The 115,343-nt window shown below is 55.7% G+C and carries 109 protein-coding genes, 1 tRNA gene, 1 pseudogene and 1 riboswitch (2 of these 112 cut by a window edge); of the genes and pseudogenes, 57 read left to right on the top strand and 54 right to left on the bottom strand.

Translation table 11 applies throughout. The annotated features are described in order from the left end of the window. The 3 genes from D9N13_RS06805 to speA all read right to left on the bottom strand — a co-directional run. A protein-coding gene (locus tag D9N13_RS06805) for an aldehyde dehydrogenase family protein (RefSeq protein WP_290587548.1) crosses the window boundary here: on the bottom strand, nt 1-1,089 show its 5' portion. The gene continues 297 nt to the left of window position 1, outside the view; 1,089 of the gene's 1,386 nt are visible here — the first part of the coding sequence; its start codon is at nt 1,087-1,089; the stop codon falls past the left edge of the window. A 22-nt stretch (nt 1,090-1,111) separates the two neighbouring features. Continuing rightward, nucleotides 1,112-2,497: a glutamine synthetase family protein gene (locus D9N13_RS06810; RefSeq protein WP_290587550.1), complete on the bottom strand. Its 1,386-nt coding sequence runs from the start codon at nt 2,495-2,497 to the stop codon at nt 1,112-1,114. A 109-nt stretch (nt 2,498-2,606) separates the two neighbouring features. Next, nucleotides 2,607-4,502: a biosynthetic arginine decarboxylase gene (speA, locus tag D9N13_RS06815; protein ID WP_290587552.1), complete on the bottom strand. Its 1,896-nt coding sequence runs from the start codon at nt 4,500-4,502 to the stop codon at nt 2,607-2,609. 144 nt (nt 4,503-4,646) lie between these two features. Here speA and speE point away from each other — a divergent pair, with 144 nt between their 5' ends. Further along, complete coding sequence (speE, locus tag D9N13_RS06820; protein ID WP_290587554.1) at nt 4,647-5,510, top strand: polyamine aminopropyltransferase; 864 nt, start codon at nt 4,647-4,649, stop codon at nt 5,508-5,510. A 27-nt stretch (nt 5,511-5,537) separates the two neighbouring features. Here speE and D9N13_RS06825 read toward each other — a convergent pair whose 3' ends face one another. The 4 genes from D9N13_RS06825 to glnK all read right to left on the bottom strand — a co-directional run bounded on the left by D9N13_RS06825 (nt 5,538) and on the right by glnK (nt 8,760). Beyond that, entirely contained in the window at nt 5,538-6,017 is a 480-nt protein-coding gene (locus tag D9N13_RS06825; protein ID WP_290587556.1) for a DUF4124 domain-containing protein, read from the bottom strand. A gap of 218 nt (nt 6,018-6,235) precedes the next feature. Continuing rightward, nucleotides 6,236-6,865 (bottom strand): PEP-CTERM sorting domain-containing protein, encoded by a 630-nt coding sequence (locus D9N13_RS06830; RefSeq protein ID WP_290587558.1) that lies wholly within the window; start codon nt 6,863-6,865, stop codon nt 6,236-6,238. 226 nt (nt 6,866-7,091) lie between these two features. Then, a complete protein-coding gene (locus tag D9N13_RS06835; protein ID WP_411268144.1) occupies nt 7,092-8,330 on the bottom strand; it encodes an ammonium transporter in 1,239 nt (412 codons plus the stop codon). A gap of 91 nt (nt 8,331-8,421) precedes the next feature. Beyond that, complete coding sequence (gene glnK, locus D9N13_RS06840) at nt 8,422-8,760, bottom strand: P-II family nitrogen regulator (RefSeq protein WP_101893992.1); 339 nt, start codon at nt 8,758-8,760, stop codon at nt 8,422-8,424. A 331-nt stretch (nt 8,761-9,091) separates the two neighbouring features. Here glnK and D9N13_RS06845 point away from each other — a divergent pair, with 331 nt between their 5' ends. The 11 genes from D9N13_RS06845 (at nt 9,092) to D9N13_RS06895 (ending at nt 20,603) form a co-directional block, all read left to right on the top strand. Then, complete coding sequence (locus D9N13_RS06845; protein ID WP_290587565.1) at nt 9,092-9,370, top strand: accessory factor UbiK family protein; 279 nt, start codon at nt 9,092-9,094, stop codon at nt 9,368-9,370. An 80-nt stretch (nt 9,371-9,450) separates the two neighbouring features. After that, nucleotides 9,451-9,858 (top strand): PA2779 family protein, encoded by a 408-nt coding sequence (locus D9N13_RS06850; RefSeq protein ID WP_290587567.1) that lies wholly within the window; start codon nt 9,451-9,453, stop codon nt 9,856-9,858. Continuing rightward, nucleotides 9,855-10,838, top strand: a complete 984-nt coding sequence (locus tag D9N13_RS06855; RefSeq protein WP_290587568.1) for a PA2778 family cysteine peptidase — start codon at nt 9,855-9,857, stop codon at nt 10,836-10,838. The genes D9N13_RS06850 and D9N13_RS06855 overlap by 4 nt, the downstream gene beginning before the upstream one ends. A 91-nt stretch (nt 10,839-10,929) precedes the next feature. Further along, entirely contained in the window at nt 10,930-12,750 is a 1,821-nt protein-coding gene (locus tag D9N13_RS06860) for a 7TM diverse intracellular signaling domain-containing protein (protein WP_290587569.1), read from the top strand. 75 nt (nt 12,751-12,825) lie between these two features. Further along, a complete protein-coding gene (locus D9N13_RS06865; protein ID WP_290587572.1) occupies nt 12,826-13,467 on the top strand; it encodes a 7TM-DISM domain-containing protein in 642 nt (213 codons plus the stop codon). Further along, on the top strand, nt 13,431-15,782 hold the full coding sequence (locus D9N13_RS06870; protein ID WP_290587574.1) for a 7TM diverse intracellular signaling domain-containing protein: 2,352 nt from the start codon (nt 13,431-13,433) through the stop codon (nt 15,780-15,782). Before D9N13_RS06865 ends, D9N13_RS06870 begins: the two co-directional genes overlap by 37 nt. Nucleotides 15,783-15,856: 74 nt before the next feature. Next, the gene (locus tag D9N13_RS06875) at nt 15,857-17,356 is read left to right on the top strand and encodes a YifB family Mg chelatase-like AAA ATPase (protein ID WP_290587576.1); all 1,500 of its coding nucleotides are present in this window, start codon (nt 15,857-15,859) and stop codon (nt 17,354-17,356) included. A gap of 158 nt (nt 17,357-17,514) precedes the next feature. Further along, the gene (locus D9N13_RS06880; protein ID WP_290587578.1) at nt 17,515-18,561 is read left to right on the top strand and encodes a hypothetical protein; all 1,047 of its coding nucleotides are present in this window, start codon (nt 17,515-17,517) and stop codon (nt 18,559-18,561) included. A 10-nt stretch (nt 18,562-18,571) separates the two neighbouring features. Next, complete coding sequence (locus tag D9N13_RS06885) at nt 18,572-19,558, top strand: phosphotransferase family protein (RefSeq protein ID WP_290587580.1); 987 nt, start codon at nt 18,572-18,574, stop codon at nt 19,556-19,558. Between the two features lie 2 nt (nt 19,559-19,560). Then, nucleotides 19,561-19,908, top strand: coding sequence for a DUF6285 domain-containing protein (locus tag D9N13_RS06890; protein ID WP_290587581.1), 348 nt, complete (start codon nt 19,561-19,563; stop codon nt 19,906-19,908). 68 nt (nt 19,909-19,976) lie between these two features. Further along, the gene (locus tag D9N13_RS06895; protein WP_290587583.1) at nt 19,977-20,603 is read left to right on the top strand and encodes a TetR/AcrR family transcriptional regulator; all 627 of its coding nucleotides are present in this window, start codon (nt 19,977-19,979) and stop codon (nt 20,601-20,603) included. A 20-nt stretch (nt 20,604-20,623) separates the two neighbouring features. Here D9N13_RS06895 and D9N13_RS06900 read toward each other — a convergent pair whose 3' ends face one another. The 3 genes from D9N13_RS06900 to D9N13_RS06910 all read right to left on the bottom strand — a co-directional run bounded on the left by D9N13_RS06900 (nt 20,624) and on the right by D9N13_RS06910 (nt 26,179). After that, the gene (locus D9N13_RS06900; protein ID WP_290587585.1) at nt 20,624-22,273 is read right to left on the bottom strand and encodes an OmpP1/FadL family transporter; all 1,650 of its coding nucleotides are present in this window, start codon (nt 22,271-22,273) and stop codon (nt 20,624-20,626) included. A gap of 110 nt (nt 22,274-22,383) precedes the next feature. After that, the gene (locus D9N13_RS06905) at nt 22,384-23,964 is read right to left on the bottom strand and encodes a fatty acyl-CoA reductase (RefSeq protein WP_290587587.1); all 1,581 of its coding nucleotides are present in this window, start codon (nt 23,962-23,964) and stop codon (nt 22,384-22,386) included. 349 nt (nt 23,965-24,313) lie between these two features. Continuing rightward, a complete protein-coding gene (locus tag D9N13_RS06910; RefSeq protein ID WP_290587589.1) occupies nt 24,314-26,179 on the bottom strand; it encodes a TonB-dependent receptor domain-containing protein in 1,866 nt (621 codons plus the stop codon). A gap of 174 nt (nt 26,180-26,353) precedes the next feature. Continuing rightward, a riboswitch (cobalamin riboswitch) is annotated at nt 26,354-26,560 on the bottom strand. 70 nt (nt 26,561-26,630) lie between these two features. Here D9N13_RS06910 and D9N13_RS06915 point away from each other — a divergent pair. Then, nucleotides 26,631-26,888: a hypothetical protein gene (locus D9N13_RS06915; protein ID WP_290587591.1), complete on the top strand. Its 258-nt coding sequence runs from the start codon at nt 26,631-26,633 to the stop codon at nt 26,886-26,888. Here D9N13_RS06915 and cmoB read toward each other — a convergent pair. The 5 genes from cmoB to D9N13_RS06940 form a co-directional block, all read right to left on the bottom strand. Next, nucleotides 26,885-27,853, bottom strand: a complete 969-nt coding sequence (gene cmoB, locus D9N13_RS06920) for a tRNA 5-methoxyuridine(34)/uridine 5-oxyacetic acid(34) synthase CmoB (protein WP_290587593.1) — start codon at nt 27,851-27,853, stop codon at nt 26,885-26,887. The two genes, D9N13_RS06915 and cmoB, sit on opposite strands and share 4 nt — an antisense overlap. 22 nt (nt 27,854-27,875) lie before the next feature. Beyond that, nucleotides 27,876-28,610, bottom strand: a complete 735-nt coding sequence (gene cmoA / locus D9N13_RS06925; protein ID WP_290587595.1) for a carboxy-S-adenosyl-L-methionine synthase CmoA — start codon at nt 28,608-28,610, stop codon at nt 27,876-27,878. Between the two features lie 108 nt (nt 28,611-28,718). Further along, nucleotides 28,719-29,408 (bottom strand): hypothetical protein, encoded by a 690-nt coding sequence (locus tag D9N13_RS06930; RefSeq protein ID WP_290587597.1) that lies wholly within the window; start codon nt 29,406-29,408, stop codon nt 28,719-28,721. Nucleotides 29,409-29,455: 47 nt separating this feature from the next. Then, on the bottom strand, nt 29,456-30,655 hold the full coding sequence (locus D9N13_RS06935; protein WP_290587599.1) for an acyl-CoA dehydrogenase family protein: 1,200 nt from the start codon (nt 30,653-30,655) through the stop codon (nt 29,456-29,458). A gap of 33 nt (nt 30,656-30,688) precedes the next feature. Further along, complete coding sequence (locus tag D9N13_RS06940; RefSeq protein ID WP_290587601.1) at nt 30,689-31,459, bottom strand: SDR family NAD(P)-dependent oxidoreductase; 771 nt, start codon at nt 31,457-31,459, stop codon at nt 30,689-30,691. 161 nt (nt 31,460-31,620) lie between these two features. On the opposite strand from D9N13_RS06940, the gene rep reads away from it, so the two are divergent. The 10 genes from rep (at nt 31,621) to D9N13_RS06990 (ending at nt 40,624) form a co-directional block, all read left to right on the top strand. Continuing rightward, on the top strand, nt 31,621-33,627 hold the full coding sequence (rep, locus tag D9N13_RS06945) for a DNA helicase Rep (RefSeq protein ID WP_290587603.1): 2,007 nt from the start codon (nt 31,621-31,623) through the stop codon (nt 33,625-33,627). Nucleotides 33,628-33,733: 106 nt separating this feature from the next. Continuing rightward, nucleotides 33,734-35,161: a F0F1 ATP synthase subunit beta gene (atpD, locus tag D9N13_RS06950; RefSeq protein WP_290587604.1), complete on the top strand. Its 1,428-nt coding sequence runs from the start codon at nt 33,734-33,736 to the stop codon at nt 35,159-35,161. Further along, nucleotides 35,158-35,565: a F0F1 ATP synthase subunit epsilon gene (locus D9N13_RS06955; protein ID WP_290587606.1), complete on the top strand. Its 408-nt coding sequence runs from the start codon at nt 35,158-35,160 to the stop codon at nt 35,563-35,565. Before atpD ends, D9N13_RS06955 begins: the two co-directional genes overlap by 4 nt. Then, the gene (locus tag D9N13_RS06960) at nt 35,562-35,837 is read left to right on the top strand and encodes an AtpZ/AtpI family protein (protein WP_290587610.1); all 276 of its coding nucleotides are present in this window, start codon (nt 35,562-35,564) and stop codon (nt 35,835-35,837) included. The genes D9N13_RS06955 and D9N13_RS06960 overlap by 4 nt, the downstream gene beginning before the upstream one ends. After that, a complete protein-coding gene (locus tag D9N13_RS06965) occupies nt 35,834-36,514 on the top strand; it encodes a F0F1 ATP synthase subunit A (RefSeq protein WP_290587611.1) in 681 nt (226 codons plus the stop codon). The genes D9N13_RS06960 and D9N13_RS06965 overlap by 4 nt, the downstream gene beginning before the upstream one ends. After that, a complete protein-coding gene (locus D9N13_RS06970) occupies nt 36,511-36,777 on the top strand; it encodes an ATP F0F1 synthase subunit C (RefSeq protein ID WP_290587614.1) in 267 nt (88 codons plus the stop codon). Before D9N13_RS06965 ends, D9N13_RS06970 begins: the two co-directional genes overlap by 4 nt. Nucleotides 36,778-36,789: 12 nt before the next feature. After that, on the top strand, nt 36,790-37,536 hold the full coding sequence (locus D9N13_RS06975) for a F0F1 ATP synthase subunit delta (protein WP_290587616.1): 747 nt from the start codon (nt 36,790-36,792) through the stop codon (nt 37,534-37,536). Next, on the top strand, nt 37,526-38,983 hold the full coding sequence (locus tag D9N13_RS06980) for a F0F1 ATP synthase subunit alpha (protein ID WP_290587618.1): 1,458 nt from the start codon (nt 37,526-37,528) through the stop codon (nt 38,981-38,983). The genes D9N13_RS06975 and D9N13_RS06980 overlap by 11 nt, the downstream gene beginning before the upstream one ends. Then, the gene (locus tag D9N13_RS06985) at nt 38,980-39,786 is read left to right on the top strand and encodes a F0F1 ATP synthase subunit gamma (RefSeq protein ID WP_290587620.1); all 807 of its coding nucleotides are present in this window, start codon (nt 38,980-38,982) and stop codon (nt 39,784-39,786) included. The genes D9N13_RS06980 and D9N13_RS06985 overlap by 4 nt, the downstream gene beginning before the upstream one ends. 172 nt (nt 39,787-39,958) lie before the next feature. Continuing rightward, nucleotides 39,959-40,624, top strand: a complete 666-nt coding sequence (locus D9N13_RS06990; RefSeq protein ID WP_290587622.1) for a DJ-1/PfpI family protein — start codon at nt 39,959-39,961, stop codon at nt 40,622-40,624. Here D9N13_RS06990 and D9N13_RS06995 read toward each other — a convergent pair. The 3 genes from D9N13_RS06995 to D9N13_RS07005 form a co-directional block, all read right to left on the bottom strand. Further along, nucleotides 40,614-41,573 (bottom strand): LysR family transcriptional regulator, encoded by a 960-nt coding sequence (locus tag D9N13_RS06995; protein ID WP_290587624.1) that lies wholly within the window; start codon nt 41,571-41,573, stop codon nt 40,614-40,616. The two genes, D9N13_RS06990 and D9N13_RS06995, sit on opposite strands and share 11 nt — an antisense overlap. Nucleotides 41,574-41,704: 131 nt before the next feature. Beyond that, a complete protein-coding gene (locus D9N13_RS07000; RefSeq protein ID WP_290587626.1) occupies nt 41,705-42,451 on the bottom strand; it encodes a TorF family putative porin in 747 nt (248 codons plus the stop codon). A gap of 218 nt (nt 42,452-42,669) precedes the next feature. Further along, nucleotides 42,670-43,872, bottom strand: a complete 1,203-nt coding sequence (locus tag D9N13_RS07005; protein WP_290587628.1) for a hypothetical protein — start codon at nt 43,870-43,872, stop codon at nt 42,670-42,672. A gap of 161 nt (nt 43,873-44,033) precedes the next feature. Here D9N13_RS07005 and egtB point away from each other — a divergent pair, with 161 nt between their 5' ends. Together egtB and egtD are read left to right on the top strand one after the other, a co-directional pair. Beyond that, complete coding sequence (gene egtB, locus D9N13_RS07010; protein ID WP_290587630.1) at nt 44,034-45,308, top strand: ergothioneine biosynthesis protein EgtB; 1,275 nt, start codon at nt 44,034-44,036, stop codon at nt 45,306-45,308. Continuing rightward, nucleotides 45,298-46,287: an L-histidine N(alpha)-methyltransferase gene (gene egtD / locus D9N13_RS07015; protein ID WP_290587632.1), complete on the top strand. Its 990-nt coding sequence runs from the start codon at nt 45,298-45,300 to the stop codon at nt 46,285-46,287. Before egtB ends, egtD begins: the two co-directional genes overlap by 11 nt. 100 nt (nt 46,288-46,387) lie before the next feature. On the opposite strand, the gene urtE is transcribed toward egtD, so the two are convergent. The 7 genes from urtE to D9N13_RS07050 form a co-directional block, all read right to left on the bottom strand. Further along, a complete protein-coding gene (urtE, locus tag D9N13_RS07020; RefSeq protein WP_290587634.1) occupies nt 46,388-47,083 on the bottom strand; it encodes an urea ABC transporter ATP-binding subunit UrtE in 696 nt (231 codons plus the stop codon). A gap of 1 nt (nt 47,084) precedes the next feature. Beyond that, nucleotides 47,085-47,846, bottom strand: a complete 762-nt coding sequence (gene urtD, locus D9N13_RS07025; protein WP_290587636.1) for an urea ABC transporter ATP-binding protein UrtD — start codon at nt 47,844-47,846, stop codon at nt 47,085-47,087. Then, a complete protein-coding gene (gene urtC / locus D9N13_RS07030; RefSeq protein ID WP_317622479.1) occupies nt 47,843-48,958 on the bottom strand; it encodes an urea ABC transporter permease subunit UrtC in 1,116 nt (371 codons plus the stop codon). Before urtC ends, urtD begins: the two co-directional genes overlap by 4 nt. A gap of 33 nt (nt 48,959-48,991) precedes the next feature. Next, nucleotides 48,992-50,629, bottom strand: coding sequence for an urea ABC transporter permease subunit UrtB (urtB, locus tag D9N13_RS07035; protein WP_290587640.1), 1,638 nt, complete (start codon nt 50,627-50,629; stop codon nt 48,992-48,994). A 99-nt stretch (nt 50,630-50,728) separates the two neighbouring features. Continuing rightward, complete coding sequence (urtA, locus tag D9N13_RS07040; protein WP_317622472.1) at nt 50,729-52,033, bottom strand: urea ABC transporter substrate-binding protein; 1,305 nt, start codon at nt 52,031-52,033, stop codon at nt 50,729-50,731. Between the two features lie 343 nt (nt 52,034-52,376). Then, nucleotides 52,377-52,985, bottom strand: a complete 609-nt coding sequence (ureG, locus tag D9N13_RS07045) for an urease accessory protein UreG (RefSeq protein ID WP_290587642.1) — start codon at nt 52,983-52,985, stop codon at nt 52,377-52,379. Between the two features lie 41 nt (nt 52,986-53,026). Then, nucleotides 53,027-53,626, bottom strand: a complete 600-nt coding sequence (locus tag D9N13_RS07050) for a DUF2244 domain-containing protein (protein WP_290587644.1) — start codon at nt 53,624-53,626, stop codon at nt 53,027-53,029. On the opposite strand from D9N13_RS07050, the gene D9N13_RS07055 reads away from it, so the two are divergent. The 4 genes from D9N13_RS07055 to D9N13_RS07070 all read left to right on the top strand — a co-directional run bounded on the left by D9N13_RS07055 (nt 53,621) and on the right by D9N13_RS07070 (nt 59,088). Next, the gene (locus D9N13_RS07055; RefSeq protein WP_290587646.1) at nt 53,621-54,310 is read left to right on the top strand and encodes a phospholipase D-like domain-containing protein; all 690 of its coding nucleotides are present in this window, start codon (nt 53,621-53,623) and stop codon (nt 54,308-54,310) included. The two genes, D9N13_RS07050 and D9N13_RS07055, sit on opposite strands and share 6 nt — an antisense overlap. Then, the gene (locus D9N13_RS07060; RefSeq protein ID WP_290587648.1) at nt 54,307-54,984 is read left to right on the top strand and encodes an SDR family NAD(P)-dependent oxidoreductase; all 678 of its coding nucleotides are present in this window, start codon (nt 54,307-54,309) and stop codon (nt 54,982-54,984) included. Before D9N13_RS07055 ends, D9N13_RS07060 begins: the two co-directional genes overlap by 4 nt. A 255-nt stretch (nt 54,985-55,239) precedes the next feature. Further along, nucleotides 55,240-57,690: an EAL domain-containing protein gene (locus D9N13_RS07065; RefSeq protein WP_290587650.1), complete on the top strand. Its 2,451-nt coding sequence runs from the start codon at nt 55,240-55,242 to the stop codon at nt 57,688-57,690. A gap of 6 nt (nt 57,691-57,696) precedes the next feature. Further along, nucleotides 57,697-59,088, top strand: coding sequence for a sensor histidine kinase (locus D9N13_RS07070; protein ID WP_290587652.1), 1,392 nt, complete (start codon nt 57,697-57,699; stop codon nt 59,086-59,088). Nucleotides 59,089-59,100: 12 nt separating this feature from the next. Here the strand turns inward: D9N13_RS07070 and D9N13_RS07075 are convergent, their stop codons facing one another. The 3 genes from D9N13_RS07075 to D9N13_RS07085 form a co-directional block, all read right to left on the bottom strand. Further along, nucleotides 59,101-59,556, bottom strand: a complete 456-nt coding sequence (locus D9N13_RS07075; RefSeq protein ID WP_290587654.1) for a hypothetical protein — start codon at nt 59,554-59,556, stop codon at nt 59,101-59,103. Between the two features lie 81 nt (nt 59,557-59,637). Beyond that, on the bottom strand, nt 59,638-60,738 hold the full coding sequence (locus tag D9N13_RS07080; RefSeq protein WP_290587656.1) for a lipase secretion chaperone: 1,101 nt from the start codon (nt 60,736-60,738) through the stop codon (nt 59,638-59,640). Then, nucleotides 60,738-61,679 (bottom strand): esterase/lipase family protein, encoded by a 942-nt coding sequence (locus tag D9N13_RS07085; RefSeq protein WP_290587658.1) that lies wholly within the window; start codon nt 61,677-61,679, stop codon nt 60,738-60,740. The genes D9N13_RS07080 and D9N13_RS07085 overlap by 1 nt, the downstream gene beginning before the upstream one ends. A gap of 265 nt (nt 61,680-61,944) precedes the next feature. Between D9N13_RS07085 and stpA the strand changes: the two genes are divergently transcribed. After that, the gene (stpA, locus tag D9N13_RS07090; protein WP_290587659.1) at nt 61,945-63,189 is read left to right on the top strand and encodes a glucosylglycerol 3-phosphatase; all 1,245 of its coding nucleotides are present in this window, start codon (nt 61,945-61,947) and stop codon (nt 63,187-63,189) included. 3 nt (nt 63,190-63,192) lie between these two features. On the opposite strand, the gene D9N13_RS07095 is transcribed toward stpA, so the two are convergent. Together D9N13_RS07095 and D9N13_RS07100 are read right to left on the bottom strand one after the other, a co-directional pair. After that, complete coding sequence (locus D9N13_RS07095) at nt 63,193-63,672, bottom strand: nuclear transport factor 2 family protein (RefSeq protein WP_290587661.1); 480 nt, start codon at nt 63,670-63,672, stop codon at nt 63,193-63,195. Nucleotides 63,673-63,733: 61 nt separating this feature from the next. Next, complete coding sequence (locus D9N13_RS07100; RefSeq protein WP_290587663.1) at nt 63,734-64,726, bottom strand: NADP-dependent oxidoreductase; 993 nt, start codon at nt 64,724-64,726, stop codon at nt 63,734-63,736. Between the two features lie 217 nt (nt 64,727-64,943). On the opposite strand from D9N13_RS07100, the gene D9N13_RS07105 reads away from it, so the two are divergent. Both D9N13_RS07105 and D9N13_RS07110 read left to right on the top strand, forming a co-directional pair. After that, a complete protein-coding gene (locus tag D9N13_RS07105) occupies nt 64,944-65,627 on the top strand; it encodes an ankyrin repeat domain-containing protein (protein ID WP_290587665.1) in 684 nt (227 codons plus the stop codon). A 21-nt stretch (nt 65,628-65,648) separates the two neighbouring features. Continuing rightward, complete coding sequence (locus D9N13_RS07110; protein ID WP_290587667.1) at nt 65,649-66,242, top strand: flavodoxin; 594 nt, start codon at nt 65,649-65,651, stop codon at nt 66,240-66,242. A gap of 9 nt (nt 66,243-66,251) precedes the next feature. On the opposite strand, the gene D9N13_RS07115 is transcribed toward D9N13_RS07110, so the two are convergent. From D9N13_RS07115 to D9N13_RS07165, 11 genes are all read right to left on the bottom strand, one after another. Beyond that, nucleotides 66,252-66,728 (bottom strand): NYN domain-containing protein, encoded by a 477-nt coding sequence (locus tag D9N13_RS07115; protein ID WP_290587669.1) that lies wholly within the window; start codon nt 66,726-66,728, stop codon nt 66,252-66,254. Between the two features lie 8 nt (nt 66,729-66,736). Beyond that, nucleotides 66,737-67,420: an urease accessory protein UreF gene (locus tag D9N13_RS07120; protein WP_290587671.1), complete on the bottom strand. Its 684-nt coding sequence runs from the start codon at nt 67,418-67,420 to the stop codon at nt 66,737-66,739. Further along, the gene (ureE, locus tag D9N13_RS07125) at nt 67,410-67,877 is read right to left on the bottom strand and encodes an urease accessory protein UreE (protein WP_290587673.1); all 468 of its coding nucleotides are present in this window, start codon (nt 67,875-67,877) and stop codon (nt 67,410-67,412) included. The genes D9N13_RS07120 and ureE overlap by 11 nt, the downstream gene beginning before the upstream one ends. A 19-nt stretch (nt 67,878-67,896) precedes the next feature. Beyond that, nucleotides 67,897-69,600, bottom strand: a complete 1,704-nt coding sequence (gene ureC, locus D9N13_RS07130; protein ID WP_290587675.1) for an urease subunit alpha — start codon at nt 69,598-69,600, stop codon at nt 67,897-67,899. Continuing rightward, entirely contained in the window at nt 69,600-69,905 is a 306-nt protein-coding gene (locus D9N13_RS07135) for an urease subunit beta (RefSeq protein ID WP_290587677.1), read from the bottom strand. The genes ureC and D9N13_RS07135 overlap by 1 nt, the downstream gene beginning before the upstream one ends. Nucleotides 69,906-69,916: 11 nt before the next feature. After that, a complete protein-coding gene (gene ureA, locus D9N13_RS07140; RefSeq protein ID WP_290587679.1) occupies nt 69,917-70,219 on the bottom strand; it encodes an urease subunit gamma in 303 nt (100 codons plus the stop codon). Nucleotides 70,220-70,257: 38 nt separating this feature from the next. Beyond that, nucleotides 70,258-71,112 (bottom strand): urease accessory protein UreD, encoded by an 855-nt coding sequence (locus D9N13_RS07145; protein ID WP_290587681.1) that lies wholly within the window; start codon nt 71,110-71,112, stop codon nt 70,258-70,260. 149 nt (nt 71,113-71,261) lie between these two features. After that, the gene (locus tag D9N13_RS07150; protein ID WP_290587683.1) at nt 71,262-72,590 is read right to left on the bottom strand and encodes a DUF1329 domain-containing protein; all 1,329 of its coding nucleotides are present in this window, start codon (nt 72,588-72,590) and stop codon (nt 71,262-71,264) included. Between the two features lie 4 nt (nt 72,591-72,594). Beyond that, nucleotides 72,595-74,841 (bottom strand): ATP-binding protein, encoded by a 2,247-nt coding sequence (locus D9N13_RS07155; protein ID WP_290587685.1) that lies wholly within the window; start codon nt 74,839-74,841, stop codon nt 72,595-72,597. A gap of 165 nt (nt 74,842-75,006) precedes the next feature. After that, complete coding sequence (locus D9N13_RS07160) at nt 75,007-75,483, bottom strand: c-type cytochrome (protein WP_290587687.1); 477 nt, start codon at nt 75,481-75,483, stop codon at nt 75,007-75,009. A gap of 128 nt (nt 75,484-75,611) precedes the next feature. After that, on the bottom strand, nt 75,612-76,142 hold the full coding sequence (locus tag D9N13_RS07165) for a DUF4136 domain-containing protein (protein WP_290587689.1): 531 nt from the start codon (nt 76,140-76,142) through the stop codon (nt 75,612-75,614). Nucleotides 76,143-76,187: 45 nt separating this feature from the next. On the opposite strand from D9N13_RS07165, the gene D9N13_RS07170 reads away from it, so the two are divergent. The 7 genes from D9N13_RS07170 to D9N13_RS07200 all read left to right on the top strand — a co-directional run bounded on the left by D9N13_RS07170 (nt 76,188) and on the right by D9N13_RS07200 (nt 83,816). Further along, nucleotides 76,188-78,116 (top strand): type IV pili methyl-accepting chemotaxis transducer N-terminal domain-containing protein, encoded by a 1,929-nt coding sequence (locus D9N13_RS07170; protein ID WP_290587691.1) that lies wholly within the window; start codon nt 76,188-76,190, stop codon nt 78,114-78,116. Then, nucleotides 78,076-78,723: a two-component system response regulator NarL gene (gene narL / locus D9N13_RS07175; protein WP_290587693.1), complete on the top strand. Its 648-nt coding sequence runs from the start codon at nt 78,076-78,078 to the stop codon at nt 78,721-78,723. Before D9N13_RS07170 ends, narL begins: the two co-directional genes overlap by 41 nt. A gap of 157 nt (nt 78,724-78,880) precedes the next feature. Beyond that, the gene (locus D9N13_RS07180) at nt 78,881-79,315 is read left to right on the top strand and encodes a c-type cytochrome (protein ID WP_290587695.1); all 435 of its coding nucleotides are present in this window, start codon (nt 78,881-78,883) and stop codon (nt 79,313-79,315) included. 13 nt (nt 79,316-79,328) lie between these two features. Then, on the top strand, nt 79,329-80,735 hold the full coding sequence (locus D9N13_RS07185) for a cbb3-type cytochrome c oxidase subunit I (protein WP_290587697.1): 1,407 nt from the start codon (nt 79,329-79,331) through the stop codon (nt 80,733-80,735). A gap of 39 nt (nt 80,736-80,774) precedes the next feature. Next, nucleotides 80,775-81,575 (top strand): CbbQ/NirQ/NorQ/GpvN family protein, encoded by an 801-nt coding sequence (locus D9N13_RS07190; protein WP_290587698.1) that lies wholly within the window; start codon nt 80,775-80,777, stop codon nt 81,573-81,575. A 4-nt stretch (nt 81,576-81,579) separates the two neighbouring features. Then, the gene (locus D9N13_RS07195; RefSeq protein WP_290587700.1) at nt 81,580-81,984 is read left to right on the top strand and encodes a hypothetical protein; all 405 of its coding nucleotides are present in this window, start codon (nt 81,580-81,582) and stop codon (nt 81,982-81,984) included. Then, entirely contained in the window at nt 81,984-83,816 is a 1,833-nt protein-coding gene (locus D9N13_RS07200) for a nitric oxide reductase activation protein NorD (RefSeq protein WP_290587703.1), read from the top strand. Before D9N13_RS07195 ends, D9N13_RS07200 begins: the two co-directional genes overlap by 1 nt. 84 nt (nt 83,817-83,900) lie before the next feature. On the opposite strand, the gene D9N13_RS07205 is transcribed toward D9N13_RS07200, so the two are convergent. From D9N13_RS07205 to D9N13_RS07210, 3 genes and pseudogenes are all read right to left on the bottom strand, one after another. Then, nucleotides 83,901-85,589 carry a cytochrome D1 domain-containing protein gene (locus D9N13_RS07205; protein WP_317622480.1) on the bottom strand — a complete coding sequence of 563 codons (1,689 nt, stop codon included), beginning with the start codon at nt 85,587-85,589 and terminating at the stop codon, nt 83,901-83,903. 45 nt (nt 85,590-85,634) lie between these two features. After that, nucleotides 85,635-86,048, bottom strand: a pseudogene (locus D9N13_RS24230) (c-type cytochrome); the annotation flags it as partial. A gap of 57 nt (nt 86,049-86,105) precedes the next feature. Continuing rightward, the gene (locus D9N13_RS07210; RefSeq protein ID WP_290587707.1) at nt 86,106-86,258 is read right to left on the bottom strand and encodes a hypothetical protein; all 153 of its coding nucleotides are present in this window, start codon (nt 86,256-86,258) and stop codon (nt 86,106-86,108) included. 249 nt (nt 86,259-86,507) lie between these two features. On the opposite strand from D9N13_RS07210, the gene D9N13_RS07215 reads away from it, so the two are divergent. The 9 genes from D9N13_RS07215 (at nt 86,508) to D9N13_RS07255 (ending at nt 92,810) form a co-directional block, all read left to right on the top strand. After that, nucleotides 86,508-86,786: a c-type cytochrome gene (locus D9N13_RS07215; RefSeq protein ID WP_290587709.1), complete on the top strand. Its 279-nt coding sequence runs from the start codon at nt 86,508-86,510 to the stop codon at nt 86,784-86,786. 11 nt (nt 86,787-86,797) lie between these two features. Beyond that, nucleotides 86,798-87,967: a cytochrome D1 domain-containing protein gene (locus D9N13_RS07220; RefSeq protein ID WP_290587711.1), complete on the top strand. Its 1,170-nt coding sequence runs from the start codon at nt 86,798-86,800 to the stop codon at nt 87,965-87,967. Between the two features lie 2 nt (nt 87,968-87,969). Then, nucleotides 87,970-88,431, top strand: a complete 462-nt coding sequence (locus tag D9N13_RS07225; protein ID WP_290587713.1) for an Lrp/AsnC family transcriptional regulator — start codon at nt 87,970-87,972, stop codon at nt 88,429-88,431. Continuing rightward, the gene (locus D9N13_RS07230) at nt 88,428-88,922 is read left to right on the top strand and encodes an AsnC family protein (protein WP_290587715.1); all 495 of its coding nucleotides are present in this window, start codon (nt 88,428-88,430) and stop codon (nt 88,920-88,922) included. Before D9N13_RS07225 ends, D9N13_RS07230 begins: the two co-directional genes overlap by 4 nt. A gap of 16 nt (nt 88,923-88,938) precedes the next feature. Continuing rightward, nucleotides 88,939-89,382 (top strand): Lrp/AsnC family transcriptional regulator, encoded by a 444-nt coding sequence (locus tag D9N13_RS07235; RefSeq protein WP_317622481.1) that lies wholly within the window; start codon nt 88,939-88,941, stop codon nt 89,380-89,382. Continuing rightward, nucleotides 89,357-89,869 (top strand): AsnC family transcriptional regulator, encoded by a 513-nt coding sequence (locus tag D9N13_RS07240; RefSeq protein ID WP_290587718.1) that lies wholly within the window; start codon nt 89,357-89,359, stop codon nt 89,867-89,869. The genes D9N13_RS07235 and D9N13_RS07240 overlap by 26 nt, the downstream gene beginning before the upstream one ends. 10 nt (nt 89,870-89,879) lie before the next feature. Further along, on the top strand, nt 89,880-91,100 hold the full coding sequence (nirJ, locus tag D9N13_RS07245; RefSeq protein ID WP_290587720.1) for a heme d1 biosynthesis radical SAM protein NirJ: 1,221 nt from the start codon (nt 89,880-89,882) through the stop codon (nt 91,098-91,100). Between the two features lie 7 nt (nt 91,101-91,107). After that, nucleotides 91,108-92,580 (top strand): nitrite reductase, encoded by a 1,473-nt coding sequence (locus tag D9N13_RS07250; protein WP_290587723.1) that lies wholly within the window; start codon nt 91,108-91,110, stop codon nt 92,578-92,580. A 153-nt stretch (nt 92,581-92,733) separates the two neighbouring features. Then, a tRNA-Arg gene (locus D9N13_RS07255) sits at nt 92,734-92,810 on the top strand. 136 nt (nt 92,811-92,946) lie between these two features. On the opposite strand, the gene D9N13_RS07260 is transcribed toward D9N13_RS07255, so the two are convergent. After that, nucleotides 92,947-93,591 (bottom strand): TetR/AcrR family transcriptional regulator, encoded by a 645-nt coding sequence (locus D9N13_RS07260; protein WP_290587725.1) that lies wholly within the window; start codon nt 93,589-93,591, stop codon nt 92,947-92,949. Between the two features lie 57 nt (nt 93,592-93,648). Continuing rightward, entirely contained in the window at nt 93,649-95,235 is a 1,587-nt protein-coding gene (locus D9N13_RS07265) for a bifunctional 3-(3-hydroxy-phenyl)propionate/3-hydroxycinnamic acid hydroxylase (protein WP_290587727.1), read from the bottom strand. Between the two features lie 147 nt (nt 95,236-95,382). Here D9N13_RS07265 and D9N13_RS07270 point away from each other — a divergent pair, with 147 nt between their 5' ends. Beyond that, nucleotides 95,383-96,456: a VOC family protein gene (locus D9N13_RS07270; RefSeq protein ID WP_290587729.1), complete on the top strand. Its 1,074-nt coding sequence runs from the start codon at nt 95,383-95,385 to the stop codon at nt 96,454-96,456. A gap of 15 nt (nt 96,457-96,471) precedes the next feature. Further along, a complete protein-coding gene (locus D9N13_RS07275) occupies nt 96,472-97,431 on the top strand; it encodes a fumarylacetoacetate hydrolase family protein (protein WP_290587731.1) in 960 nt (319 codons plus the stop codon). 20 nt (nt 97,432-97,451) lie between these two features. On the opposite strand, the gene D9N13_RS07280 is transcribed toward D9N13_RS07275, so the two are convergent. The 6 genes from D9N13_RS07280 to D9N13_RS07305 all read right to left on the bottom strand — a co-directional run bounded on the left by D9N13_RS07280 (nt 97,452) and on the right by D9N13_RS07305 (nt 103,745). Next, on the bottom strand, nt 97,452-98,378 hold the full coding sequence (locus tag D9N13_RS07280) for a hypothetical protein (protein ID WP_290587733.1): 927 nt from the start codon (nt 98,376-98,378) through the stop codon (nt 97,452-97,454). Between the two features lie 115 nt (nt 98,379-98,493). Next, nucleotides 98,494-98,985: a 3-hydroxyacyl-ACP dehydratase FabZ gene (gene fabZ, locus D9N13_RS07285; RefSeq protein ID WP_290587734.1), complete on the bottom strand. Its 492-nt coding sequence runs from the start codon at nt 98,983-98,985 to the stop codon at nt 98,494-98,496. An 11-nt stretch (nt 98,986-98,996) separates the two neighbouring features. Beyond that, nucleotides 98,997-100,349, bottom strand: a complete 1,353-nt coding sequence (locus D9N13_RS07290) for a beta-ketoacyl-[acyl-carrier-protein] synthase family protein (protein WP_290587736.1) — start codon at nt 100,347-100,349, stop codon at nt 98,997-98,999. A gap of 13 nt (nt 100,350-100,362) precedes the next feature. Further along, nucleotides 100,363-100,656: an acyl carrier protein gene (locus D9N13_RS07295; RefSeq protein WP_290587738.1), complete on the bottom strand. Its 294-nt coding sequence runs from the start codon at nt 100,654-100,656 to the stop codon at nt 100,363-100,365. A gap of 28 nt (nt 100,657-100,684) precedes the next feature. Next, complete coding sequence (gene ribA / locus D9N13_RS07300) at nt 100,685-101,806, bottom strand: GTP cyclohydrolase II RibA (protein ID WP_290587740.1); 1,122 nt, start codon at nt 101,804-101,806, stop codon at nt 100,685-100,687. A 10-nt stretch (nt 101,807-101,816) separates the two neighbouring features. After that, nucleotides 101,817-103,745 carry a WD40 repeat domain-containing protein gene (locus tag D9N13_RS07305; protein WP_290587742.1) on the bottom strand — a complete coding sequence of 643 codons (1,929 nt, stop codon included), beginning with the start codon at nt 103,743-103,745 and terminating at the stop codon, nt 101,817-101,819. A gap of 209 nt (nt 103,746-103,954) precedes the next feature. Between D9N13_RS07305 and D9N13_RS07310 the strand changes: the two genes are divergently transcribed. The 7 genes from D9N13_RS07310 to D9N13_RS07340 all read left to right on the top strand — a co-directional run bounded on the left by D9N13_RS07310 (nt 103,955) and on the right by D9N13_RS07340 (nt 111,839). Next, nucleotides 103,955-105,388: an aldehyde dehydrogenase family protein gene (locus tag D9N13_RS07310; RefSeq protein WP_290587744.1), complete on the top strand. Its 1,434-nt coding sequence runs from the start codon at nt 103,955-103,957 to the stop codon at nt 105,386-105,388. Further along, nucleotides 105,385-106,569 (top strand): long-chain fatty acid--CoA ligase, encoded by a 1,185-nt coding sequence (locus tag D9N13_RS07315; protein WP_290587746.1) that lies wholly within the window; start codon nt 105,385-105,387, stop codon nt 106,567-106,569. The genes D9N13_RS07310 and D9N13_RS07315 overlap by 4 nt, the downstream gene beginning before the upstream one ends. Beyond that, the gene (locus tag D9N13_RS07320; protein WP_290587748.1) at nt 106,550-107,449 is read left to right on the top strand and encodes a hypothetical protein; all 900 of its coding nucleotides are present in this window, start codon (nt 106,550-106,552) and stop codon (nt 107,447-107,449) included. Before D9N13_RS07315 ends, D9N13_RS07320 begins: the two co-directional genes overlap by 20 nt. A 25-nt stretch (nt 107,450-107,474) precedes the next feature. Further along, the gene (locus D9N13_RS07325) at nt 107,475-108,605 is read left to right on the top strand and encodes an LLM class flavin-dependent oxidoreductase (RefSeq protein ID WP_290587750.1); all 1,131 of its coding nucleotides are present in this window, start codon (nt 107,475-107,477) and stop codon (nt 108,603-108,605) included. A gap of 32 nt (nt 108,606-108,637) precedes the next feature. Beyond that, nucleotides 108,638-109,285, top strand: coding sequence for a class I SAM-dependent methyltransferase (locus D9N13_RS07330; RefSeq protein WP_290587751.1), 648 nt, complete (start codon nt 108,638-108,640; stop codon nt 109,283-109,285). 83 nt (nt 109,286-109,368) lie between these two features. Beyond that, nucleotides 109,369-110,349 (top strand): pyridoxal-phosphate dependent enzyme, encoded by a 981-nt coding sequence (locus tag D9N13_RS07335; RefSeq protein WP_290587753.1) that lies wholly within the window; start codon nt 109,369-109,371, stop codon nt 110,347-110,349. Continuing rightward, nucleotides 110,346-111,839: a pyridoxal phosphate-dependent decarboxylase family protein gene (locus D9N13_RS07340; protein ID WP_290587755.1), complete on the top strand. Its 1,494-nt coding sequence runs from the start codon at nt 110,346-110,348 to the stop codon at nt 111,837-111,839. The genes D9N13_RS07335 and D9N13_RS07340 overlap by 4 nt, the downstream gene beginning before the upstream one ends. Before the next feature lie 22 nt (nt 111,840-111,861). On the opposite strand, the gene ribD is transcribed toward D9N13_RS07340, so the two are convergent. Both ribD and D9N13_RS07350 read right to left on the bottom strand, forming a co-directional pair. Further along, entirely contained in the window at nt 111,862-112,995 is a 1,134-nt protein-coding gene (gene ribD, locus D9N13_RS07345) for a bifunctional diaminohydroxyphosphoribosylaminopyrimidine deaminase/5-amino-6-(5-phosphoribosylamino)uracil reductase RibD (protein WP_290587757.1), read from the bottom strand. Between the two features lie 67 nt (nt 112,996-113,062). Next, a protein-coding gene (locus D9N13_RS07350; protein ID WP_290587759.1) for an efflux RND transporter permease subunit crosses the window boundary here: on the bottom strand, nt 113,063-115,343 show its 3' portion. It continues 140 nt past the right edge of the window; 2,281 of the gene's 2,421 nt are visible here — the last part of the coding sequence; the start codon falls outside the window, past its right edge — the gene reads right to left on this strand; it ends in the stop codon at nt 113,063-113,065.

Raw genomic sequence — 115,343 nt, forward strand, 5'->3', positions numbered from 1 at the left:
TTCTGTCATGATACGCATGCTGTGATTCACCTGGGTCAGCAACTGCGGCGCCAGGTAAGGTGTTCCCGCCTGACTCATGGGAAACGCGGATTCGTCGATATGACAGCGCGCACCCTGTACCACCGCCTCCTGAATCTGCCCGCGCACAAAGTCCGCCGCGCTGGTTTTCACCAGGGGCCCAAGGGTGGTCTCCAGCTCATCGGATCGGCCCAACCGGTACTGCTGCACCAGTGCCACTGCCCGCTCCACAACCTCATCGAAAACGGCTTCGTGCACATAGATACGTTCAATACCGCAACAACTTTGGCCGGAATTAAAAAACGCACCATCCACCACAGCGGCCACGGCATAATCCAGATCGGCATCCGCCCGGATATAGGCGGGATCCTTACCCCCCAGCTCCAAGCCCACGTGTTTGAACTGTCCGGCCGCGGCCCGCTCCACCATGGCACCAGCGGGCACCGAACCGGTAAAGGCGATCTGGTCAATGGCCGGATGCGCAACCAACTGTTCGGTGTCGGCGTGACCCAGATGCAGGAACTGGAACACCCCGGCGGGCAGCCCCGCGGCAACAAACGCCCGGTGCAACTGCTCGGCGCACAACGGGGTTTGCGCCGAGTGTTTCAACAGCACCACGTTACCGGCCAGCAACGCCGGAATAATGCTGTTGATGGCCGTCAGGTAAGGGTAGTTCCACGGCGCAATCACCAACACGGTACCCAGTGGTTCGCGTTTGATGTAACGGGTAAAACCGGGTTGCTCTTCCAGCTCAATGGTGCGCAGCGCCTGCGGTGCAACCTCGATCATATACCGTGCCCGCTCTGCCAATCCACGCACTTCACCGGCGGCATACTGAAGCGGCCGCCCCATTTGCCAACAGATCTGCCGGGCGATTTCATCGCTGTTATCCAGGAAGGCATCCACCATGGCAGAACACAATTGCTGGCGTTGCGCCAACGCGGTACTGTGCCATTGCGGTTGTGCCAGTTGCGCGCGGGCCAGGGCAGCGTTGATTTCTTCCACTGATGCGTAATGCCGTTGGGCATACACACTGCCGTCCACCGGCGAGATAACCGAAAATTCTTTCATAGTGGCGCCTCAGACTGATCAGTTAGATAATTTCGAAGTAGCGCTTCAGTTCCCAATCGGTAATATGCTTGCGGAATTCCTGGGCTTCCCAGAGCCGGCTTGCCACATAGTGCTCTACAAACGCCTTGCCGAACAGATCCTGGGCCACCTGGGACCTGGCCAGTTTCCCCGCCGCCCGTTCCAGAGTTTCCGGTAATGCCAGATGATCGGGAAAATCCTGTTCATAAGCATTACCCTTCACCTGGGGTTCCAGTTGCAGCCGCTGTTCGATGCCCATTAAGCCGGAGCCCAAGGCCGCCGCCAGCGCCACATAGGGATTGGCATCGGCGGAGCCAAAACGGAATTCGACGCGCTGGGATTTCTCTGAGCCGGGAATCACCCGCAGCGACGTGGTGCGGTTTTCCACCCCCCAGGTAGCGTGCGTGGGCGCCCAGAAACCGGGCACCATACGACTGTAAGCGTTAACGGTTTGCGCATACATGGCGGTAAGCTCTGCCATGTATTTCTGCTGCCCCGCCACAAACTGTTTTTGCAGTTCACTCATGGTGTGTAAGGCACCGGCCTGATAAAACACCGGCTGGTGATGTTTGTTGTGCAGCGAAATATGGATGTGGCCGCTTTGCCCGGGATAGTCGTTGGACCACTTGGCCATAAAGGTGGCCATCATGTCGTGCCGTTGCGCCCACACTTTGGTGAAGGTCTTGAACAACAGCGCCTTATCCGCTGCTGCCATGGCCTCATCCACGGTAATGGCCGCCTCCAGCACACCGGGGCCGGTCTCGGTGTGCAGGCCTTCCAACGGGAAATCCATCTGTTCGCAGAGGGCCAGCAGCTCCTGATACAGTTCCGCATGCACCGAGTTACGCAGCACGGAGTAACCGAAAAAACCCGGCGTAATCGGCACCAGATTCTGATATCCCTTGGCCCGCACTGAATGGGGGGTTTCATTGAACAGAAAAAACTCGTATTCAAACGCGGCTTTGGCCTCAAACCCCATGGCACCGGCCATATCCAGAATGCGTTTCAACAAACCCCGTGGACAAATGGCTGCAGCCGCCGACTCAAACTCGGCCAGAAAAAACAGCATGCCCGGCTCGGCGTACACATCCCGGCAACTGTGTGGCACGATACGCACCGGCGCATCCGGATAACCGGTCTGCCAGCCGGTGTATTGAACGTTCACCCCTTCGTAAAGCTGGTCATTGCTGTCCCAGCCCAACACTACATCACAGAATCCGAAGCCTTTATCCAGTGCGGAAAAAAATTTCTCCCGGCTCATGTACTTGCCCCGGATAATACCATCGAGATCCGCAACACCCACTTTCACATGGGTCAGCTCGCGCTCCTGTACAATGGCTTTGGCCTGCTCAATGGTATGAACGTTTCGTGGATCCATAGGCGCGGACATCAGCAAGCTCCTCCCGGGCTATTGTTCTGATTGGATTATCACCACTATAGCGCAATCTTACTTGAGATAGACGTGACAATCAGATGAAAACGCGGCGTTGGCGGCATGCTTATTCCAGATACGTGTAACCGGTCAAACCTTCCCGCAGTTCCTTCAGGAACGCCGCCTGCTCGCCACGACTGAGATCCGTCAACACCAGCTGTTCATGAATCTGTTGCTGCAGGTGCATGGTATCGAACTGTACATAACGCAGAATGTGATCCACGGTGTCCCCTTTCAGGGTATTGATAAAACGGAACCCACCATTACCATCCAGCGCCACATCCACGGCATCGGTGTCACCAAACAGGTTGTGCATGTCACCCAGTATTTCCTGATAGGCCCCCACCATAAAAATCGCCAGGGACATCCCCTGCTGATCATGCCACTCCGGCAGCGGCAAGCTGGTGGCCAAATCATGAGTATCCACGTACTGGTCAATTCTGCCATCGGAATCACAGGTAATATCCTGCACCACACCACGCCGTGTTAAGGGCTGATCCAATCCGGCAATGGGCAGTACCGGAAACACCTGGTTAATCCCCCAGGCATCGGGGATGGATTGAAACAGGGAGAAATTCAGGAACACCTTGTCCGCCAGCTTTTCATTGAGCTCGTTGAGAATATCCTGATGGGCGCGGGATGACAGGTCCAGCTTAAGCTTCAGTGCCTGGCAGGCCGCGCCATAGATTTCTTCCGCCTGGGCCTTGTGGGGCAGGCTCAGCACACCGTGGGTATACATATCCTGGGCCTCACCCAAACGGTACAGAACCTCGTGATACAACTCCGACAGAGAGCGGCTGCGTTTTGCCCACTCGATCTCATGAAAGCAGCGCGCCAGCTCTTGCAGCACCACCGGTGAATCCACGTTGGGCTCGGTGGGCTGCCGCGCGGCCGGGCTTTCCACCCCGATCACGTTGCTCACCAATACCGCATGATGGGCCGTCAAGGCCCGCCCGGATTCCGAAATCACGTCCGGTAACGGCAAACCATCCCGCTGACACACTTCATGCAGGGCCAGCAGGATGTTATAGGCATACTCTTCCATGGAATAATTCATGGAACAAAAGCTGCGGGAGCGGGTGCCTTCGTAATCCACACCCAGCCCCCCGCCCACATCCACCACCTGCACCTGGCAGCCGGCTTCGCGCAGGGCCGAATAATAGCGGGCAGCCTCTTTCATACCACTTTGGATATCGCGGATATTGGAGATCTGAGAGCCCAGATGAAAGTGCAGCAATTGCAGGCGATCCAGTGCGTTGTGCTCGTTGAGGGTGTGGATCACCTGCAGTATCTGGGTGGCGGATAACCCGAACTTGGATTTTTCACCGCCGGTATTCTGCCAGTTACCCTTGCCGATGGAGCTGAGGCGGGCGCGCAAACCAATGCGCGGCTTAACCTGCATGGCGCTGGCCTCATCCAGCACCAGCTGCAGTTCGCTCATCTTTTCCACTACGATGTAGACTCTGCGCCCCATCTTTTCACCAATCAGGGCCAGGCGCACGAATTCGCGATCCTTGTAGCCGTTGCATACGATAACCGAGTCGCCCCGGCTCAAGGCCAGCACCGCCATCAGTTCAGGCTTGCTGCCGGCTTCCAGCCCCACACCACAGCGCGGATCCTGAACCCCGCCATTATAGATTTCCTCCACCACGCGGCGCTGCTGATTCACTTTGATGGGGTACACCGCCGTGTAGCGCCCTTTATAATCCAGGGTATCCATGGCGCGCACAAACGCCATGCTGAGTTTGCCCACCCGATCCCGCAGAATATCCACAAAACGCAACAGTAACGGGGTCCGCATACCGGCATCCTGTGCCGCCGCCACGATCTCCTGCAGGGGCACCTTGACGGCAGTGGTGCCTACGCCCAGCAACCCCTGCTCGTTAATGTCAAAATAGCCGTCGCTCCAGTTATCGATACTGTAAGTGTCACGGGCGGTGTTGATGATGCTGCTGTCAGACATGTGGTGGGGTTCCAGATTGCAGATTAGGGCGAAAGGACGTTATTGTAGACCTATACGCCTCGCGTCAAAAGCGCTTGGTAATCTGTCCATTTTGAGTTATTTTGCGCGCCGCATCCAACCCCATTTAATCGGGAGCTACACCCCATGAGCGAATCTTCCAAAGGCAACTGGTTCACTGAGATATTTGGTGAAGAAGGCACCTCTTTCGGCCTTGAAATCACCGAGAAACTGCATGCAGAACAAACCCAGTACCAATATTTGGAAGTCTATAACACCCGCACCTTCGGCAAGCTGATGGTACTGGACGGTTGTGTCATGCTGACCAGCCGGGACAACTTTCTGTATCACGAGATGATGACCCATCCGGCACTCTTTACCCACCCCAACCCGAAAACCGTCGCCATCATCGGTGGCGGTGACTGTGGGACTTTGCGGGAAGTTCTGAAACACGCCGGTGTGGAGAAGTGCACCCAGATCGATATCGATGAACGGGTGACCTGGGCCTCCCAACAGTGGTTTCCGGAATTGTGTGAGTCCAACACCGACCCGCGGGCAGAGCTACTGTTCGATGACGGCATTGCCTGGGTCAAAAACTGTACACCGGGCAGCATGGACCTGATCATCATCGACAGCACCGATCCGGTGGGTCCGGCGGAAGGCCTGTTTGCAGTGGATTTCTACCGGGATTGCCTGCGGGCTCTGAAACCGGAAGGTCTGCTGGTACAACAGAGTGAATCCCCCCTGCTGCACAGTAACAGCATCATCAAAAAAATTCATGAGGATATGGCCGCTGCCGGCTTTCATCAATGCCACACCCTGCCGTTCCCGCAACCGGTTTATCCCACCGGCTGGTGGTCCTGCACCATGGCCAGCCCGCAGGGTTCGGTCACCCAGTTCCGGGAACAGGACGCGGCCGAGAAACCATTTGCCACCCAATACTACAACCTGGGCATCCACAAGGGCGCCCTGGCGTTACCTGAATTCATGAAGCGGGATCTGGGCAAGTAAGCGCAACAACGTCACCACCGGCGGGGCTCAGGCCTCGCCGCATTCTTCCTTATATTGCTGCTTGAGGCGGGCCCGATAGGCATCGGCCTGATCTTCACTCATGTACTCCCGGGTGCCGTCCTCTTTTTCATCATAGAAGTGGGTGTACTGATCAATGTAACCAAGCCGGTTTTTGAAGCGGGTGCAGTACTGCGCATGCTCTTCGGCTTCACGGGCCACTTGGGCTTGCTGGGCCTCCTTTGCCAGACGTTCTTCCTCGAGCATCTTAACCAGCTTTTTTTGCCGCTGCAGCCGCTCAAAATCGGACAGATCACGGCTGGGAGCAGGCTCTTCCGCCTGCGGCAGGTCTATTTTCTCCACCGCGCCCTGATCCGGCGCCCGGTCGGAAAAATGCACCTTGCCACTTTCATCCACCCAGCGGTAGACCTCCGCCTGCGCACTCGCCGCAAACAACATCCCCAGGCCAATCACCACTGATTTCAAACATTCCATGGGCCACAATCTCATACGGTTATCCTGCTCTGCTATCACTCCCCCCTGAATTCACCAACATTATAAAAGTGATGGCAACCTAACACTATTTTCCCTCTGTATTAAAGCATTGGCTTTTCGTTGAGTAATGGCCGCCTTGTGTAACGCTCTACCAGGAAGGAAACAAGCACAAAAAAAGCCCCGGCACTGCCGGGGCTTTTAGCGGAGGGGAGAAACCCAGTAAGGCGCAGCGGTTAGCTGCGTCCTACGCGACGACGAGCCGCACCCAGGCCCAACAGACCCAGTGCCAGCAGACCGATTGATGCGGGTTCAGGCACGGCAACACCATCTTCAACGGTGTTTACCAACAGGCTGACATACTCAATGGCGAAATCATTATCGCCGTATCGGAAAGCCGATGCCTGAATGCCCACGTTACCCCAACCTTCGCCGCTCAAAGCTGCCAGCTGGTCATCACTCAGGTCAAATTCAACGGTGTAATCCGTGCTGCACAGCATGCAGTCTGTGCCATTCCATGTGTAGCTGCCCAAGCTGAACAGTTCCGCTCCGGTCTGAGTGTTCCAGGCAGTCAGGCTTACGGTGGTTTCTTCGTATTTCCAATCTTCGGAATACATGCCCAGAGTCAACAGGCCTGAATCCCAGGCGCCGAATGCGCCGGAAGCGTCATTGGTCAGAGTCAGGGCTGAATCGGTACCCACGCCGTAGGTGGCGTTGTCATACCACATATCAAAACCAAAGGTATAGGTTTCCCCTTCCCATACGTTCTGATAGCCCTCATAGGACTCATAATACGGCGCAGCCATAGCTGCAGACGCAGATACGGTCAGTACCGCTGCGGCCGCTAAAGTTTTAACAGTCTTCATCATCATTACATCCTCAAAATAAGCGGGAACCCCCAACACCACCTTATTTAGCAATAAACAGGCCAATAAAAATACTCATATATATCAACAAGTTAAAACATCTAACGGAGTTAGGTGTTAAGTATGTCGACAATATCGTGAACCAGATCACAGTTTGAAGTGAAATACGGAGCAAAAAAAAGGCTCCCGAAGGAGCCTTTTTCGATCTTGGGTAGGATCTTGCTGATTATTTACCGCTACCGGTAAATTCCGGATACGCTTCCATACCACACTCAGCCAAGTCCACACCTTCGAACTCTTCCTCTTCGGATACCCGGATACCCAGTACCGCTTTCAGGATGGCCCACACAATCAGGGACACAATGAACACCCAGAAGAAGATAGTCAGGGCACCGATGATCTGGCCGCTGAAGCTCACGCCGTCGTTGGTCAGCGGTACCAGCAACAGACCCAACAGACCGCAAGTGCCGTGTACAGAAATGGCACCCACAGGATCGTCGATTTTCAGCTTATCCAGCGCCAGGATACTGAACACAACCAGCACACCACCAGCGGCACCGAACAGCGTTGCTTCCAGGGCGGTCGGGGTGGAGGGTTCTGCAGTAATGGCCACCAGACCGGCCAGGGCACCGTTCAGCAGCATGGTCAGGTCAGCCTTGCCAAACAGCAGGCGGGCGGTGATCAGGGCAGCGATGGAGCCACCGGCCGCCGCGGTATTGGTGTTCAGGAACACCATGGCCACAGAGTTGGCGTTAGCGATATCACCCAGCTTCAATACGGAACCGCCGTTGAAACCGAACCAGCCCATCCACAGAATGAAGGTACCCAGTGTTGCCAGCGGCAGGTTGGCACCCGGGATCGCGTTGACTTGTCCGTTAGCGCCGTACTTACCCTTACGGGCACCCAGCAACAGCACACCGGCTAAGGCAGCAGCAGCACCGGCCATGTGCACGATACCGGAACCCGCGAAATCAGAGAAACCCAGGTCACCCAGGTTGTACATGCCGAACACGTCGGCACCATTCCAGGTCCAGCTGCCTTCCATTGGGTAGATGAAACCGGTCATCACCACGGCAAAGGCCAGGAACGCCCACAGCTTCATTCGCTCAGCAACCGCACCGGATACGATGGACATGGCGGTAGCAACGAACACAACCTGGAAGAAGAAATCAGAAGCACCGGAATAGATGGAGCCGCCTTCAAAACCGTCTTCACGGCCGGCAAACTCACCCAGGGTGGCGGCCACGTCGACATCGGCGATGCCGGACAGGAACACACCGCCGTCGTACATGATGTAATAACCGCACACCAGATACATGATGCAGGAGATGGCAAACAGAGCCACGTTTTTGGTCAGGATTTCGGTGGTGTTCTTGGAACGAACCAAACCGGATTCGAGCATGGCGAAACCTGCCGCCATCCACATTACGAGCGCGCCGCACACCAGGAAGTAAAAGGTGTCCATCGCATATTGCAGGTGAAAAATATTGTTTTCCACGGTCTTGCCTCCGCAAAATTAAAAATAAATAGGCATGGATTTTTAGGGTGAAACTGTTTTAGATCGCGTCAGTACCGGTTTCGCCAGTACGGATACGAATCGCCTGTTCCAGAGGCGTAACAAAGATCTTGCCGTCACCGATTTTGCCGGTGTTGGCAGCCTTGCTGATGGACTCGATCACCTGGTCCAGCAGGTCATCGGAAGCCGCAACTTCAATTTTTACTTTGGGCAGGAAATCCACCACATATTCTGCTCCACGATACAGCTCAGTGTGGCCTTTCTGTCGCCCGAAGCCTTTCACTTCAGTAACAGTAATACCCTGAACCCCAATTTCAGACAGTGCTTCACGCACGTCATCGAGTTTGAATGGTTTGATTACAGCAGTAACCAGTTTCATAAGAACATCTCCTATTAATGCTCGAAAGCTTAAATTGCTACGGTCCCGTTATTCGCAAATCAGTGCAATCGCCCAGCATGCTGCCCAATCGCGGAACATGCACAGGTGTTAGCACAAACCATGCCTATTAGTTTTAATTGCGAAGAATCAAGCGTTTAACCCTAAAACGCTAGGGTTTTACCGCCATGATGGCACCATTATATCGCACCAAAAGCATGCACGCTGCGCCAAATGAAGGCTTCATTATGGTGCGCGTGTGTTTTCCTGACGCATTTTGGTGACTCCCCAAAGGGGCGTGATACACTGCCGCCTAGATCATGAAGGAGCTATCATGAACCGTCAGGAAAACTTAGTAAACCGCATTTTGGAATTGGTGCAGGAACGCCTGCCCCAGGATATTGGTGAACTGGGACAGGATTTACGTCATAACCTGGGCGCGGTGATCCGGGAATCGCTGGCCCGCATGGATCTGGTCACCCGGGAAGAATTTGACGTTCAAACCAAGGTGCTGGCCCGCACCCGAGCGCGGCTGGAAGACCTGGAAAAACAGGTTTCAGCACTGGAACAAGGCCCGTCCGGGCCGGATAGCCCTGTAAAAAATGCCGACTGAGTGGCTGTTTATCGCCTGATATTTGGCTAGTATACTGCCTGTAATACCACCCATAGAAAACAGCTCCTAAGGAGAACACCGTGAGCCAAGCAAACGCATTACAACAATGGGTCGCCCGCCTGCTGGCAGCCACCATGGTCGTGGTCAGCATATTGAGTGCAAGCGCCCAGGCAGCCATGATTCCCACCCAGAAAATGCTGTCGGATGCAGACCGCGAATCCACCCGGGCCCAGGTATTGGCCGTGCTGGATCAGCAACAGGCCCGTGACACCCTGCTTAGCCTGGGGGTTGACCCGGCGGATGTGGAACAGCGTGTGGCAGAAATGACAGCAGACGAACTGCAGGCCTTCAGCACCCAGGTTGAAGAGATGCAGGCCGGCGGCAGCGTGGTCGGCTTTGTGGTGCTGGTGTTTGTGATTCTGATCGTGCTGGATCTGCTCGGTACCACCAATATTTTCCCAGCTATCAAGCCTGTCAACAATCAGTGATCCGACTCGTTTTGGGGCTCAGCCTGCTGCTGGCAGGCTGTTCCCTGAACCCTCCATTCACCATTGATCCCACCCTTTCGCAACGCATCCCGCCCAGCGCCGAGATCATCGACACCCCATTTATAGAGCAGGCCGATTTTCAGTGCGGGCCGGCGGCCCTGGCCATGGTACTCAATTATTACCAGGCAGGCGTGCAACCGCAGCAACTGGCGGCCCAGGTATTCACCCCCAAAGCCCGGGGCAGCTTCCCGGTGGAGATGGACATCGCCAGCCGCCGCCAGGGTTTCATCAGTTACCCGGTGGATTCCCTGGACCAGTTACTGGAGGAATTGGCCACCGGGCACCCGGTGCTGGTGCTACAGAACCTGGGCATAGACTGGTTGCCGCAATGGCATTTCGCGGTGGCAGTGGGCTATAACCTGCAGACCCGGGAACTGGTGCTGCGCTCCGGTGACCTGAAACGGCGCATCACCCCGTTAACCGTGTTTGACAACACCTGGCAGCGCAGTGAACGCTGGGGCCGCGTGGTACTGCCACCGGACCGGGTTCCCGGCACGGCAGACCCGGTCCGCTATACAACGCTGATCCACGGCCTGGAGCAAATCGGGCATCAGGCATTGGCGCAACAGGCCTATACCAGCGCGACCCGGGCCTGGCCGCAATCCCCTGCCCCCCGCTTTGCCCTGGCCAACCTGTTGCTCACTACTGAACAGGCCGATGCCGCCTCCGCACACTATCAGCAGTTGCTGTCACAACACCCCCGGCTGACCCAGGGGTGGAACAATTATGCCTATGCCCTGCGCGCGCAGGGTTGTCTGGAACAGGCTGAGCGGGCAGCCCACTGCGGGCTGCAACTGGCGCCCCAGGATACCAACTTGCGGGACACAGTGGCGGAAATGAGCCGGCGGCCATCCGGCCAATCACCCCGGCCCTGCCCCCCCATTCAATGCCCGGCGCCTGCACGCAGCGACCTGCAATAGCCCGCATCCGGCCTGTAAAAGAGGCATACCCCAGTTCCAGCGGCTATATTTAACGGACTGACAACATAAGAATTAGAATCGGACATCAGGTTTGCATCCAACATCTCCCTACACCCGCCTGGCCCCCTTGGCCTGGCTCATGGTTCTGTGCTGTTCCTGGCTGCAGGCAGCAACCATTGATGCCTCGGTTAATCTGGGTCGGATTGAACTGGGCGATCAGGTACGTTATCTCGAAGATCCCGGCGGCACACTCACCTATGATGACATCCGGCACCGGCAGGACTGGACACGCAATGACGCGTCCACGTTCTCCCAAGGTTACAGCACCTCTGCCTGGTGGCTGAGCCTCGAACTGCAGAACCCTCAACCGCAGACATCCTGGCTCCTGGAATTTGCCTACCCGGTTTTGGATCACCTGCAGGTCTATGTCCGGTACGAAGACGGACGCCTGCAGGAATTTATCCTGGGTGACAAGCTACCCTTCTGGTCCCGCCCGATCCAGCATCACAACTTTCTGGTGCCGTTGACCCTGGACACCGGCACCAAGGCGCAGGTTTATGTCCGGGTTGAAAGCACCAGTTCACTGATGGTGCCCATCATTCTGTGGGATGAGAACAACTTCCACACCCTGCAGGTGGGGCCCACCATCATGCACGGCATTTATTACGGCGGCCTGCTGATTATCGCCTTGTATAACCTGCTGATCTATTTTGTCCTGGGCGAACGGGCCTACCTGTATTACGTCAGCTATATCGTAAGCCTTGCGCTGTTTGTGGCGGGCCTGCAAGGCTGGAGTTTTATGTTTCTGTGGCCCAATGCCACCCAATGGAATGACCAGTCCATTCTGGTGTTTCTGGCCAGTTGTATTTTGTTCGCCGTGTTGTTCACCCGGCGTTTCCTGGCCACCGACAAGCCGTTTCAACCCTGGGCCAACGGCTTTTTCTTTGGCTTCACATTGCTCTGTTGCGGCGCCATCGTGGCGAGTTTTTTTACCACCTACACCCATGTGATCAGTATTCTGGTGCCGGTGGCCCTGGTGGCGTGCGTCATGGGATTGATAATCGGCATCGTGGCCTGGTTTGAGAAACGGCCGTCTGCACCCTACTACACGTTGGCCTGGGCTGCGCTGTTCGCCGGCGGTATCGTCATCGTCCTCAGTAAAAGCAATGTCATTCCCACCAACCTGTTCACCGAGTACGCTCTGCTGATCGGCTCACTACTGGAAGCCTTACTGTTGTCGTTTGCGTTGGCCGAGCGCATCAACAAGGAACGCTCCCTGCGCATCGAAGCGCAATCCCTGGCTCTGCAGACACAGCGCCAGGCCAACGAGGCACTGGAACAAAGAGTGGCCGAACGCACTGTGGAACTGGAGCAGGCCAACCAGAAGCTGAAGACATTAAGCGATACTGATCAGCTGACCGGCCTCAAGAACCGGCGTTACCTTAACCAGTACCTGGAAGATGAGTTCGCCCGCTGCATTCGTTACCAACACAGTATTGCCATTTTAATGATTGATATTGATCACTTTAAATCCGTGAATGACAACTACGGCCATCTGGCGGGTGATCAATGCCTGAAGGTGGTGGCAGAGCAGATACAGGCATCCAATCGGGCCCCCACCGACCTGGCGGCGCGCTACGGTGGCGAGGAGTTCTGTTTTGTCCTGCCGGAAACCGATAGCGAGGGGGCCACAGTCGTCGCCCAGCGGGTATTGCAACAAATTGAAAACACCGTTATTCCGCTGGAATCCGGTAATCTGAGGGTGACCTGCAGTGTAGGCCTCTATGCCGGTATTCCCAACTCACCTAAAGACGTTAACCTGTTTGTGAACCGGGCTGACGCGGCACTCTATCAGTCAAAACAAAACGGCCGCAATTGCCTAACCAGCTTCAGTGAGGCAGGTTCGGATTAGTATTGCACGTTTTTTGGGCAGCTGCGGGGCTCTGTTCTATAGTTATTAATTAACGACAACCGACGCAGCAGCAGCATGGTCAACCCTCAAAACAGCAAAAGTCTCCGCCATCTCTATTGGGGCCTGATACGGCTGCTGCTGATCGGTGTGTCATTATTTTCCTGCGGTGTTTCTGCACAAAACAGCCTTGATATCGGCAGTAATTTCCGGCAACAGGATGCCGGCCTGTACACGCTCCATTACCTGGACCCAACCGGTGAGCTGACCGTCAATGACATACGTCGCTTGCCTGAGGAGCAGTGGAGCATCCCCCAGGCAGAAACACCCTCTTATGGTTTTAGCCGTGATGCCCTGTGGATCAAGCTTGACCTGACAAGCAGCGCACCAGCGGATGTAGAGCTGGTACTGAACATCGCCTATGCGGCGCTGGATCAGATTGACGTCTTTATCGAGAATAACGATCGGTTTACCCATTACTACCGTACCGGTGACACCTTTCCGTTTGCCTACCGCCCTATAAAAAATCACCAGTTTGTTTTTCCCTTCCACGCCTATTCAAGCATACAACATACGATTTATATGCGGGTGCAGACCCAGGGTGCGCTGCAGGTTCCTATTAGTGTCTGGAACCTAGTGTCTGGAACCGCAATCACTTCTTTGAAGATCAACAACCATTATGGGTGGCTGAAAGCATCTATTACGGTGTCATGGTGGTGATGATCATCTACAACCTGTTTATTTTCAGCATTGTGCGTCATCCCAGCTATGTGTTGTACGCCTGCGTTGCGTCCAGCAGTTTCCTGTTTAACGCTGCTATTCAGGGTTTCGGTTTCCAATATCTCTGGCCCTGGCTACCCGCTATCAACACCTGGGCCATCCCCGCCAGCATCGCGCTGTTCGGCTGCTCCAGCATGTTGTTTGCCATCTCGCTGCTGGACATCAAGCGGCGTGCTCCGCGCTTGTACAAAGTAAAACTGTTGTTTTTCAGTGTCTGGGCCACTCTCCTGGCAAGCAGTTTCGTGCTGCCGTACCATAGCAGCATTGTGCTGACTTCCGGTTTCGGTGTCGCCAGTGCCTGCATCAGTGTTTTCACCGGGTTTTACATGCTGTATGCGGGGCAACGGGTGGCGCGCTACTACTGCCTGGCATTTACCTGCCTCATCGCCTCCTGGATGATCACGGCCCTGAGCAAATTCGGTGTTATTCCCAGCACCGTGCTGATCGAACACGCCATTCAGATTGGTTCCTCGCTGGAAATCATCCTGTTGTCGTTTGCGCTGGCGGATCGCATTAATATGGAACGATTAGGCAGGGAGCAGGCGCAAAAACAGGCTCTGGAAAGCGAGCGCCGCGCCGCGCAGGAACAGGCCCGCTACCTGGAACTGAAAATGAATTCAGAAATTGAAGAGGTGAAAACCCGCGAAAAAATCCTACGCGCCGAAGAAACCAGTAAAGCCAAGAGCGATTTTCTGGCCACCATGAGCCATGAGATCCGCACTCCCATGAACGGCGTATTGGGGATGGCCGCGCTACTGCAGGATGCGGATTTATCACCGGCCCACCGACATTATGTTGATGTGATTGCCAGCTCCGGCAAAGCACTGCTCAATATCATCAATGACATTCTCGATTATTCCAAAATCGAAGCCGGTAAACTGGATATCGAACACATCGACTTCGACCTGGATCAGTTATGCCTGGAGTGCGCCTCCGTATTCTCTGTCACCGCGGAAGACAAAGGCCTGGAGCTGCTCTGCTCTTTGACCCCCGGCACACCGACGTTTATCAACAGCGATCCAACCCGCTTGCGGCAGATCATTCTCAATTTGATGGGCAACGCGTTCAAGTTCACCAACCAGGGCCGCATCAGTTTACGGGTCAGCGAAATACCGGAGCAGCGCGACGGCAAACGGCATGTGCTGAAATTTGCCATTACCGACACCGGTATCGGGATTAGTCACGACAATCAATTAAACCTGTTTGAAGCGTTTTCGCAGGCGGATAACAGCGTCACCCGCCAATACGGCGGCACTGGATTGGGCCTTAGTATTTCCAAACGCCTCGCTCATCTGATGGGGGGGCAAATTGGTGTTGAAAGCCAGGAGGGGGAAGGCAGCTGTTTCTGGTTCACCATTCAATGCGAGTTAGCCGACGCAAAATTCACCCGTGCCAACATCGTGTCACTGACACCTTTGAAAGGTAAAAAGCTGTTGATTGTGGATGATTCACCGGAGTTCACCCGTGTGATCAAGGAACAAACCGAAGCCTGGGGTATGCGGCCCTCGGTGGCCTACTACGGTGAAAAAGCACTGCAGATGTTGCGGGAAGCCTCCCAGGCCGGTGATCCTTTCGAACTGGTGACCCTGGATATGAACATGCCCGGTATGAACGGTGTGGAATGTTCCCGCCTGATCCAGGCCTCCGCTGACATTGCCGAATGCCACCGCATTCTGTTAACAGCCATGCGCAATACTCCGCCTGCCGCTGACCTGAAGACGGCAGGCATCGATATGACCATCCAGAAACCGGCCTCCGTACGGGGGCTGCGCCAGGCGCTCATGAGTGTGCTGCAACAACCCGCCACCGAGCACGAGCCATCGCAGAATCCTCCCTTCATGCCGCTGTCGGAAAAGCGCGTATTGGTGGTGGAGGACAACACGGTCAATCAGATGGTGATCACCAGCATGCTGAAAAAACTGGGTATGCACACCAGCGTGGCCTGCAACGGCGAGGATGCGGTGACGCTCTACACCAGACACCACCGGGACTTTGATCTGATCCTGATGGACTGTGAAATGCCGGTGATGGATGGTTACGAAGCCAGCAAACGCATTCGTCAGTGGGAACAGGAAACCAACCACGGCCCCATTCCCCTGCTGGCGCTGACCGCACACGCCCTGCCTGAGCATACGGCGAAAGCGCTGCGCTCGGGTATGAATGATCACATCGCCAAACCCGTGGATTTCACTATGTTGAAGGAAAAGCTGGTGGAGTTTCTGCTGGCGGGCGACTCGGACCAGGCCCGTGGCTGACGCTTGATTATCAGCCCTCTGTTTTCCCGGTAGCTGTCTATATACGGATAGCTATCATTCGGAGGGAACCCCCCATGGCCCTGGCCATCGTCAAAACCCGAGCCCGTGTAGGCATGAACGCCCCGGAGGTTACCGTGGAGGTGCACCTGTCCAACGGTCTGCCCGCCTTCAATATTGTGGGCCTGCCGGACGCTGCAGTCCGCGAAAGCAAGGAACGGGTGCGCAGCGCCATTCTCAATTCCGAGTTTGATTTTCCCCAGCGCCGCATCACCATCAACCTGGCGCCCGCCGACCTGCCGAAAGACGGCGGTCGCTTTGATCTGCCCATTGCCATCGGCATTCTGGCGGCCTCCGAGCAAATTCCGGCAGCGGCTTTGGAACAAACAGAATTTGTCGGGGAACTGGCATTGTCCGGCCAGCTGCGACCGGTGGAGGGCGTGCTGACGGCCGCCATCGCCGCCACGGAGCACCAACACAGCCTGTTCGTTCCGGCGGCGAACGCCGCTGAAGCCGCCGTGCCCAGACACAGCCGGATTTTCCCCTGTGGTCACCTGATTCAGGTGTGCGGCAACCTCAAACAACCGGCGTCGGCGCAACCATTTCAGAGCGCGGACCCAAAAGACGCAGAGCCCGGCATGGACTATCCCGACCTGGCGGACGTGAAGGGCCAGCACCAGGCCAAGCGCGCGTTGGAAGTGGCCGCAGCCGGCAAGCATAATCTGCTGATGATGGGCCCCCCGGGTGCCGGTAAATCCATGCTCGCCGCCCGCCTGCCGGGCATTCTGCCGCCTATGACCGATGCAGAGATGATGCAAACGGCAGCCATTCACTCCGTATCCCGCATCAACTCAAGGCCGCTGTTTCAACGGCCCATCAGAACCCCCCACCACACCGCCTCCGGGGCCGCCCTGGCCGGCGGTGGCAGCAACCCCAAACCCGGTGAAATTTCCCTGGCACACAACGGCATCCTGTTTCTGGATGAGCTGCCCGAGTTCCCCCGCAAAGTACTGGAAGTACTGCGGGAACCTCTGGAAAGCGGCGAGATCGCGCTTTCCAGGGCCGCTCAGCAGATCACGTACCCGGCCAATTTTCAGCTGATTGCCGCACTGAACCCGTGCCCCTGCGGCCACCCCGACAAGCCGCCGGAAGGCTGTAACAACCCTCAACTGTGCTGCAACAAATATCAGAGCAAGCTCTCCGGGCCGCTGCTGGACCGCATCGACATGCACATTCAAGTGGATGCCCTGCCCATCAGCGAGCTGCAACATCATGAGCGGGGTGAGTCCAGCGACAGCGTGCGGGATCGGGTCAGCAGTGCCCGGCAGATTCAGTTACAGCGTCAGGGTTGCCCCAATCACGACCTCAGCGCCAAACAACTGGATACGGTGTGCGCTTTGAGCGAGAACGATACCCGCTTCCTGCAAACGGCGGTGGAGCGACTGGGGCTGTCCGCCCGCGGTTACCACCGTATCCTGAAGGTGGCACGCACCCTGGCGGACCTGGAACACAGCGCCGCCATCAGCAAGCGCCACCTCACTGAAGCGCTGTCCTACCGGGCTTTGTTTGCCGTTTAGCGGGAGCGGTACGTGCCGGCAACCAGGCAGCATTCCATTTCAAATTTATTGAGCATACGCTCAATATAATGTAGGCTTTCCCTTGTCATGGGCGCTTTGCATTGGCAAACTGACCAACCAGTCACAGAATAAGAACTCACATTCCAGAGGGGACCGCTATGGACCTGGGCAAGAACGCCACCATCCGCCTGCAGCCGGAAGACGAATACATGCATCCCATTGAAGCCGCCTCCAACTTCAATGAAAGCATGTACATCAACCTGTTTGATCATCAGCAGCAGTGCGGCGGTTGGTTTCGGGTGGGCAATCGCCCCAACGAAGGCCATGCCGAAATGTCTTTTTGTTTTTATCTGCCCGATGGCAAGGTGGCGTTTATGTTCCAGCGCGCGCCCATCAGCAACAACAATGCCCTGGCCGCCGGCGGCATGAAGTTTGAAGTGGTTGAGCCCTTCAAAACGCTCAAGGTGCGCTACGAGGGCACGGTTGTGTTGCTGGCAAATCCACAGGATATGGAAAACCCGAAAGCGGCGTTCAGCAACAATCCAACCCATCCCGCCCACGCCGAGATCACCTTCAACGGTATGACCCCGGTGTACGGAGGTGAAGCGGTGGATGAAAACGGCAACCCCATCGAGGAAGATCCGGATGAATCCTTTGCCCGCGGCCACTACGAACAACACATGACCGGCAGTGGTTGGGTCACCATCGGTGGCCAGCGCTTTTCGCTCAGCGGCTTTGGCCTGCGCGATCATTCCTGGGGGCCGCGCTATTGGCAGAACCTGTACTGGTATCGTTGGCTGCCCATGGTGTTCAATGATCAGTTCGCCGTTAATGTCTCCATCGTGCGCATGGCCAGCGGGCGCCACCATGTGTGGGGCATGGTGTACGACTGCCGCAACGGCGGCCCGGCGGAATACGACTTGATCGAACAGGCCGAAATGCGTTCGGTGCTGGATGAGCACCATCAGGCCCAATCCCAACAGGTCAGCCTGACCACCGTCAGTGGCCGCCGCTATCAGTTAAATGGAACTGCGCTGGCCTTGATCCCGCTGCGCAATCGACGCCAGACCGACAGCGGTGAATGGCGCAGCACACGCATCACCGAAGCCATGAGCCGATTTGAGTGCGATGGCGTAACCGGTTATGGCATGTCGGAATACCTGGATCAGATGGTGGACGGCAAGCCCGTCGGCATTGCCTGCTGAGGCCATCACCATGATACAACCGCACACGCTGCAACAGGCCCTGCAACCCATTGTGGCCGATACCGTGGATAAGCTTTGTCTGATCAAGCAATGCACCCGGCTTACCGCCGGGGCCTCGGCGGCCACCTGGCTGATTGCAACCAACCTGCAACCGCTGATACTAAGGCTGGAAGCCGGTGGCGAGCAATTCGGTACCTGTGTGGGCAAAACCATGGAAGCCAAAACCCAGCAGGCCGCCGCCGGTGCCGGGGCGCCGGTGGCACAGGTTTACCATATCCTGGAACAGCATCCGCAACTGGGCAACGGTTACCTGATGCAGGCACTGAGCGGCGAATCCCTGGCACCCAAAATTCTGAAAGCCCCGCACCTGCAGGCAGCCCGTGATCAGCTCACCACCCAGTGTGCCCGGGCGCTGGCACAGATCCACCGTATCGACACCGGCACGCTGCACTTTCTTCCGGTGCAGGATGCGGCCACCCAGTTGCATGACCTGCTGCAGATGCATCGCGGTTTCGGTGAAACACTGCCGGTGTTCAGCCTGGCGTTTCGCTGGCTGCAGGACAACATCCCCCCCTGCTCCCGACACACACTGGTGCACGGCGATTTTCGCCTGGGCAACCTGTTGGTGAATGAAGATGGTTTGAACGGCATTCTTGATTGGGAACTGACGCATCTGGGGGACCCGATGGAGGATCTGGGTTGGCTCTGCGTGCGCGCCTGGCGCTTCAGCCAGCCGGAGAAAGCCGTCGGTGGTTTTGGTGATCGCAGTACATTGTTTGCCGCCTACACTACCGCCAGCGGCGTTAGCGTGAACCCAAACCACGTGCGCTATTGGGAGCTGTTCGGCACCCTCAAATGGGGCGTCATCTGCCAGTATCAGGCCCATCGCTATCTGAGCGGACAGGTGCGCTCGGTGGAGCAGGCCGCCATTGGCCGCCGGGTGGCGGAAACCGAGTATGACATGATGCAATTACTGCATTCCATCGCGGAGGAATGACAATGCCATTAAACCGCCCACATAGACAGGAGTTGCTCACCGCGGTCACGGACTATTTGCGGCAACCGCCGGCAGACACTGAAGCCGACCGTTTTTATCGCCGGGTGGCCGCCAATGTGCTTGCCATTGTGCAGCGGGAAGAACTCCAGGCACCGGGTTTCCAGCAACTGGAAACCCGGCAACTGCAGACCTTTCTGGCAAGCAATGAAACCGATCCCGACATTCTGAATAAAACCTTATGCAGCGCAATTGAAAACGGCCACACCCCCATCAATCCCGCGCTGACCGGCATGCTGTTACAACTGGCCCGTGCCAAGCTGGAAATCGATAACCCCAAATACAACCGTTGAAGCATGCCCACCCTTGCCTGCAGCCGTGATAATATTCACCCATTCACATTGCATCTGGATACCACATCATGGGACGCGCACCGGGCAGACCTGCCGCTAATGCAGATACCCTTACCCGCGAACAGCTGCTCGAACACGCTTTCGAGGAGTTCTCACAAAAAAGTTTCAACAGTGTTTCACTGCGGGCTCTGGCGAAAAAGCTGGGGGTAAGTGATTCCCTGTTCAACCACCACTTCGGTTCCAAGCAAAAGCTCTGGAATGAAGTGGTGGATTCCATCATCGGCCATGAATTCAGTTTACTCATTGCCGATCTCAAACTGGACAGCGCCCTGGATAATCCGCTTTCCATGTTGCGCAATTACATCGTGGTCATGCTGGAAGTGGCGAAACGCAAACCCGCCATGTTCAAGCTGATATTCAGCGGGTTGAACGACGAAGAACAACGGGCATTGTATGTGCGGGATCGCTACATCAAACCCTACCTCAAGATTATCGACAAGGCCCTGGCCAACTGCATCGAGCGGGGTGAAATTCGCGATGTGTCCAATGTCACCCTGCATACCCTGATCCTGGGCTCGGTTGACATGCTGATTCGGCCGGACTTTGTTATGCAAAGCATTGTCGACTCCAAGCAACAGGGTATTGAAGTGCAATCATTGGTGGATGTAATCATGCACGGCCTGGCCCCGCGCTAGGGCCGGTTAACAGCGGTTACTCAAAACGGCGCGGTGTAACTTAACTCGAACAGGTACGCTGTGGCCGACGATGAAAACTCGGTGCCTGCGTAGGGGTTGTAAATAAAATTATTAAAGTGATCGGAACTGTTGGCATTGGTGCTGCCGCCGGCCGGCACCTGCGCATCCGCCGTCATATAACCCACACCGACTTCCAACACCTGATCACCGGGCATCAGCCATTCAAAACCCAGTGAAAACAATTGCGCGTCCCCCAGCGGCAACAACACGTCCTGCTTGTTGTCGGGGATGGAGGATTTACGGGGTTCATAACCGGCCCGCAACGCCAGCCGGTCGCTGTAACGATACTCCACACCGAAAGCCCAGTTCCACACACTCTTGTAGTGGCGGGGAATGGTCAGCTCCGTCAGCTCGGAATACGGGGATACCAATGTCGCCAGCTTGGTGAAATCCAGTGGCTGATCAAACTCCACTTTCAATCCATCCCATACTGCCCAGTCGGTCCACTTGGCATCAATGTTCAGTTGCAGCGTCGGCGTGAGCTGAACGGCAACCCCGGTGGCAAAATGGGCCGGCGTGACGATTTCAATGTTGGCCTCACCCTGTTCGATACCCCGGCCATGGGGGGAATTGGCCTGCCCGGTGGGGAACGCCACCAACATGGTGATAGTGTCATAGAGCCCGGATTGATAGATGCCATCGAAGAAGTTGACCCACTCCTCGTTGTATTCCAATCGGTAATAGCCTTTCAGGTTTGCTGTGCTTTCAAACTGGTACACCATCCCCCAGCTCAACCACTCCGTCACCTGCCACAACCAACCCACGTTAAAGTTGGGTACCAGCGGTGTTTCGGCATCGAATTCCAGGCTGGTGACATCGGTGAACGGCCCCAGGCGCGCTACCGATGGATCAAGGCCGCAGAAATTAATATAGGGGTCTGGATCGCCGGGCTCCGGACAGAGCCCCTGATTCTGGAAATCACGCGTTAGATTTTCACCGAACGCCAAGGCCATATTCGGCACCCGGATTTGGGTTTTGGCAGTGACCCCCTGCCAGGAAAACCCCAGTGACGCTCCCACTGAGAAGGTATCGGTAAGCTCCACCCCAAAAGAAGGCGAAAAATAGGTGATCTTGGCCAGGGACATGTGCTGCCCCATAAAACGGGCCGGATCATCATCATCCCGTACATAACCCGCTGCCATAGGCGCATACACTGCAGTGGCATAGGTCACATCGCTGCCGGCAGGATTGTAGGCTGCGCCACCCAACGGCAAAAACAGAACCGGCAGCGGCCACTCCGTTATCCCCTCCACAAAGGGTATGCGCAAACCGATGGTGGTGGTTTCGCTGGTACTGTATGCAGCTTCATCGTTGTAGCCGTTGTTATCCACCAGCTGTTGGGTGATGTCATCATAACCGCCAAATTCCACCGTAAAGCCAAACGAGGCCGCCAGTACTTTCAGGTTGTACTGACGCCCCTTCAGCCGGGTGAGCCCGGCGGGATTGAAATGGATGGCGTCCACACCGGGGGGATCCGCGGTCACCGCGTTACCCAGTGCCAATGCCTTGGCGTTGCCCATGGTAAGGTTTTCCACCAACGCCGCCCGGCAGGGCGAAACGTGGCCTGCCACCAGCATGACCACCAAAGTCCAGACAGTTCGAATGTTCATAGAGCCTGCGCTTGAGTTCGTTATTGTTTTTTATTAAGCACATGCTCAGTTTATGAGGTTATCCTCCAGGGAACAGGTCCAATAAGGCCAAATTGACTATCCGGTCACCTTTAGCTGGTCACCTTTACAACCTCGGTGGCCACAGGGCGCCGTTGCGGGGCGGCGGATTTTAATCTGGCGCGCTTGGCATCCAGGGCGTAATGATTCAGGCCGGGCAGGTGAACCCGGCGGAAATAGTGCTGCCAATCCAGCTCAGCCGTGTCCATGGGAAACGCAGCCCGCTCCTCATCATTGAGGCGACTCGCCAATGCCCGCAACTTTTTATTGCTGAACCGATAGCGGGGTCGGGTGTAAAAGGAAAACACGCCGGCTAACTTACGGGCAGCATCCAGATTTGAAAGCGCAACGGAGGCCTCAGCCCCCAACAATCCTTTCAACGTTTGCCAGCAGGCGCCTGCGCTGTAGGCCATACCCAATCCCAAATGAAACAACCAGCCGGGAATCATGATGAACGGGCGCCGGGGCTGACGCAGGAACAGTTTGCGATAATTGGTGTGATGGTGCCTGGCCTCATACACCACATGCTCAATCACCTCTTTGATGGTGAGCGGGTTCTGCTCGCTGCTGCTGCACTGGTACACCCGGTGCGCCGGCATACCGCCCAGGGCTTCCGCGCCGGCGACAATGATGCTGTTGGCCACCAGGTCCGCCGGGATGATGTCGATAACCCCCTGACGATCACCGGGAAAGAAAGTCACCTTCTGACGGGCGTAGGCCATAATGATGGCATCGGCCACCTTGACGCCCTCGATCCAGCCCGGTACGGGATCAAATAAGGTGCTCTCCACGATGGAGGGCCGCAGGATAGTCAGCGCTTGTCCGCCCAGGTGTTGCAACAAAACCTGCTCACCCACCCACTTGGTGAACGTGTAGGTGTCATTCCAACCGTACTGCTGTGACAACTCAATACCAAGTTCCACCAACGCTGCCTGACGTTGATCCTGATCGCTGATGTTCGCGCTGAGCGTTGCAAGTTTTTCCTGCATGCTTGCAATTAAAGGCTCCACATCATAGAAACCGGCCTCATTCCGTGGCAACGACAGCTGCGCGGGAGGCGCAATGGTTTCCTCGATGGTGCCTTCGTTATAACCGTTTACATAACAGGTGGACACATGCACCAGCGGTACTTTTCTGGCTCGGGTCAATTGAATAATGCTGTACAGGCTCAACGTATTGGTGGCCAAAGCATCATCCAGCGGCTCGCGGAAATTGACACTGGCAGCACAGTTAACCACCAGATCTATTTCAGCCGCCAACTCGGCAAAGGCGCTTTCCTCCAAGCCGAAACGCTCCGCCGTCAGCTCCCCACTGACAAACCGTAACTTACGCTGACAGAGGGCAGCGAACTCAGCTTCACCTTCATCTTTAAGCACATCAAAAATGGTGGAGGTGGCCACCTCAGCCTGAAAACGTTCTGCTGCGGTGGGGTAACGTGAATTGCTTCGAATCAAAAGATAAATGCGCTCTACCTTGGGCACAGAGCGCAACAGTTTTTCCAACACGACCTTACCGACAAATCCGGTCACGCCGGTAATGAAAATGGATTTGCCTGCGTAGCTGTGCAACGCAACAGTCTGGGCTGCAGTGGTGGATTGTGAGGCAGAGTTGGAACGGGAATGACAAGCTTCCATTACATTGCTCCTTGCTTTCAATGGATGCGTACGTTTCAGTTTTCAAAAAAGGTGAGCAAGATTCTAGCCAGATTCCGTACCGGCTGAAAGGATGTTGCTAAAGTGATGACGAGCATAGCAAAGCAGTGAGGCGCTTGCCTTATTTAAACAAAATGAATGCGTGCGAATGCACAAATTAATAGCAACGGCAGTTTGATCTGCACGTTCCTGTACTGGGGCTGATCAATGCCACCCATGATGTCATCGTATGATGTCATAAAGCATGCCGTTTTAATTCAACTGGCTTGCAACAAGAGAGGGCACTTCCCGGGTGGCTTAGCCGGAAAGCGCCCCATGTTCGTGAGCGGTTTTAGCGCGGCGTATAATCAAAGAATACCATCACAAAACGGCCTTCTGTGTTGTAGCCATAGATCTCTACATAATCATTATCAAACAGGTTGTCGATGCGGGCACGAACGGTCACTTGCTCGTTAATCCGATGGGCCGCACGTAAGGCTACGTCACCGTACCCGGGCAGGGTAATGCGGCCCTCCCCTTCACCTTCATAATGTTTATTCTGGGCATACACGGAAAAACCAAGCTCGGTGCGGCCAAACGCCCTATCCACATCCAGCGCGATACGCTGTCGCGGCTGACGCTCCAGATCCTCTCCCGTAGCCGCATTTTCCACCACTTCATAGGTGGCACTGGCGGCAATCATGGTATCGAACAATTCCGTACCCACTTGCAGTTCAAGGCCTTTTACATCCGCCTCATCCACCTGCAACGGGATATACTGCGTGACAAAAACCCAATCAATTTTGTTCTCGATGTCGGATCGATACACACGCAGTGAGGTGCTGCCCCATTCCTGGTAAGCGTCCACGCCCAGCTCATAACTTTCGACTTCTTCCGGCTGCAGATCCGGGTTCCCGACACAGCACCCCACATCCGGATAATACAAATCGTTGAACGAAGGTGTCTTATAGGCCGTGCCAACGCTGGCGGAAACCGTAACGTCCTCCGTCACATGCAGCCCCACAGCAAAGTCCCCGGTCATTTTACTGCCGAACTGTTCGTTATCGTCGTGGCGAACCCCGGCTGACAGTGACAACAAACCCAGTTCCAGCTGGGTATTCAGGTAGCCGCCAAAGTTATCGCGCCGGGTTTGACGGTACGCCGTGGGTGCTTCTATTTCTTCATGGGTATAATCGGTACCGAAATTCAACTGAACCCCCGGCGACAGCGTCAGGGTGTTTTCCCAAAAGCCATGCTCGCGAGTGGTTCCGAAGCGATCGACATCAGCCGTACCATCCCCTTCGTAATTGTCCGACGCGTCTTCCAGCTTTCCATATTGGAGTTTTGTGGAATAGTGTTCACGCTCGTATTTCAGGGCGGCGGAATACAATCTGGTTTCCTGTTCAAGGTAGGGTGTATTGCCGGCGTTAGAAGCATAGAAACTGTCATGATCGGCCTGTGAGCGGCTGCCGCTGAACAACAGGTTGGCACTGATCTGCTCGGTCAGCGCCTGTTCCAGATTCAGGGACAGGTTGGTGCGATGGTAGCCATCGTCGTCATAGGCGGCGGAACCCGCCACCTCATCATCACGACTTTGCACATCGATTCCATCGGAAACAACATGGGATGCCGTCACGTTAAGCTGACTGCTGTCGCTGGAGCCGTTGGCACTGATGCTGGTGTCCACCGTATTATTGGAGCCACGCCCCAGGGTGTAGGTCACCCCGTCTTTTTTATTGGCGCGGGTGAATATCTGTATGACGCCGCCCATGGCGCTGGAGCCATAGAGGCTGGATTTGGGCCCACGCACCACCTCGATACGGTCAACCTGGTCCAGCGAAATACTTTCCAGATTGGTTTCACCCAAGGTGGCACTTTCGATATTGATGCCGTCCACCAACACCAGCGTGCCGCTGGCACCGGCACCCCGCATGGTCACGTTGGTGGCACTGCCACGGCTGCCATTGCGGCGGATTTGCAGCCCCGCCAGGCTCCGCAACACCTGATAGAGATCCCGTGCCTGGGATTTTTCGATATCATCCCGGGTGATGACCGAGGCCGACGCAATCGAATCTTTCAGTGCCACCGGCGAACGGGTGGCCGTTACCAGCACTTCGTCGGCCACCTGCGGCGAATAGGCCGCCATCTGCAACGCTTCTTCTGCGTACCCATTGGAAACAACAACACCGAGACCGGCGACGAACAATCGCAACTTCATGCAATACCCCTGCTATAACAACACTATGAAGGAATACGCGCGCACCAAAGGGAGAGGCCCGGAAAGAAAAGGGATCCGTCTTCGGTAACCACGTATGGGTATCGTCACCGTGACGGTAGCCGCACCAATAAAAACCCGTTACTGGTAGGTGACGAGCACGAATTCACCCAATGCCGGGTCAATCCGTGTGATGGCAGGTCTCCTGGCTCACGTGTCATTGCGCTTTTCGGCCTTCCCAGTTGCCCAGTGGCCGTGGTTGAAAAACGCTCTTCGCTTACAGTTGCGGGAACAGCCGCGGACTCAACAACCTGTGCCATGACAGGTGTGTTTCACCGCGTTCCCATTTAATCCTTCGCAGGAACCATCGGCGGCCTAGTCTATGGATCAGGGCGCATTAGTCAAGGAATTCGGTGCTAAACTGGTTAGCAGGAACACATCAATGAGGTGAATTATGGGCCGCCCGAGCAAAGAAGAACTGGCCTCCGCCCTGGCCGAAGCCGGCCGCATGCGGGAACAGGGGGAAGACCCCCACCATGTAGCCAAGTGCTTGTTAAATCACGATTATCGGTTGAAGCTGCTGGAGCAGCTGTATGATCAGGTGGAACACTACATTCACTCCGGACAAAGCAGTACGGAACACAGCAAGCTGACCCGCCTGCTGACCAAACTGGAAAGCGAGGATCGGCACCCGGGCCTGGACAGTCGTTAGCGTTGCGCCAGAATGATGGCACGCCGGGGCCCCGGGTACCCTTCGATGGTGCGCTCGGGATGGACAGGGTCGAGAAAATCCGGCAGTGATTGAAACCTCATCCAGTCCGTAGGCCGCTGTTCCTGCACCGTGGTGGCGGTGACATCCACGCAGCGCACATTCTTGAAGCGCACCTTCTGCAGCCACTGTACGAGGGTAGCCACGGAGGGTAGAAACCAGACGTTCCCCATCCGGGCATAGCGGCCATCCGGTACCAGTACCTGCCCCAATTCACCTTCAATCACCAGGGTTTCCAACACCAGTTGCCCCCCGGGGCGCAGCAGCTCCCGCAGTTCAATCAGGTGATCAAAGGGCGAACGGCGATGATACAGCACGCCCATGGAGAAGACGGTATCGAAGGCACCCATGGCGGGCGGCAGATCTTCAATCCCCAAGGGCAGGTGATGCAGCGCTTGCGGACCGGTAAAATGCTCAATAGCGCGAAACTGCATGTGAAACAACAACGATGGGTCCACCCCGATGGCCAGGCGGGCTCCCGCCCCCAACATGCGCCACAGGTGATAACCGCTGCCGCAGCCTATATCAAGCACGGTACGCCCCTGAAGAGAGTCCACATGGGGCGCCAGCCGATCCCATTTCCAGTCCGAGCGCCACTCGGTATCAATGTGCACGCCGCACACATCAAAAGGGCCCTTGCGCCAGGGGTGCAATCCGCGCAGGGCGGTTTCAATCTGCTCCCGCTCAGGCTCGGTACAATCCCCAGGTTGGCCCACCCCCACGGCCGCCTGATCCAGAGCCAGGGAGGACACGGCCACCCGGGGCAAGCTCTCTACACACTGCTGCCAACGGGCGAAATCCCCATGGGTTTGCGGCTGCCACTGCTGCAATCGGGCCCGTATTGCGTCAAGGTAAGGCGCCAGCGCGGTCTGCCCGGCGTGCTCATAGAAGGCGGTAAAATCCATCATTCACTGCATCAATCAGGGTTGGTTACTTTAGGGCTATAAACGAGGCAAAATTAAAACACTGAAACCAGCAACTCACCTGGCGAAATCCCGCCTGCAGCAATCGCTCACGATGGGCGGCAGCGGTTTCCGGGATCAACACGTTCTCAATGGCCTGGCGCTTCTGACTGATCTCCAGGTCGCTGTAACCGTTCAAGCGCTTGAACTCATGATGCCAGTGGGTGAACGGCTGCTGCTCCCCTTCCGGCAAGGCGATTTTTTCCGACAGAATCAGGCCCGCTCCCGGATTCATTCCGCTGTACAGGCGCTGGATCAGCCCCAGACGCTGGTCCAGGGGAACGAACTGCAAGGTATAGTTCAGGGCCACCAGGGAGGCATTGTGGATGGGGGTATCCTGGATATCCTCACAGCGCAGCTCCACCCGACTGGGAGACAGGTCCGCCGCCACATTACTGCGGCAACGTTCTATCATGGGGGCAGCGTTATCCACTGCCACCAGGGTTACGTCCGCCTCCCGGATATGGCGGCGCAGGGCCAGCGTCGCCGCCCCCTGGGAGCAGCCCAGATCATAGACACGGGAACCCGGGGTCACCAATGAACTGGCAAACACCCCAAGCATGGCAATCACCGTTTCGTAACCGGGCACCGAACGCCGGATCATATCGGGAAAAACGCTGGCCACCTGCTCATCGAAGGCGAAATCCACCAGATGGGGCAGGGGTTTGGCGAACAGGTTGTCCTGGGCGGGCTTGTCACTCATGGCATCATCATTACCTGGGCTGGAATGGCGCCATTCTAGCCCGGGGTAAGGCGCTTGCCAAACGCCGCTGACGGCTTACCGGCCTCTCACCGGCCTCTCACCGCCCCCTCAGCGCTGCGCCGAGAGAATCAGCGTGTCGAAATAGTTGGCCAGATGCAGCATCTGCTCGTCGTCCAGCTTTTTGAACACTTTATTGACCACCCCATGCCCGGCGGCCTGGCAGGTGGCAATGGCACCGTCGGCGATCTTGCGCACCACAAACCCGTGCTTCAGCAAGTTGATGGCCCGTTTCATGAAGCCTTCCAGCATGATATCCACCGTCAGGCTCATAAGCTCGGACAATTCCGCACGATTGGCCTGCACCTCACCGGCCTGAATCCCTGCCACCACGCGTTTCATACGCTCGTAAGTGGCCTGATCGATTTCGCAACCGGTGCTGGCCAGGCCATTATCCGCCTGCTCAGGGCGAATATAGATTTCATCGACAAATCCAATCATCGGCTCCAGTTCTTTATTGCTGCGCTTTTTCAACAAATGGGGCACCAGCATTTTCGCTGTTTTCCCAATCACATCGGCGGTGGAATGCACCACCTTGGTGGGCATACTGCTGAGCCCGATGGCATCCACCGTGCGCACCAGAAAGGCATCCAGCATTTCCGGTATGAAATAGTCCATCGTGCTTTCCATTAGGGGGATATGGCTGTCCTTTACCCCGTTTTCATGACGCCGCAGCAGCTCGATGGCCGCGCCTTCCAGATCCCTGGAGGAGGCAAATGCCAGATAGTATTTGGTTGGCATGGTAAATCCCCTGCTTTGTATTGCTTCTTATTGTGTTTAGGGTGACGTTATACGCCCCACTTGAAGAAATCGTGCTTCTCTGCCAGATAGTACTTGGACAATACCATCTTGTGGATCTCCGACGCCCCATCCACCAGGCGGGCCTGCCGGGCATAACGGTAAATCCACTCGATCATCGTGTCTTTAGAGTAACCACGGGCACCACACAATTGTATGGCTGTATCGGCTGCCTTGTGCAGCGTGTCGGCCACCTGGATTTTGGCGATGGAAATCTCCTTGCGGGCAAAATCCCCCTGATCCAGTTTCCAGGCCGCATTCATGGTCAGCAGGCGCCCTATGTGTATCTCCTTGGCCACATCCCCCATCATCCATTGCACCCCTTCGTGCCCGGACAGGGTGGTGCCGAAGCTCATGCGGTTTTCCACGTAACCACCGGCGATTTCCATGCAACGCTTGGCCAACCCCAGCCAGCGCATACAATGGGTCAGGCGGGCGGTACCCAGGCGAATCTGGGTCACTTTCAGGCCGTCACCCACATTCAACAGACGGTTCTCATCGGGTATTTCCAGACCATCGAATTTCAACTCACAGTGCCCACCGTGTTCCTCCGGCCCCATAATGGGAATACGGCGTACGATCTCCCAGCCGGGCTGATCCTTATCAAACAGAAAAGCGGTGAGGCCTTTGCGTTCATCGTCGGAGGTTTTCGCAATCAGGATAAAGGTCTGGGCCCCTTCCGCTCCGGTGATGAACCACTTGCGGCCATTGATGATCCATTTGTCGCCCACCTGCTGGGCACGGGTATAGGTCAGGCTGGGGTCGGACCCACAACCACCATCGGGCTCGGTCATGGCAAAAGCCGATCGCACCTTGCCGTCGATAATGGGCTGCAGCCAGCGATCTTTTTGGGCTTCGCTGAGAATTTTATTAAGCACAATCATATTGCCGTCATCCGGCGGCGCACAATTGAAGGCCACCGGGCCAAAGGGGGAACGGGCGGCTTCTTCATACAGCGCCGCCATGCCCACAATACCCAGATCACGGCCGCCCCGCTCCTTCGGCAGTTGAAAACCCCACAACCCCTGCGCTTTGGCTTTTTCCCGCACCGCCGCCACCACGCTTTCTTTCAGGTTTTCATGGTCATCAAAATTGGCCGCGTCGGTTTCCAGGGGCAGCACTTCCTGTTCCACAAATTCACGCACCTGCAAACGCGTGCGTTCAATCTCATCTGATAATGTAAAATCCATAGAATCCTCTGTAAAAGTCAATCATATAAAAATCTAAAGCTTACTCACCGCATGACCACCGTCCACGGAGATCACCGATCCGGTCATGTAACGGGAGGCATCCGACGTCAACAACAACAAAGGCCCCAGCAGGTCTTCGATGGCGCCCAGTTTTTTCTGGGGAATGCGTTGAATCATGCGTTTGCCGCCTTCGGTATCAAAGTAATCGCGATTAATATCGGTGAGGATATAACCCGGGCAGATGGCGTTTACCCGGATACCGTAATCCGCCAGCTCCAGGGCCATGGACTTGGTCATCTGCACCAACCCGGCCTTGGAGGCACAGTAGTGAGTCAGGTGGCTGGCCACCCGCAGCCCCAGCACCGAGGCAATATTGACAATGGAGCCGTGCTTACCCTGGGCATTCATGCGGCGGGCCCCCTCCTGGGCCACCAGAAAGGCCCCTTTCAGGTTGGTATCCAGTACCTTGTCCCATTCGTCTTCAGTAATTTTCAGCACCGGATTGCTGAGGCCGATGCCGGCATTGTTCACCACCACATCCACACAACCGAAGGCCGCTTCCGCCTGCTCATAGGCTTCTACGATGGAAGCCCGATCCGCCACATCCATGGTCACCGCCAGGCAACGCCCGCCGTCATTTTCAATTTGTTCCTCCAGCGCCAGCAACGGGTCCCGGCGGCGGGCAGCCACCACCAGTTTGGCCCCCTGACGGGCCAGAAACGGCGCAAACATCTGACCAAATCCACTGGAAGCACCGGTTACCAGCACCACTTTGCCGGCAAGGCTGAAATTCACATCATTCATGGCTGAATCCTTATTTCTCTGGCTTGAATGGCATCCGAGCATACGTGAAAGCCCAAACCAATCCAATTGACCAGCCGGACAGATTAGTATCCAAAAGTGACACTCTACGTGTAAAATGTGCTGCCCGGTGACTCCCATGTACCCCAATTCGAGCGCAGTCCGTGAGCAAGTTGAATCCCCGCCAGTCAGAAGCAGTTCATTATATTGACGGCCCCTTGCTGGTGCTGGCGGGCGCAGGCTCCGGCAAAACCAGTGTGATCACCCGCAAAATCGCTCATTTGATCGAAAATTGTGAGATCCCGGCCCACCGCATCGTAGCCGTTACCTTTACCAATAAGGCTTCCCGGGAAATGAAAGAGCGGGTGAGTCAGTTGGTGAAAGGCAAGCTGGCCCGCGGCCTCACCGTATCCACCTTTCACAACCTGGGCCTCAACATCATCCGCAAGGAGCAGCAGCACCTGGGCCTGAAAAACGGTTTCTCGATATTCGATGATCAGGACAGCCGCACCCTGTTAACCGAGCTACTGCACAAAGAGTCGGAGGTGGGGGCAGACGAGGTGGATTTTATCCGCCACCAGATCAGTAACTGGAAGAACGATCTGATCACCCCCTCCCAGGCCATCTCGCGGGCCAACGATGAAGATGAGATGCGCGCCGCCCACACCTATGCGCTGTATGACCGCATGTTGCGGGCCTACAATGCGGTGGATTTTGATGATCTGATTCTGTTGCCCACGCTGTTACTGCGCGACAACGAGGAGGTGCTGGAACGCTGGCGCAATCGCATCTACTACATGCTGGTAGACGAATACCAGGACACCAACACCTCACAATACCTGCTGGTGCGCTTGCTGGTGGGGAAACGTGCCCGCTTTACCGTGGTGGGCGACGATGATCAATCCATCTACGCCTGGCGTGGTGCCCGCCCGGAAAACCTGGCACAACTGGCACAGGACTACCCGGCATTAAAAGTAATCAAGCTGGAACAGAATTACCGTTCCTCCGGCCGCATTCTGAAATGCGCCAACCAGGTGATCGCCAACAATCCTCATGTGTTTGAAAAACAACTGTGGAGTGAACACGGTTTCGGTGATCCGATTCGAGTCATTCGTTGCCGCAGTGAAGATCATGAAGCGGAAAAAATTGCCGGGGATATTCTCAATCAACACATGCAGCGCAAACGCCCGTTTAAGGATTTTGCAGTGCTCTATCGCGGCAATCATCAGTCGCGCATCATTGAATTAAAACTGCAGCAGTTTCAGGTTCCCTACAAGGTCAGCGGTGGCAGCTCTTTCTTTTCCAAAGCCGAAATCAAAGACGTGATGGCGTATTTACGCCTGATCATGAACAGCGACGACGACAACGCATTTTTGCGCATCGTCAACACCCCGCGCCGGGAGCTGGGCCCCACCACCCTGGAAAAACTCGGCCAATACGCCCAAAGCCGGGAACGCAGCCTGTTTTCCGTAAGTTGTGAAATGGGGCTGGCGGAAACCCTGAAAGCCAAACAATACGCCATGCTGAAACGCTTTCACGATTGGGTGGAAGAAACCCGGGAAAACATTCAGCGCGGCCATGCGGTGAGGGCCATCAAACAGATGATCCGCGACATCGATTATGAAAACTGGTTGGTGGAACAATCCTCCAGCCCGAAGATGGCCGAGAAACGCATGGAAAACGTCTGGCAACTGGTGGCCTCCATCGAGCGTATGCTGGAAAAAGCCGACGATGAAAACGACGTGGAGAGCGTGATCGGCAAACTGATTCTGCTGGACATACTGGAGCAACAAAAAGAAGAGGACGATTCCGACCGGGTCCAGTTGATGACCCTGCATGCCTCCAAGGGGTTGGAATTTCCCTATGTGTTCCTGATGGGCATGGAAGAGGAGCTGCTGCCCCACCGCTCCAGCATTGAGGAAGACAACATCGAGGAAGAACGCCGCCTGATGTATGTGGGCATCACCCGTGCCAAGCGCGAACTGACCATGACCTATACCGCCAAACGCAAACAGTACGGTGAAGAATTCGAACCCACCCCCAGCCGCTTTCTGGATGAGATGCCGCAGGATGATCTGGCCTGGGAAGGCCGTGGTTCCAGTAAATCCAAGGAAGAAAAACAGGAGATCGGCAACGCCCATCTGGCCAATTTGAAAAACCTGTTTGAATAGAGACCCAGCAATCTAATCATCCCGGCCTTGATACACATCAGAAACCCATGGATGATAATACTCTAGATTCGAGCTGAACCACCTCTTAACAACCAAGAGCATGGCCATGCCAGAACAGGATCCCGCAGCCACCACCACCCTGATAGGACAAGTCGACGCCGTGCATGGGCCGGTGGTGGACATCTGTACCCGCTACCTGCCACCGCTGAATCAGGCCCTGATGGTACGCGATCACCGGGAACCGGTGTTGCTGGAGGTGTTCCAGCACCTTAACCCCAGCCGTATCCGAGCCATCGCCCTGCACAGCACCGCGGGCCTGGCGCGCGGAATGCCGGTGTTCGACACCGGCGCACCACTGCACGTGCCGGTGGCCCCCGACTGCCTGGGACGCATGCTCAACGTCTTTGGTGAGCCTCTGGACAAGATGCCCGCCTTCGCAAGCAGCGACTACCGCAATATTCTGGCGCAGCCACCCGCGCTGACCGAAACCGTACCCGCCAAGGAAATTCTGACCACCGGCATCAAGGTGATCGATCTGCTGTGCCCGTTCGTAAAAGGGGGCAAAACCGGGCTGTTCGGTGGTGCCGGAGTAGGCAAAACGGTACTGATGATGGAATTCATGCATGCGGTCAGTTCCCTGCATCAAGGGGTATCCGTGTTTGCCGGTGTTGGCGAGCGCATGCGGGAAGGGCACGAACTGTGGCATGAGATGAAGGATTCCGGCGTACTGCCCCAGGCACTGCTGGTGTACGGGCAAATGGATGAATCCCCCGGTGTGCGCTTTCATGTGGGTTACACCGCCCTCACCTACGCTGAGTATCTGCGGGATTCGTTGCAATCAGAAGTGTTGTTCCTGATGGACAATATGTTCCGTTTCGTACAGGCCGGCAGTGAAATTTCCGGCCTGTTGGGTCGCATGCCGGCCACGGTGGGCTACCAACCCACACTGGTTACCGAAGTGGCATCGTTGGAAGAGCGGATTCTCTCAACCCGGCACGGCGCGATTACCTCGGTGCAGGCCGTGTATGTACCGGCAGATGACATGTCCGACCCGGCGGTGAGCGCCATCATGAATCACCTGGACACCAAAGTCATACTGTCCCGCCAACAGGCTGCCAAAGGTATTTATCCCTCCGTTGACCCACTGAAATCCAGCAGCCGCATGCTCGACCGGCACATGCTGGGCGCACGCCACTATACCGTTGCCATGGCAGTCAGAGAACATCTGGCCCGCTACCGGGAACTGGAAGACATCATCACCATCCTTGGGATCGAGGAATTATCGGCGCAAGACCGCAAAGTCGTGCAACGGGCTCGTAAGCTGGAGCGCTATTTAACACAACCCTTCAGCGTGGTGGCGGATCACACCGGCATTGCCGGCGTCAGTGTTGAGCTGGATGATTTGCTTGACGACTGTGAAGGTTTTCTGGACGGCCGCTTTGATCAACTGGATGAAGCTGACTGCTACATGAAAGGCACGCTCACAAATAAAACCAGCACCACATCAGCAAGCCAGCAGGGGAACGCCTCATGACCCCTTTCACTCTGGTGTTGATGGATTGCACCCGTAAAGAGCAGATCGATGGCGCCCACAGTTTTGTTGCCACGGATCGCAGTGGCCGTTTTGGCCTGCAAGCCGGCCATGAAACCTTTGTTACCTGTTTGCAGCCAGGATTGGCGCGCTATAAAACAGACGACAGCCACTGGCATTATATTGCCCAACCCGGAGCAACACTGTGGTTTCACAACAACCGGCTGCAATTGATGACCACCCAGTTTGTATTGAGCGACAGCCGCCAGCAATTGCTGCATCTGCTGGAAACCCGCTGGCAACAGGAAAGTGAAACCCAGGACACAACCCAGCGCAACGTAACGCAGATGGAACAGGCCCTGGCACGCAGGCTGTGGGAAATGAATCAGCAAGGAGGACAGCTGTGAATCAACGGGATGATTTCCGCGAATCGCTGCAACGGGATAACGCACGACAGGATCGGGGCGAACAGGCGCCGGCGGGGCTGTTCGGGCTGTTGATGTACGGTGGCACCCTGGGATTGTTGCTGGTGATCCCCATGGTAGGCGGGGCCTACTTCGGGCGCTGGCTGGACAGCCTGAATGCAGAATTCGGCACCCGCTGGACGGTCAGCTTTATCATTCTCGGTGTGGTCGCCGGCATCTGGAATATGGTGTGGTATATCCGGGGGCGTTCATGAACGAAGCACAAGGTATCCACTTCGGGACGCTCTCCCTGAGCGGATCTCTACTCACCACCTGGCTGGTGATGCTGCTATTGTTGTCGTTCAGTGCGTTTATCCGTCATAAACTGCAACAGGAAGATAACCTGTGGCGCACCGGTGCCGAATCCCTGTTTGCCATGATGGAAAACGCGGTGCAAGAAGTGGTGCCCAACCACTACAAACAAGTCACCCCGTTTATTGCCACCTTGTGGGTCTATCTGGTGTGCGCCAATCTGCTGGGGCTGATTCCCGGGCTGCATTCCCCCACTGCAGATTTGTCGGTAACCGCCGGACTGGCTGTAATCGTCTTTGTCTCGGTGCACTGGTTTGGTATCCGCAACCTGGGGCTGAAAACCTACCTGAAGCATTATCTGTCCCCCAATCCGATCATGTTGCCGTTTCACCTGATGAGTGAGATCAGCCGCACTCTGGCCCTGGCCATTCGCCTGTTCGGCAATATCATGAGCCTGGAGATGGCCATTCTGTTGGTGCTGCTGGTGGCCGGTTTTCTGGTGCCCGTACCACTGATGATGCTGCACCTGGTGGAAGCGCTGATTCAGGCTTACATCTTCGGCGTACTGGCCCTGCTTTATATCGGCACCAGCCTGGAAAATAAAACAACCTCATCTGAACAAGGGAGCAAAAACACATGACCGACCTACACTGGTTCAGCACACTGTCCACTGTGGTAGCCGCCCTGGCCATCGCCATTGGTGGTGCCCTGCCGGCCTACGCCATGGGCAAAGCCATTGCCCAGGCCCTGGATGCACTGGCACGACAACCGGAGGCGGAGAAAATCATCACCCGCACCCTGTTCATCGGGTTAGCCATGATCGAATCGTTGGCGATTTACGTGTTGGTGGTGGTGCTGATCATACTGTTTCGCAACCCACTGCTTGAATACTTCGTTCAGTAACGGCGCCTGCTGATGGAACTTGACCCACTTACCCTCGTATTGGAAATCGTTAATTTCCTGGTACTGATCTGGCTACTGCAACGCTTTCTGTTCAAGCCGGTTCAGGCTGCCATTGCCCGCCGTCAACAGCAGCTGAAACGGGCACAACAGGATGCCGAAGCGCAACAGCAAGCGGCGGCATCACTGCAACAGACCCTGCAAGCCAAAATTGATGAGTGGGATGTGGAAAGAGCGCACCAGCGACAGGCGCTGTTAACTGAATTAAGCGAGCAACGGCAACAGGCGATGACTAAAGTCCGAGAGGAGGCGGAAACCGAGAAGAAACGCCTGCAGTCCATATTGGAACAGGACAAGGCAGCACTGGCAGCAAAGGCCCGCCAGGAGTCCCAACAGGGTGCCCTGCTGTTAACTCAACAGTTGCTGCGCCGGTTAGCCGGGGAGGATCTGGATAACGCCCTGCTCAACATGTTACAGGAAGACCTGCAGGCGTTATCGGCCGCAGAACGCGACGAGATTACCAATGCACTGCACAAGCAAACCACGTTGCTTGTCACATCGGCGCGACCATTGGCACCCGATCAACTGCAACAGCTACAGCACACATTGACCGACACACTGCACCAGACCGTGAGCCTGGACACCCGCCTGGACGAATCGCTGATCAGTGGCATTCGCCTTAACATCGGGCCGTTGACCTTGCATGCCAATCTGGTGGATGAACTGGAATTCTTTAAGGCGGAATTGCACCATGCCATCTGATTCCAGATCGCTGTTTGATCTCAACCCCGATTACAGCATCAGCACCCGCATCACCGAACAGGGCACGGTGATCAGCGTGGGTGACGGCATCATCTGGGTGCAGGGATTGCCGTCCGCCATGATGGACGAGGTGATTTACCTGGAAGACGGCAGTACTGCCCTGGTGTTTCTGCTGGATCCGGAAAAGCTGGGCGCGATCGTGTTGGAGCAAAAGGCCTCCCTGTCATCCGGCATCAGCGTTCGGCGTTCCGGCCGACGCCTGGACATTACCATCGGTGACAGTGTTTTGGGACGGGTGCTGGATCCCCTGGGCCGGCCCCTGGACGACATGCCGGCGCCTGCCGATCATCAGCGGGGCTTACTGGAGGTGACCTCTCCCACCATTCTGGACCGCAATTTTGTCCGCAATCCACTGTACACCGGCAACCGCATCATCGATTCCCAGATTCCCATCGGCAAAGGCCAGCGCCAGTTGATCATCGGCGATAACGGCCTGGGGAAAACCTCCCTGGCCGTGGACGCCATACTGCGACAACAGGGCGAAGACGTGTTGTGCGTATACGTCAGCATCGGCCAGACCCGCAGCAGCGTGGCCACCCTCATCGATACGCTGCAGGAGCAGGGCGCCACCGCCTACACTACCCTGGTGGTGGCCGAAGCCAACGAGCTTTCCGGTTGCCGCTACCTGGCGCCGTTTTCCGGTTGCGCCATTGCCGAATACTGGATGCAGCGCGGCAAGGATACCCTGATCATCTACGATGACCTGACCCAGCACGCACAAGCGTATCGGGAACTTTCCCTGTTATTGCATCGGCCACCGGGGCGGGAAGCCTATCCCGGCGATATATTTTACCTGCATTCGCGCTTGCTGGAGCGCACCACGGTTCTGTCTCCGGAACTGGGCGGTGGCTCCATGACGGCTCTACCCATTGTGGAAACCAAACAGGGAGAAATCGCTTCCTACATTCCCACCAATCTGATTTCCATTACCGACGGCCAAATCTACCTGGATCAAAAGCTGTTTGCCGCCGGCATGCTGCCCGCCATTGATGTAACCCGCTCGGTATCGCGGATTGGCGGCAAGGCACAGCACCCAGCCATCAAACAGGAAGCCGGCCGCATCCGCCTGGACTATCTGCAATTTCTGGAGCTGGAAGCCTTTACCCGTTTTGGAACCCGGCTGGAGCCGGCCATGGAAGCAAAGTTGAAACGGGGCCGGGTGCTGCGCCAGATCATGGTGCAGGATCGATTAACCCCGGTGAGTGCCACCGGCCAACTGACCTGGCTGATTGCCTATAACGAGAAACTGCTGGACGATTGCGAGCTGAATCGGCTCCCCTCCATTCTGTTGCAGCTGGAAGCCGCTGCCAAGCAAAGCAAGCTGACCCTGGATGCCAGCCGCGACCAGTGGCGGCAACAGATTCCAACCTGGCTGCAACCAACATGAGTCAACGGGCCGAGAACAACTATCGCCTGGAACTGTATGAAGAGCTGGACGATATCATCACTGCCATGCGCAACCTGGCTCGGGTGGAAATGTTGCGCCTGGAAAAAGCCCAGGGTCACCGGCGCTCAGTGTTTGACAGCTGCCGCCAGGCCATGGATCAATTTCTGTTTCACCGCGGCGGCGCGGCTGCCGGCCAACTGCCGGCGGCACCGGGCCCCGACCTGCTGCTGGTGCTGGGATCGGAGCGGGGTTTCTGTGGTGGTTTCAACGAGCTGGTGGCACAACGCTTTCACGAACTGGCATTACAGGATACCGAGATCATACTGGCGGTTGGAACCCGCCTGGCAGACAAACTGTCAACCTACGACAACGTTATTGCGCTGCGGGCCGCTGCAGGCATTGACGAATCCCTGGCAGTGATGCACAGCATTGTCGATACAAGTGTGCGCACGGGCTTCCCCCGTCGTATTCGCGTGCTTTATCACGACCACAACCAGCCTGAAATCGTGCAGCTACTGCCGCTGCCGCAGCCCGATCATTGCAACGCCGCCTCCCTCTGCACAACATTACCAGCCGCAACACTGCTGCAGGAACTGCAGCTGCACTATCTGCAACAGGGCCTGATGCACTATCTGACCGTTTCCCTGCATACGGAGAACCTTTGGCGCCTTCGACAGATGGAAGGGGCCAGGGATCACCTTGAAGAGTTATCCCGGAACCTGCGCCAGCGCATTAACGCCCAACGCCAGCAACAGATTGTGGAGGAAATTGAAGTGATACTGTCGGATCAGACGTTTAGTTGAGCCATATCAAACCGGGAAAACTTCCCGCACGCAGGCCAAAGCTGTCCGTTAGATTAGTCGTGAATTTCCGTCACCACTGAAACGACCGCAGGCGTCTGTTCACTGCACTGCTACGCCCGTATGCTTGCCCGCACTGACCTCATCGCATCGACATCATATGGGAGAAAACACTATGCTACGTACGCTTCTAGCCCTGCTTCTGACCAGTTTACTCAGCCTGTCTTCCCAGGCGGCGGACAAACAAATAGGGATCCTGGTATGGGATGGCGTCCTGACTTCCGACATCACGGCGCCGCTTGAAGTCTTTGGTCACGCGAGCCAACTGAGTTGGTTCAGGGACTATAACGTCAGTCTGATCCACATTGATTCCAAACCCAGTGTCACCACCCACGAAAATATTTCGTTGAACGTACAGCATCAACTGAGTGAACAACCGTCGCTGGATGTGCTGATTGTGCCCAGCGCTTACGATATGGGGCCCATTCTGCGACGACAGGATGTAATAGAGTACGTCAGATCCAGTGGGCGCCATGCGTCGTGGGTGGCCAGCAATTGTTCCGGTGCCTTTGTCTTGGCCAAAGCAGGCCTGCTGGACGGTAAGCAGGCCACCACCTGGGCCGGTGGCGAAGCGGAGCTGCAACGGGATTTTCCCGCGGTCAAGGTGCAGGAAAATACCAATGTGGTTGTGGACGACGGCGTGATCACCTCCAACGGCAGCCTGGTGAGCTATCAGGCAGCATTGATGCTCCTGTCAAAAATCGCCTCCGAGGCCAAAGCCGAAGAAGTGGCGGATGCCATCCAGTACCGCCGTCTCTCTCAGCAGCCGTTTATCCGCTAAGGGTCATACACAGGGGAGCAACGTCATCCACCCAGGTGTGGCGTCCGTCTTCCCCCATGGCCGCCAGTTGCTGCTGCAGGAATGTCAGGAAGGCGGTAATTTTTGCTGGTGTTCTTTCCTGCATGGGATACACCGCAAACACACCGAACGTGGGAGGACGCACTGCCGGATAGAGCGACACCAACTGCCCTGACAGCAACCAGTTACGGGCAATAAAATGCGGTAATTGCACCAGCCCCAGGCCCTGGGCCGCCAATTGCGCCAGAGCTTCGCCATCATTCACCACATACTGCCTGCCGGGATCAATACTGTCTTCGCCACTGGCCTGCAATGGGCAGAAAACGGGCATAATGCGCCCGGTCTGCTTGAAGCGAAACCGAATCCAGGGTTGCGCCATCAATTGGGTCACTGAGCCCGGCACACCCCGTTGGTGCAAAAAATCCGGCGCCGCACAAATCAAAAAATCAATGGGTGATAGCTGGCGGCCGATAAGGCTGTTGTCTTTTAACTGGCCACTGCGAATGGACAGGTCAAAGCCTTCTTCAATGGTATCGCGATAGTGATCGGAGAAGCTGACATTAACATCCAGCTCCGGATAACGCTGGCGAAATTCCGTCAGCAGTGGCAACAGATACAACCGACCATAGGAGACCGGCGCGTTGATACTGAGTACACCCTGTGGTGTCAGGGTACTTTGGCGTAGACGGTGCTCACTGTCGGCCAGGGACTGCAATATGGTGCGCACTGAATCCAGATACAATTGCCCCTGCGGGGTTAAACGCAAGCGCCGGGTGGAGCGCACGAACAGACTGAATTCCAGATGGGATTCAAGCCGCGCAATGGCTTTGCTGACGGTTGACGGGGAGGCCCCCATGCCGACGGCGGCCTGGGCAAAGCTGCCGGTTCTGGCCACCTCACTGAACACTTCCAGTAATCCCAACTTATCCATATATCCCTGCCCAACATCGATTTGGGCCAATGATATCGGAATTAAGGTGTAAGGTTTACATTTGGGCAGACACAAAAAAGGGCCGGTACGAATACCGGCCCACTCGGAGAGAAATCGAAATTCTCTGCTTCTTACATGTCGATAGGCAGACTGTAAGACACGACAACTTTAGGCTTACCACTATCTTGAATGTTATCCACTTGCTGGCTTACGATAAAAGACAAGTTGTCGTTGTATGCATACGCCAAGTCGACGTGAACCATGTTCTCACTCTCTGCTCCTGTCAGATCGTGTTTACCGACCAACACAGAGAACGCATCGTAGCCATAACCAAGCGTGTAATAAACCTTACCAGAACCACCTGCAATGTTGTCATAGGCAGTAAAAGACAAACCTGCAAACCCAACAGTCATGATCAAGTCAGAGGCCTCGCCTGGATTATCGAGGGTACCATCAGGATTATTGGGATAAATATAAGTAGTTGCATTGACATCAAAGCTAATTCCAGCGATTTCCGCGCCATAACCTACAAACAGGTCATACTCTGAACCTAAATACGTATCACCAGAAGAAAGCCATACGCCGGTGTAGAATCCACTGTTTGAATAGGACAGGTCGCCAGAGATAGCACCGACGCCTCCGCGACCAGATTCGACCAACCAACCCTCGCCGGTATCAACTAGTCCTTCTTCCGCTTCTTCATCGAATGCAACAACATCGTATGCACCCAAGTCCACACCACGCCACAAGTACATGTTAGAAACACCAACAGAAGCGGACACTTCAGCGTTAGCAGCGGTTGGCGCAACGGCCATAGCTCCGGCAACGGCCAGAGAAAGAGCACTCAAACGAAGCATTTTGGATTGTTTGTTTAACATAATTAAAATAACCCCCAGAGGTTAGACGATATAAGGCTTGCACCTTGGTTAACGAACTCCCGACAAGAAAAGCAACGAGTGTGCCAAAACGGCAAAGCCTTGGATTTCCGGGCTTTTCTGGGGCTTTCGCAGGGCCATCATGTCATAAAACTGAAACCAGCGCACCACTATAGGTCGCGCACCAAAAGCGGGCGCACCAAAAACGCCCGCCACCGGCCCTATTGATTGCGCTCTGATCCGGACAAGCTGTTTACCCGCCCATCCAGCCCCTTGACCTGTTTGCTCAGTGCGTCCAATTGCGACTGCATGGCGCTCATGGACTGCTCCATCTTAGCGCTCAGTTCATCCAGACGGGCGGCCTGCCGGGCCAACTTGCCCTGAATATCAGCAATGGATTGATCCACTGAGGTCTGATTGGCAGCGGAGTCCAGATTGTTTTGCAGGGCACTCACCTGTGCCTCCAGGGACGAAATCGCCTGTTTCGCCGCCGCCTCCACCTGGCGCTTCTCTTCCGCCAAGCGAGCCACCAGTTGATCCTTGAGGGCAGTCACCTGGGCCGACTGAGTCTGGATCACGGCGTCCATGCGATCGCGCAGATCCTGCTGCACCAGTGCCTGCCCCTTAACGCCGTCACGCCCGGGTTTGCCCGCACTGCCGGGTTGCCCTTCGTCACCCCCAGCCATCCACTTGCGGTTTCCGGTCAGGGTCCGCATATTGATGTACTTCCCTTCAGTACCGGCACCGCCTTCACCGGCCGCTCCGGGTTCACCGCCCTGGCCACCGCCATTCTGGATCACCACCCGGTTATTCACTGCATCCACAGCATCGTGACCGGGTAACAGACGATAGGTTATGCTGACCTGCCCGCCATTGCCGCCGTCACCGCCATCGCCGCCGGCACCACCATCCCCACCCGGTTGGGCATTACACTTATCGAACGGGCCGCCCTGCTGCCCCCGGCCTCCGGCCCCACCCGCACCGCCATCACCACCACGGCTGTTCACTGTGAGGGAACCCAACCGCGCAATCCCCAACGCCATCACCAGGGACACCCCTTCTGCCCCCTGCGTACCCTGTCCACCGTCACCGCCGCGCCGGCCGCCCTGGCACTCCTCAGCCTGACCTTCCCGGTCCTGCCCCGGGGCACCGGGCTTGCCATCTTCACCCCGGGCCAGGATCTTCACATCCTCACCCAACTCCACCCAGGCCGCTTCCAGCTGCAACTGCTTAAGGCCGGGGGGAACCAACAATACGGCGCGGTCTTCAAGGATCAGCCGGTCAAAGGACTGTACCGGCTGCGCAGCCAGTTCAAAGGTGTCACCTGCTTTCACATGCAAGACATTTTCCGCGTGTAGCATGGTGCTTATTAGCACCAGCAGCGCACTTAGGATTCGGCTCATACCCAATACCACTTGGCTCATAGATGTTTCCTGACGTTGACTGATTGAAGTGGACTCATCTTAGCGTGAATACGTGCCAAATAAAAAAGCACCCCATGGGCAAGGGCATTTCAATCATGCTAGAGTTCACCCCTGCTGGAGTAAAAAAACGATAGAAGCCACCTGCTTTTGGGAGCCAATCCATGGACAGGGACCTGCAGGACAACCCACTGCCACCCCTACTGGACCAGTACCAGTCAACCCGTAAACTTTCCCTGGACATCACCGAGCCGCTGCACCCTGAAGACCAGGTGATTCAGTCCATGCCGGATGCCAGCCCCATCAAGTGGCATCTTGCCCATACCAGCTGGTTTTTTGAAACCTTTGTGCTGGCCCCTTACCTTTCGGGTTATACCCCCTACCAGCCCGAGTTCGCCTATCTGTTCAATTCCTATTACAACCAGGTGGGCCCGCAATACCTGCGCCCTAACCGGGGTTTGATTTCGCGCCCCACGGTGGAAGAAGTGAGGGAATACCGACACCATGTGGACTGCCATATGGCCCGCTACCTGAGCCAGGCGCCCACTGATCAACAGGCCGCAGCGCTGGTGGAGCTGGGCATTCACCATGAACAGCAACATCAGGAGTTAATGCTGACGGACATCAAGCATGGCTTTTCATTCAACCCGCTGTTTCCTGCACTGGTGGCGTACCGCAGCCCGCCGACCAACCCAGCGCCGCAGCGCTGGCTGGAACATGCCGGAGGTGAGATCTCAGTGGGCCACAACGGGGACGGGTTTCATTTCGATAACGAATCACCCCGCCACCGGGTGTTGCTGCCACCGTTCAAACTGGCGCAGCGCCTGGTCACCAACCGGGAGTATCTGGAATTCATCGCCGATGGCGGCTACCGAAACCCGCTGCTGTGGCTGTCCGACGGCTGGGCCTGGCGCCAGCAGAATCAGGTTGAACACCCTATCTACTGGCAACAGCAGGATGACCGCTGGCAGCACTATACCCTGTCCGGCCTGCAAACACTGGCCCCCAATGAACCGGTCTGCCACATCAGTTATTTCGAGGCGGATGCCTTTGCTCAGTGGTGTGGTAAACGTCTGCCCACCGAGTTCGAATGGGAGGCCGCGGCGCAACAGGCCACGGGATTGGATGAGCCGGGGGCATTTCTGGACCTGGCCTGCCTGCACCCGAAACCGGCCGCTCCCAATCAAGGCGGTGGCTACCAACAGCTCTACGGTACCTGCTGGCAATGGACCCGCAGCGCCTACAGCCCCTACCCCGGCTACAAACCGGCAGCCGGTGCGGTGGGCGAATACAACGGCAAGTTCATGTGCAATCAGTGGGTGCTCAAGGGGGGATCCTGTGTCAGCCCCAGGGGGCATTTGCGATCCACCTACCGTAATTTTTTCCCCGCCCACGCCCAATGGCAATTTACCGGCATAAGGATGGCCGATGATGCATAACACTCAAACCAATGCAGTGCCCTCAATGATCGACAACAGTATTCCCCACCACCAGGAATTTTTGCGCGACGTGCTGCACGGCCTGTCACAGCCGCAGAAAACCCTGCCCTGCAAATACTTTTATGACGAGCGCGGTTCGCAGCTGTTTGAAGCCATATGCTCCACCCCGGAGTATTACATCACCCGCACTGAAATCGACATTCTAAAACGCTATATGGCCGACATAGCCGCTATCGTCGGATCACACTGCGATATACTAGAATTCGGTTCCGGTGCCGGCATTAAGATACGCCTGTTGCTGGACGGGTTAACCGATCCCCGCAGCTACATACCCATTGATATTTCCATGGAGATTCTGGAAGCGTCCGCCCGGGAGTTGGCCCAGCAGTTTCCCTCGGTCCAGGTTATTCCGATCGTGGGGGATTACCACAAGGATATCCAACTGCCCGACGCCTTTCGGCGCCAGACACCACAACGCAAACTGGTGTTCTTCCCGGGCTCCACCATCAGCAATTTCACCCGCCCGGAAGCACAGACTTTCCTGCAGCGCATTCGACGCTTACTGACAGAGGGGGACGGTTTGCTGATTGGTGTGGACTGCATCAAGGATACAGAGATTTTGAATGCCGCCTACAATGACGCGGCCGGTGTGACCGCAGCGTTCAACCTGAATCTGTTACACCGCATTAAAAACACGTTCAGTACCAACCTGAAGCCACAGCACTTTTTTCACCACGCCTATTTCAATGCGCGGGAAGCCCGTATTGAAATGCATCTGGTGAGTAAACTGGATCAAATCGTGGAAGTGGAAAAAACACGCTTCAGCTTGCGCAAAGGCGAAACCATTCACACCGAAAATTCCTACAAGTACGCTTTACCGGTGTTTGCAAGCATGGCGCAGCAAGCCGGCTTTACAACCGGCAAAGTATGGCAGGACCCGGGCCATCTGTTCAGCCTGCACTACCTCACTGCACACTGACCGCTAACAAATGAAATCCGGTTTGCACCCTGGCCACACACCATGTCAACCGACATATTAACCAGGCTGCAAACCGGATCCCGCCTCCCAAGCTCGTGCACTATACCGCGATGTAGCGGCGTACAGTATCCTCTTCCATCTCTTTTCCCAAACCGGCCAGCACCACTTCGCCGCGGTCCATCACCGCGTAGTTATCCGCCAGTTCGCGGGCAAAATCAAAGTACTGCTCCACCAGCAGAATGGCCATCTCCCCCCGATCCCGCAACAGGGAGATGACCTTCTGGATATCCTTGATGATGGAAGGCTGTATGCCTTCCGTGGGTTCATCCAGAATCAGCAGTTTGGGCTTGGTGACCAGGGCCCGGGCAATGGCCAGCTGTTGCTGCTGGCCCCCGGAAAGATCACCACCGCGGCGTTTCAGCATCTTATACAAAACTGGAAACAGCTCGTAGATTTCATCGGAAATCCTGCGCTCGGCATGGGGCAGCACGGAAAAGCCGGTTTTCAGGTTTTCCAGCACCGTTAACTGGGAAAACACATCACGCCCCTGGGGCACATAGGCAATACCGTTCTTGGCCCGTTCATAGGGCGGCTGTTTGCTGATGTCTTTACCATCCCAGAGGATTGTGCCACTTTGCACCGGGTGTTGGCCGGCCACTGCCCGCATCAAAGACGTTTTGCCCACGCCGTTACGCCCCATGACACAGGCCACCTTGCCTTTCTCTGCTTCAAAGCTGACTTTTTTCAACGCCTGACTGGCACCGTAATACAAATCAATATTGTCTATTTTCAACATATCAGCGCCCCAGATACACTTCGATCACTTGCTCGTTGGTCTGCACCTGCTCCAGCGTGCCCTCCGCCAACACGTGCCCTTCGTGCAACACCGTTACCGGGCACTGCAGCGCCTTGATGAACTCCATATCGTGCTCCACCACGACCACCGAACGCTCACCGGCGATGCCTTTCAGCAATTTGGCGGTCATCTCGGTTTCATGATCCGTCATCCCCGCAGCGGGTTCATCCACCAACAGCAGGTCCGGCTCCTGATTCAACAACATGCCGATCTCCAGCCACTGCTTCTGACCATGGGACAGATTCCCCCCCAGCCAGCTGCGCTTCTCGGCCAGCCCCACCAGTTCGATCACCTCATCAATACGGGCAGTCTGCTCTGCGTTGAGTTTGTGGAACAACGCCTTGAAAACACCCCGGTTTCCGGTCAGGGCCAGCTCCAGGTTTTCAAACACGGTAAGACTTTCGATCACGGTTGGCTTCTGGAATTTGCGGCCGATGCCCATATTGGCGATGTCGGCTTCGTCGTGCTTGGTCAGGTCCACGGTATCGCGGAAAAACACATCACCCACATCCGGTTTCAGTTTGCCGGTGATGACATCCATCATGGTGGTTTTACCCGCGCCGTTGGGGCCGATAATAGCGCGCAGCTCACCGGGTTTAACCACAAACGAAAGATCATTCAGCGCCTTAAACCCATCAAAGGATTTGGTGACCCCATCCACGTACAGAATGTGCTGGGGAATATGTTTGGTCATCAATTTCATGACATCGCCTCCCCGCCATTGCCCTTGGCCAGCGCTTTTTGCTCAGCCCGTTTGTCTTTCCATTGCTGCACCACCCCCACCACGCCCTGGGGTAAAAACAGGGTAGACACCACAAACAAACCGCCCAGCATAAATAACCAGATCTCGGGGAAGGCACCGGTGAAGAAGGTTTTGCCGTAATTCACCAATATGGCGCCGATAATGGCCCCGTAGAGGAAGCCGCGACCACCCACCGCCACCCAGATAATGATCTCGATGGAGTTGATGGGTGAGAATTCTCCGGGATTGATGATGCCCACCTGCGGCACATACAGGGCACCGGCAATTCCCGCCAGGACAGCGCTCAGCACAAACACAAACAGTTTGTAGTGTTCCACCCGATAGCCGATAAAACGGGTACGGCTTTCCGCATCCCGGATCGATACCAACACCCGCCCCAGTTTGGAAGACACCACATACCGGCACAACAGATAACCCAAAATCACCGCCACACCGGAGCAGACAAACAACGCCACTTTGGTGGCATCGTCCTGCAGGCTGAATCCCAGAATATTCTTGAAGTCGGTGAGCCCGTTGTTGCCGCCAAAACCCATATCATTGCGGAAAAAAGCCAGCATCAGGGCGTAGGTCATGGCCTGGGTAATGATGGAAAGATAGACCCCGGTGACACGGGACCGAAACGCCAGCCAGCCGAAAACAAAGGCCAGCAGCGCCGGCGCCAGTGCCACCATCAACATAGCAAAGTAAATATTATCAAAGCCATACCAGTACCAGGGCAGCTCGGGCCAGTTGAGGAACACCATGAAATCCGGCAGCAGTGGATTACCGTACACACCACGGTCGCCGATCTGACGCATCAGGTACATGCCCATGGCATACCCACCCAACGCAAAAAAGGCGCCGTGACCAAGGCTGAGAATACCGCAATAGCCCCAGATCAAATCCACCGCCAATGCCAGCAAGGCGTAGCACAGGTACTTGCCCAACAAACCAATGGTGTAGGAGGAAACATGAAAAAAGGAATCCTCCGGCACCAGCAGATTCAACATCGGTAACACGATGATGACGGCCAGAATCACCGCCATTAAACGTTTGCCTGCCACATCATTCATGAGCCAGGCCAATCGGGATTGAGACGTCATGGCTTAACCCTCCACAAAGCGACCTTTAAGGGCAAACAGGCCCCGCGGTCGACGTTGGATGAACAGAATGATGAACACCAGAATCAATATCTTGGCCAACACGGCACCGGCTACCGGCTCCACAAACTTGTTGGCCACCCCTAGGCTCATCGCCGCCACAAAAGTGCCCCACAAATTACCCACACCACCGAACACCACCACCAGGAAGGAATCGATGATATAGGACTGACCCAGATTCGGCCCCACATTGGTGAGCTGGCTCAACGCCACGCCGGCAATCCCGGCAATACCCGAACCCAGGCCGAAGGTCATGGCATCAACCCAGCCGGTGCGAATACCCATGGAACTGGCCATGGTGCGATTCTGTGTCACTGCGCGCATCTGCAAACCGAAGAAGCTCTTCTTCAACAGCAGCATGAGGCCGAACAACACCATCAGTGCGAACACGATGATGTACAGACGGTTATAGGTGAGGGACAAAAAGCCGTTCACTTCCAGTGAGCCGCTCATCCAGTCCGGTGTTATTACCGAGCGATTCAGCGGTGAGAAGACAGAGCGCACCAGTTGCTGCAGGATCAGACTGATACCAAAGGTGGCCAACAGCGTTTCCAGGGGGCGACCGTACAAATGCCGAATCACCGTGCGCTCAATAATGATACCCATCAGGCCGGACACCACAAAGGCCGCGGGTACCGCAACCAGCAAGGAGGCATCAATGTGATTGGGCATCAGTAATTGAATTACATAGGTGGTGTAGGCCCCCAACATGATCATTTCACCGTGGGCCATATTGATGACCCCCATCACACCAAAGGTAATGGCCAGTCCTACCGCTGCCAGCAACAGCACCGACCCCAGGCTCAGACCAAAGAACACATCCTCGACAAACTTGTACCAGGTGGCCATGGCTTGCAGCCCGTTCAAGGCCCCGTTGGCCTCTTCACGTACCAACGCGCTGGGCTCCACGTAACTGCCGTCTTCGTTCTGCCGCACCAATTGCGTCAGCATGGCCATGGTGTATTTATTGGCAAAGCCATCCATGTCTTTGACCGCCTGCAGACGATCCACTTCGTTATCGCTGTCCAGCAGGATCACCGCCCGCGCCACCTTCAGGGCCTTCAATACCGCCGGTTCCTTCTCTCTGTCGATGGCAGTCTGCAGCACCTGGAGGAATTCCGGGCTGGGGGTTTTGATCAAATCATCCGCGGCAGCAAGGCGGATTTCCGGTTTCTTGCTCAGCAATTTGTAGCCGGCAATCTGTGTTCGCAACTGCTTGCGCAGGCGGTTGTTGGTCGCGATCTTTTTCACCTCACGCTTACCAACCTCGCCCAACTCAGTGCCTGTCAATACATCGGTAATCAGGTAGCCGGATTCCCCATCGGCCTTGAAAACAATTTTTTCATCGGATTTTTGATAATACAGATCCCCTGCCAACATGGCTTCCATAACAGGCAGTACCCGTTCATCATCCAATGCGGCAATGGCCTCTACCGCTTTGGCCTTTTTCTTAAAACTCGAGGTGGTCAACTCACCTATCAGCGATTCAAAGCCAGTGCTTTCATCTGCGTTTTGCGCCCAAACCGGCGCCACGCACATGATATTCAGCAGCACCAGCAATACTCCCCAGTATTGTTTCATCATAGTGACTTGCTTCTTTGAAAAAGCCCCACCAAGTCTTGCTACGCTCAACCGGGCAGGGCTTTTGGTGAATGGTTCTAAATCGTACGAACGACTAGCGAATTAGTAGTTCTGACCTGAACACTTCTTGGTTTCTGTATTGTAGTTACCGCACATGATCTTGGGATCTTGCCAATCCGCCTCGATCTTGGCGCTTTCCGGCAGGAAGTCGGTCCAGGCATCACCGGGCACTTCACTTTCGGTCTGCCATACGGTTTCGAACTGACCGTCTTCCTGAATTTCACCGATCAGAACCGGCTTGGTGAGGTGATGGTTCGGCAGCATTTTGGCGGTACCACCGGTGAGGTTTGGTGTTTCCAGACCAATGATGTTTTTCAGTACATCATCCACTTTTGTGGACTTGCCTTTCTCCACTGCTTTCACCCACAGGTTGAAACCAATGTAGGTGGCTTCCATGGGATCGTTGGTAACACGGTCCTTATCTTTGATGAAGGTATGCCATTGCTTGATAAAGGCATCGTTGGCTTCGGAATCCGCACTCATGAAATAGTTCCAGGCTGCCAGGTGGCCCACCAGAGGCTTGGTGTCAAAGCCGGACAGTTCTTCTTCACCCACCGAGAACGCCACCACCGGAATGTCTTCTGCCGATACACCCTGGTTGGCCAGCTCTTTGTAGAAAGGCACGTTGGCATCACCGTTGATGGTGGAGACCACGGCGGTTTTCTTGCCGGCGGAACCGAACTTCTTGATATCGGATACAATGGTCTGCCAATCGGAATGGCCGAATGGGGTGTAGTTAATCATGATGTCTTTCTCGGCAACGCCTTTCTGCTTCAGATAAGACTCCAGGATTTTATTGGTGGTACGGGGATAAACGTAATCGGTACCGGCCAACACCCAACGCTTCACACCCACTTCGTCCATCAGATAATCCACTGCCGGAATGGCCTGCTGATTGGGTGCGGCACCGGTGTAGAATACGTTCTTCGAGGATTCTTCACCTTCGTACTGCACAGGGTAGAACAGAATACCGTTCATCTCTTCGATCACCGGCAAGACGGATTTACGGGATACGGAAGTCCAGCAACCGAAAATAACGTCAACCTTTTCCTTTTCCAGCAATTCTTTTGCTTTTTCAGCAAACAGCGGCCAATTGGAAGCAGGATCCACAACAACGGCTTCCAGCTTCTTGCCCAGCAGGCCGCCTTTTTTGTTCTGCTCGTCCACCATCATCAAGACGGTGTCTTTCAATGTGGTTTCACTGATGGCCATGGTGCCGGACAGTGAATGCAATACCCCAACTTTAATGGTGTCGGCGGCGATGGCCATCGATGACACCAGCGACACAGATGCAGCTACCGCCGCTCCGGCCATTGTTTTTATCCATGTGGACTTGGTTTTCTTCATGGGAACTCCCCCAGTGAGTTTATTGGTTTTTGTGAACGCACCGGGGGGAAAGCATTTTCTATGCCACGGGCATTTAAGGGAACAAATAGAACAACATTTGATCAGTATTGACGACAAAAGGTAGAACAAAACCCGACCTTCGCACCACTAGAGGGCGCAAAACAATGGCCAGCTCCAATATGGGTCGGAATGGGCGCTGGATTTCCTTCACGGAACCATTGCAGTGCAAATATGACTAATGACTGCACGGATTGATGGGGTCTTGCTGGTGCAGCCCCCTAAACGAAAAAAGGAGCACCGGATCAGGCGCCCCTTTTTAATGCATATACCCTGATTTTTGGCGTTATTTCAGCATGCCATGCTCACAAATAAACTGGATTATTTCCGCCAAGCCCTGCTTTTCCTTCATATTGGCGAAAATAAACGGCTTGTCGCCACGCATCTTGCGTGCATCCCGATCCATCACCTCCAGTGAGGCTCCCACCAACGGCGCCAGATCAATCTTGTTGATTACCAACAGGTCCGATTTGGTGATGCCGGGCCCACCTTTGCGGGGTATCTTGTCGCCGGCGGAAACATCAATGACATAGAGAGTAAGGTCCGACAGTTCCGGACTGAACGTGGCCGCCAGGTTGTCTCCTCCACTTTCAATCAACACCAGATCCAGATCCGGATGGCGCTCATTCAAATCCGCCACTGCCGCCAGGTTCATGGAGGCATCCTCCCGAATGGCGGTATGGGGACAACCGCCGGTTTCCACACCAATAATACGATCCGCCGACAACGCCTCATTACGGGTTAGGAATTCGGCGTCTTCACGGGTGTAAATATCGTTGGTCACCACCGCGATATTGAAGTCTTCGCGCATGGCTTCACACAGGCGCAAGGTTAATGCCGTTTTACCGGAGCCCACAGGCCCGCCGATACCCACTCGAAGCGTTTGTTTGGTCATGGTGTCCTCTATTAATCGAAATTGGATTGATGTCGGTGAATTCAGGAATGCCACCAGCGTTCATTGCACACTATCAACCCGGATTCACGCAAGGCATCCCGCGCCTTAATGCGATCCTCCTGATTGAGAAAGCCACCCACCTCAAGCGCCTGGCTGCCGTCATCCAACTGCAAGCCGATAGTGTCCACCGGGCTTTGGGCAGCACGCACGTTAACACAGGCCTCCGGGCGCAGAAAGCGCCAGCGCCGTACCGGGAAAAACTCCCCCTCTTCCACCTCCACTGCATGTTGCTGAATACGGATCACCTGCATGCGGTAGGAAGAACGCAGCACCCGCATCATCACGTAGGTCAGCGCTGCAATTTCCAGACCGGCAAAGGGCAACACCAGCCAGGCACCGTAAAACGTCCAGAACACTGCCACCGACAACGTCACCCCAGACACCAGCAGCAAGAACCACATGGACTGCCGCACGGTCGCAGAACGATTGGGCTGCAGTGTGATCAGGGTTTCCGCCCCCTGCTGTTCACAGGTTACCAAGCGGGCACCCTTGCAGCGGCGGTTTGTCTCCGGTAATCCCTCATGTTTTAATGCCCTCAACAACAATAAGCAGTCAGCATCGGCATAGAGAACCCCATGCATAAAGACACCTTAGCATTGGAACGGTCTTTACTGGAGTACCTGGACGACGACCGGCTCAGCAAAGCCGAAACCAGAGACCTAAGATTCGATCTCAAGGGCTTGCCCCTCGACGACCTTAACTTTCTCCGCAACCGGTTGTTTGAACTGGCCCGGGATCGGCTGACGCAGGCACCGGATACCGCCATGGCCATCGTCGGCTGGCTGGACCGGGGCACCAAAGCCATCAACGCCGAGTTACATCAGCGTCAGAGCACACATCAGGCCTGGTTCACCCCAGGGCAGGATTGCCTGCAGCACATTATCCGCCAACTCAACAATGCCCGCCAACATATCGATATCTGTGTCTTCACCATCTCCGATAACCGGTTGTCGGACAGCATTGTGGCGGCGCACCGGCGCGACGTAGTGGTGCGCATCATCAGCGACAATCACAAACAACATGATCTCGGCAGTGACCTGGGAAGCCTGTCGCAGCAGGGAATTGCAACCCGTTTCGACAGCACAGCGGACCACATGCACCACAAGTTTTGTATTATTGACGGCCTGACCCTCATCAACGGCAGTTTCAACTGGACCCGCAGTGCAACCGAACGCAATCAGGAAAACATTGTGATCAGTCAGGACACAACATTGATCGCGCAATTTCAAAACCAATTCGATTCACTGTGGGAGGCATTCGCATGACGGCATTATCCGGGAAACGCATTCTGGTCACCCACGCCGACAGTTTTATGGGGCCAGCCATCTGTGAAAGGTTACGGGAGAAGGCTGCCGAGGTCATTGCCAGTGACGATGCGCTGACCGCCCCGGAAGCAGCGGCCAACCTCATTCACGCCAGCGGCCGGGTGGATATTCTGGTGGCCAACCTGTCCATCACCGCCCCCACCACAGCCGCCACGGACATCAGCGAGGAGGAATGGCGCACCACCTTTTCCCGGCTGGTGGACCCCTTACCCCGTCTGTGCAAAGCAGTGCTGCCGCAAATGATTGAACGGCAGCAGGGAAAAATCATCGTGGTGGGCAGCGCCGCAGCATTGCGCGGCATGAAGCGAACCGCGACCTACAGTGCCGCCCGCGGAGCACAGCTGGCCTACGTACAGGCCCTGGGTGTTGAGGTGGCCCGCCACAATATCCAGGTTAACGCCGTTGCCCAGAATTTTGTCGATAACCCCACCTATTTTCCCCCTGAAATTCAGGCAGATGAACGCTTCAAGGCCCGGTTGCAGCGGGAAGTGCCCCTGGGCCGACTGGTGAGCGCCGGAGAAGACGCTGAATTCATTGCCTATTTGTGCAGCGGCGCCGCCGATTGTTTTGTCGGTCAGGTGTTTCCGCTGTGTGGAGGCTGGGTTAACCGATAATAATTTGGTTAAGGCACTTTTGGTTAAGGCACTATAGCCGTACTTCGGGCGCCGCTTTGGGCCACAGACTAAATCGGTATAACACCGAAACTGTGAATCTGGTCTAATATTGTTATAAATGCATGGCTCCGGCGGCGGGGATACGCTACTCATTCCGGCTAATTTCTGCGATCATTTCCCAGACGCACTGTTCGGAACTACTTCTCAACCAGCCGCCGTCACAGCTGTCCCAACACTTCAGGAAGAAGGCTCCGTATGCAAGAAGAAAAGGAATACAAGGTCCTCATTGTCGAAGACGAAAACATCGTCGCCATGGACCTGTCACGTCGGCTCAGCAGGCTGGGGTATCAGGTGATCGGCATGGCGTCCAACGGCAAACGGGCTTTGGAACTGGTGGAGTCCCGCCACCCGGATATCATCCTTATGGATATCCATATCAAAGGCAACAAAGACGGCATTGAAGTGGCCGATGATATCAACGAGCTGTATCACATCCCGGTTATCTTTTTAACCGCCTACTCCGAAGACTCCACCCTGGCCCGTGCCCGTCAGACACGCCCCTATGGTTATCTGTTAAAGCCTTTTTCCGAACGGGAATTGCACGTTGCCATTCAGGTGGCATTGGAACGTCACGCCGCGGACCTGCAGTTGGTGAAGCGGGAAACCCATCTGAAACTGGCACTGAATGCAGCCAAGCTCGGCACCTGGGAAATGGAGTCTGATAAAACCGTTATTATGGGTTATTCCCCCTGTGGCAAACTGGCGGTGGTCGAGAACTGGCAAAACCTGCATGACTATATCGTTGACAGCGATCAAATCCGGGTTCAACAAGCGCTGACAGAATTGCAATCCAGCCCCGACATTGAACTGGATCTTGAGTTTGAGGCCGACCTGCCGGAACAGGGCCACCGCTGGTATAAGCTGTATGGAAAATCCTTCAACGGCGGGCGCGATCGACATCGGGTGGTGGGTATCCTGCAGGATATTACCGAGCATCATCAAACCGAGATCAGGCTGCGACAGGCCGCCACCGCCTTTCGCTGCAGTGCCGACGGCATAGTGGTACTGAACAAGGATAAAAAAGTTGAAAGCATCAACATGGCTTTCAGCAAAATCACCGGGCTCGCCCCCAAACAGTGTATCGGCAAAGAGCTGGAATTCCTCAGCGAGAAATACCTGAACCAGGATGTCTTCGAAACGCTGTGGCCCACCTTGCGCCGCACCGGCAGTTGGCAGGGGGAAATTTCATTTCACCAACGGGATAACACGCTGATTCATGCTCTGGTTAACATCGGCAGCGTGCCCGACCTGATCAATGGTGAAGCTCAATACGTGGTGGTGGTATCCGACGTCACCCCCATTCGTGATGCCCAGAAAAAACTCTCTCACATTGCCTACTACGACACCCTGACCGGGCTGCCCAACCGCAACCTGTTTATGGATCGACTGGAAGTGTGCCTGTCGAAATCCAAACGTGAGGGCAACAGCTTCGGCATCCTGTATCTGGATTTGGATCATTTCAAACGTGTCAACGACACCCTCGGCCATCAAATGGGCGACAATCTGCTGAAAGGAATAGCGAAGCGCCTGAAAGCAAAATTGCGTACCTCCGATACCTTATGCCGAATCGGTGGTGACGAATTCATTGTGATCGCCGAAGCCATCTCATCGCCACGGGATCTGGAGACCCTGGCCGAGAAAATACTGGAGCTGTTGAGTCACCCCATCCAGCTGGGCAGCGTCAACATCATACCCGGGGCCAGCATTGGCATATGCCTCTACCCTCAACATACGGATGACCGGGATGAAATGATCAAGATGGCCGACACCGCCATGTACGCTGCCAAGTCGGAAGGGCGCAAGGGCTATGCAATCTACGAACCCAGGATGTCAGAGCACATTGCACACTACTTTACCCGTGAGCAGGAACTGCGGCACGCGCTGTCGAACAACGAATTACGATTGTTCTACCAACCGCAATACGATTGCCGCTCTGGTGCACTCACCGGGCTGGAGGCCCTGATCCGCTGGCAACATCCCAATCAGGGGCTACTGGGCGCTGCGGAAGTTATTCCCTTTGCGGAGTCCAATGCCCTGATCATTGAAATCGGCAACTGGGTTCTGAACGAAAGCTGCCGTCAGTTGCGTGCCTGGCTTGAGCAGAAGTGCGCCCCCCGCCATATCGCAGTGAACGTCTCGGCCCGGCAACTGGAGGACCGCAATTTCGTTCACATTGTGAATCGTGTTGCCAAATCGCATCAAGTACCGCTGAATATGCTGGAGCTGGAGGTCACGGAATCCTGCCTGCAGAACAGCGAGATCGGCTTGTATAATCTGCGGCGCCTGAAAGAACTGGGTGCCAACATCAGCATTGACGATTTTGGTACCGGTTATTCCTGTATGAGCTCGCTCAAATCGCTGCCCATAACCGCTCTGAAAATCGATCGCTGCTTTGTACAGAACGTGCATACCGAACCCAGTGACCGGGCCATTGCCAGCGCCATCATTGCCCTGGCGAAACAGCTGGGATTACGCACCACCGCTGAAGGCATCGAAACCCAGGCACAGGCACTGCTGCTGCGCCAGGACGGCTGCGACGACTTCCAAGGCTATTTATACAGCGAACCCCTGCCAGCAGAACTGGTCACCCGCTATCTGAAAGGTTCACTGTCAGACGAGAACACCTCATCACAACAGATTGCCTGATTGCCTATGACACCTGATATCGACATGGCCGCCAACAATGACGAAGTCATGCGTCTGGCGGTGGAAGCTTCGCCCAATGGCATGGTACTGATCGACATTGAGGGCCGCATCGTACTGGTGAACTCCAGTGTCGAACACATGTTCGGTTATCATCGCGATGATCTGATCGGACGCCCCATCGAGCATCTGGTGCCGGTTCGCTTTCGAAATCACCACCCCAATTTGCGACAACAGTATTTTGCCGACCCCAAATCCCGTGCCATGGGACAGGGCCGGGAGCTGTTTGCCCTGCATAAAAACGGCACTGAGTTTCCGGTGGAAATTGGCCTTAACCCCATGACCACCAAGCGCGGCGTGTTGGTGTTGGCATCCATTGTGGATATCACCGAACGGCAGCGTGGCCAGGAGATGATGCACCTGGCGGTGGAAGCGGCGCCCAATGGCATGCTGCTAACGGATAAAGACGGCCGTATCGTGATGGCCAATTCCATGGCCGAAGTGCAGTTCGGCTACGCACGCTCCGAGCTGGTAGGGCAGGAGATTACGGTGTTGGTACCTCTGCGCTTTCGTGACCACCACCCACACCTGCGGCAGGACTATTTTGACAACCCGGTTTCCCGGGCCATGGGCAAAGGTCGCGACCTGTATGCATTACATAAGAATGGACGGGAATTTCCGGTAGAGATCGGCTTGAATCCCATCAATACCGCTCAGGGAATGATGATTCTGGCTTCCGTAGTAGACATCACCGACCGTAAACAACAGGAAGAACAGCTTAAATCCGCACTGAAGGAAAAAGAAGTCATGCTGGCGGAGATCCATCATCGGGTCAAAAACAATCTGCAGATCATCGACAGCCTGATCGCGATGCAACTGGATAACGTAAGCGATGAAAAGGCGCGTTTTCTGTTAACCGACAGCCAGAACCGCATCAAATCCATGGCCATCATTCACCAGACCCTGTACCAGTCCCAGGATTTTTCCAATGTGGATATCAGTACGGTCATCGCAGGTCTGGTGAACAGCCTGGCACAATCCTATGGCGCCTCTGCCAACCCCAATGTTCAACTGCGGGTTGAAACCGACAACATCACCATGCCCATTGAAAGCAGCATTCCCCTGGGCCTGATCATCAACGAGCTGGTTTCCAATTCCTTCAAACACGCCTTTCCGGAAAATCGCCAGGGCGAAATTTTCATTGGTCTGAAAACCGGAGACGATCACAATATTATTCTGGAAGTGAGCGACGATGGGGTGGGCCTCAGCAACAAGGCGGCGTCTGATGAGTCTCTGGGATTGCGCCTGGTGGAAGCGCTGTGTGATCAGCTGGAGGCGGTGTTGACCGTCCGCCGAGCTGATCCCACGTGCTTTACCCTGAAAATGACATTGGGCAGCTAGCCGGCCCCGCGGCTACTCCTCACCCCAGAACTTCCACCATTTACGGCTTTTACCCTCACTCTGTTGCGGTCGCACCGGGTCGGCGGCCTTGTCCTGATGCATGGGCTCCTCGTGCATGGGCTCCTGATGCATGCGATCACGCTCTTGCTTCATTTCGTGTTTCTGCATGTCACCATCCTCTGCATGCTCGCGCATCTGTTTTTTATCTTTGTACTTTTCCTTGCTTTTATCCTTGGTCTTGTCTTTGAGTTCCTTGCCTTTCTTGTCTGCATAATGGCTGTCTTCGTCAGCTCCGCGCCCGGCTTCACCCCGTTTGGCTTTCATCTCTGCCTTGTGGGCATCAACCTGCTCCGCGCTGGGCTTTTCCTTGTTGCCCGCCCATTCCGGTTTGTCGGCCCATGCCGATGGGGCCACCGTCAATGCCGACGTCAGGGCAGCTGAAAGGGTTAAGGCCGTTAATCGTTTCATTGTTCTCTCCATTATATTGTTTCCGGTTTTGTTACCAACAACACCACAAGTGTAGAGAAAAGCCGGGCCAAAGAACAATCATCAGTTGCGTTGATCGTGCAGGGATTCCAATGCCTGTACACGCCGGATTTCCTGGCTGCTAAAGTGTTGGCGCCGGTGCTGCAACACCTGTTGTTCGCGATCCTGAAGGCTCAAGCCATTGGCGGCCAGCAACCGCGATCGCTCTTGCAGCCATTGGGCCATTCTTTGCTGCCACCGGGCACGCTGCTGATCCAGCGATTGCAGGCGTGCCGCGGCCTCGGCCCCCACCCTTTGCCGGCGCAATTGCTGCAGGGCCGCATCGCTTGCGCCCGCAAGGCGCAGTTGCCGGCTCAGGCGGGACAAGGTGATCAGTTCTTGCTGCGCCAACTGTGACTGCCGCAGTTCCGGGGAGAGGGAATCCTGCAACCGCTCCAACTGGATCGACTTCTCTTCCGCACCCAGATCCTGATGCTGCAAAACAGCCAAGCGATCCAGCATATACCGGTCGAACTCATCGGCTTCCCCGTAGAACACTTCAGCCACCTCCGGCGTGAGGTAACTGTTGCGCAGGGTGATCAGCGCCTGCATATGCTGCCGCAGTGCCTGCAGATCATCATCACCGATGGTATTGCCCATAGCCTGTTGCATGGGATAGTCCGGCGCCGCCATGGCCGACAGCGCGGTTTTCATAGCCAGGTAATCCTGTAGAACCGCCAACGCCTGGCTGGCGGCAGGCTGTGGCAGGTTGGCTTGAATATAGGCCCGGATGCGGGCGGTCAGCGACGCCAGCGGCTCCTCACCACTGGCCGCCAGAAAGTAATCGAACAGATCGCGAATGGAGTGCGTGATCACCAGCTCATTGTGTTGATCCCACAGCAAGGCACCATCGGGCTGCGTGCCCCGCAATGAAGCCGGAAGCCGTTCCAGGCCCGATTTAAATACCGGCTCAAACTCCGCTTCAAACTCCGCTTCAAAAGCAGGCCCAGCGCCATGCGCTTCATCCACAGAACCGGCTGCACCCTCCGGCAAAACAACAGGCGTGGAGGGCAAAACGGGGGCTGTTGGCGTACGGTCCAGATTCAGCAACAGGGTAACCCACAATCCAACGGCCAACAGCAAACCCAGAGCTACCCTGTTGTAACTGAAACCACGGGATAGCATTACAATCCCAGATTGCGCAGGCGGTTGGCATGCTGCCGATAGACCGATTTCGGGTTAGTGGAAAACAGGTAGGTAAGGCCAAACAACTGGTTCACTTCATCCAGGTGATCCATGGGGTAATCATCCCGTAACACCTGTCCGAAATGGGAGCTGCAACGGCCCACCAGACCATCGTTTTCTTCGGTAAACGCCAGCTTACTCAACACCAACCCATAGGATGAGGGATCAAAAAAATTGGTTATCCCCGTATTGGCGCCGCTCCAGGAAAACTGGTGCACAGCGGCACCTGGCCCAGCGCTGACATAATCCCCTTCACCACAGTCGCTGGTGGGAACACCCTCCGGGAAACGGCTGTTGAAGTCAGCAGCACCCGCCGAAGACAGCGAATTCAAACTGGCCAGCGCATCCTGGGAAAGGGATTCCCCCGCCAGGCTTCCAATAACCCAGCCCAACCCCTCAATGACACCGGCAACGATGGGCGCAAGCGCCGGCCCCAGCAGCGGAATCTGCATGGCCTGCAAACCCAGATCCGCCGCCTCAGACCCCTTGGTGGGGCTGCCCACGGTGGTCACAGAGGCCACTTTTTCCGGTGCCACGGCAGCCACATAACGCACACTTTGCCCGCCGTGACTGTGGCCGATTAAATTGACTTTCTGCGCGCCGGTGATGGCCAGCACCTCCTCCACCTGCGCCAGCAACTGCTCGCCCCGCATTTCAGATGAGTTAACAGAAGACACCTGGGTTACAAACACCTGTGCCCCATCCCGCTCCAGGGCACGGGGAATACCATACCAGTAATTAATACCGACGATACTGTCAAAGCCGAACATGCCGTGAGCCAGCACAATGGGATATTGGGTTTGGGTATAGCCTGCGGCAAACGCAGGGATGGCGGCCCAGCACAACCAAAGGGCCAGCATTGCGACAAAACGATTTTTCATGGCAAGACCTGTTTACACTGTAAGTTTGTTTTTGTTTTAGTACGAATACAGCATGTACAGTAACAAGCTTACGTACAGCGCTTTACCAGCGTATAGACGAAACACGCAGCACTCATTTGTCCAATCGATCATCTTCTTGCTCAGCGCTGGGCCATCAAACCCGTGGAGCTTGCCCGCGGCCATTCAACATACTCACTGAATTACGCTATGCTAGGGCCCGTGAACAGGCATTCGATCACTCACCGCAAGCAAGGATCTTCACCCCATGTTGTTGTGCCAACAGAAGTTTTCCACCGATTACACTGCATTACTGGAAACACTGGCCCACACCGATAACCTGTTGCTGATTCAGGATCTGGACGGTGTGTGCATGCCCCTGGTGAACGATCCATTGACGCGGCGCCTGTCCCCGGACTATCTGCGCGCCGCACACGCCCTCACACCAGAGTTCTATGTGCTCACCAATGGTGAACACATCGGCCGTCGCGGTATCAATCATTTGGTCGATAAAGCGTTACAACAATCCGGCCATGGGCAATACCTGCCCGGTCTGGCGGCCGGCGGTGTACAGTGGCAGGATCATTTCGGTTCGGTGAATCACCCCGGTGTGTCGCAGGCGGAACTGGATTTTCTGCTTTCACTGGCGGCGCGTTTCCGGACAGCACTGCAGGCCACTCTGAGTTCTGCGCCCTTTGACCTGGCAGCATCCGATGTGACGGCCATTCTGGATGCGGCAATCCTGGATAACCCGGTCTCACCCACCATTAATATCAATAGTTGTTTCTCATCATTGCAGCAGGACAGCGACCACATCAGGCGGCTGCAGGAGGCCACCCAAAGCATTCTGATGGCAGCGCTGACGGAGGCGGAACAGCAGGGCTTGGCGGATTCCTTCTTTATTCACTACGCCCCCAATCTGGGTCAAGGCCCGGATGGTGAACGGGTTAAATGGGCAACATCTGCTGACCTGGGTACCACCGATTTCCAGTTCATGCTCAAAGGGGCGGTGAAAGAAGTGGGGGTGCTGGTGATTCTGAACCGCTTTTACCACCGTATCAGCGGCCACTACCCGCTGGGGGCGGACTTCAATGCCCGCCAGGCTCCGCGCGATCACTCAGCCCTGCTGCAACTGGCCCGTGATCACTTTGATCCGGCGTTGATGCCCCGTGTGGTGGGGGTGGGCGACACGCTCACCTCTCAGCCGGACCCGCAACACCCCGCCACCCGCTTACGGGGCGGCAGTGACCGGGGTTTCCTGAGCCTGGTACAGGCGCTGGGGGAAGCCTTTCAATCCGATAACGCCGTTCTGTTTGTGGACAGCAGCGGCGGCGAACTGACGCGGCCCGCCATCGACCCGCGCCGGCTGGCCAGCGATCCCTGGCAGGCCGCTGCCGGTATTACCGATGCCGATGACCCGCTGCACCTGAACTTTGTGTTTCCCGGTGGCTATCAGCAGTACACGGCGTTCTTCTGCTCACTGGCGGACAAGCGCGCCCCTTCCGGGGAATAAAAACTACAGGCCCAGCTCACTCAGTCCCGGGTGATCATCTGGCCTGGGCCCGGATGGCCAATGAAACAAACGCTCCTCCTCACTGATCGCCAGATCATTGATGCTGGCATGGCGTACCTGCATCAAGCCTTCCGCGCTGAACTCCCAGTTTTCATTACCATAACTGCGGTACCACTGCCCGGCCCCATCATGCCACTCATAGGCAAAGCGCACCGCAATGCGGTTGTCACCGAATGCCCACAGTTCCTTGATCAATCGGTAATCCTGCTCTTTTTGCCATTTACGCTGCAGGAAAGCCACAATCTGATCGCGCCCCTGCGGAAATTCCGAGCGGTTGCGCCAGCGACTGTCTTCGGTGTAGGCCAGCGCCACTTTTTCAGGATCACGTCCATTCCAGGCGTTCTCCGCCATGCGCACTTTTTGACGGGCAGTTTCTGCGGTAAAGGGGGGTAACGGTGGCCGACTACTGCTTACGGTGGTCATGTCGCTTCCTCTATTGGTCATTGAAGATTGGATTTCACAAAAACCGGATTACGTTGCGATGCTAAAGTTTTACCATCAATTTGCCCATGTTGCCGCCGGTGAACAACAGATTAACGCCCTCTATTGCACTCTCCAGCCCCTGCAGGGTGTGAGCCTTGTACTGGATTTGGCCTTTCATCAAATAGGTGGACACCGCCTTCACCAGCTCCGCGCTCTTATCCCAATGGTCCGGCATGGCAAAACCCTGAATGGTCAACCGTTTCTTGATCATGCGCAGCCAGCTGGGGCCGGGGGCCGGTTGCGCGCTACTGTAATCTGCAATCAGGCCGCACACTACAATACGGCCAAAGGTATTCATGCGCTCATAGGCCAGCAGTTGCACCGGGCCACCGGTGTTTTCGAAAAACACATCAATGCCGTCCGGCGTGGCGGCGGCCAGCTCTGCGCTCAAATTGTCACTGTGATAATTGATGGCCTGATCAAAGCCCAGCTCCGATTCCAGCCACCGGCATTTTTCGTCGGAACCGGCACAGCCCACCACACGCAGGCCTTCCGCCTTGGCGATCTGGCCGACGATCACCCCCACTGAACCGGCTGCACCGGTGACAAACAGGGTTTCACCGGCCTTGGGTTTACCCACGTTCATCAGCCCGTGGTAGGCGGTCATACCGGGTAGTGACAACACGCACAATACCGCTTCATCGCTGATGGAGTCGGGCACCACCTGCATGCCACGGCCATCGGACACCAGATACTCGGCCCAGCCGGTCATCCCCATCAGACGGGTGCCTACCGGAATATTGTCGTTCATGGAGCCCACCACTTCCCCCACCCCGGTGGAACGCATGGTGCTGCCCAGCTCCACCGGCGGGATATAACTTTCCGTATCAGGCGACATCCAACCTTTCATTGCCGGGTCCAGCGACATGGCCGTCTGTTTAATCAGGACCTGCCCCTCGTTCAGCTCGGGGGTTTCTTCGGTGACCACATCAAACACATCCGGTGTGATGTTCAGGCCAGGGCGTTTTATTAATTTAATCGCTTTGTAGTGCATGAGGAATCCTTGCCGCTGTCGGGTTGCATTGAGTGACCTATAACATCATACAGCCTGTTGCAAAACAGACAATGCTGCAACAAGACAACCACAATAGTGTTGCCAAGCCCCCGCAGCAATAAGGAAATAGCCTCACATAACAGCGACTTAACCTGCCGCCACAGACTGGACCGGATCCTGCAATCACCACTGCCGTGCCGTTGAAGGAATCCGTATCATGTCGTATTTCAGTGAAGTCAGTGCGCTGCAGGCGCAATCCATTGTCATGGTGGAGAACCCCATTATCATCGATATGCGGGATCCGCACTCCTACAAGGAACAGCATATTGACGGCGCCATGCGCGGCCATGACCAACTCACCGATCATTTGATCAGTGCCGGTCAGTTTGAGCGCCCGGTATTGGTGTACTGCTACCAGGGTAACAGCAGCAAGGACATGGCCGGCCTGCTGGGTCGTGCCGGCTTCAAGCGTTGCTACAGCTTGCAAGGGGGCTTCACCGCCTGGAAAAAACTGCAGGAAGCAAGCCACAACGCCTCCTCGCTGATACAGGCGGCGCGCTCCGGTGATATGGGTATGCTGAATCAGCTGATTGCCGCCGGCGCCAACCTGGAAGCCACGGATGCCTCCGGAAATACTGCATTGTGGGCCGCCTGTTACGCCAATCAACAACCCATCATTGCACGCCTGCTGGAAGCCGGTGCCAACATGGATCACCAGAACCCGGACGGGGTGACCGTATTGATGTACGCCGCCTCGGCGGGCAAAACAGATGCGGTACGCCAACTGGTGGCCGCCGGTGCCGATCTCGACCTGAAGAATCAGGACGATTTCAGCGCCCTGGATCTGGCCGCCAACATCGACATTCTGCGCTTTCTGCAAGCCCAGTTGACCAACGCTTGAAAAGCGCACCCGGAGCAGTACATGAGCAACCCCAAAATCGGACTATTCTTCGGCACAGAAACCGGTACCACACGACTCATCGCCAAAAAAATCTATAAATTGCTGGGGGATGAGATTGCGGCCAAACCGGTTAACGTCAATCGCATTCAACCCCAGGATCTGCTGCAATATGAGGCGCTGATTCTGGGCACACCCAGCTATGGGGTGGGTGACATTCCGGGCTTGAGTGCCGGCTGCCTGGAGCGCAACTGGGAAGAATTTCTACAGCAGTTGGGGCAACCGGACCTGAGTGGAAAACGCATCGCGTTTTTCGGGTTGGGTGCTCAGGAGCGTTACGCTGAGCGTTTCGCCAGTTCGCTGATGGCACTGTACCAGGTGTTCCAGAATCTGGGAGCAGAAATGGTGGGCGATTGGGCAACCGACGGTTACCGCTTCGAGCATTCAGCCTCGGTGGTGAACGGGCGCTTTGTGGGCCTGGTGATCGATCAGCGCACCCAGGGCATGCACACCGACGAGCGCCTAAAGGCCTGGGTGGCACAGGTGAAACCCCTGTTGCTGGAGAAACTCACCGGTGCCGGTGACGCAGCCCACTCAGCCACATACCAGAGCCGTTAGCAGGGATTATTACCCCAGCAACAAATCCGCCTCGATGGCGATGAACTCACTGGCGGCCTGCTTTAACGACGCCGCCGTCAAGGCTGCAACACCGTACACCTCCACCCGCTTGCCTTTATCCACCCGCAGTTTGTTGACCAGTAAATCGAAATCGCCGTCCCCCGACACCAGCACCACCACATCGGCCTCCACGGTTGTTTCCAGTGCATCAATGGTAATGCCCACGTCCCAGTCTCCCTTGGCGGAGCCGTCGGCGCGACTGATAAAGGGCTTCAGTTTCACCGTAAAGCCAATCGCCCGCAGAATATTCTGAAACGCCCGCTGCTTCTGATCGCCGCGATCGATAGCGTAGGCATAAGCCGCCACCACCTGCCGACCGCCGGTGGCACGGGCCCAAAAGGCGTTGTAATCAAAATTCCGGTTAAAGGCTTGCCGGGACGTGTAATACACATTTTGCACGTCCACGAAGAGAGCGACTTTTTGCATGGAGATCCTCAGGATCGGAACAGGCGGCTGTATTGGCGTTCGTGCTGCATGCTGGCCAACACCACCCCGGGCAGAGACAACCCGATGTGGTCGTCGGCCACCTGCTTCGATTGCTCGATCCAATCCGGTACAGCGTGCACCAGCCGTTGAAAAATCCGTTGCCCGGCGGTTTGCCCCATGGGAAAGGTTTTCAAGGCCGCCGCAATCTGGTTTTCCAGCCAGCTCCATAGCAGGCCGGTGGCCGCAGCATCAAACGGAATATTGTTTGCTACCGCCACCATGGCAAACGCGGTGAGGTAACTCACCTGTTTGTGCTGCCAACTTTGCCATTGCAGGGCACCTGGGTATTCCAGATCCCGCGTCAGGCGCATCAGTGCCGCGCCCATCTGAATGTCTTCCTGGTATAACTCGCGGGTTTCCCGTAACGCCAGGGAATAGCGGGTCCAATACTCTATTTGCGCCTGATCCTGTTGCTGCCAGGCGTCAACCAGTTTGCGCAGCAACGGCAGCTCCTGGCCCACAAACCCGGTGTGCAGGATGCCCTGCAACCAGTCGCCGAAATCATCCTCACCCTTCAGCCACCCCTGATCGATGGCGCTTTCCGTACCCTGGGACCAGGCAAAGCCACCAATGGGCAGTGAGGGGCTGGTGAGCTGTAACAGCTGCGCCAACTGCAGATGATCAATGTTCATGGTGATGTCCGTGACCATGACCGTGGCCACCGGCGTAGGCACCGTCTTCCGGCTCGAACGGCGCCTCTTCCACCGTCACCGTCAGGCCCAGGCCACTCACCATGGCATCCAGCACATGATCATGCTGGTAACGCAACCAGCCATCACCGATTTGCAGCGGAACATGGCGATTACCCAGATGATAGGCGGCGCGCATCACCAGATGCACGTCGTCACTGCCCACGGTACTGACGGTTTCCTCCGCGGCCCGGATTTCAATCAGGCGCCCCTGCTCATCCAGCAGGCGGGTACCATCCCGCAGGATGTGCCCCCGGGGTAACATAAAGCCCAGGGCTTCCCCCGATTCGGCAGCGGTTTTCAAGCGGCTTTTCTTGCGCTCATCAAAGGGCAGGCACACCACAAGCTGTGCCGGTGTTTCAGCCGCGGTAGCGGCGGCAAACTGGATTACCTTGATCATCAGTTCAGGTTACTCACACTCAAAACAAAAAGTAGCGTTGCGCCAGGGGCAGTTCCGTGGCCGGTTCGCAGGTCAGCAGCACCCCGTCGGCCCGCACTTCATAGGTCTGTGCATCCACGGTGATAGTGGGCTGATAGTCGTTCAGAATCAGGCTGGACTTCTTCACGCTGCGACACTGCTTCACCGCCACCAGCTTGCGCCTTAATCCCAGTGTCTGATCAATATTACTGTCCAGGGCAGCCTGGGACACAAAGGTCAGGTTGTTATCCTGCAAAGCGCGACCAAAACCACCAAACATCATCCGGTAATGCACCGGTTGCGGTGTGGGGATAGAGGCGTTGGGATCGCCCATGGGCGCCGCGGCGATCGCCCCACCCTTGATGATCAGCGACGGTTTTACACCAAAAAAAGCCGGTTTCCACAACACCAGGTCGGCCCATTTGCCCACCTCCACCGATCCCACCTCATGGGCAATGCCGTGGGTAATGGCCGGATTGATGGTGTATTTGGCAATGTAGCGCTTGGCGCGAAAGTTATCACTGCGATCCGAATCCGGCGCCAGGGGCCCCCGCTGCTGTTTCATTTTATGGGCCGTCTGCCAGGTGCGGCAGATCACTTCGCCCACACGCCCCATGGCCTGGGAATCGGAGGAAATCATGGCGAAGGCGCCCAGGTCATGGAGAATATCCTCGGCAGCGATGGTCTCGCGGCGGATACGCGAATCCGCAAATGCCACATCTTCGGGAATACCGGAATCAAGATGGTGGCACACCATCAACATATCCAGATGTTCATCAATGGTATTCACCGTGTAAGGGCGGGTTGGATTGGTGGATGACGGCAACACGTTATCTTCACCGCACACTTTGATAATGTCCGGTGCGTGTCCGCCACCCGCACCCTCGGTATGGTAGGTGTGAATGGTGCGGCCCTTGAAAGCAGCTACGGTGTCTTCCACAAAGCCGGATTCGTTCAGGGTATCGGTGTGGATGGCCACCTGCACATCGTATTGCTCCGACACATTCAGGCAATTATCAATGGCCGCCGGTGTGGTCCCCCAATCCTCGTGCAGCTTCAGGCCCACTGCGCCCGCCACAACCTGTTCCTGCAGTGCTTCCGGCTGGGAGCCGTTGCCTTTACCCAGAAAGCCCAGATTCATGGGCAGGCCTTCGGCGGCCTTCAGCATCTGCGCAATGTGCCAGGCACCGGGTGTACAGGTGGTGGCATTGGTGCCGGTGGCAGGCCCGGTGCCGCCGCCAATCATGGTGGTAATCCCCGACATCAACGCTTCTTCAATCTGCTGGGGGCAGATGAAATGAATGTGGGCATCAATGCCACCGGCGGTAAGAATCTGGCCCTCACCGGCGATCACTTCCGTGCCCGGGCCGATAACGATGGTCACCCCCTGCTGCACATCGGGGTTACCGGCCTTGCCGATACCCACAATACGGCCGTCTTTCAGCCCCACATCCGCTTTCACAATCCCCCAGTAATCCAGAATCACCACGTTGGTGATCACCGTATCCACGGTTTCACTGCGCGGACGCTGACTCTGCCCCATGCCGTCCCGGATTACTTTGCCACCGCCGAATTTCACCTCGTCACCGTAGACGGCATAATCCTTCTCAATTTCAATAAACAGCTCGGTGTCGCCAAGCCGTACCCGATCCCCCACCGTGGGGCCAAACATTTCGCCATAGGCGCGTCGATCAATTTTAGCCATTACAGTTTCCCCATCACCATGCCGCGGAAACCGTACACGGTTTTATCACCGGCATAGGCCACCAGGGTCACCTCCCGGCTTTGCCCGGGCTCAAAGCGCACAGCGGTGCCGGCGGCAATGTCCAGTCGATAACCGCGGGTCTTATCCCGATCAAAATCCAGGGCGGCATTGGTTTCATAAAAGTGGTAATGGGAACCCACCTGAATGGGCCGATCACCGGTGTTGGCCACCGTGACGGTCACCGTGGCCAGCCCGGTGTTGAGTTCCAATTCACCCGGTTCCGTGATCAATTCACCTGGAATCATGGGTTGCCTCCTTAAACAATGGGGTCATGGACGGTGACCAGTTTGGTCCCGTCCGGAAAGGTTGCTTCCACCTGCACGTCATGAATCATCTCTGCAACACCGTCCATCACATCATCCCGGGTCAGCAGGGTGCGCCCGTAATCCATCAGTTCAGCAACGGTTTTACCATCCCGCGCGCCTTCAATGATTTCGAATGAAATCAGGGCGACGGCTTCGGGATAATTCAGCTTGAGGCCACGGGCCTTGCGCCGTTCTGCCAATTGCGCTGCGCTGAACAGCAGCAGTTTGTCTTTTTCGCGGGGTGTCAGTTCCATGTTGTTATCCTGTTGCCTTATGCTCGTAAAAGATTAAATCAGGTAAACCAGATGCGGGGTGCCACCGCCTCGGTGTTCTGCAGGCTACGCCGCAGCAATCGCCACGCGGCAAAAAATGCGTTCTTGATGGGCGCCGCCTGCTGTGCCTGGGCCCGCATCACCACCAGGCCCGGTAATTGCGTGACTTCAATACTGAGGTGTTCACCACGATGTTGCCCGCACAAATCCCGCAGCCCCTGCTCCGTGTGTTCATCTTCCAGCGTGCACACCAGTGTGGCCAGCGCCGGGTATCCGTGCAAGCCCCAGCGCGCCTGCAGCATGGGGCTGCCGCCGTCAAAACGGCTGCGCTCCACCAACCACGGCAGGCCATCCAGGGTGATCTCAAAATGTTGCAGCAGGCTGCCCGCTTCAAACCACTCCTGGGAGGCGGGCCGACCCAGGCAGGTAATCTCCCAGCCAATAAAGCGGGCACCGGATTGCAGCTGAATGTGGGTATGGTTGATGGCCTGCGCCGCATTGAAAACAATGTTCTCCTGGGGCAACCACTCACCAAAAGCACCGGGCTCCACGGCCATGGTGACCTGCTGGGTCTGCAGCTGTCGCTGGCGATTGGAACAATACACGCGGCCGGCGGAAGGGGTGGTCACCAGGGCATGGGCATGCTCACGCACCGTGCTGCTGATGGCCAGGCTGTCGCCCGCCACAATACCGCCCGGTGGATGCAGGATGTAAACGTGAGCCTGTCCGTTGGCTTCCGGATAAAACGGGCGCTGCACCCGCAGTGGCCCATCATGGCGGTTACGGACCAGTGCCGTGCGCGGGCCGCGCCGTTCAAACTCCAGGGCAAGGGATGCAGACCAGCCGGACTGTACCGGGGTTGCAATGGCGTTCATGCTATAGGCCTCTGATGACGGACTGTTTTTTATATAGAAGTGGGCGTTGAAAAGCAAAAACCATTCCCTGTGCCAGCAACCCCACACAAGCGGCTCAAGCACTATAATGCATGGTGCATGGTGCACGGCGCACCATGATGAATCACGCCCTACCGTTTCATGCGCTTACGGATACTGGCAGGGGTAAAATAGCCATCCGGGGGTGGTTCTGTGAAAAACTCGGTGCCTTCCCCGGCGCTGCACTGCAGAAAATAAGCCCCGTCCTGCAGGTCATGGTAGGCATCCAGCGATGAAAACATGCCCGGCATCTCTTCGTAATAAGCGGAGAAGCGCATGGTAAAGCGCCACAAGTCATCGTTCTTGTCGTAGATGTCCACCAGGACGATACTCCAGGTATCCTCATCCACGTAGAAAGTCCGGCGCTTATAAATATGCCGTTTATCCTGTTTCAGGCGCGCCTCCACCACCCATACCCGGTGCTTCTCAAAGCGCATGGCATGGGGTGAGATATGGTACGGCAACAACGCCTGGGGATCATCGCAACGGTTGTAGCGCATCTTCTGGTTATTGTAGGGAATCAGCATTTCGCGCTTGCCCACCAGCTCCCAGTCATACCGATCCAGCGGCCCGTTGAAGATATCAATCTCATCTGCCACCCGCAGGCCTTCGGAATTGAACAAAGGGGAATCGTAGCCGGTGGCCGGAGAACGGCGCATGCGCCGCTCCCCGGTGATGTAGATCCAGGACTGGCGGGGCTGCCGGATCGGCTGCAGGCTGTCATGGATCAACAGGCCACCACCGGCCAGCCGCGCGGGCCCCAGAATATGGGAAAAATAGTAAATATTTCGGGAATCCAGCTGCGGGCTTTGGCGGCTACGATCATACAACTGGGCATAGGTTTCGATGATGGTTTCCAGGGAATCCACCAGCAGGTTGGGATACACCGTGCTCTCAAACAGGTGCAGTGAGATAAACACACCTTTCCAACGGGTCTGATGATTCCAGATGACTTCCTGCGCCGTCTGCGGTTTGGGAAAGGGAATACCGGGCCAGGCCGCCAGCAGCTCGTCACCGCTTTCACTGATGCGGGCGTCCTCCAGGTTGCGGCGAATGTAATCGTGCGTCCATTGCGGCTGGCGCGCTGTACGGTGGGTTGGATAGACGGGAATACTGAAGCTCTCCGGGTGCAATTCAAACATTTTCAGCAGCCCCGGCGCCAGCCACTGGCGGTAGCGCTGCAGGTTATCCGCGGTAATGATGTAAAGGGGCTCTTCTCTGGTGATGCGCTGCATCCATTGCAGATGCGCTTCATCACTGAGTTGATCCGCACTCCAGCGGGGAATGGAGCCGTCGGCATTACCCGCCCGCTGGGCTCCCACCGGGGTGAGTTCCTGCCCCAGTGTGGCCGCCGGCAAGGGCACGCTGCACAGCACAGTGCACAGCACCAGCAACGGCGTGCGGATTAAAGACACCTTCATATGGCTACCTGTTATTGTCCTGTCGTTGTTGTTGTTTCAATAACATGATCAAATTATTAAACAGGGCATCCCGATCGATGGGCTTCTTCAGGAACCCTTTCATTCCCACTTCCGTGGCCTGAGCCTCGTAGTCTGACAAGACATGGGCAGTCAGTGCAACAATCAATGATTCCGGCTTGCCTTTGCGGCGTTCCCAACTCAGAATCCGCCGCGCGGCGGTGATACCATCCCACTCCGGCATTTCCCAATCCATCAATATACAGTCGTAACGTTCACCTTCTTCCACCACTTTCTGATAGGCCAGCATGCCGTTCTCCACCAGGTCCACTGTCACCCCGGCTTTCTTCAACATACCCTGAATCACCATCTGATTCACCTTGTTGTCTTCCGCCACCAGAATTCTTTTGCCGCGCAAGGCGCTGCGGAAATGCTCCTCACGCACTGTCTGGTCTGCGGTTTCAAAGCCCGACAGGCGGGTTTCATCAATCTCCTGCAGGGCCAGGGTAAACCAGAAGGTGGTACCACCGGCACGCTTGCTGCTGACCCCGATTTCACCCCCCATGAGATGACACAGGCGCTGACAGATGGCCAATCCCAGCCCGGTGCCGCCATAGCGGCGGGAGATGGTGCGGTCGGCCTGGGAAAATTGTTTGAACAGCTCCGACTGTTGCTGGCTGTCCATTCCGATACCGGTATCACGGACCACGCCATACAAAAACGTACGCTCTTCGGTGCTTTTCACCGACAGCCGCACATTCACCGATCCCTGCTCGGTAAACTTCAATCCATTGCCCACCAGATTCATCAGAATCTGCCGCAATCGCTGGGGATCACAATTCACCAGAGTGGGCACCGACTTTTCAAATGAAATATTGAGTTCAATGCCTTTCTGGCGGAACAGCGGTTTGAACAGGGCCAGGGATTCATTGACCACCTGGCGCAGGTCGAACACGGTGTTGTCGATCTGCAGCTTGCCGGCTTCAATTTTGGAATAATCCAGCACATCATTGATTACCGAAAGCAGCGTCTGACCGGAACTTTTCAGTGCCATGAGGTAGTTTTTCTGCTCTTCATTCAACGGCGTACTGGACAGCAGATCCACCATCCCCAGCACCCCGTTGATGGGCGTGCGGATCTCGTGGCTCATGGTGGCCAGGAACTGGCTCTTGGCCCGGTCGGCGGCTTCCGCAGCCTCCTTTTGCTGGCGCTCTTTTTGCCGGGTGGAAGCCTCCCGCAAGTCAACGATGTAAATCACCATATACAGCAGCACCAGCAGCGCCACTCCGGCCAGGGTCCATTTCTGCTGATCGGCGGCGGCCTGGCGTTCCTGCTGATACTGCATCTGCATCAGGGAGAGAATCTGATCACGGTACACTGATGAGGTCACCACATAGCCACTGATGCGCTGATAAAAATCCCGCCAGGGGGTATCCAGGTCCGCCGACTGAATGACTTCGTCATCCAGGGTCTGGGCGGCACTCTGCAACAGATTCCAGGGTACCGACTTGAAAGGGGCCCGCTCTGCGAGATTCGGGTGATTCTTGAGCAATTGATTGACGCGAATATTCAGGCGGTCGTGCTGCAGCACCAGGCGCTCGTAGATGCGCTCCAGGCTGTCCACTCCATCCGATGGCACATGGCCGATCCTCAGGTACAGGCTGCCGTAGGAGCGGGCCCGCCCCAGATCCGTGGTGAGATCACTGAACTCATCCAGCGCCAGATAGATCAGGTTGAGGGATATATCATTGCGATCGCTGAACAGGCCACCCTGATCCGCCAGCCGGAACTGGATCTGCTGCAGGGTTTCCACCAGCGGTTGGTGTTCGCGGAAGGCCACATCCGGGGTATACAGCTCTGCGCCCAGCACCGGCCGCACACGGCGTATCTGCTTGATAATCCTGGGATACGTCAGCTCCATAATGGGGTTTTCCTGGCTGAACCCCACATTCTGTTCCAGTTGCTTCACCGCCCCCAGCAACTCCTGCCGCTGGCGCTCGTATTCCGACTCCAGTTCCTCCGACCGGTCATAGACCACGATGACACTGAGATCCCGCAACCGCTCCGCCAGATCCACCATGCTCTGCAAAATCCGAATATCGCTGACCGCTGTCAATTTGCGATCAATGGCTTCAATGCGCTCCTCCACGCCGTAAATGAGCTGAACCAACAGCACCAACAGGGGCAGTACAAGGAAGAGTGACAGCAGGCCAATTCGGGTAGGCAGTAAGACCCGGCCATCCAGTCGATACAAATGAAGATTCCTGTAGCTATTTGATTTTTGGATGATATCCCTTCAAATATAGCGGCTTTACTAACAAATTTCTGCTTTTTTGCCCGGCTCAAGCAAGGGGTGAGCAGGCCCCGGACAAAAAAAAGCCCCGCCGATACTCGACGGGGCTTTTTTAAGGCTGCCGACTTACTGGGATTTTTCCACCATGTAATCAACAATCGCCTTGATGTCATCTTCCGAGCAGGCCGCGCAGGTACCCATGGGGGGCATCATGTTGAAGCCCTTGATGGCATGGGTATACAGGGTGTCTTTGCCCTGGGCAATACGCGGCGCCCAGGCGGCGGTGTCGCCGGTTTTGGGAGCACCGGCAGCACCGGTGTCATGGCAGGCAGCACAGGTGCCGTAGAGCTCTTCCGGCGTTTTCTCGGTTTCTGCCGCAGCCGTGGTGACCGCCGCCGCACTGCCGCAGTCTTCGCCCTGTACGCACACTTGCGCCTCCGGCTGAGTGCGCGCATCGATCTTGGCAGGGCTCATTATGGAGCGCATGCCCAACGGTTCATCACTGCCGGACTGATCCACCAACTTGGACGCCAGCGCTTGACCGGAAACCCCCAAACTCAAAAATACTGCCAAAGAAACAATGACTTGCTTCAACTTGCCCATATGATCATTTCCTCTCTACAGAATGCTTCGCGACGCTTCAGGCCCCGGTCGAAACGGTTACAATTCATGGAAGGCCGCAAGTATACCGTTAGTTACCCCCAAAACGGAATCATCTCGGCAGGCCAGGTTCAGCGGGGTGGGAAATTTGCCAGCATTTCCTGCACCACATCCTGCACCAGATAATCCCGTTGGGTTGGGTTCATGCTGTCCTTCAGGGTCCGCGTGGCTTTGGCGGTCCACACCAGCTTATCGCTGGCCCTGTCCACCACCTCCAGCACCAGCTGACCTTCGGTTTTCTCCCGCGCCGATGGGCCGGTGCTGACCCCCACGCCCACATTGCTGCTGACGCCGAAGCCAAACCCGAAGCTGACACCGGAATTATCGATCTTGCGCTCCGCCTGCACATAGTAGTGCACGATAAAATCCGCCTCACTGCCCGGCACCAGGTTGTAACGGCCGTTGAGGTTCTGCTGGATGGCCGCTTCAATACGGCTGCCATCCAACGACTGGTAACTCTGCTTTGCGCTCTGCTGCAACGCATAATCCTGATATTCGCTGAACCCAAAGCCGGGATCATAGTCGTAATTGGCCAGTTTCTGGGCACAGCCGCTCAGGATCATGGCGATGGCCGCAAGACTGACCGATATCAGTCGCAACATGGGAATTTTCCTTTAAACTGAATTGAATACGGGCAGCATACTGAAATGTCAGGCGTCTGCAAACTCGAAGGATGCGTATACACCGAGAATATGAGCAGCTTCTCCAACAACTCACCCAGGCGCTCTACCGCCATGCAGCTGAACCTGAGCCTGGCCGGCATTGCGCTGGCCGCTCTGGTGGCCACCGCGGTGGCCATGCTGGCGACAGACACCCTGCGTGGGGACGCCGCTGCCATCAATCTGGCCGGTTCCATGCGCATGCAGTCATACCGGATCCTGACCTCACGCCTGAAACAGGATCCGGCGGCCGAGCTGGACCGGCAGATCGCACTCTATGAGGAAAAATTACACGACCTTTTACTGGAGCGCCGGGCCACCTACCGGCACAGCGAGCCATTCAAAGCCCAGCTGACATTGCTGAAGCAGGATTGGGAGCAGGCCCTAAAACCCGCCCTGCTGGACCCGAACCGCAATGCGGACGATGTCAGCGCCATGGTGGAATCCTACGTTACCCGCATCGATCAGGCGGTGCAGTTGCTGCAACAGGAATCCGAAGCCAAAGTCAAAACCCTGAGCACCCTGCAGGCCATTTCCCTGTTGGTGCTGTTTTCACTGTCTGCCCTGCTGCTGGTGGTGGTGCACAGAAAATGGGTCACACCGTTGCGCCAGTTCATGCATGCGGTACAACGCCTGCAGGAAGGGAATTTCAGCACCCGGGTGCAATACCCGCACCCTGATGAGCTGGGGCTGCTGGGCGACACCATTAACCGCATGGCTGAGCAACTGGCTGAACTGTACAGCGATCTTGAACAGCGGGTAAAAAATAAAACCCGGCAGCTGCAGCAATCCAATGAATCCCTGCGCCTGTTACACGAAACCTCCCGCCGCCTGTTTTCCAAACCGGATGATTTCTACCAGGCGGTACCTCAGATACTGGCGGAGGTTCAGAGCCTGATGAATCTGGGCGCCGTGTCTTTGTGCCTGCGCAAACAGGACAGTGGCCCGGCCTACCGGCTGATCACATCCGATCACCTGCCCAAACCCAGCTTTTGCCGCAAACCCGATTGTGACAATTGCCGGGCACAGGCCGACAAAACCGTATTTGCGCCCCATCTTAAAGAAGTGGTTATGTTTCCGGTGAGCAGTGACCAGCACCATGTGGGCGACATCAGTGTGGAGCTGCACCCCGGGCAGTCGATGCAACCCTGGCAACGCAATCTGCTCTGCGCCCTGAGCGAAGTCTTTGCCACCACTCAAAGCCTGGCACAGTTGAGCCACCAACACTCACAACTGGCCCTGGCCGAAGAGCGCGCCGCCATCGCCCGTGAACTGCATGACTCTTTGGCGCAATCCCTTTCCTCGCAAAAAATGCAAACGGCGCGCCTGCGCAAACTGCTGGAAAAAGCCGCCGACACCAATGAACTGAACGACACCATCGATCAGGTACAGGAAGGCCTCAATGAATCCTACCGCCAGCTGCGGGAACTGATCAGTACTTTCCGCATCAACGTCAACGAACCCGAGTTTGAGCGGGCGGTGCGCAAGGCCATCGACGCTGCCGCTGCGCGTTTTCAACTGCAGATCAGCCTCGACTACGGCATCGGTCACTGTCCGCTGAACGCCAATGAGGAAACCCATTGCCTGCACATCATTCGCGAGGCCCTCAGCAACGTCGGCAAACATGCCCGCGCCAGCCACGCCCACGTCAGCATCCGGCAGCAGGCGGAGGGGCCCATAGAGCTGCGCATTGAAGACAACGGCATCGGCCTGTCCGCCGACACCAACAAACCCAATCATTTTGGCCTTTCTATTCTGGCGGAACGCAGTCATTACCTGAATGGTTACCTGGCTATCACCCGTCCGGATCAGGGTGGCACGCTGGTGAACGTCACCTTTGAACCCAAATACCTAAACAACTTACCGAAGCCCAATCATGTTACAGAAGTCAGCACTGACCGTATTAGTAGTGGATGATCACCCCCTGTTGCGCAAAGGCGTGGTGGATCTATTGGAACTGGAAGACAGCATCATGTGCATTGGCGAAGCCAGTAACGGCCACGATGCCCTGCAACTGGCCCTGGAGCTGGAGCCGGATCTGATTTTGCTGGATCTGAACATGCCGGCCATGAACGGCATCGAAACCATTCAGGCCATGCGCAATGCCGGCGTGGACAGCCGCATTCTGTTGTTCACGGTTTCCGACAGCGAACTGGATGTGGTGGCCGCGTTCAGGGAAGGCGCCGATGGCTACCTGTTGAAAGACATGGAGCCGGAGGAATTAATCAGCAACATCATCAAATCCGCTGACGGCAAAACCGCCATCAGCCCGGAACTGGTGGACATACTGACCACTGCCATTCGCGCCCGCCCTTCACAGCAGGACACCAGCCTCAACGAACTCACCGAGCGGGAACGGGAGGTGCTGAAACAGGTGGCCCACGGCCTTTCCAACAAGATGATCGCGCGGCAGCTGGACATCGCCGAGGGCACCGTTAAAGTCCATGTAAAACGCCTGCTGAAAAAGCTCGGCATGCGCTCCCGCGTGGAAGCCGCCGTGTGGCTTACCCGCCTGCAGGACTGATCTGAGTTCACGCACCCCAGCCGCTACCCAATAGGGGGTAGCGACTACCTCCAATGCACCAACGCCGCCTCCAGGCATCATGACCCTGATCAATTCAGTCAGGTATTCCGACATCCATAATGATTCTGACATCAGCTTACGATGAGGGGAGCATGAGATGCCGGAAATCTTTACCAAAACCATGGCACGCAACATCTATCTGGGAGGCAGCGTTTTTTTTGTGCTCGCCTTTCTGGCGTTGACCTTCGATACCACCGCCCGCTTACCGGAACGGGATAACCGCGAAAACATCACCGAACAGGTGGCGCTGGGCAAACAGGTGTGGGAAGAAAACAACTGCATCGGCTGCCATACCCTGTATGGGGAAGGCGCGTATTTCGCGCCGGAGCTGGGCAATGTCTACCAACGCTTCGGTAACTCCAAGGAAGCCATCAAGGGCTTTATCAAGAGCCGCCCCGTGGACGGCATTCCCGGACGCCGCAGTATGCCCCAGTTCAATTTGAGCGAGGAAGAACTGGAAGCCATCGCCGAGTTCCTGAAGTGGTCCAGCGAAGTCAATACCGAAAACTGGCCCCCCAACATCAACGGTTAACAGGAGACACTCAATGAGTACAGCGCAATTACAATATCAGTCCCAGTCCGTTGCCAAACCGTATTTCATTGCGGCCATTGGTTTGTTTGTGGGGCAGGTACTTTTCGGCCTGATCATGGGTCTGCAATACGTGTGGGGGGATTTTCTGTTTCCCGAAATCCCCTTCAATGTGGCCCGCATGGTACACACCAACCTGTTGATCGTATGGTTGCTGTTCGGATTTATGGGTGCCGCCTATTACCTGGTGCCGGAAGAGGCCGAACGCGAACTGCACAGCCCCAAGCTGGCCTTGGCCCTGTTCTGGATATTCCTGACCGCCGGGGTGCTCACCATCATCGGTTATCTGGCGGTACCTTACGCCACCCTGGCCAAAATCACCGGTAACGATATTCTGCCCACCATGGGCCGGGAGTTTTTGGAACAACCCACCATCACCAAAATCGGCATCGTCATTGTGGCCTTGGGCTTCTTGTACAACATTGGCCTCACCGTGTTGTCCGGGCGTAAAACCGTCATCAACGTGGTCTTGCTGACCGGGCTGGTGGGTCTGGCGGTGATGTTCCTGTTCTCATTCTACAACCCTGAAAACCTGGTGCTGGATAAATACTTCTGGTGGTGGGTGGTTCATCTTTGGGTGGAAGGTGTGTGGGAGCTGATCCTGGGAGCGATCCTGGCCTTTGTGCTCATCAAAACCACTGGTGTTGATCGCGAGGTGATTGATAAGTGGCTGTATGTCATCATTGCCGCGGCACTGATCACCGGTATCATCGGCACCGGCCACCACTATTACTGGATCGGCACACCATCCTACTGGCAATGGTTGGGTGGTATCTTCTCCGCGTTGGAACCCATCCCCTTTTTCATGATGACCATTTTTGCTTTCAATATGGTTTTCAAGCGCCGCAAGCAACACCCCAATAAGGCAACCGTACTGTGGGCCATGGGCACCGGGGTTATGGCGTTCCTGGGGGCCGGCGTGTGGGGCTTCATGCATACCCTGGCGCCGGTGAACTATTACACCCACGGCACCCAGATCACGGCGGCCCATGGTCACATGGCATTCTATGGTGCCTACGCCATGATTGTGTTGACGATTATCTCCTACGCCATGCCCAAGTTACGCGGCATCGGTACCGCCATGAACGACCGCGCCCAGATCGTGGAAATGTGGAGTTTCTGGCTGATGACCGTCGCCATGGTATTCATTACCCTGTTTCTTACCGCCGCCGGCGTGTTGCAGGTATGGCTGCAACGCTATCAACCCAACCCCATGCCGTTTATGGCGGCACAGGATCAGGTGGCTATTTTCTACTGGTTCCGTGAACTGTCCGGCGTGGTGTTCACCCTTGGCCTGCTGCTCTATATATTGAGCTTCTTTATCAAGGGTAAACAGCCTGCCGCACAGCCAACGGCGGCATAACGTGCCACTACACCTCAACCACCATAACAAGGTTTTGCCATGAATTCGTCTGCCCGACTCGAACCAACCCCGTTCTACCAGCCCCAGGGGCAGGAGGTTGCACTGTTCGAACACGCCTTTCAACATCAACTTCCCGTGCTGTTGAAAGGCCCCACCGGCTGCGGCAAAACCCGCTTTGTTCGTCACATGGCTGCGCGCCTGCAACTGCCGTTGTACACCGTAGCCTGCCACGATGACCTCACGGCGGCCGACCTGGTGGGCCGCCACCTGCTGCAGGACGGTGATACCGTGTGGAACGACGGCCCCCTGACCCGGGCAGTGCGCGAAGGCGGTATCTGTTATCTGGACGAGGTGGTGGAAGCCCGCAAGGACACCACCGTGGTGCTGCATCCGCTCTCGGATGATCGGCGCGAACTGCCCCTGGAACGTACCGGAGAACTGTTGAAGGCGCCGGCCAACTTTATGTTGGTGGTGTCCTACAATCCCGGCTACCAGAATGTCTTCAAAGGCATGAAGCCCTCCACACGGCAACGCTTTGTGGCCATGCGTTTTCAGTTCCCCAATCCCGAGCTGGAACGCAGCATCGTTCTCCGCGAAACCGGCGTATCCGAACACCTGGCGCAGCAACTGGTGGAACTGGCGCAGGCATTACGGCGCTTGCAGAACCATGATCTGGAAGAGGCGGTTTCCACCCGCCTGCTGGTGTACTGCGCCAGCCTGCTCCACAGCGGATTACCCTGGCCCATCGCCTGCAGAGCGGCCATTGCAGAGCCACTGTCGGATGATGAGGACACCGTCGCCGCGCTGATGGACGTCATTACCGCCATCATGGACGGCTAGCCCTGTGACTTCCGCTACTGACATTCCAACCCAGGACGCAACCGAACACAGCCAGGCCGGATGGGCCTACGTCTGGTATCTCCTCAACATCAGCTTTCTGCCGGGGCTGGGATTTCTCATGCTGTTGCTGCTCTGGCAACGCAGCCGCAAACGCTGCCAGGTGTTTGCCAATGCCCACGCTCGCCAAGGCATCATAGCCAGCATTCTGGCGGGCATTCTGCTCACGGTGGTCAGCACTGCCATTGTCTTGTTGGGGGGGCTCTCTTCGCCTTATACCTGGGTCATTCTGATTCTGTATTTTACGCTCTGTCACAGCGCCCTGATTATTCTGGGCATCGTCGGCTACGCCCGCAGCAGTGCCGGCAAACGCTTTGAGATTCTGCATTTCTCAACCTGGCGGGGAGACTGATGGAAGAAGCCGTAGGAAAACTCTGGCACCGCTGGATTACCCGGGCGGCGCAAATCGAGCACCCGGACAAACGGGTGGAGCTGAAACAAATTCAAAAGAAAATCGCCCTCTATTTTCACGCCTTCGGCGGTGATCCCGCACTGGCCATCAAGCCCGCCTCTCGCCAGCAATGGCTGGCCCGCCGCAGCCTGTTGGAAAAGATAGCCGGCCTGGAGTGGCAGGCACAGCTGTGCTGGCGTGATGCGGACAGCCTGTACATGCCCGGCAGTATCGCCCTGTTTGATGACGCAGAACTGAATAGTGCACTGTATTTCTGGCTGGCCGCACTGGCCGCCAACGACACCCAGCAATGGGATCACCTGCCCTGGTTACAACGAAGTCAGCAGCAGGTGTTGTCCACCCTGTTGCGCTGGCCCGGGCTAACCCGGCTCTATCGCCGCCTGGCCAGTGCCCACCTGGCACAGCGCCACTGGCAAAAACAAGCGCAATTAAACCAGTCAGAACGGACACTGCGCCAGGCCATTGAGCACCCATCCGCAAGGGTGAGTGAAGACATTGATCCGCGGCAACTGGAACCGGTGCCCATCTGGCTGCACCCTGTTCCCCCTGCCGCGGCGCACCGTACAACGCAACCTCACCCGGACATCACGCCGGCGACGTCTGAGGTCACCGAGATCGAAGGCGATCACCAACGCCAAGCCAAGCGGGTGGAACACAACAAGAGTGATCAGGGTTTACTGGCCTTTCGCCTGGAAAGCCTGTTCTCCTGGGCCGAGTTCGCCAATGTGGACCGGCCCCATGAAGACGACGAGGATCTGGGCGCCGAAAAAGCCGCCAACGACCTGGATGAGCTGGCGGTTTCCAATCAGCATGGTCAGGTCAAAAAGCGCCTTAAGTTCGATCTGGACCTGCCGGGCTCAGACTACGATGATGTGACGCTGGCAACCGGCATCACCACGCCGGAATGGGATTATCGCCAGCAACGCCTGCGGGAAGACCACTGCCATATTGAGCTGATGCGCACGCAACAGGAAACCAATGCCGCGCTACCGCGGCACCTGCGCAAACCGGCCCGCCAGGTCAGAGGCTTTTTTGAGATGCTGGCCCTGAACAAAACCTGGCTCAGGCAACAGCCGCAAGGCAGTGAACTGGACCTGGACGCCTATCTGGACACCGTCACCCGCTGGCGCCTGGGGCACAAAGAAGTCAGCACTGGCTTGTTCAAGGAAATGCGCCGCCACCACCGGGATCTGAGTTGCCTGTTGCTGGCTGATTTATCCCTCTCCACAGATGCCGCGGTCAGCGACGAACACAAAGTCATTGACGTCATCCGCGATGGCCTGTTCCTGATGAGCGAAGCCATGGATGCCACCGGTGACCGTTTTGCCATGGCCGGGTTTTCTTCCAAACACCGCCATCAGGTTCGCTACTATCCGTTGAAGGCCTTCGGCGAGACTCTGTCACCACAGGTGCGCGGCCGCATTCAGGCAGTAAAACCCGGCTTTTACACCCGCATGGGTGCCGCCATCCGCTACGCCACCCGCGCCCTGGAAAAAGAACACAGCAGTCATCGCCTGTTGCTGTTATTGTCCGATGGCAAGCCCAATGATGTGGATCGCTATGACGGACGCTATGGCATTGAAGATACCCGGGCGGCGATTCAGGAAGCGTCCGCCAAAGGCATCCTGCCGTTTTGCATTACCATCGACAATCGCGGCAATGAGTATCTGCCCTACTTGTTTGGTCACAAACAATTCATTGTGATTCGCAATGCCAAACAACTGCCTCAGAAACTGCCCCTGATTTACGCCCGCCTGACGGAATCACTGTAACCATCAGCACGCTGTCCACCACACTGACCACCATAAAAAAAGCGCCGCTGTAAAGCGGCGCTTTTCTTTCTCGCCTTCACCTCATTAATAGATGTCTTTCACCGTATTGATGACGTTGAATTTGCCCGTGGGTGTCACCAGACGCTTATCCTTGATGACCTTTTTCAGTTTGCGGGTCTTGTCATCCACCACCACGATGGCTGACTTCTGATCTTTACCATTCCACACTGAGAACCAGACTTCGTCACCGGCCTGATTGTATTCCGGCTGCACCACACGCTTGGGGCCTTCTCCCAACTTGGCCCACTCCGCAATCGGCAGTACTTCATAGCCTTTGTCTAAATTGTTCACATCGAATACGGCAACACTCTGACTGACTTTGGGATCCGGATTCAGCGGCGAATCAACCCACAGATTTTTGGATTTGGGATGGGATTTCACAAACAGTGAACCACCACCCTGACCTTTCAGTACCCGCACCACTTTCCAGGCATTGGCCTTGTGTTTTTCCGGATCGGTTCCCAGGAAAGTGACCTTTTCATTGCCCAGGGCACTGGTAACCCAAACCGGCCCAAACTCGGGATCAATCAGATTGGCACCACGACCGGGATGGGGAATCTCATCCACGTCGGTCAACGCCACCAGTTTACGCTCCTTCGAATCCACCACCGCAATCTTGTTGGACTTATTGGCTGCTGTCAGAAAATAACGGTGGGTCGCATCCCAGCCACCATCGTGCAGATAGCGGGCGGCACTGATGGTTTTCACCTGCAGATTGTCCAGATCTTCGTAATTCACCAGCAGAATCTTACCGGTTTCCTTCACGTTGACGATGAACTCAGGATGCTGGTGTGATGCTACTATGGCTGCTACCCGTGGTTCCGGATGATACTCCTGGGTGTCCACGGTCATGCCGCGGGTCGAGACGATCTTCAACGGCTCCAGAGTGTCACCATCCATCACCACATACTGGGGCGGCCAGTAAGAACCGGCGATGGCGTACTTATCTTCATAGCCATGATACTTGGAGGTCTCCACCGAACGTGCTTCCAGCCCCACCTTGATGGTGGCCACCCGGGCCGGCTTTTTCATCCACAGATCGATCATATCAATCTTGGCATCGCGGCCGATGGTGAAGATGTAACGGCCGGAAGCGGACAAGCGGGAAATGTGAACCGCGTAGCCGGTTTTAATTACGCTGATAATGTCTTTGCTGTCGCCATCGATCAACGCCACCTCACCGGAATCACGCAACGTCACCGAGAAGATATTGTTGATATTGTACTTATTCATTTTCTTCTTGGGCCGCTTGTCCGGAGCCACCAGCACTTCCCAGCTGCCCTTCATCTTGTCCATGCCCCACTCCGGCGGCAAGGGCGGCTCATGCTGCAGATAGCGAGCCATGATGTCGATTTCTTTCTCCGTCATATCACCGCTGGTACCCCAGTTCGGCATGCCCGCCGGTGAGCCGTAGGTGATGAGCGTCTTTAAGTAATCGGTGCCTTTTTCACGGGTGATATCCGTGGTCAGCGGTTTACCGGTGGCCCCTTTTCGCAACACCCCGTGACAACCGGCACAACGTTCGAAGAATACCTTCTTGGCATAGTCGAACTCCTCCGTGGTCATGTCGGGGCCTTCCGAGGTCACCAAATTTTTGGCCATGCTGGGATCAATACCGGCCGCAGCACTCTGATAGGCCAGCTCCGTATCCGGTGTACCCGGGTGGGCACCTTCGGCCTGTTTACCGGAACGGGCCTGTGTTACCACGCCCACCGCAACACCACCGCCGTCATTACCCCAGCTGTTCAGGGCATAGTTCAACACGTCGGCGATCTCGCGGTCTTTCAGGTAGCCGAAGTTGGGCATGGTGTTGTTGTACTCAGCACCACTGACCTTGATTTTACCGCTCAACCCATTGACCACCGCATCCGCTGCCCGCGCCTTGTCATTCAACATATAATCCGACCCGGCCAGGGGAGGAAAAGCCCCCGGCAGGCCCTTGCCATTGGGCTGGTGACAGCCGACGCAATATTTTCCATACAGGGCTTCACCCCGTTTGATCGACGCCTTCAGCTCGGCCCCGGTCTCTGCCTTGTGGGTTGCCGCCGCGTCTGCTGCCTGCACACTGCTCACTGCCGACAGGGTTACCATCGCCAGACTCGCACCCACTGTTGTCCACCACGCGCCTCGTTTGAATGTGCGTGGCGTTGCTCTCCACCTGCTAATGGACATGGTCCACCTCCCAATTTTCCTGCCGGCACCTGCTGACAGTGATTGTGTAAAAAAGCGTTATCTGTTGATTAGATGATTCTGTTGATCAGAATTGGATTTTCTGGCGGGGCACAGCCATTTAGACATCGCCATCAGACTGCCGCACTGCAACAACACCCAGCCCAGTGCGGCCATGAAAAACATTCCTTCATTGAGCTGTACGAATTCCATTGAATGCGCTCCTCTCACTCTCTCTGCTTGGCATTATTAGCCTCCTGAGGCAATGAAAGCTTGAGCGAGATCAACGTCCCACCACACATACCAACTCTGATCTGAACCACTACCCCTTAAGTGATACAAGCAGCGATTTCAGCTAAAAATACTGATCTGAAGCAGGTTTTCCTTGGCGCCCCTTTCTAGAATGAAGCCATGATGAAGGTGAAATCAGGATACATAACATGCTTGTGTGCGGGTTGGTTGATGATAGCCAACGCTGCGTTAGCCGAGGTGACTGCCCAACGGCGTGACAGCATTGCCTATACCGTGCAGCAGGACTGCGGCTCGTGCCACGGATTGACCTTTGCCGGTGGCCTGGGCCCGGATCTGCAGGCAGAACGTTTACAGTCCATACCGGATGACTATCTGATTCAGGTAATCAAGCACGGCATCCCCGGCACCCCCATGCCCCCCTGGCAACGCTTCTTTAACGATGAGGAGATCCAATGGATCGTGACACAACTGAAGCGAGGTTCCCTATGATGAGGCTCCCGATGAAACAGGCCCTGTTCACGGTGCTTGCCTTGCTGATCAGCGCCTGTGCCCAGCAGCCCCCCGTCATGGGCAGTGGCGATCTGGGGGTGGTGATCGAACGCGCCAGCGGCTCACTGCAGATCATCAATACCAGTGATCACAGCAGCCTGGCCCGCGTGACCGGCCTGGGTGATCTGTCCCATGCATCGGTAGTATATTCGAGGGACGCACGCTTTGCTTATGTGTTTGGCCGCGATGGTGGCCTGACCAAAGTGGATCTGTTAAAGCAGCGCATAGATCAGCGCATTATTCAGGCCGGCAACAGCATCGGCGGCGCCATCAGTCAGGATGGCAGCATGATTGCGGTTTCCAACTACGAACCCGGTGGCATCAAAGTTTTTGCCGCCGACTCGCTGCAGTTGATTGCCGATATTCCCGCATTAACCTCAACCGGCCACTACTCCAAAACCGTGGGTTTGGTGGATGCACCGGGTAATCGTTTTGTGTTCAGCCTGTATGAGGGTGACGCCATCTGGGTGCTGGATATGTCTACGCCCGCCAACCCACAGCTGCAGAAATTCAACGGCGTCGGTAAGGGCCCCTATGACGGGCTGATCACGCCGGATGGGCGTTTCTATATTGCCGGACTGTTCGGCGAGGATGGAATGGCGATGCTGGACCTGTGGCATCCGCAACAGGGCGTGCAACGCATTCTCGATGGCTACGGCAAAGGCTCCGAGAAATTACCGGTGTACAAAATGCCGCATTTGGAAGGCTGGGCCATTTCCGGCCAGCAGGCGTTTTTTCCCGCCATCGGCCGTCACCAGGTTCTGAAAATGAACATGGCGGACTGGCAACTGGGCCAGCGCATCACTGCCCATGGCCAGCCGGTATTTGTCATGAGTCAGCCGGATCACCGGCGTATCTGGGTCAACTTCGCCTTCCCCGACAACGACACCCTACAGGTCATTGACGTGGAAACCGCCCGGGTTATCCATCAATTGACTCCAGGCAAAGGCGTACTGCATATGGAATTTACGCCCCGGGGTGAACAGATATGGATTTCGGTGCGGGATGAAAATCGCGTGGACATCTATGACACCCGTACCTTGCAACGCATTGCCACCTTACCGGCACAGGCGCCGAGCGGCATTTTCTTCACTCATCGTGCTCACCAGACAGGATTGTAACCATGCTGGATTTACTGTCACGACAACTGATCGATCGCTACCAAAGAGGTTTCCCGGTGGGAGAACGCCCTTTCCTGACCCTGGCTGAAGAATTCGGCGTCAAGGAGCAGGAAGTCATAGATTGTCTGCGCCAGTTACAGGCACAACGCATCATCAGCCGTGTTGGCCCGGTGTTTGATCATCACCGCGCCGGTGCCAGTACCCTGGCGGCCCTGGCGGTACCACCGGAACGCCTGACCGAAATCGCTGACTTCGTTAACCGGTTTGAAGGGGTTAATCACAACTACGAGCGCGAGCACGAGTTCAACCTCTGGTTTGTGGTCACAGCCTGCGATCAGGAATCCCTGCAGGCGATTCTGCAAGCCATCGATGAGGGCACCGGAATGCCCCTGTTGATTTTGCCCATGGAGCAGGCCTATCACATTGACCTTGGATTCCCATTGCAATGGCAGGACACACCATGAATCTACTGACCGAATCACAACAGGAACATTTGAAAGCAGCCATTCAGGATGGTCTGCCCCTGACCGCCACCCCATACCGTACCCTGGCGTTGCAACTGGACTTGCCCGAACCCTTGGTCATGGCGCAGATCAAACACTGGACCAGCGCCGGTTACATCAAACGTCTGGGCCTGGTGGTACGACATCATGCTGTAGGCTATCGCGCCAACGCCATGGTGGTGTGGGATGTGGACGACGACCAAGTGGATGCGGTGGGGGATCAGTTACGGGGGGCTGAGGGGGTTACCCTGTGTTACCGCCGCCGTCGTCAGGCGCCCCACTGGCCCTATAACCTGTATTGCATGATTCACGGCAAAAGCCGCGAGGTGGTACTGCAACAACTGGAGCGCATCACGCAACGCTATTCATTACAACACATTCCCCGCTCCATCCTGTTCAGTAATCAACAGTTCAAACAAACCGGAGGCCACTATGCACGCCGGGCAAGCTGATGCCAAACACCGCCCTCTGGACGAGATTGATCGGCGCATCATCAATCGCCTGCAGGATGGCATGCCGGTCTGCGACGAACCCTACCGCGTCATTGCCGGGGAGCTGGGGATCGGGGAAACGGAACTGCTGCACCGCTTGCAGTCCATGCTGGATGATAAAACCCTCACCCGCTTTGGCCCCATGTTTCACGCCGAACGCCTGGGCGGCGGTTTGGCACTGGCGGCCATGCGCGTTCCGGAGGCGGAATTTGAACGGGTCAGCACGCAAGTCAATCAATTGCCGGAGATCGCCCACAACTACCAACGTGCCCATGAATTCAACATGTGGTTTGTCATCGCCACCGAACAGCTGGATGAAGTGGATACCGTAGTTCAGCGCATTGAATCCCTTACCGGCTTCCCGGTGTATAACATGCCCAAGATCGAGGAATATTATGTCGGATTACGTTTCCCGGTCTGAAACCGGTTATCAACTCTGCAGTCTGGACCGCGAGCTGATCAAGCTCACACAAAGTGGATTGCCGCTGGTCAGCCGGCCCTATCACGCTCTGGCCGAACAACTGGGTGTCAGTGCCGACGAAGTAAAAACCCGCTTTCAACGCATGCTCGACCATGGGGTGATTCGTCGCATCGCCGCGGTGCCCAATCATTACCGCCTGGGCTATGGCGCCAACGGCATGACGGTATGGAATGTGCCCGATGAATCCGTATCTGAGCTGGGCCGCCGCATCGGCGATCTGGATTTTGTCAGCCACTGCTACCACCGCCCCCGCCATTTACCCGACTGGCCATATAATCTGTTTGCCATGGTACACGGCCACACCCAGGAAAGCGTGCAGGATCACATTCAGGCCATTGCCCAACTGATTGGCCCGGCAAACCTGGGAAGCGATGTGCTGTACTCCACCCGCATCCTGAAAAAAACCGGTTTACGCCTGGTTAATTGAGGAGACCGTCATGTTTCGCATCACCCAATATATGCAGACGCTGCTGAATCCGGCACCCGTTCCTCCGGCGCGCAAGCCACCGGGCCCGGTGGTGATCTGGAACCTGATACGGCGCTGTAACCTCACCTGCAAGCATTGCTATTCCATCTCGGCCGATGTGGATTTTCCCGGTGAGCTGAACACCGGGCAGGTATTCTCGGTCATCGATGATCTGAAACGGTTCCGCGTGCCGGTACTGATCCTGTCCGGAGGAGAACCTCTGCTGAGGCCGGATATTTTTGAGATCTCCCGCTATGCCAAGCAACTGGGTTTTTACGTGGGCCTCTCCAGCAACGGCACCCTCATCAATGAAAACAACATTCAGCAAATTGCCGACATCGGCTATGACTATGTGGGAGTGAGCCTGGACGGTATTCGCGCCACTCATGATCATTTTCGACAGAAAGCAGGCGCGTTTGATGCCTCCCTGCACGGCATGGAACTGTGTAAACAGCACGGCATCAAAGTGGGTGCCCGTTTTACATTAACCCAGGACAACAGCCACGAACTGGACCCCCTGCTGGACATCATTGCCCAGTGCAACATCGACAAGTTTTATCTTTCCCATCTGAACTACTCGGGGCGGGGCAACCGTCACCGCAAACACGATGTATTTCACCAGACCACGCGCAAGGCCATGAACCGCCTGTTCGAACGCTGCTGGGCGGAACTACAACAAGGTATCGTGCGGGAATACGTCACCGGTAATAATGACGCCGATGGCCCGTTTCTGCTGCAATGGGCAGAACGCAACGTGCCGCAACAGGTCGAGCCGCTGCGCCAACGACTGATCAGTTGGGGTGGCAATTCCAGCGGCCAGAACATTGCCAACATTGATAACCTGGGCAACGTCCATCCGGACACGTTCTGGTGGAACTACAACCTGGGCAACGTGAAAGACGAACCGTTTTCCACAATCTGGAGCCGCTCCGGCGATCCCCTCATGGACGGTTTCCGCATGCAGCCGCGGCCGGTGGAAGGCCGCTGCGCTCAATGCCGATACCTTAACATCTGCGGCGGCAATACCCGGGTACGGGCCTATCAACTCACCGGCAACCCCTGGGCGGAAGACCCGGCCTGCTACCTGTCGGACTCGGAAATAGGCCTGCCGGAAAATCAGCGCGCCGAGCGCATACCCATGCCCGCTCACAGTGGCTCTGCGCACCGCATTCACGCCCGCACCCTGGATTAAACCAACCATGCTGTACCGAACACGAATTGCCTTTTCTTTACTGCTGTTGTTGCTGATTGGCCTGCCCGGCAAAACCTGGGCAGGGGCCACCGACAGCCTGTTTCAACAACACTGCGCCAGTTGCCACGGCCAGCAGAGGCTGGGTGGCATGGGTCCGGCGCTGCTGCCGGACAATTTATCCCGCCTGCGCAAACCCCAGGCGATGGATGTGATCAGTGAAGGCCGCGCCGCCACGCAAATGCCGGGATTTAAAGCAGTACTATCAGCAGATCAGATACAGGCACTGGCCGACTATATCTATCAACCCCCTGCACACACGCCCCGCTGGACGCTGCAGGATATCCAGGGCAGCCATGTCATTCACTACGACATAAAACAGTTGCCGGACACACCGGCATTCAAGGCTGACCTGCAAAACCTGTTTGTGGTGGTGGAACTGGGGGATCATCACGCCACCCTGCTGGACGGGGACAGCTTCACCCCCATTCATCGCTTTCAGACCCGCTTTGCCTTGCACGGCGGCCCCAAATATTCACCGGACGGCCGCTTTGTGTATTTCGCCTCCCGCGATGGCTGGATCAGCAAGTTCGACATCTACAACCTGAAAACCGTGGCGGAAATCCGGGCCGGCATCAATACCCGCAATATGGCGGTCTCCTTTGATGGCCGCTATGCCATGGTGGCCAATTACCTGCCCCACAACCTGGTGTTACTGGACACGGAAAACCTCACCCCCATCAAAGTCATTCCGGTGGAAGGCCGGGTCAGTGCCGTCTATACCGCCCCGCCCCGCAACAGTTTCGTGGCCGCCCTCAAGGACAGCAAAACCATCCTGGAAATCCCCTACCGCGAACCCTTTCCCACCCTGATCATTCCCACGGAAACCTATCTGGATGATTTCTTCTTCGACCAGGAATACAACCACCTGATCGGCGCCAGCCGTGAAGGGGACCGGGGCCAGGTGATAGATTTGAACAACAGCCGGACTGTCGCCACCATCCCCCTGGCCGGCATGCCTCACCTGGGCTCCGGCATCAGCTGGCAATACCAGGGCAAAACCGTCATGGCCACGCCCCACCTGAAAGAAGGCAAGGTCTCCATCATCGATATGAGCAACTGGCAGGTGATCAAGCAGATCGACACCCTGGGGCCCGGATTCTTCATGCGCAGTCACGACAACAGCCCCTATGCCTGGGTGGACGTGTTCTTCGGCCCCAATAAAGATGTGGTACACCTGATCGACAAACGCACGCTGGAGATCGCCCACACCCTGCAACCGGAACCGGGTAAAACCGCCGCCCACGTGGAATTCACCAAGGATGGCAGCCACGCCCTGCTGTCCATCTGGGAACAGGACGGCGCCGTCATCGTGTACGATGCCAACACCCTCAAGGAGGTGAAACGCCTGCCCATGCGCAAACCCAGCGGCAAGTACAATGTGTACAACAAAACCCACTATGCCGCCGGCACCAGCCACTAATTTGCATCACTAATTTGCAATGGTAGATTGAGTTTCATGGGAATTGCCCTGTATAATGGCGGTCTTGATCGGCATGAAACATCAATTTTCTGAACAAAATCAGTGAATTAGCATCGAAAAGCCGGTTCAATCGTCAGTTTCTGATGTCTCCACGCGCCCGTAGCTCAGCTGGATAGAGTAGGTGGCTTCGAACCACTTGGTCGGGAGTTCGAATCTCTCCGGGCGCGCCATTTTTACCACTTGGTTCACCACTTAGCAGATAGCAGAGCCCCTAAGCCGGCGAATTGATGCAGCGGCAAAGGACAAGGACAGCACAGCAAACTTTTGGCACTGCAATCTGTGTTGGATGATTGGCTCATCGTTTTATCATTCCGGCAACGGCATCTGCGCAATGCGACGCGCCTTGGCCGGTGTCACACCCAGCCCCAGTAACAGCATCTGGGCCACAACGGCCTCGTAGTCCGGCTGATCAAAACCATCCAGAATACCGGTAATGGCTCCGGTGGTAGCCGATGCCACAAAGCCCATGGCAATCATTTCATCCTGATAGCGGAAAACACCCTGGCGCAATCCCAACTGTAAATCCCCCCGCAGATTCTGGGCTACGATTGAACGGATATCGCGGTCATGTTGAAACACACGCACCACCGCCGCAGCCCACACCGGATCCAGCCGGGCTTGCCGGATGAACATGCGCACACCCACCGCCACCCGTTCGGCACCGTTTTCAATACCCTCGCTTGCGGCGCTAACCCGGTGGGAAAGCTGATTTGCCAGCTCAATACCCACCGCCTGTAATACCTCTTCCCGGGTCTTGAAGTAATTGTATACCGTGCCATTGGACACCCCTGCCCGCTCGGCCAGCTCATTCAACAACAGCGCGCCCACCCCCTTTTCCGCGTAGATGCGAATGGCGGCATCCACCAGGGTCTGACGGGTACGCGCCTTCTTTTTGAACCCGCGGGTGAGCGGTTCGGATTCTGGGTTGGTCTTGCGGTGATGCTTAGCCATAGGCAATGTTGAACTCATTTCAATATTGAGAGTTAATCCAATATTGATACAAACTCACTAACAAAGCAACGCGCAGGCCTGGCTTATCAGTTTTTCAGCGGCCTCCGGTTCGCCGTCCAGCATGACCACGCGATCCGGTCTCACTACCACCAGCCACCCGCTGGCATCCCCCATCATCAGGTTGTTGCCCATGATCTCCGCGAATAACGAATCACTTTGGGGCGCCTGCCCACGCCACCCCAGATGCAGAAATTGCCCGCCGGCGGCCTCCCAGCGCTGGCAGCTGCCCGCAGTCAGGCGGGTTTTGGGATCAACCCCAAGCCCCACCAGCATCAGGTGATCACCCAGTACGTCGTCGCTCAACCGCAAACCCTGATCCGTACGCAGCCATTCCTGAGGCAGTTGCGCGCCCCGCACCACGCCCCCACGGCGTTTTGCTCGCTGGAAAAGCCCGGCCCTGAATTGATTGGGCGGTTTGATTTTGAGTTCTTCGAAGTAGGAACGCAGCGGGGCAATCAGTCGCAACCCCCGCATCGCCCCATGAATGGCAATGGCCCGGGGCGCGGAAGTGGGCATCACCAATTTGCCCATGAGCTTGGCCAGCCGGATCATGCTCCGGGCGTGCGGCCGGCGCTCTGTATCATAGCTGTCCAAAATTGCCGGGTTGGCCTTTCCTTGTACCACCCAGGCAAGTTTCCAGGCGAGATTGGCCACATCCCGCAACCCCGCCACCAGGCCCTGCCCCACGAACGGGGGTGTCACGTGGGCGGCATCCCCCACCAGGAACACCCGGTCTTTTTGAAAGGCTTCGCAACAACGGGCGTGAAAGCGGTACACCGCCTGCCGCTCTACGGTCAATTCGCTCAGTCTGGCCCAGGGCGCCAGCAATTTTTCAATTTGTTCCGGTTGCTCCATGTCCTTGGCGTTTTCATGGGGCTGGAGCATGAATTCCCAACGCTCTCGTCCACCGGGTGCCGGCATGTGCGGCGTTGGCCGGCGCGGATCGCAGATAAACTCCACATGATCCACCGACGCTTTGTCGCGGTGGTGGGCATCCACAATCAGCCAGTCCTGGGCGTAGGTTTCCCCCTTGAACGCTTGCCCGATCAATCCGCGGACCACAGACCGGGCACCATCGGCTCCCACCAGATAACGGGCCAGGATGGTTTGCTGTTGACCCTGGGCATTGCGCACCGTGGCAACCACCCCCTCCTCCTGCTGCTGCAAATCCAGCAACTCGGTGCCGGTGGTAACATCGATAGAGCCGGCGGCTTCCACCTGTCGGCGCAGGGCATGTTCAAGATCCGGCTGGTAAAACGTCACCAGCTTAGGGTGTCCGTCGATGGTACCCCGGGTGTTCACACGGCCAAATTCACCCAGGTAAGGGCAACGCATGCGGACCTCCTGAATGCCCACGCGCTCAAAGCTCTGATCATCAAGCCCGGCCATCTGCAGGATGCGCAGCGCTTCGTTATCCAGCGCGATGGCCCGTGGCAGCATCAGCACGTCATTCAACTTGTCGATCACCTGCGCCTGAACACCATAACGGCCCAGCAACGCCGCCAACGCCGCGCCGACGGGGCCATAACCCACGATCAGCACATCAATGACCTGGTCGGAGGCCCAATCAATCGTCTGTTTCATATCAATCTCTTCATGTTGGTATATCGATGCCTGCCCGCAACAAGCTGCACTGCCGAGGGCACCAGCTGCGAAACAGTATGCGCCATAATTGACACAAATTTCAATATTGGGATATATTGCAATAAATATCAGCAGAGGATAGCTTTCATGGTTCAGCTCACCACACCACAACCCAGCCGAGATCCCGCGCCCACCGTGAAGGCGCAAAAACTGGCTTACCTGCTGTTCGAATTACCGGATCTGAATCGTGCAGAAACCTTCCTGGTGGATTTCGGCCTGACCGTAGCGCACCGGGAAGCCGATGCCCTGTATCTGCGCGGAACGGGAACCGAGCCCTTTTGCTACTGCGCCCGCCGCGGTGACCAGCCGCGCTTCGTGGGTTTTGGGCTGGAAGTGAGCGCTGCTGATGATCTGCAGAAACTGGCAGCACTCGCGGGAGCCTCCAGCATTCATACTGCGCCCCATCCCGGTGGTGGGCAGTGCGTGCGACTGCGGGACCCATCCGGATTTATAGTGGAAGCCGTGAGCGATCAAACACCGGTGGCGCCACGACCTCATCGCGCCCCATTGGATCTCAACTACGCACTGCAAACACCGCGAGTCAATGCAACCCAGCGCCCGCCACTGGCAGCACCGGAGGTGTTGAAGCTGGGTCATGTGGTATTGGAAGTAGCGGATTTTCAGGCCACCTGCGGCTGGTACACCCAACACTTTGGTTTTATTCCCAGCGATGTGCAGGTGTTCCCCGATGGCTCACCGGGGGTGGTCTTTATGCGCCTGGATCTGGGGGACACCCCCGCTGACCATCACACCATGGCCATGGCCCAGGGAATCATGCCAGCCTACAGTCACAGCGCCTATGAACTGGTGGACGCCGATGCGGTGGGCGTGGGTCAACGGGTGTTGCGGGAACGGGGCTGGAAGCACGCCTGGGGCATCGGACGCCACATTCTGGGCAGTCAGATTTTTGATTACTGGCAGGATCCCTGGGGATTCAAACTGGAACACTATTGTGATGGCGATGTGTTCACGGCAGACGCCCCAATGGGGGTTTATCCGCTGAGCCGCGACGCCATGTCTCAGTGGGGCCAGAAAATGCCGGGCAGTTTTACCAAGCCCAAATTAACCCCCGCAACGCTTCGGGCTACGGTGCATCACTTACGCAAAAGCCCGGACCTGACCTTACGCAAACTCATGACGCTGGCAAAACTGTTTGCCTGATACCAGGAGGCCATTGTGGCACTGAATATAGTCCGTTTTACTCTCGCCGGCACTCAGCGCTGGGGGCTGTTGGAAAACCAACAGGTGTTTCCACTCGACATCGATTGCACAACCACCCAGGCGTTGCTGGAACAGGGCCGGGAAACCATTAAGGCCGCAGCCTCCAACCGTGCGGACCCTGTGGCGCTGGACACTGTAACCTTGCTGTCACCCATCACTGCGCCTGCCAAGGTGTTGTGCCAGGGTGCAAATTACCGCCAGCACATGATCGATTCCGGGATGAATCCCGATGAAAAGAATTTCAATATGTTTTTCACCAAGTCCACCGCCGCCATCACCGGACCAAACGGTAACATCGTGAAACCCAGGCATGTGCAATTGCTGGATTATGAGATTGAGCTGACATTGGTGCTGGGTAAAAGCACCCACGGCCCTCTAGAGATCACGAACAACAATCTGCACGACTTCGTAGCCGGGATTTGTATCGGCAACGATGTGTCGGCCCGTGATGTCCAGATTCCCCAAATGCAATTCCACAAAGGCAAGAGCTACCGTACCTTTTGCCCACTGGGCCCAATCCTGTGCCTGTTGGATAAGGACGAACTCCATTACCTGCACAAGCTGCAGTTGACCTTAACAGTAAATGGGGAACGACGTCAGTACGACAGCACCGAAAACCTGGTGCATAAGCCGGCGGAAACCCTCACCGAATTTTCCCAGATCCACGATTTCCAGCCTGGCGATGTGGTGATGACAGGCACACCCTCCGGCTGTGCCCTTGGCCTGCCCTCGGCGGCACTGGTCAAGTTGTCTGCTTTACTGCCGGAAGCCAAAAAATGGGATCTGTTCATCAAGGGCCAGAAAAAACGGCCGCAGTATCTCAAGCTGGGCGACCGGGTAAAATCCACCATCGCCAGTCGGGACGGGGTCATTAATCTGGGTGAACAAATCCATGTAATCACTGGCGACGGTTAATGCGTGCAGCAGCAAATCTCTTAGGGTAACAATTCCCAATAAACCGCCACATCCTTAAGAAATCCGGCTGCTTGCCCGGGGTTACGCCGCCGTGAAAACTCCATAACGGCACCGGCCAGTTTAATGTGGTGAGGATCGGAAAAGGGCCGCGTCCAGAACGCTTCCATAAATGGGTCCAGGTAAACCTGCAACCGGTGGCACTCCCCTTTGTCCGGTGCCTGGCGATTCAACACCAGTTGTTGCTTCAGGTTCTCAAGGCCCGCGCTGGCCAGCTGGGTATAACCCAGTTGGTTAAGCCAATGGAGCGCCTGAGCGTGGGTTAACTCGTGAAGTTTGTCGCCGGTAAAGAAATAATGTTCACCGGCAATGCTCTGATCCGGGAAAACGCAATCCTGGTTCGCCAGGATAACGTCAATGGCGGCATCGACATCATGGACAGAGGCAGCTTCGCCCAACGCAACCGCCTGGGCTTTATAGTCCGCTACGCCATAATATCGCTTTGGATTATCCTCTTCGGTCCAGGCAATGATGGTTTCCAGCGCTTCGATAATGTTCGAAGGAACCGGTTTTCCCAACGCCAAAATGAATTTTATGCCCAGCGTTCCAAAAATCACACCATGCCCGGAAGAAGTAAGGCATCGAGCGTTATCAAGTAACGCCTGTTCTAATCTGGAACAGGCCACATCAGGGGCTATGGTTTCAAATTGATCGTCATCAAATAAGGAGCAGGCGAAGAATTCCTGGTGAGTATCTATAACATGGTGAATGCTGCGCTCGATGCCCGCACTACAGTCATCGGTGAGATCCGTGAATTCCGTTAGAATCGATACCCCGGCCAGTACTGCAGCGGGAAAATGCGCATTAAACCACTGCTGGCTTTTATGGTTGGCAACGTGCGCGAAGCCGGAAAGGGCCCCTTCTACCAGTATCCGGTACCTGTTCTCCATATGCTTATCCTTGATCCTATCCGAGAGTATTCAACACTGACGGCAGCCAGGCGGTTCCCATCTGAATCATAAACGACCTCGGCCGATTTTCATACCGCGCTGCATTCCCCCGGGTTTAGCGGTCGAGCGCCAGCATGATGAAACCCCGTGCGGCAGTTTCAAAATCCACCTGGGCTTCCACTTCAAAACGATAGACGTTCTCTTTCTGACGGGAGACCTTGGCTTTCAGTAGCAGTACACAGCCGGGTACCACCTTTCTATGGTTTCGCACGTTGGATTCCACCAGATACAGCTTCGCCTTTTGAAAGGTGCTCAACAGTGAGTCAAAGTCCTCCACATCGCCGTGTATCCCGTGCTCTAAACAGCCGGTAAGAATCCCGCTGGCCTGGGCCAGGGCCTCGATGATCAATACCCCTGGAAAAATGGGGTCACCGGGGAAATGGCCCTGCAGGCTGGGCTCACTGAGTGATACCAGCTTTTCACAGAGAATGGTCTTGTTGTCCAGGTCCAGAGATCGCACCTGATCAATAAAGACAAAAGGGTATTTATGCGGCAACAGCTGCAGAATCTGGTGGGCGCCGAATGGATTATCCTGAATCAGGCTCATAAAACGGGGGCTCAACTTCTGGCAAAGAGCAGCGCGCAGTTATGTCCGCCAAAGGCGAACGACTGTGAATACGCCGTTTCAATGGTGTGGTTATCCTGGGTTCGCACAAAATTAAGATCCCGGATGGGCTCATCCAGGTTACGACAACAATGGGTGGTCTGGTGGGCGATACTCAGCACCGATACCAGCGCTTCGAACGCGCCACTGGCTCCAATCGTATGGCCAAGCAGCGCTTTGGTGGAATTCACCAGCACATTGTTACCGAACGTACTTTCAATTGCAGCACTTTCGATTTCGTCATTGAGCGTGGTGCCTGTACCATGTGCGTTAACGTAGTCGATGTCCGCCGGAGACAATCCAGCATCCGCTGTCACGCATTGTATCAGTCTCCCGATCTGAGATCCGGATTCTTCGATGCTCATGATACTGTGGGCGTCAAAGGTCTCACCGTAGGCGCAAATCTCGGCGATAATGGGGGCGCCGCGGGCCACGGCGTGTTCATATTCTTCAAGAATCAACGATGCAGCCCCCCCTTCACTGAACAAAAATCCCGATCGCTTTCTATCAAACGGCCGATTGAGGGCATCCATCGGCAAGTCGTCTCCAGACATCAAAGTGCCTGCTAAATCAAAGCCGCGAAACATGGACCCCGCAGGATCTCTCAGAAACTCCACGCCACCGGTAATGGCTAAGTCCACACTACCGCTGCGCACATCCTGGTAACCCCGCCCGATTGCGGCGGTGCCGGAGGCACACGCCAGGCTGAAATTTTGCGCGGGGCCCTGCGTGCCCATTTTTATACCGACCGCCGCTGCCGGCGCATTGGGCATAAATCTGGGAACCGCAAAATGATCCACCCGTTTCGGATGCACCATCCGGTTCAGGTCAGCGTGCAGATTCTGGTACTGTTCATCGGCACCATAATGAGTAGCAATCGACTTGATCGGCTCATAACAGTAGTGGTGCAGGATATTATCAATAAAGCTGTTGACACCGCCCACACCCGTACCAAAGTAAACGCCTGCCCGTGTGGGATCCTGGCCATCAATACTGAAGCCATTAATTTTAGGGCGTGTTAAAGACAGATTAAATCCGGCATGCTCTATGGCTTCTCTGGCGGCAACAATGGCATTCATTGCCACCCGGTCGTAGGATCGCAGCTCATACCGTTTGAAACCACTGGCAAGATAATCAAAATCCGGCAAAGGGCTTATCACTCTCGAGCGGTAATTGGCATAATCATCCCAGTGGCCCGGAATGGGCTCCAGCACCGAATTATTCTGCAAAAGATTAGACCAGAGTGTGTCAACACCCTGGCCATAGCTTGATAAAGCACCGAGCCCTGTGACTACCACCCTTCGCATAACGCTAATCCACCTATGCCTCTATGTTGGCGGTTTCCGCAACCGCTGAGCCGGCGCTTTCAGCCTGCGCCATGGATTCACGGACAAAGTCCACGATTAATTGAACGGTCTGCAACTTTTCAGCCTGAGCCTGCTCAATGGTGACACCAAACGCCTCTTCCAGCTCCATGCCGATACACACAACATCCATCGACTCTGCATGCAGATCCTCAATCAGGTGACTGTTTGCGGTAATCTCCGATTCCACATACATTGAGTCCCTGATTATCTCGATCACTTTCTCGAGTATTTCATCCTGACCTGGCATTGCTACCCCCTATAGAAAGAATTATCTCTTACGCCGAACAGGCACGGCTTTCATTGTAAATCATGATCGGATCTCCACCATTCAGAGACAGATCCAATGCACTGATGGCATCCACCACTACAGCCGCCGCGCTTTCACCTGCCGGGCCATGGGCGATGCCGAAGTTCATGCGCAATGACGAGCCCGATCCTTCAGCCTGGCCTGGCAGGATTATTCTGGCTATGGCTTTTTGCAACTCTTTAGCCGCCTGGTGTGCGGCCCCAATCTCTTTATTGGGCAGGAACAGTATAAAGCGATCATCTTCAACTCTGGAGATAGGTGAATCACCAACGCAGTCACAACGCCTGATGGCACTCGCAACCTGGGCGATGACGTTCTCCCTGTTTATTTCAGGGTTGGTTTCAGATCCTGAATCAGCCATCCCGATTTGCATGGCCAACGCGCTGGCACCATGCTCGCACCGGGAAATTTCAAACTCAAACACATCAATGGAGGTTGCCTGTGACAGAAATTCGGTCGTAGGATCCCGAAACAGCTGGTGCCCAAAATGCTGCTTCTTGGTGAAAAGGTACTGGCGATTGTATTCGTTGATCGGCACATCCATGGATATTCGCTGGACCACCTGGATATCGGATGAATCGAGGGCCTTTTCTTTCTCTGGATTATTGGACAGCAACTCTACCCGTTTTACACCCAGTATCTTAAGTGCCTCCACCGCCGGCGAGAAGTCACGGTCGTCAATACCAAATCCAAGCGCCACATTGGCATCCACTGTGTCCATTCCCTCATTCTGCAGCGCATAGGCCTTGATCTTGTTGACCAGACCTATGCCCCGCCCTTCGTGTTTCAACAGGTACACGAGAATGCCCCAATCAGACTCTGAAATCATGGATATTGCCAGATTGAGTTGGCTTGCGCAGTCACACTTCGTGGATCCCAGAACCTCACTGGTGATACAGGCGCTATGTAAACGCACCAATGCCTGATCCGATTCCACATCCGGTTTCTTGTTGATCAGCACAATAACATCGGGGTTGTCTGCCTCAGTACCGAACACAACCGCGTCAACCATCTTCCCGGTCAAAATTGGTAATCTGGTGTGCGCCAGTATGCCAAACTCCCGCTGCCCTATCCTATCCTCAATATTCATTCGAAGATCCCTACATTGCTTGATTCAAACATTGCGTCAATGCTTCTATACGATGCACAACACCTAGATTCGATGGATCAATTTCAGAGATGCTGCCATCATAGGATGCTGCAAACAGCTTGTTGCCACTGCGGGTCAGGCTGCTGAGCCCGTTGCCTGCAATTTTCTGCCGTTCCACTTTTCCACTCTGTAAATCCACACGAAATAACCCGCCCCAGTAATCACCCACCAAAACCACATTCCGTGAGGCAAAGCAGACTGATTTCAAAGAACGGCGGCCAAGCTCGATTGACGCGATAAGCTTTGCATCGGAGAAACCATAGACCTTCAAGGAAAAATCGCGGCTTACACTGGCAATCCGGTCACCATCAGGAGAGAAGGCAACATCATTTATAATGGCTGAATGACCCAAGTAGTGATTAACTATCTCGCCATCGAAGGTCCAGGAACACAAGGTTCCATCTGCAGAGCAGCTTACTCCCAGTTTTTCATGCTGGTGGACGCGAACGGATTTTACTGCCCCCTCGTGAATCTGCATTCTGGCTCGCACTTCACCAGAATGGGTCACGCAGACTATTTTTCCGCTGTAGCAGGCTACAAAGGCATTCTGTTCATAGCCTTCCTGGGTGGCGATGTCGATAAAATTAATGGGGCCTTCATTCAATTCAATTTCGATGTGGTTATCCAGGTTGTATCGATCAACACTGTACAGGTGCAGCTTCTGATCATGGGCGCCGGATACAACAAGGCCACCCTGGTTATCAATGGCCACCGCATTCATCAGCATTCTGCCACTACCCGGACAGGTACGATTCATCCAGCGGGCCCATTTTGAATCAAACGCCGCCAAACGAATCCAACCATCGTCTGCTACTGTTACCACAGCGCCGTTATCCGTGGCAGCAACCCGGTTAAAGCAGGCATTACCTTCGCCGTCAGAACCGGCTTCCCCTGTTAGCTCACCGGTCACCGCATTCCACATCAACAGGGTGCCATCGAAGGTCCCCGCGTATATCCGGCTACCATCATAGGAGAAACTGAAGGATCGCTCCCATTTATGCTTGACGTTTTCCAAGGTCAGTTTGTGGGCAAAGGTTTCACCACACCAGATAATAATCTTTTGATCATAGGCCGCCGACAGAATATCCCCTGTGGGTGACACGGCGACCTTTTTGATACCGGATGAATGGGCTTCGATCTCGCAGACAATCTTGCCACTGTTGACTTCGATCACCCTGACAATACCGTCATCACAACCCAGCACCACCCGGCCGCGGGCGGGATCAATCGCGCAGGTATCGGTCTCCAATTCAAAAGGGCCAAAACTTTTCAGCAGACGGCCCTGTTCCACATCCCATACTTTCAGGGTTTTATCGTCACCCGACGAATACAACAGCCCGTCACTGTATGAGAGCGAGAGTACGTCTTTCTCATGGGCATCCAGAATATGACGAATGGCACCGGTTTCCAGGTTCCATACGATGATCCGGCGATCACGGGAAGCCGATACACCGGTGTGGGTATCGACAAAAATGAAATCCTCTACATCGTCGGCGTGCCCTTGCAGAACCTGAATTCTCTGCCCGGTGTCCAGATCCCAGATATACACGGAGTAGTCTGAAGAGCAGGAAGCTGCCCGCTGCCCACCTATCTGATCCACGCTCACCTGATTTACCAAGTGCCGGTGGTATCCCAACAAAGTTACCGAATCCGCATCCAGGTCAAACAAGGCCACCGCACCATCATAGCCGCCGGACACCACAATACGGCGCCCGGGTATATCGGCTGTGCTGGTCACCGGCCCCCGGTGACGCACAAAGTTTGAGGCGGTGGATTGATCCAGACTTGGCTGGCCTGAACTATGCGTTTGCGCAACAGGCCCAGCCCCCTGCCCGGCTACCGGTTTCCTGACTGCAACCGGATCTATCACATCTTCCATAATTTAACCTCGTACGGAGTTTTGACTATCCGCTTTTCATGAACATCAATTCTGATGGAAGGCATGGTATTTCCAATTTGATCGCGGCGCATTACGCCAAAGGATATATATTCATGCTTCGAATATGACTATGGATATATATATCATTTTAAAACCGCCCTATATCATCTACGTCCATTGGCTAACATTATTGCATCCGGGGGTATCAGGTGCGCCTACCTATAGTGATAGCTGGACGCCGCATTGATAGAACCAGCGGTGATGACCAGCGTATAACGACCCGAACAGATCAACACATTGATCTACCATACCTCGATACCGTGATCGCGGATCATCTGGAGTCGCTGCCAGGTGACACTCTGGCGGATGTTTCGATTCACGAGATCATTTCGTTCCTGCACAACGTCGGCCATAACTGGAAGTCACCGGAGTACTCCAGGCGTCGCCTGTATATAAGGCACTTGTGTAAGTTTCTCGGCTACTCTGAAGCCATGGCAGAAGCGGAAGCCAATTGGATCGCTTTCAACCTGTCATCGCATTTCCGGCTCTATGACTCACTCTCGGCGGAGCTTGGCGGCTGGCAAATGCTGGAAGACTGGATTCCCAACGAGGAAGCCTATATACGGGCGCTGCCGCACGGTAAAGTATTTCATCTGGTACCGGGCAATGTGCCTCTGTCCTCTGTGGTCTCGATCATCCGCGCGATCATCACCAAGAATGTTTCCATCGTCAAAGCATCCTCAGATGATCTCATCACCCCCATCACCCTGGCCCTGAGCTTTATGGATGTGGACCGGGATCATCCGGTTACACGCTCACTCAGCGTCGTCCATTGGCCCGGCGGAAAAGATGAAGCTCACCATCGGCAGCTGGTTGCAAGTGCAAACGCGGTTTGCGCGTGGGGAGCTACCGATTCCATTGAATGGGCCAAACGTAACGCGGCACCGGACAGTGCGCTGCTCACCTTTGGCCCCAAACGGAGTCTGGCCGTAATTGGTGGCGATGCGGATCTGGAGAAAGCTGCCCGAGCGCTGGCACACGATGTATCCGTCTATGACCAGCGGGCCTGCTTCTCGATTCAGCATGTTTACTACGAAGGCGATACGGATGATCTGATGGAACACCTTGCAGCCGCCTTTGAGAATATCGAGTTACTGTTGCCCAAAGGTGAGCACAGTTTTGATGAGCGTGCCGGTGTTTCATTAAGCCGGCTGCAATCCGATTTTAGCTGCTCCAAAACCATAAGCTCTGCAAAGGGTGCCTGGACCATTATCGCCGCCCCTGCCGGTGAATCAGATATCCATCCTCTGGGGCGCACCGTGTATTTGCATGCAATCAATACGCTGACAGAGGTGGAGCCCTATATAGATCGCCACACCCAAACCGTTGCCGTGTATCCGGCCGATCTGGCAATAGCGGTACGGGATCGCTACACACGGCAGGGCGCCTGCAGAATTGTGGAGCTGGGCATGAACAATATCTTCCGGGTGGGCGGTGCCCACGACGGCATATTTCCACTCCAGCGCCTGGTACGGATGGCCTCCATGGAGCTACCGTCCAAGGCCAACATCAAGGGAATCGCCATTCCGGTAGATCAAACCAGATTCCTTGAGGAAGACCGTTTTCTGGAGTTCATACCGTGACCCAACTGAATATCAACAGCGAAGATCTGCTGGAGCACCAGAGTGTTCCGGCCACCGATGATCTGGACTACACCATCTTCGGCGGCGAGAGTCTTGATCTGCCGCTCAGCACACAGCGCGAAATCAGGGAGACATTCGTAAGATCGGCGTTTCACCAACATATTCGCGGTTGTTCAGAGTACGCGGACTTTGTCGCCAGGAAGAACATCGATACCGAGCATGTTGCGCTGGATACCATTCCCGTTATTCCCGTGTCCGCATTCAAGGAACAGACGCTCACCAGCCTGCCGGTGGCGCAGATTGAGAAATGGTCTTTGAGCAGTGGCACCCGGGGAACCCAGAGCAAAGTGGGCAGGGACCAAAAATCCCTGGAGCGTTTGTTGGGCTCCATACACACGGGAATGGAGATGCTCGGCCAATGGCACGAAGACCAGGTGGATGTTGTCCACCTTGGCCCCACTCGCAATGAAGCGGGGGACATCTGGTTCCTGTACGTGATGAGCCTGATCGAACTCATTCACCCAACCACCCACTTCGTTGCAAGCGGCACGCTCCAATCACGGCAGGCCATTGACCGTATTATCGACACCCTTCATCGCAGCGACCAGGACATCATCGTGGTGGGTGCCCCCTTTCTGGTAATCGAGCTCACCAACGTAATCGAACACCGACAACTCGATATCGCAGCGCAGGACCGACTGATGGTGGTAACCGCCGGCGGCTGGAAACGCCATTCGGGAATGGAACTGACCCGCGCCGCGTTCAATGAACGGGTGTGCAGGGTGTTTGGCCTGAGTTCCGATGCACAGGTGCGCGATATATTCAATCAGGTTGAACTGAACACCGCCTTCGTTGAGTGCTCCGCCCATCGCAAGCATGTTCCACCCTGGGTATACGCCAGCACCCGGCATGCCGATGACCTGAGCGTGCAGAGAAGCGGTGAACTGGGGTTGTTATCCTATCTTGATGCGTCCGCCACCAGCTACCCGGCCTTTATCGTCACCGATGACGTCGGCCGGGTGTACGAAGGCACCTGCCCCTGCGGTCGCGAGGGGGTAACCATGGAGGTGGTGCGCAGGCTGACCCGCGCAGCAGCGCGGGGTTGTGCCATGGCGATAGACCGAAAAACCAGTGCGCTGGTTCCGACAGAAGAGACCGATAATGAATCAGATGATGTTTAACAGCCACGAAACACACACCGGCGATGGTCGCCGGGTCGCGGTTTGGACACTGTCCTCCGACCAGCACAACAAGCATAGTTTACCCATCGTTATTGGTTCCGGGTTTGCCCGCAGAATGCACCATTTTACCTCACTGGCCACCTACGGAGTGCATAACGGTTTCTTTGTCAGCCGCTACGATCCGGTCAACCATGTGGGCCTGAGTGACGGGGATATCTGGGATTTTACACTCAGCGACAGCCTGGAAAGTCTGCGGGCAGCCGTTGACTGGACCTGCCGATACACCGGTTCTGACAAAGTAATCGTGGTGGCCACCAGCCTGACCGCAAGGGTGGCCTATGAGTTGGCTGCCCAAAGCCCCCGCATCGAAGCGGTGATCACCGCGGTGGGTGTCACCAACATTCGGGACACCTTCAGTAAGGTGTTCAAGGAAGACTATTCCAGCTTTGCAGAGTTACCGGATCACCTGGAGTTTGAAGGACGCAAAATCGGCCCCGGGGTTATACAGGACGCCCAGGAGCATGAGTGGTGGTCACTGGAACGCTGCATCGATACGCTCAAACAGGTTCGGCAGCCACTGATCAATTTTATCGGCAGTGACGATCCCTGGGTCAATTCAGATGACATACACAAAGCCTTCTCCGCCGGAGATGGCGGGCCGCGAAAACTCTTGACGCTGGAAAGAGCACCTCATGACCTGGGGCGCAACGCAGCGGTGGCACAAACCTTTCTGACATACCTGATGGAAGAGTTGTTTGCCCTGAATCAAATTGAGGGCACACCCAGCGTTCCCCCTTTCGAGGTCATCACACAACAGGCTCTGCTGGAGCGTCGGATACAACGAAAAACCACACGCGAAACTGAGAGCAGTGCCGCGTAACTACATTGGTAACAGGAGATATCGCATGAAATGGGGAGTTTGGTTAATTGCCGGCGCTATGCCGGAGGACAATCACCAGCAGGTGCTACAGGATTCCCTGGCTTATGGCCGGGCGGCAGACGAATTGGGCTACGATGAAGCATGGGTATTGGAGCATCATTTCACCGGCTACGGAATCTGCGGCTCCCCCATGACCATGGCCGCTTACGTACTGGCTCAGACCAAGAACCTGAAAGTGGGCACCGGCATCAGCGTTATCCCTCTGGAACACCCGCTGCGGCTCGCCGAGCAGGTGGCGCTATTGGACAACATGAGCAACGGCCGTTTTATTTTCGGCATAGGCCGGGGTGTGTTTGTCAAGGATTTCAAAGTGTTCGGCGTGGACATGGAGAACAGCCGTGACATGATGGATGAGTGGGTGGATGTAATGCAGGCGGCCTGGACCAATCGCCACAGTCAGTTCGATGGGCAGTTCGTCAAGTTCGATGAGATAGAACTGTTTCCCAGACCGTTAACCCTGCCCCACCCTCCGGTTCATGTAGTGGCGCAGTCACCGTCCACCATTGAGTGGACCGCAAAACGCGGCCTGCCGATGATGATCAACTTTTTCCTTGACGATGATGCCAAGCGCACCCAGATTGATCTCTACAATGAAATTGCCTATGAGCATGGTCATGATGTGGATAACATTGATCACTCTATCTCCTGCCTGGCCGGTGTTGGCGACACCACGCAACAAATAGTGGATGCCTCACGGGACCGGCTCATCAAATGGCAGGAGGAATTTGTACGTGCCAGCATGATTTTCCGAAAGGAAAACATGAATATGAAAGGCTATGAGTGGTATGCAAGGCAGTGGGAGCAAAATGCCATTGCCGGTGAGTATCCCGTAGTGGAACGCGTTGACAGCAACTTCAAGATCAATCCGATCGGATCGGTTCAGGAGTGCATCGACAAACTGAACAAAACGGTTGAAATAACCGGTGTCGAACACTTCCTCTGCGGCTTTGAAAGTCTGGGCGGTGGGCGAGAGCAGATCATAGAGTCCATGCGACGATTCAAGGAAGAAGTCATACCTCATGTGGAAACCAGACGCAAATCCGACACAGCGCAGACTACAAGCCCCGCTGAAAACACGATCAGTGAGATAGCCTGATTCGGTCTTATTGAACTTAGGATGGTAGGGACATGAACACGGAAATCGTTGATCTATACAACAAAATCGGTGGCGAGAGTTATAATAAAAGAGGATTTTCGCCATTTTCATTTATGATCAAAAGGCAGCTGTTGGCCCGCTCCAATCTGGGTAAGGGTGACCGGGTACTGGTGCTCTTCTGCGGCTCCGGACAGGACTTCAAGCCTATTCTGGATGTTATCGGTGAAGAAGGCGAAATTATCGGGGTCGATTTTTCCAAAGCCATGCTGGATGTCGCCCGCCGCAATTTGAAACAAGATGGCATCAACAATGTCACGCTCATCGAAGCGGATGTACTCACCTTTCAGGATCCCCAGTTTGAACATAGCTTCGATGCGGTATTCTGCTCCATGGGAATTGCCCTCAACGACAACCCCTATGACGTCTATAGCCGCCTGGAGCAGTATTTGAAAGATGAATCGCAAATCATCATCTTTGATCTCAAGTATCCTTCTACCGCGCTGGGGAAATTCATCTATAAAATCATCATAGAGCGCATCACCAATCATTACGGCGGCAATCGGCTAAAACACATCGCCAGCAGTGGTATGTTCCATAATTTAATCCAGGACAAGCGCTGCCGCTTCTCCAGGGAATATATATTCGGAGCGTTTTTTTCCGTCATTCTTAACCGAAGCTGACTTTATGGACTTTATTGCACTGCCGGCACGCGCGGCAGTGCTCATCTGCATTCCACTCATCCGTTACGCCAGGAGCCGATCGCATGTTGGCATTCGAAACCATTGCCGAGTTTGAGTCCAATCTGGGGAATACCAACCTACTGGAGATCCCCAACGCCTCCAACCGGGGCCGGGTATTTGCCAAATGCGAGTGGGAAAATCCCACCGGCTCCATTAAAGACCGGGTGGCGTACCATTTGGTGATGAACGAACTGCGCGGCAGAATGCCGGGGGAGCGCATTAAGATACTGGAGTACACCGGTGGTAGCCTGGGAGTGTCTCTGGCCTTGATCACCCGACTGTTGGGGCTGGAGTGCAGACTCATACTAAGCGAAGCAACTTCTGCCTCCATCATCAACAGCATCCGACACTATGGTGCAGATACGGTACTGGTGGACCGGGAAGAAGGATTCCTGGGTGTCATCAACAAAGCCATAGCCGTCTACGAAGCGGATCCCACCTGGGCATTCTTATTCCAACATGAAAATTCAGCGAACCTGGAATGCCACTACCAAAGCACCGGCATCGAAATTTTGAATCAGGCTCCGGCAGGCATTGACGCCTGGGTGGCGTCCATTGGCACCGGTGGCAGTCTGATGGGTGTATACCAGCGCCTGCGCGAGGTGAATCCGCAAATTGCACTGTACGCCACCAATCCGGACGAACTGGCCTATGGTGATGTGTGCCCGCCCAATTGCCACAAGAAATTCAGCGGTTCCGGCGGCCTGGGGTTTGGCAACAAGCAGCGCTTTGTGCGGGAGAACGAGCACCAGGTGAAGCACCACTTCCGTATCCGATACGAAGATTGTCTGCAGCGAATGTGGACCTTCTATCAAACGGAGGGAATCAAATTGGGCTCATCCGCCGCCGCCAATCTAATCGCCGCCGAAGCGGTGGCTGCAACACAAAACCAACATCAGTCCACCTATACCATCTTCCCATCATTGGCCACCACGGAAGAATGGAACGACGCTGAGATCCTTGCCCGCTCATCTGCAAAGCATTCTCTGGCAGCTGCTCTATGAAACCCAGCGATCAGAACCCACCACAGGCTGGGACCACTCCCGGTTCATTGCCGCAGCAAGGATCAGAGCTGGAATTGAGCACCATCCAGGTCAAACAAATCATCCACGACACCATCCCCTACCTTGAGCAGTTTCTTAGCTCGATCAATGAGCAGGATAGCTGTCAAGGTGTCGATAGCGGCGACCGCTCCGGACTTGCTGTTTCCCATGCCCCCGCCGATATAAACAGTACGCTGGATCAGCTTTTTTCCACCGTTGTGCCATCGGGTTACAACACCACGAGCCCGGGATTTATGGGTTTTTTTGGCGGAGGTGGCCTGCCTCAGGCTGCCATCGCCGATTTGATTGCCGGAGTCGTCAACCGCTTTACCGGTCGCTGGGCATCTGCTCCTTCTGCGGTAGAGCTGGAGCTGTCGGTGATTCGCTGGATTACCCAGATGGCGGGCTACCCGGCCACCGCCATGGGACTGCTCACCAGCGGTGGTTCCCAGTCCAACTTAATTGCGTTGTTTACCGCCCGTGAAAGTTATGCCGGAAAGCTGGATATGGGCAAAGCACGAATTTACGTATCCGACCAAGTCCATTTCTCTATCCGCATTGCAGCAAAGATGTGTGGCTTTCCTCCCCATGCCATACGTGAAGTTGAAACCTGCGCACTGGGCACGATGCAGTCATCACAGCTGCACCAGTTTATAGATGAAGATAAAAAAAAGGGCTGGCAACCCGCTTGTATTGTGGCCACCGCAGGCACCTTTATCACCGGAGCAGTAGACGACATTGGCGCCATCGCCGCTATCGCGCAGCAGGAGCAACTCTGGCTGCACCTGGATGCCGCCTATGGCGGCTTCTTTAACCTTGCCGAATCAGGCAAGCCCATTCTTGCCGCCATGTCAGAGTGCGATTCGATTACGCTCGATCCACATAAATCCCTGTTTATGCCCTATGGAACCGGTGCGTTACTGGTTAAAGACGGGGCCAAGCTAAAGCACGCGCACGATATCGATGCCGATTTCTACGGCCCGCTGCAGGACCAAGGCGAACGTGTGGATTTTTGTTCTTACACTTTTGAGCAAAGCCGACCGTGGCGGGGGTTACGGATCTGGCTTCCTCTCAAACTTCATGGCGTTGCTCCCTTCCAGGCCATGCTGGAAGAGAAACTTCAACTGGCCCGCTATGCAGCCCGGCATCTGGCCGGCATTGCAGCGATAGAATTACTCGCCCCCCCCACCCTTTCTGTTCTGGTGTTTCGCTTCTATCAGCCCGGGCTCTCCCACCAGCAGCTGACGAGCCTGAATAAAAGGTTGCTTGAGACGATCAACAGCCGCAACGCGGTGTTCTTGATGGGAACACAGGTAAAGGGGAATTTCGGTATACGCCTATGCGTGCTTTCTTTCCGTACCCACCTCAGTCACGTTCAAACTGCCCTTGACGAGATAGAACGATTGGCAGTTGAACTCCGCGACGAGTCATCAATGCAAGCCGGCGCCTAATGGCGCTCGGCGGCAGGATCGTTCAGCCTGTTTTGTAAACCAGACGCACATCGTCACCCATGCTGCAAACCTCATGCAGCGCCAACTGGTGGGCATTCTGTAAACTGTCCACCTCCGCCAGATCAAACAGATTCCGCGACGAGTTGCCTATCAACTTAGGGGCAACGTACACCCATAGCTCGTCAATCAACCCGGCCTTCAAAAACGAGGCGCAGAGGCACGCTCCGGCTTCGATGAGCACTTCATTAATGGCCCGGGAGGACAACATCGCAATGACCGCATCAGGATCCACGCCCGCTGCGGAAGATCGGGTCTGGACAACCGTTACCGAAGGCACATCCCGCCATTTCGACACGGAGTGATCAGCGGCCGTTGTGGCAATTAACACTTCCCCGGGATGCGTCAGCAGCTTCATCTGCGGTAAGGCCCGCAACCGGCTATCCAGAATGACTCTCAACGGCGGGATCGGGTAGGCATAGTGGTTAAAATCCACGGCCATCTGATCATGCCTGACGTTCATTGAAGGGTTGTCGTGCTCTATGGTGCCGACGCCGGTAACGATGGCACAGGATCGCGCCCGCAATCTCTGCACATCCCCTCGTGCGGATTCCCCGGTTATCCATTTGCTTTCACCGGACGAAAGCGCGGTGCGGCCATCCAGGCTCATGGCCAGCTTGCACCTCACCCAAGGCCGGCCCCGTTCCATTCGTGAGATGTAGCCTACATTCAGTTCTCTGGCTTCACGCTCCAACACGCCAACGATCACCTCAATACCTTGCGCTTGCAGGTAGGCAATGCCCTGACCTGCAACCAGCGGATTGGGATCACGCATGGCGATTACCACCCGCTTCAGCCCCGCCTTGGCCACCGACCTGGCACAGGGAGGTGTTTTACCGTAATGGCTGCAAGGCTCCAATGTGACATACAATGTGGCATCGCTGGCATCGGCGCCGGCATGCATCAAGGCATACACCTCTGCGTGATGATCACCGGCTTTCTGGTGCCAACCTTCTGCAATCACCTTATCATTCTTGACAACAACACAACCCACCCGTGGATTGGGACGCGTTGAGAACAGTCCGCGCCGGGCCAGCTCCAACGCTTTGCCCATATATACAGCATCCGTACTGTCTACGGTAACGTTCTTATCGGACATGACACAGGCTCCAAGGTCGGACTAACGCGCCAGCTTTAACCCGGATAGCATTGCATTTCATGGCTGATCACCCCTTTACGACCGATACCTTGGGCAAATCGGCTTGATGCGTGTTAAGCAGGCGGGAACCGAAGATCAAAATCAGCGTTGGCGTTATCAGGAACTCGACAATCAGCCCCAATAACAAGGTCAACGATATCAACACACCAAACTTGGTCAGACTGGCGATATCAGAAAAAATATTAATACTGAAACTCAACACCAGGATGGCGGTTGTGTAGAACATTGCCTGGCCGGCCCGGGAATAGGTATTGCGAATAGCCTGTTCCATACTGGTTCCCGCGTTCATATCCTCCTGAACTGATTTCACGAAATGCATCGTATCATCATCCAGTATCCCCAGCGCGATACTGGCAATCAGCACGGTATAGGGATCCAGGGGTATTCCTGTGGCACCCATCAGGCCCAACACCAGGATCACCACACTCAGGTTCAGCAATCCCAGCACAACCCCCATCACCAAAGAACGAAAGATTCCAATCATAATGATTGTTACAGCAGCAAACGCCAGTGATACAGAGGTAATCTGGCTTTGCGTCAGGTAGTCATCGATCGTAACCCATAAATCCACCAACCCGGTGGAGGTAACCTCCAATTCCGGTAATCCGGCCGATTCCAGTTGCCTGGCCAGATCCTCTGCTGTTGTAGCCACCTGCGGCTGCCCATCCGGTTCAAAGTACAGGGCTTTGGCCTGCTCAATGGTGGTGATCAAGGTGCGGTAGCGGCTGTCCGGCACATTCGGAACCCGAATCGTGATCCGCGCGGTCTTATACTGGAAATCAACCAGCTGCTTCACCTCCTCCTGATCACTGGATTCAAATAAAAACAGCTCTTGTGCGATAACCGAATTATCACTTGGTATGCGGTAAAAGGCCGGATCGTTTTCATGGAATGCCTGATTCAACTCTTTCACCACATCGGCAAGCGAATAGACTTTAACAGGCAGTTCACTGTGTTGTTCGATATGGCGGGAGAAGCGATCCATGCTGTGCAACACATCAGCCCGTTTTATGGTATTCGGATCATTGCCACGAATGACAATCTCGATGGAGGCACTGGCCGGAAGCTGGTCATCCACGTAACGGTAATCTTTGTGTATGTCCGTTGATTCCTTAAACATTCCAAGGTAATGGAAATCGGTTTCCAGCCGTGACAACCCAACAAGGGCCACAGCGCAAATCAGGATAAAGCCGATGAATATTGATTTGTAATACCGGATAACCCATTCACCCAGTTTAACCAGCAATGCCACACGCTGGTTCAGCACAGCACCGCCCAGTTTCAATTTTTTTTGCGCGCCTGACCCCAGAAACACCGGAAACCACAGCATGGTGGCCACATACATCACCATTAGCCCGGCGCCCATAATAACGCCCACATGCAGCACAGGTTTCACATCTGACGCCGAAAAGGCAAACAAGGCTGCGGACGTGGTCAGCATGGTCAACAAGCTGATACTGCCCACCTCCACATAGGTATCCTCCAGCGCTTGCAAAGGGGACTCCTGCCGGCTGCGAGCGTAACAGAACCCAGTGAGCAGAAACACCAGCGCATTGATACCCACCGACATCAGAAAAGTGGGAACGATGGGCGTCAACACCGTATAGGGAAACCCCAGTGCGGACATCATTCCAAACGTGACAACCACACTGGTTGCCAGAATGGCCGCCGCCATCAGCATCGCATAGGCAGACCTGAATACGATCCAGAATCCCAACATGATCAACGTAAAGCAGGCTGCCGTGAAGATGCCGTTCTCCTGGCTGATAATGACCCTGACATCGGCATCCAGAATGGGGGCACCGACGATTCTCGGATGGTAGTCGGCGATCCCACCCTGAGTCAGTATCTGGCGCAAGTCGGCGGTGAGTGCAATCTTATAGTCAAGTTCATTCTTGATGATCTCGGTTTCCACCAGAATCGCGATGTGGCGTCCGTCCTTTGATATATACAGCCCCGGATATCGGGGATGAGACAGAATTTTTTGCCGTATCTGCTGATAGTCTGTTTTATCCGAAGCATCCCTGAACAGGCTGTCTATGACGATTTCGTCATCCTGCGCCTCAATGTGATTTATATTGGTGATGGACACCACCCGGGTGACGTGGGCAACGGCTTCAATACTGTCGACAGTAGCCTTGATAGCCTCGATTAGTTTTCTGTCCCAAACCGGGGGGGCTTCCAGCAATATCAGGCTGAACTCATCGGACTGGAACTGATTCTTGAACGCTTCGTAATGCTGGAGGGCGGGATCACCCTCCATGAAAAACCCATCCGGCGTATTATCA

The sequence above is a fragment of the Ketobacter sp. GenoA1 genome, assembly GCF_003671475.1.
GTDB lineage: Bacteria > Pseudomonadota > Gammaproteobacteria > Pseudomonadales > Ketobacteraceae > Ketobacter.

Coding starts and splice junctions, on each gene's coding strand:
- D9N13_RS06810 (WP_290587550.1), bottom strand. CDS start 2,497: ATGTCCGCGCCTATGGATCCACGAAACGTTCATACCATTGAGCAGGCC.
- speA (WP_290587552.1), bottom strand. CDS start 4,502: ATGTCTGACAGCAGCATCATCAACACCGCCCGTGACACTTACAGTATC.
- speE (WP_290587554.1), top strand. CDS start 4,647: ATGAGCGAATCTTCCAAAGGCAACTGGTTCACTGAGATATTTGGTGAA.
- D9N13_RS06825 (WP_290587556.1), bottom strand. CDS start 6,017: ATGAGATTGTGGCCCATGGAATGTTTGAAATCAGTGGTGATTGGCCTG.
- D9N13_RS06830 (WP_290587558.1), bottom strand. CDS start 6,865: ATGAAGACTGTTAAAACTTTAGCGGCCGCAGCGGTACTGACCGTATCT.
- D9N13_RS06835 (WP_411268144.1), bottom strand. CDS start 8,330: ATGGACACCTTTTACTTCCTGGTGTGCGGCGCGCTCGTAATGTGGATG.
- glnK (WP_101893992.1), bottom strand. CDS start 8,760: ATGAAACTGGTTACTGCTGTAATCAAACCATTCAAACTCGATGACGTG.
- D9N13_RS06845 (WP_290587565.1), top strand. CDS start 9,092: ATGAACCGTCAGGAAAACTTAGTAAACCGCATTTTGGAATTGGTGCAG.
- D9N13_RS06865 (WP_290587572.1), top strand. CDS start 12,826: ATGGTCAACCCTCAAAACAGCAAAAGTCTCCGCCATCTCTATTGGGGC.
- D9N13_RS06875 (WP_290587576.1), top strand. CDS start 15,857: ATGGCCCTGGCCATCGTCAAAACCCGAGCCCGTGTAGGCATGAACGCC.
- D9N13_RS06880 (WP_290587578.1), top strand. CDS start 17,515: ATGGACCTGGGCAAGAACGCCACCATCCGCCTGCAGCCGGAAGACGAA.
- D9N13_RS06885 (WP_290587580.1), top strand. CDS start 18,572: ATGATACAACCGCACACGCTGCAACAGGCCCTGCAACCCATTGTGGCC.
- D9N13_RS06890 (WP_290587581.1), top strand. CDS start 19,561: ATGCCATTAAACCGCCCACATAGACAGGAGTTGCTCACCGCGGTCACG.
- D9N13_RS06895 (WP_290587583.1), top strand. CDS start 19,977: ATGGGACGCGCACCGGGCAGACCTGCCGCTAATGCAGATACCCTTACC.
- D9N13_RS06900 (WP_290587585.1), bottom strand. CDS start 22,273: ATGAACATTCGAACTGTCTGGACTTTGGTGGTCATGCTGGTGGCAGGC.
- D9N13_RS06905 (WP_290587587.1), bottom strand. CDS start 23,964: ATGGAAGCTTGTCATTCCCGTTCCAACTCTGCCTCACAATCCACCACT.
- D9N13_RS06910 (WP_290587589.1), bottom strand. CDS start 26,179: ATGAAGTTGCGATTGTTCGTCGCCGGTCTCGGTGTTGTTGTTTCCAAT.
- D9N13_RS06915 (WP_290587591.1), top strand. CDS start 26,631: ATGGGCCGCCCGAGCAAAGAAGAACTGGCCTCCGCCCTGGCCGAAGCC.
- cmoB (WP_290587593.1), bottom strand. CDS start 27,853: ATGATGGATTTTACCGCCTTCTATGAGCACGCCGGGCAGACCGCGCTG.
- cmoA (WP_290587595.1), bottom strand. CDS start 28,610: ATGAGTGACAAGCCCGCCCAGGACAACCTGTTCGCCAAACCCCTGCCC.
- D9N13_RS06930 (WP_290587597.1), bottom strand. CDS start 29,408: ATGCCAACCAAATACTATCTGGCATTTGCCTCCTCCAGGGATCTGGAA.
- D9N13_RS06935 (WP_290587599.1), bottom strand. CDS start 30,655: ATGGATTTTACATTATCAGATGAGATTGAACGCACGCGTTTGCAGGTG.
- D9N13_RS06940 (WP_290587601.1), bottom strand. CDS start 31,459: ATGAATGATGTGAATTTCAGCCTTGCCGGCAAAGTGGTGCTGGTAACC.
- atpD (WP_290587604.1), top strand. CDS start 33,734: ATGCCAGAACAGGATCCCGCAGCCACCACCACCCTGATAGGACAAGTC.
- D9N13_RS06955 (WP_290587606.1), top strand. CDS start 35,158: ATGACCCCTTTCACTCTGGTGTTGATGGATTGCACCCGTAAAGAGCAG.
- D9N13_RS06965 (WP_290587611.1), top strand. CDS start 35,834: ATGAACGAAGCACAAGGTATCCACTTCGGGACGCTCTCCCTGAGCGGA.
- D9N13_RS06970 (WP_290587614.1), top strand. CDS start 36,511: ATGACCGACCTACACTGGTTCAGCACACTGTCCACTGTGGTAGCCGCC.
- D9N13_RS06975 (WP_290587616.1), top strand. CDS start 36,790: ATGGAACTTGACCCACTTACCCTCGTATTGGAAATCGTTAATTTCCTG.
- D9N13_RS06980 (WP_290587618.1), top strand. CDS start 37,526: ATGCCATCTGATTCCAGATCGCTGTTTGATCTCAACCCCGATTACAGC.
- D9N13_RS06985 (WP_290587620.1), top strand. CDS start 38,980: ATGAGTCAACGGGCCGAGAACAACTATCGCCTGGAACTGTATGAAGAG.
- D9N13_RS06990 (WP_290587622.1), top strand. CDS start 39,959: ATGCTACGTACGCTTCTAGCCCTGCTTCTGACCAGTTTACTCAGCCTG.
- D9N13_RS06995 (WP_290587624.1), bottom strand. CDS start 41,573: ATGGATAAGTTGGGATTACTGGAAGTGTTCAGTGAGGTGGCCAGAACC.
- D9N13_RS07000 (WP_290587626.1), bottom strand. CDS start 42,451: ATGTTAAACAAACAATCCAAAATGCTTCGTTTGAGTGCTCTTTCTCTG.
- D9N13_RS07005 (WP_290587628.1), bottom strand. CDS start 43,872: ATGAGCCAAGTGGTATTGGGTATGAGCCGAATCCTAAGTGCGCTGCTG.
- egtB (WP_290587630.1), top strand. CDS start 44,034: ATGGACAGGGACCTGCAGGACAACCCACTGCCACCCCTACTGGACCAG.
- egtD (WP_290587632.1), top strand. CDS start 45,298: ATGATGCATAACACTCAAACCAATGCAGTGCCCTCAATGATCGACAAC.
- urtE (WP_290587634.1), bottom strand. CDS start 47,083: ATGTTGAAAATAGACAATATTGATTTGTATTACGGTGCCAGTCAGGCG.
- urtD (WP_290587636.1), bottom strand. CDS start 47,846: ATGAAATTGATGACCAAACATATTCCCCAGCACATTCTGTACGTGGAT.
- urtC (WP_317622479.1), bottom strand. CDS start 48,958: ATGAATGATGTGGCAGGCAAACGTTTAATGGCGGTGATTCTGGCCGTC.
- urtB (WP_290587640.1), bottom strand. CDS start 50,629: ATGATGAAACAATACTGGGGAGTATTGCTGGTGCTGCTGAATATCATG.
- urtA (WP_317622472.1), bottom strand. CDS start 52,033: ATGAAGAAAACCAAGTCCACATGGATAAAAACAATGGCCGGAGCGGCG.
- ureG (WP_290587642.1), bottom strand. CDS start 52,985: ATGACCAAACAAACGCTTCGAGTGGGTATCGGCGGGCCTGTGGGCTCC.
- D9N13_RS07055 (WP_290587646.1), top strand. CDS start 53,621: ATGCATAAAGACACCTTAGCATTGGAACGGTCTTTACTGGAGTACCTG.
- D9N13_RS07050 (WP_290587644.1), bottom strand. CDS start 53,626: ATGCATGGGGTTCTCTATGCCGATGCTGACTGCTTATTGTTGTTGAGG.
- D9N13_RS07060 (WP_290587648.1), top strand. CDS start 54,307: ATGACGGCATTATCCGGGAAACGCATTCTGGTCACCCACGCCGACAGT.
- D9N13_RS07065 (WP_290587650.1), top strand. CDS start 55,240: ATGCAAGAAGAAAAGGAATACAAGGTCCTCATTGTCGAAGACGAAAAC.
- D9N13_RS07070 (WP_290587652.1), top strand. CDS start 57,697: ATGACACCTGATATCGACATGGCCGCCAACAATGACGAAGTCATGCGT.
- D9N13_RS07075 (WP_290587654.1), bottom strand. CDS start 59,556: ATGAAACGATTAACGGCCTTAACCCTTTCAGCTGCCCTGACGTCGGCA.
- D9N13_RS07080 (WP_290587656.1), bottom strand. CDS start 60,738: ATGCTATCCCGTGGTTTCAGTTACAACAGGGTAGCTCTGGGTTTGCTG.
- D9N13_RS07085 (WP_290587658.1), bottom strand. CDS start 61,679: ATGAAAAATCGTTTTGTCGCAATGCTGGCCCTTTGGTTGTGCTGGGCC.
- stpA (WP_290587659.1), top strand. CDS start 61,945: ATGTTGTTGTGCCAACAGAAGTTTTCCACCGATTACACTGCATTACTG.
- D9N13_RS07095 (WP_290587661.1), bottom strand. CDS start 63,672: ATGACCACCGTAAGCAGTAGTCGGCCACCGTTACCCCCCTTTACCGCA.
- D9N13_RS07100 (WP_290587663.1), bottom strand. CDS start 64,726: ATGCACTACAAAGCGATTAAATTAATAAAACGCCCTGGCCTGAACATC.
- D9N13_RS07105 (WP_290587665.1), top strand. CDS start 64,944: ATGTCGTATTTCAGTGAAGTCAGTGCGCTGCAGGCGCAATCCATTGTC.
- D9N13_RS07110 (WP_290587667.1), top strand. CDS start 65,649: ATGAGCAACCCCAAAATCGGACTATTCTTCGGCACAGAAACCGGTACC.
- D9N13_RS07115 (WP_290587669.1), bottom strand. CDS start 66,728: ATGCAAAAAGTCGCTCTCTTCGTGGACGTGCAAAATGTGTATTACACG.
- D9N13_RS07120 (WP_290587671.1), bottom strand. CDS start 67,420: ATGAACATTGATCATCTGCAGTTGGCGCAGCTGTTACAGCTCACCAGC.
- ureE (WP_290587673.1), bottom strand. CDS start 67,877: ATGATCAAGGTAATCCAGTTTGCCGCCGCTACCGCGGCTGAAACACCG.
- ureC (WP_290587675.1), bottom strand. CDS start 69,600: ATGGCTAAAATTGATCGACGCGCCTATGGCGAAATGTTTGGCCCCACG.
- D9N13_RS07135 (WP_290587677.1), bottom strand. CDS start 69,905: ATGATTCCAGGTGAATTGATCACGGAACCGGGTGAATTGGAACTCAAC.
- ureA (WP_290587679.1), bottom strand. CDS start 70,219: ATGGAACTGACACCCCGCGAAAAAGACAAACTGCTGCTGTTCAGCGCA.
- D9N13_RS07145 (WP_290587681.1), bottom strand. CDS start 71,112: ATGAACGCCATTGCAACCCCGGTACAGTCCGGCTGGTCTGCATCCCTT.
- D9N13_RS07150 (WP_290587683.1), bottom strand. CDS start 72,590: ATGAAGGTGTCTTTAATCCGCACGCCGTTGCTGGTGCTGTGCACTGTG.
- D9N13_RS07160 (WP_290587687.1), bottom strand. CDS start 75,483: ATGGGCAAGTTGAAGCAAGTCATTGTTTCTTTGGCAGTATTTTTGAGT.
- D9N13_RS07165 (WP_290587689.1), bottom strand. CDS start 76,142: ATGTTGCGACTGATATCGGTCAGTCTTGCGGCCATCGCCATGATCCTG.
- D9N13_RS07170 (WP_290587691.1), top strand. CDS start 76,188: ATGTCAGGCGTCTGCAAACTCGAAGGATGCGTATACACCGAGAATATG.
- narL (WP_290587693.1), top strand. CDS start 78,076: ATGTTACAGAAGTCAGCACTGACCGTATTAGTAGTGGATGATCACCCC.
- D9N13_RS07180 (WP_290587695.1), top strand. CDS start 78,881: ATGCCGGAAATCTTTACCAAAACCATGGCACGCAACATCTATCTGGGA.
- D9N13_RS07185 (WP_290587697.1), top strand. CDS start 79,329: ATGAGTACAGCGCAATTACAATATCAGTCCCAGTCCGTTGCCAAACCG.
- D9N13_RS07190 (WP_290587698.1), top strand. CDS start 80,775: ATGAATTCGTCTGCCCGACTCGAACCAACCCCGTTCTACCAGCCCCAG.
- D9N13_RS07200 (WP_290587703.1), top strand. CDS start 81,984: ATGGAAGAAGCCGTAGGAAAACTCTGGCACCGCTGGATTACCCGGGCG.
- D9N13_RS07210 (WP_290587707.1), bottom strand. CDS start 86,258: ATGGAATTCGTACAGCTCAATGAAGGAATGTTTTTCATGGCCGCACTG.
- D9N13_RS07215 (WP_290587709.1), top strand. CDS start 86,508: ATGATAGCCAACGCTGCGTTAGCCGAGGTGACTGCCCAACGGCGTGAC.
- D9N13_RS07220 (WP_290587711.1), top strand. CDS start 86,798: ATGAAACAGGCCCTGTTCACGGTGCTTGCCTTGCTGATCAGCGCCTGT.
- D9N13_RS07225 (WP_290587713.1), top strand. CDS start 87,970: ATGCTGGATTTACTGTCACGACAACTGATCGATCGCTACCAAAGAGGT.
- D9N13_RS07230 (WP_290587715.1), top strand. CDS start 88,428: ATGAATCTACTGACCGAATCACAACAGGAACATTTGAAAGCAGCCATT.
- D9N13_RS07240 (WP_290587718.1), top strand. CDS start 89,357: ATGTCGGATTACGTTTCCCGGTCTGAAACCGGTTATCAACTCTGCAGT.
- nirJ (WP_290587720.1), top strand. CDS start 89,880: ATGTTTCGCATCACCCAATATATGCAGACGCTGCTGAATCCGGCACCC.
- D9N13_RS07250 (WP_290587723.1), top strand. CDS start 91,108: ATGCTGTACCGAACACGAATTGCCTTTTCTTTACTGCTGTTGTTGCTG.
- D9N13_RS07260 (WP_290587725.1), bottom strand. CDS start 93,591: ATGGCTAAGCATCACCGCAAGACCAACCCAGAATCCGAACCGCTCACC.
- D9N13_RS07265 (WP_290587727.1), bottom strand. CDS start 95,235: ATGAAACAGACGATTGATTGGGCCTCCGACCAGGTCATTGATGTGCTG.
- D9N13_RS07270 (WP_290587729.1), top strand. CDS start 95,383: ATGGTTCAGCTCACCACACCACAACCCAGCCGAGATCCCGCGCCCACC.
- D9N13_RS07280 (WP_290587733.1), bottom strand. CDS start 98,378: ATGGAGAACAGGTACCGGATACTGGTAGAAGGGGCCCTTTCCGGCTTC.
- fabZ (WP_290587734.1), bottom strand. CDS start 98,985: ATGAGCCTGATTCAGGATAATCCATTCGGCGCCCACCAGATTCTGCAG.
- D9N13_RS07290 (WP_290587736.1), bottom strand. CDS start 100,349: ATGCGAAGGGTGGTAGTCACAGGGCTCGGTGCTTTATCAAGCTATGGC.
- D9N13_RS07295 (WP_290587738.1), bottom strand. CDS start 100,656: ATGCCAGGTCAGGATGAAATACTCGAGAAAGTGATCGAGATAATCAGG.
- ribA (WP_290587740.1), bottom strand. CDS start 101,806: ATGAATATTGAGGATAGGATAGGGCAGCGGGAGTTTGGCATACTGGCG.
- D9N13_RS07305 (WP_290587742.1), bottom strand. CDS start 103,745: ATGGAAGATGTGATAGATCCGGTTGCAGTCAGGAAACCGGTAGCCGGG.
- D9N13_RS07320 (WP_290587748.1), top strand. CDS start 106,550: ATGAATCAGATGATGTTTAACAGCCACGAAACACACACCGGCGATGGT.
- D9N13_RS07325 (WP_290587750.1), top strand. CDS start 107,475: ATGAAATGGGGAGTTTGGTTAATTGCCGGCGCTATGCCGGAGGACAAT.
- D9N13_RS07330 (WP_290587751.1), top strand. CDS start 108,638: ATGAACACGGAAATCGTTGATCTATACAACAAAATCGGTGGCGAGAGT.
- D9N13_RS07335 (WP_290587753.1), top strand. CDS start 109,369: ATGTTGGCATTCGAAACCATTGCCGAGTTTGAGTCCAATCTGGGGAAT.
- D9N13_RS07340 (WP_290587755.1), top strand. CDS start 110,346: ATGAAACCCAGCGATCAGAACCCACCACAGGCTGGGACCACTCCCGGT.
- ribD (WP_290587757.1), bottom strand. CDS start 112,995: ATGTCCGATAAGAACGTTACCGTAGACAGTACGGATGCTGTATATATG.